Origin of the sequence: Corynebacterium sp. 401_CJEI, from assembly GCF_001076435.1 — a bacterium.
Lineage (GTDB): Bacteria > Actinomycetota > Actinomycetes > Mycobacteriales > Mycobacteriaceae > Corynebacterium > Corynebacterium jeikeium_D.
Genome location: NZ_JVIP01000018.1, coordinates 57,672 through 173,014, shown reverse-complemented (window position 1 = coordinate 173,014; position 115,343 = coordinate 57,672). Strand labels below are relative to the sequence as shown.

Sequence of the window (115,343 nt, the reverse complement as noted above, 5' to 3'; positions counted from 1 at the left end):
TGACGCGACAGCTTGCCGTGGGCAAAGGCCGCCACATCGTCAGCGGTGAGGTCTTCCACATCGTCGTGCAGAATTACCCATGCCATGATCTCTTCGCCGTACTTGTCATCCGGCACGCCGATGACCTGTGCATCGACAACAGCCGGGTGGGTGAACAGGAACTCTTCAATCTCGCGCGGGTAGATGTTCTCACCACCGCGGATGAGCATGTCCTTAATACGTCCGGTGATGGACAGGTAGCCCTCGTCGTCAAGTACACCCAAGTCGCCGGTGTGCATCCAACCGTCGGTGTCGATGGCCTCGGCGGTCTTTTCCGGGTGCTCCCAGTACTCCTTCATAACGGAGTAACCGCGAACGACAACCTCGCCCTGTTCACCTCGCGGCAGCGTCTCGCCCGTTTCTTCACAAATGATGCGGGCTTCCAAGTGCGGCATGATCTGGCCGACGGTGTTGACGCGCTTTTCCAGCGGGGAATCCGCGCGGGTCTGGAAGGACACCGGCGAAGTCTCGGTCATGCCGTAACAGATGGCAATCTCACGCATATTGAGCTTGTCCATCACATCACGCATGGTCTTCGACGGGCACGAGGTACCTGCCATCACACCTGTGCGCAGCAGCGACAGGTCGTAAGGGGAGCCGTATTCCTCCTGGTCGTGGGCTTCTTCAAGCTCATTGATGAACATCGTCGGCACGCCGTAGAGGCTGGTGGCCTTGGCCGAGTGCACAGCCTTGAGTGTTTCACGCGCCTTAAACGACGGGGCCGGGATGACAATAGCGGCACCGTGGGTGAAGGCGGCGAAGGTGCCAATCACCATGCCGAAGGTGTGGAAGAACGGCACCGGCACACAGATGCGGTCGGTCTCGGTGTAGCCCAACAGCTCACCGATGAAGTATCCATTGTTCAGCAGGTTGCGGTGCGTTAGCGTAGCGCCCTTGGGAAAGCCTGTCGTGCCCGAGGTGAACTGGATGTTGATTGGATCATCCGGCTTCAGCTGGGAGGTGTACTCGCTCAGGTCGTCGATTTCGCTGTGCATGTGCTCGTACCATTCGGACGAACCGAAGTAAATGACCTTGTCCAAGCGCACACCGCGCTGCTTGGAGGCCTCAATCAGCATGGTTCGGTAATCGGAGTCCTTGTAGCGGCGAGCGGCAAACACCATACGCACACCTGCCTTTTCCAGCACGTAGTTCAGTTCGTGCTGGCGGTAAGCCGGGTTGATGTTGACCAGCACCAGGCCGATGTGGTGGCAGGCGTACTGCACCACGGTCCACTCCCAGCGGTTGGTGGACCAAATGCCGATGCGGTCTCCTGGACGGTAGCCCTCCCGGATGAAAGCGCTGGCCAGGCGCAGAACCCGGTTATAGAAACGCTCAAAGGTAAAGGAGACATCCGCGTAGACGTCAACGACGGCGTCGCGGGAAGGAAATTTCTCCACAATCGCACGCAGGTTCTCACCGAGGGTCTCATCGCGAAGTGGAGCGGCGCCTTGCTCGACACCGGCGCCGAACACGTGGCTCATCTTGTTGCCATCGGCATCGACAACATCCTTGCCGTATGGTGCCGGCACAGTGGTGAAGCCCTCCGGCAGCTTCGAAGGATCAGCAGTGCGCTGTTCTGCGTGGTTCTTCAATGTCGCGGTCATGGGGAGATCTCCTTGGTTTAAGTGACTCCGCAGAGTGCGGAGTGTGTGAGAGGAAAATGTGTTCTTTAGGGGGATAAATCAGTGGTCGTTACCGGCCGTGGGACTAACCGGTTACAGCAGCTCGCCGAGCAATGGCTTCTGCTTGACGGAAGAGCGGCGCATCCACCATCTGGCCGTCAAAGCTGAAGGCACCGGTGTTCTTTTCCGCTTCCGCCAAGAGCCGACGCGCCCAATCAATCTCCTCGTCGCTGGGGCGGTAAGCCTTGCGGATTGTCGGGACCTGACCGGGGTGGATACAGACGGTGGCGGCAAATCCCAACGCAGCGGCATCTGCGGCCTCCGCAGCTAGCCCATTTGCGTCGGAGATATTGACGTAGATGGAATCCAGACTGGCCTTACCGTGCGCCGCTGCAGCCAGGTGAACGTGGCTGCGGGTATGTACCGCCACACTGCGGTAGCTACCCGCATGGATACGGCCCGGCGCGAGTGCAGCCTCTGCTTCGCTAAAGCGTGATGACGTTCCCGCCAATCCCGCCACCAGGTCCTCTGCGCCCCAGAACAGTGCAACGACACCATCGGCCTGCGCCAGCTCTTCGGCGCGCATGACCCCAAGCGGAGTTTCAATAAGGGCAATGACCTGGGTCTTCTCCCCCAGTGCCGCTACCAACTCATCCACTTGCTGAGCCGAGGAAGCCTTGGGCAGCATCACCTGGCGGAAAGCGGTGCCACGCAGCATGTCAATATCCGCTGCGTAGTCCTCAACCTCCGGTGGATTGACACGCACAATCGTGCGGGCCGGGTCGAGGTCACAGGAGGCGATATCCTCGCGGGCAGCCTCACGGTTTTCTGCGCGACAGCCGTCCTCCAGGTCCAGAATCACCATGTCGGCACGGTCAGCAGCTTTAGCGAATCGTTCCGGCCTGTCTGCCGGCGCAAACAGAATTGCAGGGCCCAGCGGCTGCCAGGATTTATGCGTAGACATGAGCCACTCACTTCCCCGCTGAAGCTGCGTTCTCGGAGCCGTCGTCAAGCGAAGTCGGTGCGCATTGGACGAGCGTGGACCGGACGGCGCGGCAGACGATCGTGCCGTCCTGATTGCGACCGATGTGCTCGAGCTCGACAATGCCCTGGTTGGGGCGAGACTTGGACCGACGCTTGTTACGGCAGACGGTCTCTGCATACAGGGTGTCGCCGTGGAACATCGGTGCGGGAAACGCCACTTCGGTGAAGCCGAGGTTGGCGACGATGGTGCCGAGCGTCAGCTGCCCGACGGACAGCCCGACAACCGTCGACAGCGTCCACATGGAGTTGACCAGACGCTCGCCGCCGAATCCCGGCTGCTGGCTCGACCAGTGCGCATCCAGATGCAGTGGCTGGGTGTTCATGGTCAGCGTCGTGAAGAGGACGTCATCGGTTTCAGTGACGGTTCGCCCCGGACGGTGCAGGTAGCGCGCGCCGACCTCGTACTCTTCGAACCACAGTCCGCGCTGGACGACGTCGTGGGTGACTTCGGTTGCGTTGTTGTCAGCCATTTTTACAGCCCCAATCCACGTGCGATCAGCATGAGCTGAACTTCGGTGGTGCCCTCGCCAATCTCCAGAATCTTGGAGTCGCGGTAGTGACGTGCCACGCGGTACTCGTTCATGAATCCGTAGCCACCGAAAATCTGTGTCGCGTCGCGCGCGTTGTCCATCGCTGCCTCGGAGGCGATCATCTTGGCGATGTACGCTTCACGACGGAAATCTGCGCCCGCGGCCATCTTTGCGGCTGCGTCGTACCACGCCATGCGTGCGGCATGCGCACGCGCTTCCATTCGTGCGATCTTGAAGGAAACAGCCTGATACTCGCCAATTGCACGGCCCATGGACTGACGTTCCTTGGCGTGACGGACCGACTCATCGACACAGCCCTGGGCGGCACCGGTGGCAAGCGCTGCAATCGCGACTCGGCCCTCCGCCAAGATGGACAGGAAGTTAGCGAAGCCGCGTCCACGGGTGCCCAGCAGGTTCTCCTGGGGGACGCGGACATCGGTGAAGGTCAGTGGGTGGGTGTCGGAGGCATTCCAACCGACCTTGTCGTAAGCCGGTTCCGCGACAAAGCCCTCCGTGCCACTCGGGACGATGATGGTAGAAATCTCCTTCTTTCCATCGTCCTTCTGGCCGGTGACTGCGGTGACAGTAACCAGCGAAGTAATATCCGTGCCGGAGTTGGTGATGAACTGCTTGGCACCGTTGATGACGAAATCATCGCCGTCTTCACGGGCGTTGGTGCGGGTGGCACCGGCGTCGGAACCTGCATCCGGCTCGGTGAGACCAAAACCGGCGAGCTTCTTACCAGCAGTCAGCTCGGGCAGGTAGGTCTCCTTCTGCTTGTCATTGCCGAAGTGGAAGATCGGCATGGCACCTAGGCCAACGCCCGCTTCCAGGGTGATAGCGACCGACTGATCGACCTTAGCCAGCTCCTCCAGAGCGATACCGAAGGACAGGTAGTCGCCGCCCATTCCACCGACTTCCTCAGGGAATGGCAGACCGAACAGGCCCATTTCTCCCATCTGCGAGACAATCTCGTACGGGAAGGTGTGGTTGCGGTCGTGCTCGGCGGAAACCGGATCGACAACTTCGTTGGCAAATTCGCGAACTACTTTCTGCAGTTCCACGTATTCGTCGTCGAGGATGGCGGTTGCAATCTTGGTGCTTTCGGACATGATGAGTGCTCCTTAAAGATTTTGTAGGTGTAGGACCTGATTGGTGCGTTTTGTGTGGGCTTTTATTCTTCGGCTTCGGCCACGGTGATGACGGCCAGCTGCTGGTCACCGGCGACCTGATCGCCCGGCGCGACGGTGAAGCTAACCTCACCTGCAATTTCGGCAGTGAGAGTGTGCTCCATCTTCATGGCCTCCATGACCAACAGAGCCTCACCAGCTTCGACGCGGGCTCCCTCCTCCACCGCCAACGCGATAATCGCGCCGGGCATCGGAGCTTGGATGACGCCAGAGCCGCCTGCATCGGCTTCGGCACCGGTGGTGACTACCTCGGTGCGGGGCAATACCCAGGTGCCGTGGGCACCGGCGACGACGTACTCTTCGTGGTTCGCCGACCCCGCATTGTCGATGGTCTCGACCAGGAAGTGCTGTGCGACTCCGTCGCGGACGATGCGCAGATGTTCCCCGTCGCGAAAGACCGAAACTTTGTAATTTCGCGGTTCTGGAACGTCGATATCTTCGTTCTCCGCTTCGGCCGACAGACCTGCGACTACGTCACCGACAACGACGTCAGCACTCGCCGGGGTGCCCACAATCGAGATCAGACGCGAGTCCTCCCCTGCCCCAAAGCGAATGCGCTGCGCGGCAGGCGCACTGGCACGCCAGCCATCCGGGGTCAGCCACGGTGAGTCGGTGGCTTGTTCAAAGCGGGAAGTCAGCCAGTCCATCGCAGCGGCGAGGTAGACATCGTCCGGTGTTTCGGAGGTGGCGAAGCCTTCCGCCACGCGGTCGAGCAGACCGGTATCAAGATCGCCGGCGCGAACCTCGGGGACGTTCAGCAGGTAGCGACAAAAGTCGATATTGACTCCGACACCTGCGACAACGGTGTCTCCGAGCGCTCGGTCCAACCGCTCGAGCGCCTGCTCACGGTTTTCCCCATGGGAGATGATCTTCATCAACATCGGGTCATAGAGAGATGAGACCTCGGAACCGTCGACAATGCCGGAATCCACCCGGATTCCCGCCCCGCTCGGCTCGACGACACGTGTGACCGTGCCACCGGTGGGCAGGAATCCCGCCGCCGGGTCTTCGGCATACACGCGAGCTTCAATCGAGTGACCGGTGAGAGTTACATCTTCCTGAGCAACCGGCAGTGGGCGTCCCGAGGCAATGTCAACCTGCAGCGCCACCAGATCCAGGCCGGTGACCTGCTCAGTCACGGGGTGCTCAACCTGCAGGCGCGTATTCATCTCCATGAAGAAGAACGACGACGGGTCCTTCGCCGGCACAATGAACTCCACCGTGCCCGCGCCGACGTAGCCGACCGAGCGGGCCGCGTCACAGGCCGCTTCACCAATTGCGCTGCGCGTTTCCTCATCCAGCAGAGGGCTCGGTGCTTCCTCGATGACCTTCTGATGGCGTCGCTGCAGCGAGCACTCACGCTCGCCCAAGTGGATTACATTGCCGTGTTTATCTGCGAGAATCTGCACCTCGATATGCCGCGGGGTGTCGACGAAGTGCTCGATGAACAGGGAGTCATCGCCGAAGGCACCCGCCGCTTCACGACGGGCCGTCGCGAGCGCAGCCGGCAGGTCAGCAGCGTTTTCCACGCGGTGCATCCCCTTGCCGCCACCGCCTGCCGACGGCTTAATCAGTACCGGAAAGCCAATCGATGGGGCTGCCTCAATGAGGTCCTCGTCGCTAAGCCCGGGGCGAGACAGACCCGGCACGGTGGGAACATCGCGGGCTTCGACGGCAGCGCGGGCGGAGATTTTGTCACCCATGGTGTTGATGGCACTGGCCGGTGGGCCAATGAATTCAATACCTGCTTCCTCACAGGCGGTCGCGAAGTCTGCGTTTTCAGACAGAAAGCCGTAACCGGGGTGGATTCCGTCTGCGTCGCAGCGGCGAGCGGCATCGATAATCTTGTCGATAACCAGGTAGGACTCACGTGCCGGAGATGGGCCAATGTGGATGGCCATATCCGCCATGCGGACGTGAGGGGCGTCGGCATCGGCATCCGAGTAGACCGCGACGGAGCGAATTCCGTTGTCACGAAGGGTTCGAATAATGCGGCAGGCAATCTCCCCGCGGTTTGCGACCAATACGGTACTCAGGCTGCCGCCAGCTGCGTGGGGCTGCGTGTTGTGCGCTGTCATGTGCCCTGTGTTTCCTTTCCAGAAAATGCGGTGTCGAGAGTTTTTAGCTGGTTACTACATGCGGAAGACGCCGAAGCCCTGTTCATCCAGGGGCGCGCCACTTGCCACATCGAGGGCCATGCCAAGAATTCGGCGGGTATCTGCGGGATCGATGACACCGTCATCCCACAGGCGAGCCGATGAGTAATAGCAGTGCGACTGGCGCTCAAACTGCTCGCGGATCGGAGCTTCAAACTCCTCCTGCTCTTCCTGCGACCAGCTCTCACCTGAGCGTTCAATCTGGTTGCGACGAACCGTCGACAGCGTCATCGCCGCCTGTGGACCGCCCATGACGGAAATGCGAGCATTCGGCCACATCCAGAGGAAGCGCGGCGAATATGCGCGACCGCACATGGAGTAGTTGCCGGCGCCGAAGGCACCACCGATGACTACGGTGAACTTGGGCACGCGGGTGGTAGCCACGGCGTTGACCATCTTGGCGCCGTGCTTTGCGATACCGCCGGCCTCGTATTCGCGACCAACCATGAAGCCCGTGGTGTTCTGCAGGAATACCAGTGGGATGCCGCGCTGATCACACAGCTCGATGAAGTGCGCGCCCTTCTGCGCAGATTCCGCGAAGAGAATGCCGTTGTTGGCGATAATGCCGACGCGGTGGCCGTGGATGCGGGCGAAAGCAGTGACCAGGGTCGTACCAAATTCGGCCTTAAACTCCTGGTATTGACCTCCATCCACAATAATTTCAATAACCTCGTGAACGTCGTAAGGCACTTTGGCATCGACGGGGACGACATCGTAAAGATCGGTCTGGTTGCGAGTCGGCGAGACGGTGGATTCTGTGTCCCACGGAACTTCCGGGTCCTTGGGGAGCGTTGCGACGATATCGCGGACACGACGCAGTGCGTCGGCATCGTTAACCGCGAGGTGGTCAGTAACGCCGGAGGTCTTGGAGTGCAGTTCGCCGCCACCGAGTTCCTCTGGTGTGACATCTTCACCAGTTGCAGCCTTAACCAGTGGCGGGCCTGCCAGGAAGATGGTGCCCTGGTTTTTCACAATGACCGCTTCATCGCTCATCGCCGGCACATAGGCGCCACCGGCGGTACAGGATCCCATCACGGCGGCAATCTGCGGAATCCCGCGAGCGGAAAGGTTGGCCTGGTTGTAGAAAATGCGACCGAAATGATCGCGATCAGGGAAAACTTCATCCTGGTTGAGAAGCATGGCCCCGCCGGAGTCGACCAGGTAAATGCACGGCAAGTGGTTAAGGCTGGCAATCTCCTGTGCGCGCAGGTGCTTCTTGACAGTCAACGGGTAGTACGTTCCGCCGGAAACGGTTGCGTCATTGGCTACAACCAGGCAGCGACGACCTTCGATGATGCCAATGCCGGCGATGACGCCAGCAGCCGGAACCTTGCCGCCATACATTTCGTGGGCCGCTAGCGGTGCGACCTCAAGGAAAGGGCTGCCGGGGTCAAGCAGTTGGTTGATGCGCTGACGTGGCAGCAGCTTACCGCGGGAAATATGGCGAGCACGGGCACGTTCGGAACCACCGCGTGCTGTTGTGCTAAGCAGCTCTTTGAGCTCTGCGACGAGCTCTTCGTGGCGCTGTCGGTTGGTCAATGCTGGAGCGTGAGTCATGGGCGAAATACTTTCCGTTAATGACTATTAACTTTCTTGACGAAAAGATTAATGTGACCCCAGTCACCTCACAACAAATTTTGTTTCTTAGACCACACTTTCACCCCCGGAAGTCTTTTATGCAGCTTGAAATACACACCTCTCCCCGAGGTCGCAACATGTTTCCAATAGAGATTTATGTTTCCCCTAGAAATCTGTTTCGGGGGTGAATTCAACTGAATGTGAGCGCCCTGCACCGCACAACAAAGCCGCCTGACCTCACACTGCTGAGCACAGTGAGGCCAGACGGCAGAAGAATGAATACGGATTATTGGTTGTTAATGCCCAGCGCAGCGAGGGCCATCTCAAAGGCATTTTCCCTTGTCGCCTCGGGGCCCGCCCATTTGAGCACATGCCTGGAAGAGTTAATCAACCCAGCGGTGAGCTGGACTTTAAGCTGCGCCTCGTCGGAGGTGAGTTCGGGCTGTAGTTCACGCAGAGCGTCCACCCATAAGACCATGTAAAGACGCTGCAAGGAACGCACTTTTGCGCTCTGCTCTGGCGCCAGATTTCCCCCTTCGCGCTCTTGGACACGAATGCGATCGGGCTCCGTGACTGCAAAATGCACGTGATGCGCAAGGAGGCCCCGAAGAGTCTCCTCTGGCTCCCAATCATTGCTCTTTGCTCGATCGAGAACTGCTCGCGCACCATCGACAAGTCGGATAGAAATATCGATGAGGATCTGCGCCAACAGCTCTTCCTTGCCGCTGAAGTAACGGTAAAGAGCTGGGCCAGAAATGCCGACAGCGGAGCCAACATCCTCCAACCGAGTCTGATGAAACCCTCGGTCGGCCAGGATCGCAGCAGCAGCGGAGAGAATCTCTGCTTCTCGACGCCGTCGCGCTTCGGTTCTACGTGACATAAGCCCTTATGTTAAACGCATTGGAGCCATTTCGTCTGCATAATTATCACCAGCGCCTGCCCTCAGCGTGTGTTCACATAGACCACGGCTCGACAACAGACACACATCCTCGCCCACAGGTCCCCACACGTCCGGGTAGAGAAAAACCGCCGAGGTGACAGTTAGCACCGCGGCGGTTAGCCCCTAATCCAGTAAGGAATTAGTGGAAGAAGTGACGAGTACCTGTCATGTACATGGTGACGCCAGCTTCCTTGGCAGCAGCTATGACCTCTTCGTCACGGATGGAACCACCTGGCTGGACAACTGCCTTCACACCGGCATCAATCAGGACCTGCAGACCGTCAGCGAACGGGAAGAAGGCATCGGACGCAGCGTAGGCCCCCTGAGTACGGTTTTCTCCGTCGGCAAGCGTATTTGCGCGCTCAACGGCGAGCTTTGCGGAGTCCACGCGGTTGACCTGGCCCATGCCGACGCCGACGGTGGCGTTGTTCTTGGACAGCAGGATGGCGTTGGACTTCACAGCGCGGACGGAGCGCCATGCAAACTCGAGCTCAGCCAGCTCTTCAGCATTCAATGCCTCGCCGGTGGCCAGCTCCCAGTTCTCCGGCTTATCACCCTCTGCCTGGTAAGTATCCGGATCCTGGGTGAGCAGACCACCCGAGATAAACTTGTTCTCGGTTGTCGGTGCTTCGTACTCGGCGACGAGAATACGCAGATTCTTCTTGGCCTTCAGCACCTCAACGGCACCGTCTTCGTAGGACGGAGCGACGATGACCTCGGTGAAGATGTCCTTGACCTGTTCGGCCATCTCAACGGAGACCTCGCGGTTGACGGCAATGACACCGCCGAATGCGGACATCGGGTCACATGAGTGAGCTGCGCGGTGAGCTGCGGCGATGGACTCATCCGAGACTGCGATGCCGCACGGGTTAGCGTGCTTGATGATTGCCACACACGGGCGCTCGTGATCCCAGGCGGCACGCCATGCGGCGTCGGCATCCTGGTAGTTGTTGTACGACATCTCCTTGCCGTTCAGCTGCTTGGCGTTTGCCAGCCCCTTGGTACCAATGCGGGTCAGAGTTGCCGACTGGTGAGAGTTCTCGCCGTAGCGCAGCGGAGTCGGAGTGGATCCCTCAGCGCCACCGAGCTGCTCAACAAACCAGTTGGACACAGCTGCGTCGTAATCAGCGGTGTGCAGGAATGCGTCGCGAGCGAACTCACGGCGCTGCTCGAGGGTGAAGCCGCCTTCCTTCACGGCGGTAGCGACATCGCCGTAACGAGCCGGGTCGACGACGATGGCAACCGACGGGTGGTTCTTCGCCGCAGCGCGAACCATCGACGGGCCTCCAATGTCGATCTGCTCCACGCATTCGTCGTAGGAAGCGCCCGAGGCAACGGTCTCCCGGAACGGGTACAGGTTAACGACAACGAGCTGGAAAGCCTCCACACCGAGCTCCTTCAGCTGAGCCAGGTGGTCTTCCTTGCGGGTATCAGCCAGAATGCCGGCGTGAACACGCGGGTGCAGCGTCTTCACGCGGCCCTCGAGGCACTCCGGGAAACCAGTGAGATCCTCAACCGGGGTCACAGGCACGCCAGCTGCAGCAATCTTGCCAGCCGTGGAACCGGTGGAAACGATTTCCACGCCAGCCTCGTGCAGGTCGCGAGCCAGCTCCTCGAGCCCAGTCTTGTCGTAGACGCTAATCAGAGCGCGCTTGATCGGTTTACGCTGCGTGTTGTCGTTGGTCATTTCAGATAAGCCTTTCGTCCGTCACGCTCAATTCCGTGATCGGCAATCGAGTGCAATACATCAACCAGGAGTCGGCGTTCGACAACCTTGATTCGTTCGTGCAGGGTCTCCACCGTGTCGTCGTCCTCGACGGCCACTGGCTGTTGCGCCAGAATCGGCCCGGTGTCCACTCCATTATCAACGATATGCACGGTCGTGCCGGTGACCTTCACCCCGTAGTCAAGTGCATCCGGTACCGCACGCGCCCCTGGGAAGGACGGCAGCAGCGCTGGGTGCGTATTAATGATGCGATTGCTGTAGGCCTCCACAAATGATGGCCCCAGAATGCGCATGAAACCCGCCGAGACAACGATATCCGGCGAAAAACTGTTCACGGCCTCTAAAACACGAATATCCCAACCTTCTCGGTCCTTCTTTGCCTCAGCATCGAAAGGCACCCGAAAAGTTGGGATATTGAGGTTTTGAGCCCTCTCCAGCGCCGGACAATCCTTGTCCGAACCAACCGCGACAATCTGAACCTTTTCAGCGTCCAGCAGTTCCAGCATCGACTGCAAAAGGGAGCCCAGGCCAGAGGCCAGGACTACGATGCGGAGCTGCTTGCTGGAGGAATTATTGTGCGAAATTTCTGCGACGGGCTGTGCTTCAGTCACGGCGTTTAGCTTACCCAGCCCGGCAGAGACCCCAAATTCCGCTCCCCCTAAGTTGGCTTAGCTCTTTTGGCTTGACGACGGTTCCCCGTCGCCGCCTTCCTCCGAGTCTTCGGTGTCCTCATCGGATTCGTCCTCGTCGGTCGCATCTACTTCGCCCGATGCTTCTCCGCCTGCGGCGCTTTCTGAATCCTCTTCAGAGTCGTCCGATTCCTCAGCGTCTTCTGAAGTGTCTTCAGACTCAGCACCGGACTCTGATTCCTCCTCTGTGTCGGACTCGGCTTCGTCTTCGGAGGTCGCTTCATCTTCGGAGGTCGCTACGACTTCCCCGTCGACAATCTCCTCCGACTCCTCCGAACCGCTCCCGTCATTGTCGGACTTATCGGCGTCGCCGGCATCCTCAGCCTCAGCATGACCGTTTCCATCTCCCGCAGGCTTCGGCGGGAACTTCTCGGCGGCCACTTCCGAGACTCCCTTGTCCCTACCAAGTGACGGCACACCGGTCATCGCAACAACCACGATGGCCCCCGGAACAACCAGCCACATCGAGCCGAGCAGTCCAGTCAGCCACCAGGAGGCACCGGCCCACCCAAAGATGCCAACCTCACCGCCGAGCAGCCAAGCCAGCCCCATGAGGAAGATGATCGACCACACGGCAGCGAGAACGACGACCAGGTAGGGCTGCTTCGGTGCAGATTTCTTCAGGAATGCCACGACGCGCCAAGCCGCAACGGCTGGCGGTAGCACAATCAGCACTCCGAAAGCCCAGTGCACCAGCGACTGAGGCATGGCAGCCAAAATCGGCAGCGGTGGCAGCTGAGCCGGGTGCACTGCGAACAGCCCAGCCTCCGCTGGCCCAAACGTCGATTTTCCGCCCACCAGCACACCGACAGCACCGAAGGCCACATTTGGCAGGTACAGCAGCGAGAGGCCGCTGACCGCAACACTTTCACCGACGGTATCCGTGATTGCAAATGTCTCTGCCAGCAACTCTCGATGCCAAATCAGCGAAACGAGTGTCACCACAACACCGGCCAGCCACAGCCATGCCACGTAGCTGCCCGCCAGACGGGCCGACCCGAGCAACCACTCCGGCAGCTTCCGGCGCAGCAGTAGTGCACGCAGCAACCGCTGCCCCATTCCCAGCACCAAGGCCACGAGATTTACAAGCAGCGCGGCTGCAATCGCAAGGCCGAAACTAGGGGTCTGAACGCGGGGAAACACCTTCGACGCGTCGTAAAGCATGAGCCACGCGATGATGGTGAGAACAATGGGCGTGCCCAGATACGCGCCGACCAACGCGCGGACATCCTTGATGCTGATGCGGTCAGCGACTTCGCGGCGTACACGCCAGGCGATGAACAACACCATCAGCACCGCGGGCAGTGCTGGTGTGAGCCCCAGCGTCGTGCCGTTAAAACGGAACGGCGCGAGGTTAAAGATCATCCACATCGACGCGATACTCGCTGGAAGCGGAGACATTCCAGCGCCACTGACGATGACGCCAATCAGAGCTACCGAGATGATGAACAGCAATACGACGCCGTAAGAACCGGCAACAGACAGCCCAAACCGGCGTGTACGAGGCGAGTTAATGAAACGACGGAACCCCGAGGGACGCCCCTTGCGTGACGACGTTCCGGAGCCCCCCGCTTTCATCTTCGTCGTGGCGGCTCGATTGCTGTCGGCACCGACGCTGCGCGCACCGCCAGTCTGACCGGCCTGCGTATTCTGCCATGCGCGGGCAGTGCGCTCGCTGCGGACGCTACGGGAACCCCCGCCGCTGCCACCGGCACCGGTGCGGCTTCGCCGATTTCGATCGCTACCGGAGGAACCTCTCCGCGAATCCGCGCCTTTCACAGTGACATCGTCCTTCCCGCGTCTAATCATTGACAGCTGATTGCCCACCTATATAGATAGGGTGCCACGCAAGGGTGCGTCACAGCCATGGCCATATAGTGCCATACATACAACGCCTCTTTGTTTAGGCATTGCAGAGTCTAATTTGAAGGTACGGATCCCAGGACGGACGGTATCCGTTGAGTCCGATCTCCTTTTGCCCCCTCCCCCCCCCCAAAGTGGCTTCACCTTTGGTTTCCATTTGTCAACGCCGATGGGTTACTTTTTGCCACCCCCGCGACCACACCCTTAGTTCACCCGGAAACTACTTGCCGATCCCCCCCTACCCAGCCCCTCGATTAAGGGGCATCCGCCATAAATCCCCTGGCAACACACCGGTTGCGCTTCACCGGATCCGTGATACAAGACAACAGCCCCACGGCCACAGCACGGCCCTATTGAACTGAAACTGACGAATCAGCGAACAAGTTCTCTAAAAACAAGTTGCTTGCCCTATATCGAACCGTTATTATCGCAGAAGTTAGATAACAGTTGGGTTACAAAGAGTTTCGTTGGCAGGGAGATTGAAGTGACGTTTTTCAATGCTCGTCGCGGAGGCGGAAAGCACCGCAAGGTAGAGGTTTCCGCAACTTCTCGCGCAGCACTGGTCGCACTGTCCGCATCGACGATCGCTTCCTCCAACGCGGTCGCCCACGCAGCTGAGACCGAGAATAAGGCTCCGGAGAACTCAGCTTCGACTCAGACCCGCGCTGCTCAGCCGAAGAACAACGCTCCGATGGTGCTGGCCTCCAGCTCCTTCAATCCGAGCACTAACCTCAGCGACCACCTCGCTACGGCGTTGCAGTACAACCAGGAGCGCGTTGCTCGCGACCAGGCTGCCCGCGCTCCGAAACTCTCCATCCCGACCGTGGGGCTGCTGACCTCACCGTTCGGCTCACGCTGGGGAACCTTCCACTACGGTGTCGACCTGGCTAACGTCACCAACACCCCAATCATGTCCGTCATGGACGGCACTGTTATCGATGCAGGCCCGGCTCAGGGCTACGGCCAGTGGATTCGCGTTCGCCATGACGACGGCTCTGTTTCCGTCTACGGCCACATCGAGTCCATCTACGTTGCTGTCGGAGAAGCTGTCCGAGCTGGTCAGGTCATCGCCGGTATGGGCAACCGCGGCTTCTCCACCGGTACGCACCTCCACTTCGAGATCCACCCGGATGGCACCACTCCGGTCGACCCGGTGACCTGGTTCATCCAGCGTGGTCTGAACCTGAACTAATCAGGTATCGGCACAGGTACGAGCAAGCCTGGCCGCTCTGCGAAGGCCCTACCTGTGCACCGGCCCCTGTTTGACCGCGGCTGCAAGCCTCCCCTGATTAAATTTTTCAGAAACCGGCATCGCCGCCGGTACTGGGGCTTTACTCTTGACACATGGCAGAGACTCAAACATTCCGCATGTGGAAGAAGTTGGCTGCGACTCCAGTCGTCGGCAAGCGTCTATTTTCCTTAACCGCCGCATTGACGGCGCCATATTTCCGCACAATCTGTCCCAAGCTAGAGACGATGCAGCCTGGACTGGCGGTAGCGCGCATGCCCGCTTGGTGGGGCGTGCGTAATCACATTAAGTCCGTGCATGCGATTGCTGCGTGTAACCTCGCTGAATTCGCGATGGGCATGCTCTGTGAGGCCAGCGTACCGACAACGCATCGCTGGGTTCCAAAGGGCATGACGACGAACTACAAGCGCATCTCCGTTGGTGGCCTGACGGCTGTGGCCAAGGCTGAGTTGCCGGACTTCTCCACCATCACACCGGAGACTGGTGGGGTAGATTTTCCCGTCCACATCGTGCTGACCGATGCCAACGGCACCGAAGTACAAGATGCCACCATCAACTGCTGGGTGACAGCGAAGAAGCCTAAGTAGCCTCCACGCGATAGTGGCACGTGCACGGCCGCGGGTAGGGACGGCCAGTCGGGCGGTGGTTGTTCTTTTACAACTTCTCCATGGGCACGCCGCCGATAAGCATCATGCGGACCTTACCTGCGGATCCAAAGTCAATCATCGCAGTTGCCCGGGGCGCGGCCCCTTGGACCTCAAGCACAGTGCCTAAGCCGTACTTGTCGTGAACAACCTTGTCACCGGGCTCTAGGTGCAAGACCTGATTCTTCTTTCGGGATGACGCACCAGAGTTAGAGGATCCACCAGAGCCGAAGCCCGAGCTGGAACCGAAGCCCGACGAGGCACCATGGCCACGACCAAACGCGCTGCCCGCGCCGTAGCCACCAGAACCAAAACCACCAGAACCGGCGCCCCAGCTGCGAGCCGGAGCCTCGCGCAGCCAATCGATCAGGTCGCTTGGGACTTCCCCCAGGAAACGTGAAGGCGGATTATTCTGCGGCGAACCCCACGAGGACCGAGTCACAGCGCGCGTGAGATACAGCTGCTTGCGAGCTCGGGTAATACCCACATAGGCCAGACGTCGCTCTTCAGCCAGCTCCTTCGGATCGCCCAGGGCGCGCAGGTGCGGGAACAGTCCGTCTTCCCAGCCAATGAGAAATACCACCGGAAACTCCAGGCCCTTAGCCGTATGTAGCGTCATCAACGTCACTACACCGGTGTCATCATCCGGAATCTGATCCGCATCGGCCACCAGAGAAACTCGCTCGAGGAATGCCTGCAGACTTCCCGGTTCCGCTTCCCCATCGTTGTCGAAGTCGGCCGCGAAATCACGCGCGAGGTCATTCGCGATTCCAGATTCCACCTCGGACTCGCCACTAGTATCAGCACCGCTTTCAGCATCAGCTGCAGCGCCAGAGCCTTCATTTACATCAGCGCTAATATCCACCGACGACATCATCCGCGCCTCTGCAGAGAACTCCCGCGCAACGCTGACGAGCTCATTGAGGTTGTCCAGGCGCGTGGCATCTTGCGGATCATTGGAGCGCTCGAGCTCCGACTTGTACCCACTGCGATCAATAATCGCGTTGACCAAATCACCGATATCGGCCAGTTCACCGGATGCCATATCCGCCGCCAAGCCATCAATCATCTCGACGAACGCCGCCATCGCGTTTCGACTCCGCGCCGCCACCGCCGGAACCTTACCCTCCGCTACGGCACGTAGCGCCGTGCCGAACGAGCACCTCTCGTCCTCGGCATAGAGCGACACATGAGCCACCGCACGGTCACCGATTCCGCGGCGCGGCGTATTGATAATGCGACGCAGCGAAACATCATCGTCGAAGTTCTCAATAACGCGCAGGTAGGCGACAATATCGCGTACTTCCTTACGCTCATAGAACCTGGTGCCACCAACCACCGTGTACGGAACGCCCATACGAATGAAGACATCCTCTAGCGCACGGGAGGAATTATTGGTGCGGTAGAAAATCGCCACATCTGAATACGAGTACGGCCCGTAGTCGACCAATTGCTCAATCTCGTTAGCGATAAACCGAGCCTCATCGTGCTCATTGTCCGCCACGTAGCCCTTGATCTTGCCGCCCTCACCGAGATCGGTCCACAGCTTCTTCTCCCGGCGGTTCTCATTGCGCGCAATCAACGCATTGGCCGCCGACAGAATCGTCTGCGTCGAGCGATAGTTTTGCTCCAGCAGAATCGACGTGGCCTCCGGATAGTCCTTCTCAAACTCCTCAATATTGCGAATAGTCGCACCACGGAAGGCATAAATGGACTGGTCCGAATCGCCCACCACACACAGCTCACTCGGAGGCACATCTCCACCGGGCTTGCCGACGAGCGTCGAGACCAAAACATACTGCGCATGGTTGGTGTCCTGGTATTCGTCCACCAACACATGCCGGAAACGGCGACGGTAATACTCTGCAACCTGCGGGTGATTGGTGAAAATCCGAACGACCTCACCGATTAGATCGTCAAAGTCCACGGCATTAGCCGCCCGTAGCCTGGTCTGGTACTCCAGGTAAACCCGTGCAACGACGTCATCAAAAGGATTGCGCGTCGTCGACGCGTCCGCGAGGGCCTTCTCCGGGTCAATCAACTCATTCTTGAGATTGGAGATACGCGACGAGAGCACGCGGCCGGTGAACTTCTTGGCATCTAGGTCCATGTCCTTAGCGATAATGGACAGCAAACGCCGGGAGTCGTCCGAATCATAAATAGAGAAATTGGAATTAAGCCCCGGTACTAGCGCATGCTGCATGCGCAGTATGCGCACACACATGGAGTGGAACGTGGACACCCACATACGCCGCGCCTGGTCACCGACCAGTCCCGCCACACGCTCGCGCATCTCGGCTGCGGCCTTATTGGTAAAGGTAATAGCCAAAATTTGGCTTGGCAGGACCCCACGCGCACCGATCAGGTATGCAATCCTGCGCGTCAGCACAGATGTCTTTCCTGAACCCGCTCCAGCCACAATCAACAGTGGTGAACCAATGTGCTCCACTGCTTGGCGCTGCTGCGGATTAAGCCCCTCTAGCAGCGACTCTGAATCAAAACTGGGCTCGAAGCCACCGCCAAAACCGCCGCCAAAGCTGGCAGCGTCACTCGGTGCGCTATTGCTACCAGCGCTGGCGAAGTGGCCGAACCCACCACGGCCAGGCGTAGCACCGCCCGCCTCACCGTGGTTCGAACCAGCATGGCTATCGCCACTACGTCCATCGTCAGCATTGAAGGACCCGAACAGCATTCCAGTTTCATTTCCCATGATGGCTACTACAGTAGCCGAGCCCCCGGATTGGACTGTTCGAATCCTTTGGCACAATAAGAACTATGAGCGAAAACCCTGCGGACACTCGCGCCGCACACACCGACAACACCGACGGCGCCGAGCACAGCCAGCAGGCGGCGGCAGTATCCCCTTTTGAAGTCCGCACCCCCACCGGTACCGATGACCCGTTGAGCTCCGCGGAGATCGAACAGTACCGCAAGGAAATCAACCGCCTTGACGGGCTGATTATCGATGCCATTCAACGCCGCACCGCAATCAGTAAGGCCGTCGGCAAAACCCGCCTGGGATCTGGCGGCACGCGTCTCGTGCACGGCCGAGAGGTGCAGATCATCAACGAGTTCCGCGACGCACTTGGCCCAGAGGGCCCGGCGATCGCGTCGGCGCTGCTGCGCATGGGACGCGGTCGCCTGGGCTAACCCTCGCCAGCTACTCGCCCGTCTAGCCTTCCAGGGAAATCAGCTTTTCCTCTAGGAACTCATCGATACCGGTGAAGCCACCCTCGCGGCCAAGGCCGGACTGCTTGACACCACCGAACGGCGCCGACGGGTCCGACAGCGATCCCTTATTGACCGCAACCATGCCGGACTCCAGCGCCTCTGCCGCACTAAGCGCCTTGGTCAGGTTCTCACTGAACACATACGCAGCCAGGCCAAAGATGGTGTCATTTGCCTGCTCAATCGCACGGCCATCGTCCGTGAAGGTCGTCACCGCAACCACCGGACCGAAAATCTCTTCTCGGACAATATCCGCATCCTCGGGCACATCAGTCAGAACTGTGGGCTCGAAGAAGTAGCCGTCGGAAAGCGCGCCGCCGAGATCTGGGATCTTGCCGCCGCACTCTACCTTCGCACCGCGCTTGACCGCATCGTCAACCAGATCACGAACCTTTTCCTGTTGATCACGCAGCGCGAGTGGCCCAAGGTCCGTCGCCGGATCGGTACCCTCGCCCAACTTCAGCTCCGCAAAACGCTTGACGACGCCTTCGACGAACGCATCCTTCTTGGATTCATGAACAATAAAGCGATTCGGGGCGATACACACCTGGCCGCCATTGCGGAGCTTGGCGTCACTGACTGCCTGCACAGCCTTATCGACATCACCATCAGAGAGAATGACAAACGGAGCATTTCCGCCGAGTTCAAGGGAGACTTTCATCGAAGTTTCCGCGGCCTTCGCAGCGAGCATCTGGCCAACTTCGGTGGAACCGGTGAAGGTGAACTTGCGCAGGCGGTCATCGGAAAGCAGGGCTGAGACATTGGATGAGTGCCCCGTCGGCAACACGGAAACGACACCTGCGGGAACACCGGCCTCGACAAGAAGTTTGCCCAGGTAGAGCATGGTCAGCGGAGTCTTGGACGCGGGCTTAATAATGACCGGGCAACCGGCGGCCAGTGCCGGGGCAATCTTGCGAGTCCCCATAGCCAGCGGGAAATTCCACGGCGTAATAGCCAAAGCCGGGCCGACCGGCTGCTTAATCACCGCGACGCGCGAGGTCCCGCTCGGAGAAATTCGGTAATCGCCGGAGATACGCACGGCCTCCTCAGCGAACCAACGAAAAAACTCGCCACCGTAGCCGACCTCAGCCTTGGAATCCGGCAACGCACGGCCCATTTCCAGGGACTGCAGCTGGGCCAACTTGTCTGCATCCCGACGGATGAGTTCAAAAGCGCGGTAAAGAATCTCGCTGCGCTTGCGGGGCGGGGTTGCCTTCCACTCCTTCTGAGCTGCGACGGCGTCGTCAAGCGCCTGCCTGGCGTCCTCCTCTGTGGCGGAAGCGACCTGGACCAGCGGCTTATCTGTCGCGGGGTTAACGACATCGAAGGTCTCGCCATTCGACGCGGGACGGAACTCGCCGCCGAGGAGAAGGCCTGTGGGGACGTCTTTGAGGATGTTGTCGTAATCAGGGGTGAAATCAGTCATATTTTCCAGGGTAGGTGCCTTTGCTGAAGCGGGCTAGGGGCTCGTAGATGGCGGATAGCCGATGGATGGTCGGTGCATAGGCGAAGCATAGGCACCGCGGAATCTAGTTGCTGGCAGATTGCGGTCACGCCTGGTCGCATCCTGCCGCCCGGCGAGAGCGCCAAAACGTAACTAGTCTGGGGATGTATAAAGTGCATTTCGTCAAAAATCACCTGGGAGCAGGAATGACTGTAGATATCACTGGAACCGAGCAGTGGGCTCAGCTGGCTAAGCGCGTGGACAATGTTCGCGCCACCTCGCTGCGTGAGCTCTTCACAAATGAAGAAGGCCGCGCTGAGAAGCTGACTTTCGATGCTGGCACTCTCCACGTTGACCTCTCCAAGAACTTGATGTGCCTCGACGGTTTTGCCGAGCTGGTTGAACTTGCTCGCGCCGCTGGTATCGAGGAAGCACGCGAAAAGATGTTCCGCGGTGACAAGATCAACACCACTGAAAACCGCTCCGTGCTGCACACAGCGCTGCGCCTGCCAGCAGAGGAAAATTTGACCGTCGGCGACCAGGATGTCGCTGCCGACGTGCATGAGGTGCTCGGCCGCATGCGCGACTTTGCTCGCAGCCTCCGCAGTGGAGACTGGCTGGGATACACGGGTCACACCATTAAGACTGTGGTCAACATCGGCATCGGTGGCTCCGACTTGGGCCCGGCAATGGTGACCAAGGCGCTGCGCACCTACGCCACTGCCGGCATTGATGCCCGCTTCGTCTCCAACGTTGACCCGTCTGATCTGCAGGCAGTTCTGGATGAGGTCGATCCGGAGTCCACGCTGTTTATCGTCGCTTCCAAGACCTTCACCACTCAGGAGACGCTCTCCAACGCTCACGCAGCTCGCCGCTGGCTTATCCAGCAGCTGGGTAGCGAAGAAGCCGTCGCCAAGCACTTCGTTGCCGTTTCCACGAATGCCGAAAAGGTCGCCGAATTCGGCATCGACACTGAGAACATGTTTGGCTTCTGGGACTGGGTCGGCGGCCGCTACTCCGTCGACTCCGCCATCGGCCTGTCCATCATGGCCGTCGTTGGTCCGATGGACTTCATGCGCTTCCTGCAGGGCTTCCGCGCAATGGATGAGCACTTCCTCAACGCTCCGCTGGAGCAGAACGTGCCAGTGCTGATGGGCATGCTGAACGTCTGGTACTCAAACTTCCTCGACGCTCAGTCGCATGCCGTGCTACCCTACTCTGAAGACCTCTCCCGGTTCCCGGCGTACCTTCAACAGCTCACCATGGAATCGAACGGTAAATCCGTGCGTACCGACGGCAAGAGGGTGGACTACAACACCGGAGAAATCTTCTGGGGTGAGCCGGGAACGAACGGCCAGCACGCTTTCTTCCAGCTCCTTCACCAGGGAACTCGCCTGGTTCCGGCTGATTTCATCGGCTTTGCCCGTCCACGCCAGGATCTGCCGACGGCATCCGGCGAAGGTTCTATGCACGACCTGCTGATGAGTAACTTCTTCGCACAGACCAAGGTGCTGGCCTTCGGTAAGACCGCAGAAGAAATTCGCGCAGAGGGCGTTGACGAGGAACTCGTAGAGCACAAGGTCATGCCTGGTAACCGTCCGACCACGACCATCATGGCCGAGGAACTGACCCCGGACGCTGTGGGTGCACTGATTGCACTCTACGAGCACATCACCTTCGTCGAGGGCATTGTTTGGGGCTTGAACTCCTTCGACCAGTGGGGTGTCGAGTTGGGCAAGCAGCAGGCCGGCGACCTGCTGCCTGCGGTCACTGGTGAAGTAGCACCGGATTCTGGCGATGCTTCCACCGATGCGCTGCTGACGTGGTACCGCGACAAGCGCTAACGGCCCTGAGATAGCTGGCTAACTAGCTAACAGCCCGCCCTCGGCTTCTCGCTGCGGGCGGGCTGTTGTTATTTGTATCCCTCTAAATCTTCACCGCATAGCCGTCCACACGGTAGCCCTTCACAATGTCCTTGCCGAATGGGAAGCAGGTCACCGGAATCATCTTGACGTTGGCCACGGCCAGTGGAATTCCAACGATGGTGACAGCCTGCGCCGCCGCAGTCATGATGTGACCGATGGCCAGCCACAGACCGGCGATGAGGAACCAGATTACATTCATCACACCGGCGCTAACGGCACCGACCGCGCCCCGTCCGGAACGCTCCACCACGGAGCGTCCGAACGGCCACAGTGCATAAGAAGCCATGCGGAACGAGGCCACGCCAGCGGGAATTGTGACAATCAAAATACAGGCAAGAACGCCGAAGAAAATGTAGCCCAAAGCAAGCCACAGGCCACCGAACAACAGCCAAATGATATTCAGCAAGGTCTTCATGCCACTTAAGTGTAGTCAGGATGCGTAGTGGGCACCTGGAGTTAGCGCAGCTCACCTAACGCCTGCGCAAAGTGAGGCATTAAGCCCATAGGGCCACTCGGTTGCGGTGAGGATGGGGCGCGGCATCCCGTCGCAAAGCGGGGTTGGGAAAAAGTGAATAGTATCTAAGTCATGTCTGCCTACATTGAAGATGATGTTCTTGCCTATCGACTTGCCGTGGGCGCCAGTGAAATTCTCAAGGGTGTCCGCAACGTAGGCCTGCTGCGTGGCCGCATTCTGGGAGATGCCGGCGACGCACTGGCACAGGAGTGGATTGCCCGCGTACTGGAGCAGCACCGTCCGGACGACGGACTGCTGTCGGAGGAAGCCGCGGATAACCGTGAGCGCCTGGACTCAAAGCGGGTGTGGATTATTGACCCACTCGATGGCACGCGTGAGTTCGCTTCGGGCCGCCAGGACTGGGCAGTTCATGTCGCTCTGGTAGAGGACGGTCAGCCGACCCACGCTGCTGTTGGTCTGCCGGATCACGGCCAGGTTTTCCACACGGGTGAGGCCAAGGCTGTCCAGGGGCCGTGTGCGGGCAAGATTGTCGTATCGCGTACTCGCCCACCGGCTGTGGCGAAGTACGTCGCTGACAAGCTGGGCATGGAGCTGGTAGAGATGGGCTCCGCTGGTGCGAAGGCAATGCACGTACTGCTCGGTGACTACGACGCCTACATCCACGACGGTGGTCAGTACGAGTGGGACTCGGCAGCGCCGGTTGGCGTCGCTAAGTCCGCAGGACTTTTCGTCAGCCGCCTAGACGGCTCCGCGCCGACCTACAATAATGTCGATACTTTCCTGCCGGATATGCTGTTCTGCCGACCGGACCTGTCGGAGGAGATTCTGGCAGCGGTGAAGGAATTCAAGAATCAAGAGCAGAAGTAGGTAAGCTAGGGCGGCTATGACCGACTCCACTGACATCACGACACAGGCTCATCAGGGCATTCAGACTCCGTACGAGGATTTGCTGCGCGAAATTCTCGCTGACGGAGCAGCTAAATCAGACCGCACAGGCACGGGCACTCGCTCAGTGTTCGGCCGCCAGCTGCGCTTTGATCTGAGCGAGGGCTTCCCACTGATCACCACTAAGAAGGTGCACCTGAAGTCCATCGTGTACGAGCTGCTGTGGTTCCTCCGCGGCGATTCAAACGTCCAGTGGCTCCAGGACCGCGGAGTGACTATTTGGGACGAGTGGGCAGACGACAACGGCGACCTCGGCCCGGTCTATGGCGTGCAATGGCGCTCCTGGCCCACTCCGGATGGGCACCACATCGACCAGATTGCACAGGCGCTGGAGACTTTGAAGTCCAACCCGGATAGCCGCCGCAACATCGTCAGCGCCTGGAATGTCTCCGAGATTTCCAATATGGCGCTGCCACCATGCCATCTGCTGTTCCAGTTCTACGTCGCAGATGGCAAGCTCAGCTGCCAGCTCTACCAGCGCAGCGCGGACATGTTCCTGGGCGTACCATTTAACATCGCTTCCTATGCACTGTTGACGCACATGATGGCGCAGCAGGCGGGCTTGGACGTTGGTGAGTTCATCTGGACCGGTGGTGATTGCCACATCTACGACAACCACATTGAACAGTGCGAACTGCAGGTCTCCCGTGAGCCACGCCCCTACCCCACGCTGAAGCTTCGGAAGGCCGACAGCATTTTCGACTACGCTTACGAGGACATCGAGGTCATCGGCTACGACCCGCATCCTCTGATTCGCGGTCAGGTGGCTGTCTAAGTCAGCGAAAGGTGAGTGTAAACATGAACGAGTCCACCGCTTCCACCAGCGCAAGGCCCCCGTTTGTAGGGATGATTTGGGCGCAGTCTCGGGCCGGCATTATCGGCGACGGCGCGACTATGCCCTGGCATCTGCCTGAAGATCTTCAGCATTTCAAAACAACGACGATGGGCGCACCGGTCATCATGGGGCGTCGCACGTGGGACTCGCTGAATCCCAAGTTCCGTCCACTCCCGGGTCGTCGAAACATCGTCCTTTCGCGCTCCGTGTCCGATTTCCCCGGCGCTGAATCCGCAGCCAGCCTCGAAGCGGCACTCGCAGCCGTCGCCGACGAGCCCGCAGCATGGATTCTCGGGGGCGGACGTGTCTATCGCGATGCACTTTCGCTTGCCGACGAATGCGTGGTCACCGACATTGATACTGATGTCAATGTCCCGGTACCGGTCATGGCTCCCGACCTCTACGACTGGGTTCGTGTCGAGGATGGCCCGTGGCAGACGTCAACGACCGGCCTACGCTACCGCTTCTGCACGTGGCGGCGTCTAGAGGATTAGCTTCCTTTAAAAGCCTCGGAAGGAAAGCCTCCGAAGAGCATCTGGGAAGGGTTCCGAGCAAGGCTCTGAGGTGGGGCTACTGCCCGGCGGACGTATTGCGCAATGGAATATCGGCCTTGGTCCGCGCGTTGGACTAAGTATGACTGATGTGAAGACTCCACAGACCACCGAACACGTGACCATTTACGCTGCGGCCTGGTGCCCTTTCTGCCAGAACCTCATTGCTGGCCTGAAGGAAAACGGCACTCCGTTTGAGGCTTGGGACGTCGAAAAGCACGACGACCTTTCGAAGTGGGTTGAGTCCGTCAATGACGGCAACCGCGTTGTGCCGACTGTGCTGTACTCCGATGGCGAGCACGCCACGAATCCGTCTGTGGAGGAAGTCACCGCTAAGTACGCTGAACTCTCCAGCAAGTAAGCGCAGCATAAGCGCATCGGTACGTTCTTATTGCACAGCCAAAAAGCCGAGCCCCACTTTCGGGGCTCGGCTTGTTTTATTTACGAGTGCGGCCGGTCATGCTGCCAGTCGCGATACCAGCATTAGTCCAGATCGTCGTGTGCCATCAGCTGACGAGCAGCCTCAGTAATCGAGCCAGACAGCGACGGGTAGACAGAGAAGGAGCTTGCCAGGTCATCGACGGTGAGCTGGTTGGAGACACACACAGCAATTGGCAGAATCAGCTCCGAGGCGGTCGGAGCGACCACCACACCACCGATAATCATGCCGGAATTCTTACGGCAGAACAGCTTGACGAAGCCGTGGCGCAGCGAGCGCATCTTCGCACGCGGGTTACCTGCCAGCGGGAAAACCTCAACACGAGCGGAGACCTCACCGGACTCAATCTGAGCCTGGGAGACACCAACAGTCGCAATCTCCGGGCGGGTGAACACTGCCGAGGAAACGGTGCGCAGGCGAATTGGCGAAACACCTTCACCGAGGGCGTGGTACATCGCAATACGACCCTGCATAGCTGCAACGGAAGCCAGCGGGAACAAGTCGGTGCAGTCACCGGCAGCGTAGATACCCGGCACGTTGGTGCGGGAAACACGGTCAACGTGAATGTGGCCAGACGGGGTCATTTTCACACCACTTGCGTCCAGACCCATATCCGCAGTGTTCGGAATCGATCCGACGGTCATCAACGCGTGGGAGCCGAAGACCTCACGGCCGTCGGAAGTGACGACGCGAACGCCGCCGTCCTCAGTGCGTTCGACAAGATCACAGCGGGCGTTCTTCACAACGTCCACACCGCGCTCCAGCAGGACCTCCTCCAGGGCATCTGCAGCGTCAGCATCCTCGTGCGGCAGGATGCGGTCACGCGAAGCGACCATGGTGACCTTGACGCCCAACTCGGTGAACGAGGATACGAACTCAGCACCGGTAACACCAGAACCGACCACAATGAGGTGCTCTGGCAGCTCCTCCAGTTCGTAAACCTGACGCCAGGTCAAAATACGGTCACCATCAGGAATCGCACCCGGCAGAATACGTGGGGACGCACCGGTGCTGACCAGCACCAGGTCGGCTTCAAGAGTGACCTCGCCGCCCTCGAGCAAGTCGACGGTGACGTAGTGAGTTACACGGCCCGGGTCGTGGTCATCGAGGCGACCGCGGCCCTGCAGCATCTTGATGCCCTCACGCTCCATCTGCGCGCGAACATCGTCGGACTGCTGCTGAGCCAGGCGCTTAACGCGCTCGTTGACCGCAGTGAAGTCGATTTTGCGCTGGGAAAAGTCCGGACGCAGACCCATCTCGTCCGCACGACGCATATCGGTACGAACGCCCGTCGCCGCGATGAAGGCCTTAGAGGGAACGCAATCCCACAGGACGGAAGAACCGCCCATCCCGGCATCCTCAACCACAGTGACTTCAGCACCGTACTTGGCGCCAACCAGCGCTGCTTCGTAGCCGGCTGGGCCGCCGCCAATGATTACGATCCTCTGTGCCACAAATCCTCCAAAGTTGCCGTGGATATCACAATGTAACTACCGCGGGAGGCATTTTCCCCGCTTTGCCCCCATAGTCTAACGGACAGTCATGGTTGACTGCGCGCCGTCCTCATAGCGAGCAACAATGCCAGCGAAGAGTTTCACACCAACGCCCAGGCAACGCTCGTCCACGATTAGGTCATCTCGGTGCAAATCATATTTGTCGCCGCGGCCGGACCAGCAGCCCAAGCGGGCCATCGCGCCCGGGACGTGCTCGAGATACCAACCGAAGTCCTCGCCACCGGACGACTGTGGGGCCTGAATGACAGCATTCTCGTCCACTCGTCGCACTGCTTCCGCAATCAGGGCGGTGCAGTATTCGTCGTTAAGTACAGGCGGCACGCCACGCTCGTAATTGATGGTGCACTCGGCGCCGGTCGGAGCGAGGACTTGTTCAATGAGTTCGCGGACCAGTGGATCGATGTCGCGCCAGGTCTTGATGTCCGCGGTACGCAGGGTGCCACTGACGCTGCCTTCAGACGGAATCGCGTTGTGCGCATACCCGGAGTGAACGGAGCCGAACGTAAGCACGGTGCCGGTGCGCGGGTCGACGCGTCGCGACAGCAAGCCGGGCAAATCGACAATCAATTTGCCCAGCGCATAGACAACATCTGCTGTCATTTGTGGGCGGGAGGTATGCCCGCCCGGACCATGCACCTGAATCTCCAACGTGTCGGCCGCAGAGGTGATGGCACCTGTTCGAACGCCGACGTGACCGACGCGCAGCTTCGGCTCACAGTGGACGGCAAAAATACGCTCAACGCCATTGAGTGCACCGGCAGCGATAACCTCGGGTGCACCGCCAACCATGACTTCCTCGGCGGGTTGGAAAATGAAACGCAGCGGCGTCGGCAACGTGTGCTTTTCGTGGTACTCAGCCATAGCCAGAGCCGTCGCGAGCGTAATCGTGGTGTGGAAATCATGCCCGCAGGCATGCATGACGCCGTCATTGGTGCTGGCAAACTCCAGCCCCGTGCTCTCTGTAATTGGAAGCGCGTCTATATCACCGCGGAAAGCGAGACGCCCCGGCAATTCACCTCCGGCTTCGCTACCGGCGAGTTCATCTTCACCAATGTCGACCATCAGGCCGGTGTTGGGAAATAGCACTGGTTTCAGCCCTGCAGCACGCAGCTTCTCCTCCACAAAAGCCGTGGTGGCGTGCTCCATGTGAGATAGCTCTGGGTGCGCATGAAGATGCCGCCGCCACTCGAGAATCTCGTTCGCGTGCTCGGCCCACCAGTGCTTAATAAACTCCTCAATCACAACTCTCCAGTGTAAGCGCTCCACCGGCAGGACGTAACAAGAGGCCTACCGACGACTGCGCCAGCGACAGCAGTGGCCGGCAAGCGTTTGACTATCAGCGCCAGACGTACACATGACCAGGAGCCACTTCTTTAACTTTGACCTCTTCAATTATCAGATGTTTCACATTTTGAGGAAGTCTGCGATGATAATAGGCATGTCCGGCAATGGCACACCTAAGTCTCTCAGCATCCCCATCATCATCGTGGCCACAGCACTCGTGGTTGTCATCGGCATCGCCATCGGCCTGTCGCTGAACAATAGTGATGAGCCCCAGCGTCCGGAGGTCCCCTCCTCCTCGCAGCCGACGTCGCCCAGTTCGACACCGCCGTCCTCGACGAGTTCGACTTCTACGAGCAAGACGACCACCACGACGACAACTACGTCGAAGTCCTCCGAGACGTCGTCAAGCACGCCGAGCACTTCGACATCGTCCTCGTCGTCTACGCCGAGCACCACGTCTTCGCCATCCACGACGACGAGCTCAGAGCCGACATCAGCTCCGGAGGGACAGGACTTCGGCACTGGCCGCTCCGACCTAGACGGCCTGGGCTTCGTGGGCAGCTCCGCACGCTGCGACAACGGTGACCGCGCCTTTGCTGTTATCGCCGCTGAACAGGGAATTAAGGCTGCTGCTTGTGAGACGCGCTCCGGCGAGAAATACTACCGCTCCGATACACCACAGGGTTCCGGATCGATGGACATCATCGTCGATGAGGGCGACCGCGTTGTTGCACAAAACGGCTCGTACAAGTACCAGATGTCCCCCGACGGAGTTCTTGTGACCAAGGACAACGAGGTCGTCAAGAAGTACGCCGCAGAAGCCTGGGGCACTGCCTAAGAGATCAATTTAAAGATCAATGTTGCGGGGACCGTAGAGGCGGTCGCCCGCATCTCCCAGACCCGGCACGATGTAGGCATCCTCGTTAAGATCCGGGTCCACCACTGTGGTGACAAGACGCACCGGGAAACCGGATTCCTTCAAGGCGTCGACACCCTGCTGTGCGGAAATGATGCACACGGCCGTGATGTTGTCCGCGCCGCGATCCACCAACAGCTTCAGGGCATGCAGCAGTGAACCGCCGGTTGCCAGCATTGGGTCGACCAGGAAGACAGTGCGCCCGGACAGATCCTCCGGTAGCGCCTCGAGGTACGGCACCGGCTCATGGGTTTCCTCATTACGAGCCAAGCCAATAAAGCCCACCTGCGCATCCGGAATCATCGACAGCGACGGATCAATCATGCCAAGACCCGCACGAATGACGGGAACAATAATCGGCGGATCCTGCAGACGGTAACCCGGCGCGGTAGTGATTGGGGTCTGAACATCGAAGTTATCGACGGGCAGCTCCCGGCTTGCCTCGTAAATCAGCATTGCGCCCAGATCGGCGAGTGCCGCACGGAAGCCCGCGTTATCAGTGCGCGCGTCGCGCAGAATGGTCAAACGTGACTGTGCCAAGGGATGGTTGACAACGGTAATCTCCATGCCTTCCAAAATACATTGCTTTGCTTTTGCTGCTCTGGTGCCGGCAAAAGCAAATTTCTGAAAACGCGTTCCCCAAAAAATATGGAACCGAATCGGCCTTTTTCGCGCCTAACAATACGAGGGCTATTTACTGCGCCCTATTTGCGCAAGCCCGCCTACTACCAAACCACTTGCCACTCAGTCGCCGTCCGAACCCCGCTAGCCGTTCTGCCACAGCACTGAGTGTTGAACCACACGCGAATTTCCTAGAGAGGCCGTCAACATTGTCCCGTCCATCACCACACAGTTCCCACAGCCGATCTTTTCTCTCTCCGACCACTAGCGGGAATGACTCAGTCTTTACGCTGGTGCCAGAGCTGATTTCTGCCGATGCCACGCGCCTTGGCGCGTTGTCGCAGCAGGTCAGCGGCGCTGACTTGGGCATCAGCGCACTGCTCTCGCTTGGCGACGTCCCGTTTGCTGGGCCCTTCTGTCACGCTGCAGCCACTGCTCTACAGCACCAACACGAGCATGTAGCTGAGCTGAATGAGTACGGCACCAGCGCTGCTCGTGCACTGAACGCTCTTGTCTCTGCGGTGTCCACTGCTGAAGATGCCGGCGCATATGCGCTGCAGTCCATCTCACCGAAAATGGGAGCCGTTGCAACTCGCGGAATGGGCGGTGCGTGATGCTTCCCACCAATCTACTTACGGAGGTCCCCACCGCGATTGCACAACAGCTAAGTCCTGCCATCGCACCCGCACTGGCAGGACTTGCTGGGGCCGCAATACCCGCCGCGAGTACCGCCTGGCGCTCAGTGGCAGATTCCGTTGACCGCAACTGGGGCGATGGTGCTGGTTCCGGAGCAGGGGCCGCGGGAACAAGTCTCAGACGGGCTGCAAATGCGGCAGCCGACTTGGAAACTCGCGCCGGAACCATTGACAGTGACATTGCCAAGGGGCTGGCCGCAGTAATGTCAGCGGCCACTGATTTGGCCCGGATTGCCATGGATTTTGTCACTTCCGCCATGGGCTCGTTGACTGCGACGGCTGCGGGGCCCGCTGGTCTCGCCGCGACCGGCGCCAGCCTAGCCTCAGCGGCCAGTTCCGCGATCTCCCAGGCCATTGCGCGGCTCATGAAACTCGAGCAAGAACTGCGACCTCTGGTGCAGTCGCTGATACAGCAAGCGAGTACCGCGGTGGACACCCCTACCCCACCTCACTCGGCACAGTTGGAGGCCCCAGGTATCACTCAAGCCGCCCTCGCTTCTACGTCTACGAACACCCCAGGTTCGGCTAGCGCTACCGACGCTGCAGATGGTTCGGAGGCGTCGTCCGATTCGGGCAGCGCGCCGGTACCTGCGGATGCTGGAGCTGGCGCGCCCACACCAGAGGCCCAAGCTGCGGTGAAGGCTGCACTCAGTGCCGTCGGAACGCCCTATGGTTGGGGCGGAAATACTCCGGGGCAGGCGCTCGATTGTTCAGGCTTAACGCACTGGGCCTACGGGCAAGCTGGTGTTGATATTCCCCGCACGGCAGAAGCACAGGCCGTCGGCAGACAGGTGAGCCAGGATGAACTGCTACCTGGCGATCTTGCAGTGTGGGACGGCCATGTCGCCATGGTTATCGGTGACGGAAAGATGGTCGAAGCGGGCGATCCGGTGCAGGTAAACCCCGTGCGTACGACCAACATCGGCATGCCGTTTAAGGGGTTCTACCGTCCGACCGGATAGTGCGGTGGGTATCTGCGTCGTAAAACTTCTAAGATAGGAATACGCAAACTTGCCACCCGTGGGGGCGCTGCAGGTATGACAATTTTTGAGTTTTAATAATCACCGACAAGCAGAAGGGCTGCGACGAAAACTATGGCCAGGAAAGGCATCGTTCCTATCGAACTCGAGCTGACCTCGGGCACCTTTTACACGTTGTGGGCTCCAAGCTGGCGTGAGGGTGGCTCCGAGTGGCAGGCTCTGCTCGGCCGCGGTGATGACATCTATTTGTTCTCATCGGCGGCAAAGCTCCTGGCTTTCCTACAGTCGGATGCTCCTCACGACTTCACGCAGCACCCCAGCTGGCGCAACTTCAACCAGCAGCTACCGGGAGCTGCCATCGCGGCGCCACGCCACCGCTATGACCTGATTGGGCTGCCAGAGATTCTGGCCGGCCGGGCCGACTACGACCATGTTTCGCGCGCTGATCGCATTCTTGCCATCACTCGCTCGATTGGTGCGATCGCGGATCTCACTCCGATCAACCAGATGTTCGCCTCTCACTCTGTCCTGGCTGCCACGCAAAATGGTGCTGATCACTTCCAGGGCAGTGGCGCCGCTCAGTGGTCGGCTATCGGTAATGTCATCTTGACCAACTGGGACAATTGCATTGACGCTATCGACGCCATCGGCGCAAATACTCCGAGCATCGATGAAGAGTCTGAAACCGCTGCTGCAGCCGCATTAAAGGAGGCGGAGGCCGCGGAGCGTGAGCGTCGTGAAGCGGCGGAGAAGAAGCGCGAAGAGGAAAAGAAGTCCGCAGAGGAGACCGCCGGCGATCCGTACGATCAGACGGTGTGGGCCAACGCTGGCATCGACCCGATCAAGATCTCCATCGCTGGCCGCACGCTCTACACCTTGCGTTGTTACATGGGACGTCGCCCGCTATTCCTGGGCAGCGCCGGTGAGATTCACACGTTCTCACAGCCCCGCACGATGGTGCGTTGGCTGCTGGAGCACAAGCATCACGACATGTCGGCGCTGACGACGTGGGATGAAATCATCACCGCGGCCAACGCAGGTGAACTGGAGGCCGTAGTGCACGAGGACAATGAGTACTCGTTTACCGGTCTGGCCGAGGACATTGAAAAGGGCCCGAACGCCGTGGACACCGCCCAGCTCGCCCGCGCGTACGAGCTACTCGCAGACGCCGCTGACTGGGCTGGAGATGATGCCGTGAACGAGGTACTGGCGGGCAACCAGCAGCTGCAGTGGCTGCTGAACTTCCTGCTGGACACCGGAGAAATGTCCGAGCCAGTTCCGCCTTACGACGATGAGGCCGAGGGCTGGAGGCAGCTGGAGAAGGACTTGGCCGCTCGGTTCACGACCAAGATCTAGCTCCTCCCAGCAAAGCTGGCCGGCGCTGGCTAGTCCAGCGTCAGGTTCAGCTCATCTTCGGCACCGAAACCCGCACCGTTGACATCAGTTTCGATGTCCTCGTCGCTGTTGTCGATAAGCTGCAGGTAAGCGGGGTAAATAATGGTGTCCATGATGTGCTCGCGGGTCGGCAGATCCACGAATGCATTGTTTAGCGCATTCGAGGTCAGTTCGAACAGCTCGCTGTAGCCGTAACCGAAGTTCTCCACCAACTCCATGCACTCCCGGGTCATGGAAGTCGCACCAATCAGACGGTTATCCGTGTTGACCGTGCAGGCGAAACTCATATCGTCGAGAAGCGAGAACGGGTGATCCGCAACGCTGTCACAGACACCAGTCTGAACGTTGGAGGTCGGGCAGATTTCCAGCGGAATCTGGCGGTCACGAATAGCGGAGGCAACCTCCTGGCATTCGATGCCCTCGAGGGAAGCACCGAAGTCCTCGTAGATGCGCACGCCGTGACCCAGGCGGCGAGCACCTTGCACGACAGCGTCCTGCAACGAATCCACACCGGCGTCTTCACCTGCGTGAATGGTGACCGGAATGAGGTTTTCCCGCAGCATGGTGAATGCTTCGGCATGGTTAGCCGGTGGGAAGCCGTTTTCCGGTCCAGCGATGTCAAAACCGACAACGTACCCGTCGGAGTTCTTCCCGTAGTTGTCGATGACCAGCTGTGCGACTTCCTTGGAATTGTCATTCTGGCGCATCGCACAGACCAGCAGACGTGCGGTGATGTGCTTTCCCTCAGCGGCGGCATGGGCTTCACCCTGCGCCAGGCCTTCGACCAGCGCGTCGATGACAGCCTGCATATCCAGGCCCTTTTCCAAATGGTTTTCCGGAGCCAGGCGCAGCTCAGCGTAGACGACGTTGTCGGCGGCCAGATCCTCGACGGCCTCACGCGCCACGCGCGTCAGCGACTCAGCGGTCTGCATGACGGCGCAGGTGTGCGCGAAGGCGGTCAGGTAGCTCGGCAACGAGCCAGAGTTGCCGGTATCAATGAACCACTTCTCCAGTTCATCCACGTCGGTGGTGGGCAACTGATCGGTGTAACCGCAGTCCGCGGCCAGGTCGATAACGGTCTGCGGGCGCAGGCCGCCATCGAGGTGATCGTGAAGCAGTACCTTGGGCAGGCTGGCGACAACCTTGCGCATCTCATCGAGATTCGATGCCGAAGACTGTGTGTCCAGAGACTGAGCATCACTGTGCAAAGAATTAGTCATAATGGCCAGACTATCGGTATTGTGCCCTCCGCTTCTACTTCACTGCCGGTGAATCGTAATTCTGCTTTGTACAAAGGCTTCCGCTCCCCCGTTTTCCCCCATCCACACACGACGAATACGTCATTTCGGGTGACGTTTTACTACCCTTATCTCATCATGTTTCCCTCTCGCCGCTTCTCATCTGCCGTTACGCTGCTAGCTACCAGCGCTCTGCTTCTGCCGAGCACCGCCCCCGCAGCCATGGCGCAGAGCACCTCGCTTACCGACGACGCCCCGATTGTCGGTCCCGCACCTGATATCCGTGACACGGAGGGCTGCCCCTACAAGACCTTTCCACCAGCACCAGTGGATTCCTCTGAGGTTCCGGCTCCCGGCGAAACATCTCCCGCTCCACTTCCGGTTCCTCAAAAGCCGGCTGGAGGTAGCAAGATGTCCGCCTGCGGCATTGTCAGCGGTGAGGGGTTTGACGTTCCGAAGGACCTCTCCGCCTCTGCATGGACGGTGTTCGATTTGAAATCCGGCGATGTCCTTGCGGCGAAGGACCCGCACGGCCGCTACCGTCCGGCATCGATTATTAAGGTGCTGCTGGCGATGGAGGCAATCGAGAATTTGAAGCTCGACACCCCAGTCAAGGCGACCTTCGAGGACGCGAACATGGAGGGCTCTCGTGTCGGCATCGTCGAGGACGTGAACTACTCGGTAGAAACGCTCCTGACTGGTCTGTTGCTTAACTCCGGCAACGACACCGGCCACGCCTTGGCTCGCGAACTTGGTGGCATGGATAAGACCACAGAGAAGGTCAATGCCCTGGCAAAGAAGTTGGGGGCGACGGATACGCGAGTGGTCAACCCGACTGGTCTCGATGCTCCGGGACAGATGACGTCGGCATACGACATGTCACTGTTCTTCCAGCACGCATTCAACAATGAGACCTATCGCAAGCTCTCGGCCACCCGCCTGGCCACCATCCCCGGAGACAAGGCTCTCGAGGTCGATGACTTCGAAATCGCCAACGACAATCAGCTGATTGCCCAGGACTACCCCGGCGCCCTTGGAGGCAAGACTGGTTTTACCGACGATGCCCGTCACACCTTCGCTGGGGTGGCTGAGCGCGATGGCCGTCGTCTCGGCGTCATCGTTCTCGACGTCACTGTGGAGGATTCACCGCGCCCCTGGGAGCAGGCGGCATCGCTTCTCGACGCCGGCTTCGCGGCACCGCAGGACAGCTCTGTCGGTGTCCTCGAAGCGGAAGCGACTGAGGATACGTTGGTAGAAAAATTGCCCGATATCCTGGACAACGAGTCAACAGGAACCGGGCTGAAAATTACTGTCAGCGCTGCCATCGTAGGTGTCATCGCATTGATTGCGATGGTCACCTACCGCTTCGGCAGACGCAATCGCGGTTAGTTATTTCGAACCGAGCAGGCGGTTCAATCCGGACGGATTGGCCGCTTCCGCACGGACGTTAATGACAGCAGGAGCGGGTGCATCCAGCTCCTCGTCGGCAAGCGCTTCTTCGGTCGTCGCGGTCCAGGCAGTGGCGTACATAGTGATGCGCCAGATGAGGTAGAAAACGACCATCAGACCGATGACCGGACCGAAAACTGCACCGGCCGGGTTCGACAGGGCGTTGGAGAAGAAAACGCTACCGAGCTGCTTGACAACCTCAAGGCCAATCGCACCGATAATCGCACCCTTTGCCGCAGAGCGGAACGGGGCGCCCCCGCGCGGCAGGAAAGCGAGCATCCAGAAGAACAGCAGCCAGTTGGCGACGAGACCAATGGCGATGGCAATCAATCCTGCGATTATTGTGATTCCCGGGACATGGGCCAGACCAATCTTGTCCAGCAGGGACTGTGTCAGTCCGGAAGAGCCGGCCGCGGTGACAGCGAAGGTCAGCAGGATCATAACCAGCATGCCCAGCAGACGCAGCAGGTCGCGAACCTTTCCCATCACGAAGTTGCTAGCGCCCAGCGGGCGCTTCCACAGCTGTGTCACTGCGTTGGAGAGGTTGCTCATCCAACTAAGACCCGACCACAGGGTGGCAATGAAACCGACGGTGAAAACGCCACCGGCCTGATCGATCGCGCCTTCAATAATTGCGTTGATGGTGTCGCCCATTGACCCATCGATGGAGTCGGTGATAGCGGACTGGATTTGCTCAAGCAGCTGCTCATTGCCACGCAGCACAAGCGCGAGGATGGCAAATGCCGTCATGATTAGGGGGAAAATCGACAGCACGGAGAAGTACGTGACAGCGGCGGCAAAAAAGTTACCGCCCTGCTCGGAGTAGCGCTCCTGCATCCGCATAACGTGATCGAACCACGCCCACTTTTCGCGGAGGCGGTCGATTGCGCTCGGTTCATCGGCGTGTACACGCTCGATGCCATAGCGGTCCGTTCTCTTCGGATCTTTTTGAGTAGAGGTTGCCATGTCCCCTACCTTAACGTGCCAGCTTTCGGTACGGAGACTGAAGCGCAGAGTCTACAGCTGAATTAACGGTTGGCGGCCTTCAGGAACCCGACTCGCTCGTACACATCTGCAAGTGTCTTGGCGGCAACTTCACGGGCACGGTCAGCGCCTTCGGCCAGGATCCGTTCCAACTCACCACGATCGGCCATGAGCTCCTCATAGCGTGCACGCAGTGGCGTGGTGAATGCCTCCAGCGCATCTGCGGTATCAGCCTTCAGCTGGCCGTAGCCAGCGCCTTCGTAGCCGGCAACGAGCTCGTCGACAGGCTTGTCGGTCAACGCCGACTGAATGACCAGCAGGTTGGAAACGCCCGGCTTGTTCTCACGGTCGAAGCGGATCTCTCCGTCATTGTCGGTAACGGCCGAGCGAATGCGCTTGGCGGAGACCTTCGGGTCGTCCAAGAGGTTAATAATGCCCTTCGGATTTGCACCCGACTTGCTCATCTTCGAGGTCGGATCCTGCAAGTCGTAAATTTTCGCGGAGCCTTCCATGATGTGTGGATCCGGCACCACGAAGGTCTTCTTGTAGCGGGAGTTGAAGCGCTGCGCCAGGTTACGCGTCAGTTCGAGGTGCTGGCGCTGATCCTCCCCCACCGGCACCAGCTGTGGGCGGTAGAGCAAGATGTCGGCAGCCATCAACATGGGGTACGCGAACAAACCAGCGGAGGTATGTTCCGCGCCCTGACGAGAGGACTTGTCCTTGAACTGCGTCATACGGCTGGCTTCACCAAAGCCAGTCAAGCAGGTCAACACCCATCCGAGCTCCGCGTGCTCGGGCACATGCGACTGCACGAAGAGGACCGACTTCTCCGGATCAATACCGAGTGCAATCAGCTGTGCGGCACCTGCGATAGTGCGCTGACGCAGCTCCTTCGGATTCTGCTCGACAGTGATGGCGTGCAGGTCTGGAATGAAGTAGTAAGCGTCGAAGTCATCCTGCAGATTAATCCAGTTCTTCAATGCACCCAGGTAGTTGCCCAGGTGGTAGGAATCTGCGGTCGGCTGAATGCCGGACAGAACGCGCTGCTTACGAGCACTCGGTGCAGGATTAGTTGCCTCAGGACCCTTGCTTTCACTCATAGCCAATAAGTCTAGCGCGAGGCCCGCAGTTGAGAGTCGACGACGTACCCGTTTCGACAACACCACGGGCTTTTGCAGGAAACCGACTGCCAAAAGCTAGCCCCGACGCCCCTCGTCCCCCTGCTCCACAAGCATTCGATCGGATAGCAATTTGACGGTGCGCGCCGCAGCGGCTGGCGATTCCTCGGGGTACAGTGCGCGCACCAACGTGATCGCTGGGCGAATGCCGTGTTCAGAGAGAACACGGCGAACACGCTCACGCTCCCCCTGGGTCAACTCGAGCGGGGCTACGGGTGGCCTACGGGTGTAGGACACGACCATCACGGCTCCCAGCAGAACAATGAGTCCGAGGGAAATCCACAGTGGCCACGCGTAGGCAAAAGACAGCACGATAAACGCAACAATGACACCGGAAGTCACGACCACTGGGACATTGACAGCAGTGCCAGGGTCGTTCTGCAGACTCCGTGCGATGGCTTCCAAATCGGCCATCTGGTGCCGCTTGTTATCGCTCTCGCCGTTTTTCACTGGGGATGTCCTCTCCTTTCCTGGTCCGCACCGAGCTCGCTTCAAGTCCCGCGCAGATTCGCGCTTGGGTTTTACAGCGGCTGAAGTCCCATCAGTCCTTCTTCAAATCTTAGGCGCTCGCGTCCCAAGTGCCGAACTAACCCACAGGTATTATTGGACTAATTCAATTCTCTTATCCGTCAGGAGTCCCATGCTCGCTGCCATTGCGGTTGCCGTCTTCATCCTGCTGGTCCCAGGCGCAGTTCTCGGTTGGGCCAGTGGGCTACGTCCCACGCTCGCGTTGGCATCTGCCGGCCCATTAATGCTGGGTGTGACCGGTTTTTCCGCATGGTTGTCTCACGCGCTCGGGCTGGATTACACCTGGCTCTTCGTGGCCGGCATGTGGGCATGGTTCTGTGCTATTGGCTATCTGGTGCGCAGATTCGTCCCCCGAGCAACGCCCGAAGACGGCTTCGATTCCGGCGTTGTCACCGCGATGATTGTCGTCGGAGTTACGGTAGTCGGCTCGATGCGCGCCATGCTCGTGCTTAACGACGTCCCTGGCGGCCCCGGCGCTATCCGCGAAGCCTGGGACATGCTCTGGCATACCAACTTCCTCCGGTTCATTGACGAGCATGCAATAGCCTCGCCCACCGCGGCCGGTGACCTGATGAATCAGGAGACCGGGGCCGAAATGTTCTACCCCACCGGCTGGCATGCCATGGCGGGGCTGCTGCCCGGCTCGGTCTTCCTCGATTCCAACGTGTTTGCGTTCTTGGCCCCGGCGCTGCTTGTTCCCGCAGCAACTGCGGTGCTAGCCCGCACCGCAGTTGGTCCTAAGTGGGCGGCCTATGCCGGTCCCGCAGCTGCCGTCGCGACGCTGATGCTTCCGGAGATTTGGGTGGCCCTTTGGCGCACCTCCTCCATGCCGTATCTGCTCGCGGTGGCCGCTTTGCCGATTGCTGCGGCTTTGACCATGCGGGGCTATATTGTCCCCGCTGCGCTTGCCCTGGTCGGCACGTTTATCACCCACCCGGCCGGCGCAATTGCTGCCGTGCTCTTTGTTGGCTTGTGGTTGATTACCCAACCGAGCGTCAGTGGCCTAGTTCGCACGCTAGTTATCGGCGCGCTCGCCCTGGTGATGACTCTCCCGGCAGCTTTGTCCGCGAGGGGGCAAGGCGAATCCGTTGCGGGCTTTACCGGCCAAATTGAGATTTCCCGCTCCGAATCACTGTGGCGAACTCTGATTGGGTTTTCCCGCTATGCTGACGAGCCCATCTTTTCCCGGACTGTTCTGGTTCTTGTGCTCATCGGCCTGGTGGTGGCGCTTGTCTCTCGCCTGCCAGACAGCCCATGGGCTCCGTGGCCGGCACTGGTTTTCGGGCTGCTCTTTGTGGTGTCCGATAGTGCGCAGTCCCGTTGGTCTGAGCCGTTCGGCACCTATCTGAAGTTTATTGGCACTTTCTTCTACGACATGCCGTACCGCATGCAGGCGGTTATGGGAATTCTGCGCGCAGTGCTGGTCGGCTACGCAGTCGCGGCTGCCGTTGTCGCGATTGTGGCTGTGGCGCAGTGGATCGTCGCAAAGCGAGATCAGCCGACTAAGTCGTGGAATCCTGCGCTGGCGATGGGGCTCGTAGCGGCACTGGCGATTGTGCCTGCGACCTGGGCGAGTGGGCCTGCTCAGCGCGAGGCAATTCGCCAGAGTTTCGGAAGCACGTTTGTGACCGCTGCGGACATGGAAGCTATTGATTGGCTGTCCGCACAGCCGCATGCGTTTGAGGGGCATATTCTCAATGACCGTCGTGACGGTTCTGCGTGGATGTATGCCATCGCCGGACTGCCGACCCTGTTCCGCCATTTCTCCTTCTCCGACAAAACTGCCGAGGCGAGCAACAAGCTGCCGATAAACGTTGACCTGCTGGGCTCACATCCAGAGTTCGATGCCATGGCGAAGAAATTGGGAGTGCACTACATCATTAGTTCCCCGCCGGGTGTGAACACGGATGGCACGGAGGCGCTGTCGATGCGTTCCTGGGCATGGCACGCGCCGGGGCTCACGCCTGTGTATCACGACAGTTCGGTGATGATTTTCGCGGTCAACAAGATGTTTTCACCTGAAGAGTTGCACGCTGTTGTCAACAGTTCCCCACACCGCCCGGCGCGCCCCAATCCGCTGTGGATGCCTCCGCGCCAGCCAATCGTCCCCTCCCCCGACGAGGCTGTCGATCCGCTCGCCGGCGCGCGCATCACCGTCGACTCTCGCCGCGAGGCCATCGAGGCTATCAACGCCGACCTGCCTCGCGCGCTGCGTTTGAGTGGGGATACTTCCGCTCACATCGACAGCATCGTGCAACGCGCCAGCGACAAGCTCCGTCAGCGCGGCGCAATCGTTGGCGCGCATTCGCTTGCCGACGACACGGCGAGCGCAGCCACCGTAATCGTCGGTCGCTCATCAGAGGGCCAGACTCTTTCTGGGGATAACATCGGCGATCGTGGCTTTTCGGTATCCGCTGTGGTGAAGTCTCTCGAACCTGAGGACGATGCTCCTGCCGATTGGCAGTTGGCGGCGGGTGTGCGCGACGGAATGGTGTACCGAGGTTTCAATCCGCACAGCAGTTACAGCACAAACGGGGTGCCAACCGAGTTTCGCACCGGCCTGGCGCCGGCAGTGGCGGTGAACCAGAGTTCGCGGCCACATGCGCCGACAATTGCGCTATCGCTGGGAGCGGTGGGCGCTGAAAAACTCACCCGCGATTTGGCCGACCCCGCTATGCAGGACAAATGGGCCGACGCCATCGTTGACGGCATCGCCTCGATGTTGCGGCAGAACCGGCATCTCGTAACTGCTCCCGAGCCTGAGATAATCCCAGAGTTCGCTGACCTCAGAGCACACTAGTCCGCTCGGGGTTAGGCGTATGCCGGGTTTAGGCGTACTCCACGATCACCGGCGCGTGGTCCGTCCAGCGAAGGTCGTAGGCGGCAGGCTTATCCACTACCGAGCTGACAGCACGCTTGAGCATTGGTTCGGTTACCGCCTGGTAGTCGATCCGCCAGCCGGCATCGGTATCGAACGCCTTACCGCGGTAGGTCCACCAGGACCAAGGACCGTCGGCCTCTGGGTGCAGACGGCGAGTGACATCAAACCACACCGGATCTGCATTGAGCTTCGGGGCCTCCCACACAGAACCATCGGAGAAGGCACCGGATTCCAGCTCCTTTTCGCTGGCCTGAACCTGCGAATCCTGGGGAACCTCATCGGGCCAGCAGCCGAAGACCGAGTCCATCCAGGCACGCTCCTGCGGTAGGAAACCGCTCTTGCGGCGGTTGGTCTTCCAGTTCTTCAAATCCTGTTCGCGGTGGCAGATGTTCCAGTCGCCGCCGATGACTGCGTGGTGACCGTCGCGCCCCTTGGCACCCAGTTCCGCCAGGTAGTCGGAGAAGGCATCGAGGAAGCGGTACTTCTCATCCTGCTTCTCGCTCAGGGCAGCACCAGAGGGCAGGTAGAGGCTGGCAATCTGGACATCCACATCCAGGCCGGTGTCCGCTGCCGGGGCAATACCACTGATAAACCGACCGGATTCTTCGAACTCCTCGGAGCCGATGCCCACCTGGACGTCGTTAAGCGGAAAGCGCGAGAGAATGCCCACGCCGGCGCGCCCCTTTGCACCCAGGTTTTCAGCGCCGACCCAATGCCATCCGGCATCGAAAGCGGGCGCGAGGGCCTTGCGTGCCTGGTCGTCGGTGGCGCGGACTTCCTGCAACAAAACGACATCGGAACTGGTGTGCTTCAACCACTCCAGCAATCCCAGGTTGGTTTCGCTGCGCTCCTTGACGGCGGCGCGGATGCCGTTGACATTGATTGTCGCGATTGTAAGGCTCATGCCCTCATACGTTACCTATGCGTGCACTACGCCTTGAAGACCCCTAGCGCAGTTCGATGCGCTCAGCCTTCTTCGCCTGTGAGCGGCGGTAAAGAACAATGGTCGGCAGAGCGATGAAGATAGCCAACATCGCCAACGTCGCGCCGCCCAAAGCCGGTGCGCGGTAGCCATAACCGGACGCAATGACCCAACCACCGAGCGCCGCTCCAAAGGCGTTGGCCATGTTCAATGCGGCCTGGTTGAGAGCTGCCGCCAGCGTCTGTGCGCGACCGGCGACATCCATCAGACGGGTCTGCAGATTTGGCACCAATACCGATCCCAGCAGACCGATAAGGAGGAAGTTGATCGTGCCCAGCACAGCATTCTGTGAGGTGAAGTAGAAGACGCTGAGCATGATTACCATCAGCACCAGCGCAACCATGATGCCCCACTCCCCGATGCGGTCGGAGAGCCAGCCACCGATGTAAGTACCGACAACCATGCCGATGCCGTAGGCCATCAGCACAATCCAGATGTGGTTTTCGCTCATGCCCGCTTCGCGAGTCATAGTCCAGGTGATGTAGGTGTAAACCGCGAACATGCCGCCGAAACCAACGGTGCCGATTGCGACGGTCAGCAGCACCTGCGGTGTCACCAGAGCCGAGAGCTCATCCATCGGACGTGTCTTCGGCATGCGGTTCATATGCGGCACGGCGAACCACAGCGAAACAAATGCAATCAGCCCGATGACCGCGACAAACGCGAAGGCGCTGCGCCAACCGTAAATCTGTCCCAGCACCTGCGCGGCCGGCACACCAATCACAGTCGCCACCGACAACCCCACGCCCGACAGAGCCACCATCTTGCCGCGCTGTCCCGGCTTAGCCAGGGAGGCAGCCACCAGCGCCGCCACCGAGAAATACGCGCCGTGCGGCAGACCGGCGATGAAGCGCGAGACCATGACCGCTTCGAAAGAGCCCAGTGTGCCTGCCCAAACCGTGGCACCATTGCCGATGGTAAATGCCGCCATCAGCAGCAGGAGCATGCGCCTGCGCGGAATCGAGCCGGTCAGCACGGTAATTAGGGGTGCGCCCACGACAACACCGAGTGCGTACATCGAAATCATGCGCCCTGCGGCATCCTCATCACGTCCGAAGGCATCAGCGATGTAAGGCAGCAGGCCCATGGCCACAAACTCGGTAACGCCGATGCCGAATGCACCGACCGACAGAGCCACAATCACCAAGATTCGGCGTAGATCAGAGATGTCGTCCTGCACCGGAACAGGACGGCGATGCGAGCTAAACGCTCCCGCACGACGCGCACGCGGTTTGTGGTCGTCGTTGTGGGTTGTTACTTCGCTTGACGACGTCATTGCGACCGTCTCCTTTTCTCTTCTTACGCCAGTTGGTGGACTCTCAGTTCCCCTCGACTTTCGACCCAAGACGGGCTCGCAAAACCGTGAGGGGAGCCGCAAGGGAAAAATGAGACTCTACTCCGCAACACAAAAATTTCGCTATTTAATCCGCCTGTTCCCCGGGTATTTGTGCGCGGAATAACATCTGCGGCCATTAGTGGAAGTCGCTCACTCAAGTTCTTCCCAATGCATTTTGTAATCGGCATTGTTTGCCGAGGACTACGAATTCCCTTCGAGCGCCACGGACTTCCTACCCATCGAGCGCTCCGGGTCTTCGATGCTGCCGTAATAGCTACCAGGTAAATTGTTTTAAAAGATATTTCGAACTGCAATACCGATAGGATCTTGATCCACTATGGGCGACCGCTATAACCTCTACGAGTCTCTGACGCTGGATAGCGCAGCCAGCACCGAAGAGCTCCATGCAAATCTTTCTAATCAACTCTCCGAACTGCGAGATGCTGGCGTCTCGGAGTACTCCGGCGAGTTCCAGGAGAAGCTCACTGCGCTGCAAGTGCTTGGCGATGAGGGACGTCGTCGCGAATACGACGCTTTGCTGGCCGATGAGAACGCCACCATCACCATTGCGACGCTGCGCGGGCTGGCAAATCGCCCGGTACCCACTGCGCAGGAATCCTCGTTCCAGACGCAAACCCAGCAAGCACAGTGGTCCGCCCCCACTCAAACCAGTCCTGCGACAGTAACCACCACGGTGACCACGGATGTACCACCGCTGCCTGCAAACGCCACACTGCAGAACATGTGGCAGCGCATGCCACTCATCCCCCGAATCACTACCGGCTTGGTCGGTTTTTCAACTCTGATTGGCATCATCGCAGTTCTGTACGCAATCACGCTCGGCATCCAGGGCGCCAACGATCTCGGCAGCCTAGAGTCATCGTTGGGTGATTCTTGGGATGACATCGGCTACATTATGGGCGCTGCAGCCGCCCTCGTTCTTGTTCCAGTCCTCTTACTGATGGGAATGATGCTTGTCACCTTGACCGCATACTGGATTCACTCCATCCTCCGCGGTGAAGACTCGACGGCACCAATCTTTTTCTGCGTCACCGTGGCACCACTGGCGTTGGCTATGACCATCATCCCCCTCCTGTTCTTGAGCTCCTGGGTGGATGTAGTCCTCTTCCTCGCAGGTGCCATGCTGATCGCGGCTTGCGTTCTTATGTTCCTCAAGGACATGCGCGCATGGTTCCGCGGCCAGAAACTGGTCAGGACTACCCAGTCGGCCCCGGGGCAGGGCTATGCTCCGCAGTACCCACAGTCTCAGAACACTCAGGGCTACCAGTTCGGCCAGAACAATCCTCCGAACAATACACAGAACTAAATAGGCTGCCCTGAACAACCGCGCCGGCGTGCACGACACCCCAGCGCGGTTTTTCGTATTTGAAGGGTTTGAGCGCGGGGGCCGTCGTAAAGCGAAAAATGGAATGAAAAGCGGCGAATAAGCGACAAATAATTGCGCATTTCGTGACTTACCTCACATAATTGCGTTATTCATATCACTATCACTGTTTTTGCGCTATGCCCCGACACAACCCAAGATTCAAAACTGGGTTATCGTGGAACAAAACAGATAGGAGACATGAATTATGGCGACAATTATTTGGACCCGTACTGACGAAGCCCCTCTGCTGGCGAGCTACTCGCTGAAGCCAATCGTGGAGGCATTTGCAAGCCAGGCTGGTGTCAATGTTGAAACCCGCGACATCTCCCTCGCAGGCCGCATTCTGGCTCAGTTCCCGGAGCGTCTTTCGGACGAACAGAAGGTAGAGGATGCGCTGGCAGCCCTGGGCAAGCTGGTCAAGGAGCCGGACGCCAACATCATCAAGCTGCCGAATATCTCTGCATCCGTCCCGCAGATTAAGCGCGCTGTCGCAGAGCTGCAGGAAAAGGGCTATGACATTCCGAAGTACAAGTCGCAGCCGGAAGGCGACGAGGAGACCGCCGACCGCGCCAAGTTCGACAAGGTCAAGGGCTCTGCCGTTAACCCGGTACTGCGTGAGGGCAACTCCGACCGCCGCGCTCCGGAGCCGGTGAAGAACTACGCCCGCAAGCACCCGCACCGCATGGGCGCTTGGTCTGCAGACTCCAAGACCAACGTCGCCACCATGGCCTCCAACGACTTCCGCCACAACGAGAAGTCCGTTGTCATGCCGGAAGATGACAAGCTGACCTACCAGCTCGAGGCTAACGACGGCCAGATCATCACCCTGAAGAAGGACATGCCGGTCCTCAAGGGCGAGATTATTGACGGCACGGGCATGAACGTCCACATCCTGGACAACTTCCTGCGCGCTCAGATTCGCCGCGCACGGCGCGAGAACATCCTGTTCTCCGTGCACCTGAAGGCCACCATGATGAAGGTCTCCGACCCGCTGATCTTCGGCGAGGTTGTCAAGGCCTTCCTGCCATCTGTTTTCCCGAAGTTCGAGTCCAAGCTGGCTGCCGCCAACCTGACTCCGGACAACGGCCTGGGCGCCATGCTCGATGGTCTGCACAAGCTTGACGACGCTACTGCGGCGGCCGTCAAGTCCGCTATCGAGAAGGACCTGAAGGAAGGTCCGGCCCTTTACATGGTCAACTCCGATAAGGGCATCACCAACCTCCACGTTCCGTCTGACGTCATCGTTGACGCCTCCATGCCTGCACTAATCCGCAACGGCGGCAAGGGCTGGGGCCCGGACGGTGAGGAGCGCGACACCCTCGCAGTCATCCCGGACTCTTCCTACGCAGGCGTCTACCAGGCTGTTATCGAGGACTGCCGCGCCAATGGCGCTTTCGACCCGGCCACCATGGGCTCTGTCCCGAACGTCGGCCTGATGGCTCAAAAGGCTGAGGAGTACGGCTCCCACGACAAGACTTTCCAGATTCCGGTTGACGGTGTCCTGCAGGTCATCAACTCCGCTGGCGAGGTTCTGATTGAGCACCACGTCGCCGAGGGTGACATCTGGCGCTCCTGCCAGACCAAGGACGCCCCAATCCGCGACTGGGTGAAGCTGGCCGTTAACCGCGCTCGTATCACTGGCGACCCTGCAGTGTTCTGGCTGGACCCGCAGCGTGCGCACGACAACAACCTGATCAGCAAGGTCAACGAGTACCTGGCAGACCACGACACCGAGGGTCTGGATATCCGCATCATGGATCCGGTGTCCGCTACCAAGTTCTCCCTCGAGCGCATCCGCCGCGGCGAGAACACCATTTCCGTAACCGGTAACGTTCTGCGTGACTACCTCACCGACCTGTTCCCGATCATGGAGCTGGGCACCTCCGCCAAGATGCTGTCGGTCGTGCCGCTGATGGCCGGGGGCGGCCTGTTCGAGACCGGCGCAGGCGGTTCCGCACCGAAGCACGTCCAGCAGGTTCAGGAAGAAAACCACCTGCGCTGGGACTCCCTGGGTGAGTTCCTGGCACTGGCCGAGTCCCTGCGCTACGCCGCTGAGCATGACGACGACCCACGTCCACGCGTCCTGGCTGAGGCCCTGGATAAGGCAACCGCTACCCTACTCGACGAGGGCAAGTCGCCGTCCCGCAAGGCTGGCGAAATCGACAACCGCGGCTCCCACTTCTACCTGGCTCTCTACTGGGCACAGGAGCTGGCCAAGCAGGACGAGAACTCCGAGCTGAAGGAAGTTTTCGCACCGGTCGCTAAGGCTCTCACGGAGAAGGAAGAGTCCATCGCCAAGACCCTGATTGATGCTCAGGGTTCCCCAGCTGATCTGGGTGGCTACTTCCTGCCGGACGATGAGAAGACCTCCGCAGTTATGCGTCCGTCCGCTGAGTTCAACGAGATCATCGACGGTCTGAAGAAGTAGGACTAGCTGCTTGCTCCTGGCTGGCCTGGTTGGCCTGGTTGGCCCAGGCTGGCCTAGGCCGACCTAGGCTGACCGCCGGTTTCGGGCGATAGCCCCTCGCTCATGTTGCATTTGATGCACATGGCGCGAGGGGCTTTTTCTATGCCCTGACTTCCTTAACGGTCTTGACAGTATCCAGTGCTTTTCGGCGCTTTACGGTACCCTTCGCCCATACTCAGTCCCCTGTTTGGCTCGCCCCGACACTCGGCACCGCAGTGCCCGATGCCCCGGCACCGCAGTGCCTCACCCCATGAGTTACTGACTACCTTTATGACACTTTTGTCCAAAAAATTGCCTTCAAACTGTCATAAAGGTAGGCACTAACTCCTTCGGCAAACCGCCACCCGTCGAACACCACTCGCCACGCACCACCCACCACCCACCACGCGCCACCCACGCCCCCATATACAGCAGCCTCCACCCCCCACAACCGACCACGCCCCAGAACTAATCAAACCAATCCGTACTAAGCGGGCTATAGCACTCTCGACACAGATACACACACCCTCTTACCTTGGGTTTTTCCAAAACTTTGCAATAGACAGCTTGGTTCACTATTGTTTGTAAGCAACGTTTTGAACGACCTCAAAAAACCGCAAGGAAGTATCTGAAATGACCACCAAGTACGACAACAGCAACGCCGCCAACTGGGGCCTGTCCACTCGCGCTATTCACGCCGGCTTCGCTCCGGACGCACAGACCTCCGCGCGCAACCTGCCGATTTACAACACCTCCTCCTACGTCTTCGATTCCGCTGAGCACGCTGCCAACCGCTTCAACCTCTCGGATGCAGGCCCGATTTACTCCCGCCTGACCAACCCGACTGTGGATGCCGTCGAGCAGCGCATCGCCAGCCTCGAAGGCGGCGTCGCTGCCGTACTGTTCTCCTCCGGCCAGGCAGCTGAGACCGCTGCTGTCCTCACCCTGGCTCGTGCAGGCGACCACTTCGTCGTTTCGCCACGCCTCTACGGCGGTACTGAGACCCTGTTCAAGGTCACCCTGCCGCGCCTTGGCATCGACTGCACTTTCGTCGAGAACCCGGATGACCCGGAGTCCTGGCAGGCAGCAGTTCAGGACAACACCGTCGGTTTCTACGGTGAGTCCATCGCCAACCCTCAGATCGACGTCCTCGATATCCCGGCCATCGCCGAGGTTGCACACCGCAACAACGTTCCGCTGATTGTCGACAACACGGTTCCGACCCCGGCCCTGCTGCGCCCGCTCGAGCACGGTGCTGACGTCGTGGTTTCCTCCACCACCAAGTTCCTGACTGGTAACGGCTCCTCCCTTGGCGGTGTCATCGTCGACGGCGGCAAGTTCGACTGGACTCAGACCCGCAACGGCCGTTCCATCTTCCCGAACTTCACCGAGGCCGACGAGGCTTACCACGGCCTGAAGTTCGCCGACCTGGGCGCCCCGGCCTTCGCACTGCGTGCTCGCGCTGGCATTCTCCGCGACACCGGCGCTGCCCCGGCTCCGTTCAACGCTTGGGTTCTGGCTCAGGGCCTCGACACCCTGGCTCTGCGCATCGAGCGCCACAATGAGAACGCCAAGGCTGTCGCTGAGTTCCTCGAGAACCACCCGCTGGTCGCCAAGGTCAACTACGCTGGACTGCCGAGCTCCCCGTGGTACGAGACCCTGAACAAGCTGGACCTTTCCGGCGCCAGCGGCGTGCTCTCCTTCGACCTGAAGGATGCCGACACCGCCAAGGCGTGGAAGTTCATTGACGCTCTGAAGCTGCACTCCAACGTCGCCAACATCGGTGATGTCCGCTCGCTGGTTGTCCACCCGGCCACCACCACTCACTCCCAGTCCGATGAGGAGGGTCTGATCCGCGCCGGCATTTCCCAGGCCACCGTTCGCCTCTCTGTCGGTATCGAGAACATCGATGACATCATCGCCGATCTCGAGGGCGGCTTCGCAGCACTCGCGTAGACCGTTTGTACACAGACACAGAACGGACTAAGTAGTCTATAAGGCATGAGCTTTTCCCCATCTACCCCGGCCGCCCTCGCACCCGAGGGCGAACCGGGGCGTGTCTTTATCGGCGATGTCACAACCGAGGCTGGCGCGGTCATCCCCGACGTCACTGTCGAGTTCGAACGCTGGGGCCGGCTTAACGACGACTGCTCGAATGTCATCCTCCTCGAGCACGCTCTAACCGGCGACGCCCACGCTTCCGGCCCCTCGGATGAGTACCACCCGACTGCGGGTTGGTGGAACGGGATGATTGGCTCTGCCCGCGCCCTGGATACCGACGAGTACTGCATTATCTGCACCAACGTCATCGGTGGCTGTCGCGGTACAACCGGCCCTTCCAGTCCACATCCGGACGACGGCAAGCCCTGGGGCTCTCGCTTCCCCGCAATCTCCGTGCGCGACACGGTGACGGTGGAGCACCTGGCGCTGCAAGAACTGGGAATTTCCCGCCTCCAAGCTGTCATTGGCGGCTCCTTGGGTGGGGCCCGAGCGCTTGAGTGGTCACTGATGCACCCGGATTTCGTCGGCAAGGCATTGGTGATGTGTGTCGGCGCACGTGCGTCTGCTTGGCAGATTGGTATTCAGTCTGCGCAGATTCAATTCATTGAGTCCGATCCCGATTGGCATGGCGGCGACTACTACGACCGCGGTGTGACTCCGGCCCGAGGTCTGGGTTTTGCACGCAGGGTCGCGCATTTGACGTACCGTGGCGAGCTGGAGATGGATGACCGCTTTGGCGCGGCAGCGCAGCCCGGTGAGGATCCGCTGGGCGCGATGCGCACGGAAGATCGCTTCCAGGTAGAAAGCTACTTGGATCATCAGGCGAAGAAGCTGGCTCAGCGTTTCGATGCCGGCTCGTATGTCGTGCTCACCGATACCTTGAATCGGCACAATATTGGCCGTGGTCGCGGTGGCCTCAACGAGGCACTGCACTCGTCAACCGTGCCGACCATGGTTGCCGGTGTGGACACGGACATTCTCTACCCTTTCCACCAGCAGGAGCACCTCGCCCGCAATCTGGGCAACTGCATGGGGCTAGAAAAGATTGAATCCGCCGTGGGTCACGACGGATTCTTGACGGAGTTTGAGCGAGTGGATTCGATTGTGCGTAATTTCCTTGCTCGCGATGTCAGCTAATGCCAGCTAGCTTCCCAGCGCATCCACGCTGACTGCGAGGAATACGATTCCCATCCCGATTATGGAGCAAAACCATAGGTCAAAGGCCCGGGATCGCACAGAGAACACACCTAAAATGCTGTCCGGCAGGTACTGCCTAGCCACACCGAGCAGCATCATTGTGCTTCCCAGCATGAATGTGGCGCGTCGCCACCGCTCCAGACCCAGGAACACAACGAAGGCGGACATGCCGAAAAAGAGCGCGCCGTAAATCGTATACTGCACCCACATTGGCCACGATGCCCCCGGCGGCGGGGTCTTCGGGCTGTGCGGGTTCAGCATTGGATCCGGCAGGTCTTCCCGCCGGGCACGCTGCGCAATTTCCCTTTTCGACACGACTTGTTCCTCCTGGCTGGCTAGGCCAGGCCAGCGAGCTTTTCAGCGCGCTCGACGACATTGCGTACGAGGAAAGCGCGAGTCAGTGGGCCGACACCACCTGGGTTCGGGGATACGTAACCGGCAATGTCCCAGACGTCATCAGCAACGTCACCGGCCAGCTTGCCGTCGACACGCGAAACTCCCACGTCGAGTACAGCAGCTCCAGGCTTGACCATGTCTGCAGTCAGCATATGAGCGACACCAGCAGCGGCGATGATGACATCAGCCTGACGGGTTTCAGCGGCCAAGTCCTTGGTGCCGGTGTGACATAGCGTCACGGTGGAGTTCTCGCTGCGGCGAGTGAGCATCAGGCCGATTGGGCGACCAACGGTGACACCGCGGCCGATAACAACAACCTTGGCACCGTTGAGCTCGACGCCGAAGCGTCGCAGCAGGTGGATACAGCCGTTTGGGGTACACGGCAGTGGTGCTGGCTCGTTGAGGACCAGCTTGCCCAGGTTTACCGGGTGGAGGCCATCGGCATCCTTCTCCGGATCGATGAGCCCCAGAATACGGTTTTCATCCAGGTGCTTCGGCAGTGGCAACTGAACAATGTAGCCTGTGCACTCCGGGCTTTCGTTCAGCTCGGTGATTACTGCCTCGAGTTCTTCCTGCGTGGTGTCAGCCGGAAGGTCACGGCGGATAGAGGCGATACTAATCTGCTCACAGTCGCGATGCTTCATCTTGACGTAAGAGTGGCTGCCTGGATCATCACCAACCAACACGGTGGCCAGCCCCGGGGTGTAGCCGGCTTCCTTTAAACGCTCAACGCGCTTTTCCAGGTCTTCAAAGATTTCGTCTCGGTAGAGTTTGCCATCAAGCTTTGTCGCTGCCATGGCATTTATCTTAGGCACAGGAGCGAATAATGCCCAGAAACGCCTCGTAGCCGCTCTCGCCTTGCCCCTATTTACCGCCCATAAAGCCCTGCTGACGCCAGACTTCATAAGCAGCCACTGCTGCGGCGTTGGAAAGATTCATGCTGCGACGAGCTGGCAGCATCGGAATTCGGATTAATTGTGTAATTCGCGGATCATCGAGCACTGACTGTTCCAACCCGGTTGGCTCTGGACCAAAGAGCAGTACATCGGTGTTCGTGTACTCAATATCTGTGTGCCACGTGTCAGCGTGTGCGGTAAAGGCAAAGATGCGGCACCCTTGGCTGGCAAAGGCCTCCAACGCTTGATCGATGGAATCGTGAATACGCACATCGGCCAGGTCATGGTAATCCAGCCCGGCGCGACGCAGATTCTTGTCATCGAAGTTGAACCCCAATGGCTTGGCCAGATGCAGCATAGCTCCAGAGCCCGCACACATGCGGATAGCGTTTCCGGTGTTCGGTGGGATGACAGGCCGGTCAAAAAGCACGTGGCAGGTGTGGCTCGTAATCCAGTCTGTGGAGTTCGTTGGCTCGGTCGTGGCGCTATTCATTTCTTCCGTCAGTTCTTTTCCGCTGCTTCTATTACTGCTCGCTGTTGGTTTCTGCTGCCGCTGTCGTGGCAGGCGCCGCATCGCACACACCGTGCTCGGTGAAAAACGCGATGATGGTCTCACCGATTAGCGCTCGGCTCCTCGGCTTCGAGAACTTATGGCCCTCTCCCTCGACCACTAGAAAATCGGTGGGCACACCGTAGGCGTCCATGGCGTTGCGCATCTGACCAGACTCTCGCGGAGGCACGTTGGTATCCCACTCGCCGTGAATGAATAGGGTTGGAGCCTTCATTTCCTCCGCACGGTGCAGCGGTGAGATATCGCGCAGGAGCTCAGCATCCTGGTACGGGTAGCCGTATCGGGGGAACGCGGCCTGCGCCAACCAAGGCTCGGTGGATTGGTAGTAGGTTTCAAAACTTGTCATTCCGCAGGCATCGACGATGACCGCAAACTGATCCGGGTACCATGCCGAGGCCAACAGCGACATGAAGCCACCGTAGGATCGCCCGCCCAGAGCAATGCGTTCTGGGTCCGCCAACCCGGCATCAACGAGGAAGGAACGCGCCGCTGCGATATCCGCAATAGCGGCAAAGCGCCCATAGCGGTCGCCCGCGTGCTCGAATGACCTACCGGACCCTGAGGAACCGCGCACATTAGGAGTGAACACCACGAAGCCCGCCTCCACAATGCTGGCTAGAACATCGTGGTGGATGGGTTTCGCCTGCAGTTCTGGTCCGCCGTGGATGTGGATGAAAGCCGGCGGTAGTGCGTTTCCGGAAACGTCATTAGAACTATTGCGCACCGACTCCGGAAGGTAGAGCCAGCCAGACAGTTCCAACCCATCGCGGGAGACAAAGTAGACCAGCTCTGGAGCCGGCATGGTCTCCAGATTCTTCTCTTCCAGAGCCAAAATCCGTTCGGTGCGTTCCATGTCCAATGGCTCAATGACACCACCGATATTGCGCAGAATCTCCACCGTTGGCGCAAGGCCTGGCCCTTCTACTGTCAGGGAGATCAGCTCACCGTCACCGGAGATTGACAGCTCGCGCGCAACCATGCCCGGCAATTCCACATTGCGGCGCACCATCACCCGCATGTCGTCAGTCTGCGGGTGAAGGCCAAGGGTAAGCACCTCAAGCGTGCTGACCCCACCGCTATTCCACAGCACCGCCGCAGTGGAGGAATCCTCACTAATGACGAATTCTTCGACGTCTTGATCCGGATTGCCAATGAACTCCTCGACATCAACTTCGATGCCGATCTTCATATCCAAAATCTCCGCTGCGGTCGATTCCGCTGTGCGCGGCTCAGTAGTGCTGATACCGCTATCGGGAGTAATCCCCAGGCGCAGGATGCGACGCTGTTCCGCGCCATGATCTGAGAGTACGAATGCGGTCAGCTTCTCCTGCCCCGGATGCGCCAATAAGACACCGGCATCTGTGGTGGAGCCGGGATCGGACGGCAACAGCGGCTGCCACTGCTGCCCCGGCCCGACCAGCAGTAGCTCACGGTGGCCTCGCGGCCCCACCCGCACGAGGCCAAACCCGCCTTCAGCCGCTACCAGCTGGCTGTCAGTGCGTTTGTCAATGACCTCATACTTTGAGTTCGTCGGGTTGACCAAACGCGCATAGTTAATGCCCTGGGCATCGACCGCGTTCATCGCTAGGAGATCGTTATCCCATTCCACCAGTGTGGCGCGCATATCCGCATCCATACGCAGGGGGCGGGCACCGTCGACCTCCGGGTCGGTGGATACCAGCCAGGTCTGCAGTCGCTCCGTACCGTACGGAGAGACCTCACAGGCGATCCACTTTCCATCCGGGGAGTGCAGCACCCTGGTAACCGGGCCTTCCACCGGCAGTTTCACGGGGCGCTCCACACCTAGCCCCTCCGGAGTAATCTCCTGCTGTACCGCACGCGGGTAGCCGCTATCGCGGACAATAAAGGCGATTGCACTCCCATCCGGTGCTAACGAGGATTCATAGGTCTGGCGCATGACAATCCATTCTAGTAGTCAGCGAAAATCTCTACTTCGACCTGCCACCACTGGCTGCCCCAGAGCCTCGGACATATCCACCAGACGATCGGCCACGATTGTCACCGCACCAGAGGCTGTCTGCGCGATACCGCGCACCACCATCGCCCGCGAATTCACCGCTACCGGCCGAAATCGATTCCACAGCCCCGGCGTACACAGCACATTCACCAGCCCAGTTTCGTCCTCCATTCCCAAAAATGTCACTCCACCAGCGGTCCCCGGACGTTGCCTATGCGTCACGACTCCCGCCACTTCTACTCGTGTTCCGTCGGGCACTGTTTTCAGTTCCGCCGCAGGCACCACTCCACGTTCCTGCAGGTCTGCCCGCAACGCGGCCACCGGGTACTGCCCCGGGGTCACTCCCGTTGCCGTCAAATCGGCAGCTGCCAGCTCAAACTCCGTCATGCCGGGCAACGCAGGTGCGTCGGCAAGCGTGAGCCCCGGCAGCATGCCCTCACTTTCCGTCGCCGCCACGCCCGCCGCCCACAGTGCTTGCCGACGGTCAATCCCCAGCGACCCAAGCGCCCCTGCGCGCGCCAGTGCTTCCATGTGCCCAACACTCAGCCGAGCTCTGCGGGCGACATCTGCTGCGTTGACAAATGGCCGCGCTGCGACGATACGTTCCGCCACATCATTGCCCACACCAGCAATGGCACCGAGCCCCAACCGAATACGCCCATCGATGACGCTGGCTTCCACGCCTGAAACCGAGATATCCGGACCATCGCAGCCGATACCGTGCCGGCGAGCATCAGCAATCAACGACTGCGGAGAGTAAAACCCCATGGGCTGGGCACGGAGCAATGCGACACAGAACTCCGCCGGATAGTGGTACTTAAACCAAGCCGAGAAATACACCAAGGAGGCAAACGACTGCGCGTGTGATTCCGGGAAACCGTAGGCGGCAAAGGCCACTATCTTGTTCCACAGTTGTTCCCCAATATCCACATCAATGCCACTGGTGCGCTCCAGCCCAGCCAGAAAACGGGCATGAAGCGCTTCCATTTTGGCCACTGAGCGCTTCGACCCCATAGCGCGACGCAGCGAGTCCGCTTCCGCCCCACTGAAACCCGCCGCATCGACGGCCATTTGCATCAGCTGCTCTTGAAATAGCGGGATGCCCAGTGTCTTCCCGAGGGACTTCTCCAGCACTGGATGCTCATAGGTCACCGGTTCGAGTCCATTTCGGCGGCGAATGTAGGGGTGCACGCTACCGCCTTGAATGGGGCCTGGGCGAATGAGTGCCACCTCCACCACCAGATCAAAGAACTCCCTCGGCTTCAGTCGGGGCAAGGTGGCCAGCTGCGCGCGCGATTCCACCTGAAACACGCCCACCGCGTCCGCGCGTGCCAACATCTCGTAAACCTCCGGCTCGGCGACATCTATTTCCCACAGGTTCACTCGGCGCCCATGCTGTTCATAGACCAAGTCAATGCAATGGTGGATGGCCTCCAGCATTCCGAGGCCAAGCAGGTCGAATTTCACCAGTCCCGCTGCCGCACAGTCATCCTTATCCCACTGCACTACCGAACGACCTTCCATGCGTGCCCATTCCACTGGCACGACATCCGCAATCGGCCGATCACAAATCACCATTCCGCCAGAGTGAATACCTAGATGCCGAGGCTGCCCACGAAGCTGCTCCGCCAGTTGCTGCACCGGCTCCGGCGGGCACGCCTCCCGGTCTCTGACCCACGCATCGATAACGCCCGGCGAGTACCCCAACACCCGCGCCGCATCGCGCAATGCACCGCGCCGCCGGTAGGTAATGACATTGGCCACCTGCGCGGCATTGTCACGACCATACTTTTCATAGACGTATTGGATGACCTCTTCCCTACGACCAGACTCAATGTCTACATCGATATCCGGTGGCCCATCCCGTTCTGGCGACAAAAACCTCTCGAACAACAGCCCGGCACTAATGGGGTCAACATTGGTGATCCCCAGCGCAAAACACACCACCGAGTTAGCGGCCGAACCGCGCCCCTGCGCCAGAATTCCCGCCCGGCGACAGAACTCACAGAGGTCATGCACGATGAGGAAGTAGCCTGGAAAACCCAGCTCTCGAATCACAGTCAGCTCATTCTCTAACTGCGCCCACGCCCGCGCTTGCACGGAGCTATCCCCAGCTCCATCGGCCGGACCATACCGCCGCCGCGCCCCCGCACGAGCAATTTCCCGTAGCCACGAATCCTCATCGTGACCAGCAGGAACCTCCCAGCGAGGCAACTCAGGCGCAATGAGATCAAGCGTAAAAGCACACTCACCTGCAATGTCCTGTGTTGCCTGCAGCACCTGCGCCCCCAGATACCGTGTTGCCGCCGATAGCTCCTCCCACGAACGCAACCAAGCTCCGCCTGCGGGCTCCAGCCGTGACTCGAACCCGTCTAAGTCCTCCCGCACAGCAAGGGCCTGCTTCGCCCCGGCCAACCGGCTTGCCGCAGGCGAGGCCGCCGTCGCAGCAGAGGAAACCACCTCCCGCAGGCCATACTTCACAGCTGCGGCCGAAATAGCCTCCTCATCATCGGCCGCCTCTGCTGTGGAGCTCAGGCGGTGCTCGAGCGCCACGTTCTCCGCACCGAAGGCCGCAATGAGCTCTTCCAAGTCGCCGACCCAGCTGACGTCGGCAAGCACCTGCCAGAAACCACCTGCGGCCTCCCCTAACTCTGGCAGCGAGGGATAGCGGACGACGGACTTCTCCCCTGCCGACATATGCGCATCACACAGCGTGTGGCTCAGGCGCCGATAGCCCTCGGGCCCCCGCCCCAGCACTGTGAGGGGCCGCTGCGGAAGCCCCAGCTCCGCGCCGATGATTGTGGCGATACCAGCCTCCGCTGCAGCCTCGGCAAAACGAGCGATTCCATAGAAACCATCGCGATCTGCGAGCCCCAACACGTTTAACCCCAAACGCGCAGCCTCGGACACCAATTCTTCCGGATCCGATGCGCCATGCAGGAATGAATAGCTCGAACGACAGTGCAATTCCGCCTTAATATCCGCAGGCGAAAATGACACGCCACCTCCGCCACTAACACCGCTTTCCGGAGCTTCAAAAGCCCCAACGATGGAATCTGACAGCTGCCCCCACCAGCCATTGAAGCTGCCATTAGGCTGTAGTTTTCCTGAAAATTTACCCGATAGAATACGCTCAATCCGCGACCAGCTCAGTGGCCGACCGGACTGCTCCGACTGTCCGTCCGAGATGTTTTCCATGCCATGAACATTAACCCACCCTACGGACTGCATTCAAACGTATTTTCGATTAGTATGTGCATTAAGCGCCACCCCCGGGACGCATCCGTAAGTCACACCTCAGCCACGTTCGACTGTTTAGGCTGAAGTTGAATTTTCAGCACTACCTGGGCAAGTGCTAGCCTTAACCCCAGAATTAAAGACAGCTTGGTCTAGTTCTGCCTTAAAACTTCAGCTAACAAATCCCATTAAATAAGGAGACCCCTCGATGAACCTCAAGCGTTTTTCCGCCGGTGTACTTACTGTCGCGTTCGCCGCAACCGGCCTTACCGCCTGTGGCAGCTCGGATGATGCCATTCGCATCGGCACCACGGATGCCGGCAAGAAGGCCTGGACCGTTTTCGAGCAGAAGGCTTCCGAACAGGGCATCGATCTGGATGTTCAGTCCTTCTCCGACTACCAGACCCCGAACCGCGCACTCGATGAGGGCCAGCTCGACGTCAATCTCTTCCAGCACATCAAGTTCTTGGCTGAGTACAACGCCGGCGCTAAGTCGGACCTGACTCCGATTGGCTCGAGCGAAATTGTCCCGCTGGCTCTGTTCTGGAAGGACCACAAGTCGGTTGATGAGCTGAAGAAGGGCACCGAGGTCGTCATCCCGAACGACCCGTCCAACCAGGGCCGCGCTATTAACGTGCTGGTTCAGGCTGGCCTGCTGAAGCTGAAGCAGGATGACCTGCTGACCCCGTCCCCTGCTGACATCGATAAGGAAGCTTCCAAGGTCACGGTTCTGCCGGTGGATGCCGCTCAGACTCCGGCCGCCTACGGCGAGGGTAAGCCCGCCATTATCAATAACTCCTTCCTGGACCGCGCCGGCATCGACCCGAACACCGCCATCTTCCAGGATGACCCGAACTCCACGGAGGCAGAGCCGTACATCAACGTCTTTGTCACCAAGGCTGAAAATGCTGACAACCCGAAGTACGCGGAGCTCTCCAAGATCTGGCACTCCAAGGAGGTCCAGGACGCAGTCGCTGAGGACTCCAAGGGCACCTCGGTTCCGGTTGACCGTTCGGCTAAGGAGCTGCAGGACATTCTGGATCGCGTCGAAGAGCAGCAGCGCGAGCAGAACTAACGCCACTGCCACCTAAGCACCGCCCAACACCAGGGAACACAGACCAAGGGGCACTGATTCATTCGTGACCAACAGGGGAACGAAGCTCGAATTCCGCGAGCTGAACAAGCAATTCGGCGACGTCACCGCGCTCGCCGACATCAACCTAACCGTTGAACCCGGCGAAATCCTCGGCGTCATCGGTTATTCCGGCGCCGGTAAATCAACGCTCATCCGTATGATTAACGGCCTGGAAAAGCCAACCTCCGGGCAGGTTTTGCTAGATGACACCGACATCGTCGGCATCTCCGAGCGCCAGCTACGGGGCTTGCGCCGCAATATCGGCATGATTTTCCAGCACTTCAACCTCTTCCATTCGCGCAACGCGATTCGCAACGTTGAATACCCGCTGGAACTGGCCGGCATGCCGAAGGCCAAGCGCCGCGCTCGCGCCCAGGAGCTGCTGGAGTTCGTCGGTCTCGGCGACAAGGCGGAGTCCTTCCCCGAGCAGCTCTCGGGTGGGCAGAAGCAGCGTGTCGGCATCGCCCGTGCGCTCGCCACCGAACCGACGCTCTTGCTTGCCGACGAAGCCACCTCGGCACTCGACCCGGAAACTACTTCCGGCGTCCTGGATCTGCTGCGTCGCATCAATCGCGAAATGGGTGTCACTATCGTGCTGATCACCCATGATATGTCGGTTGTACGCGGTATCGCTGACCGCATGGCCATCATGGAAAATGGTCACATCGTCGAAACCGGTACGGTCCACGAGGTTTTTGCCAACCCCAAGACTGAGGTTGGCCGCCGCTTCGCCACCACCGCACTGCGCGATGTTCCAATTGGCCGTGAACGCGATTCGGTGAATCAGTCTGCCGAGAGCGCAGCAGCTCGCCTGGTCACCATCACTATCAATGACGGTGTTGACCTCGGTGCCCTAGCACAGGCCACTAGTGCCCACGGTGTCGCCGCCTCGGTGGCACACGGCGCGGTCGCCAATGTGCAGGCGAAGTCCTACGGCCGCCTTACTTTGCGATTGACTCCGCTGACAGGCAATTCCGCCTCGGATTCCTCTGATTTCGATGCCGCCATTGCTGCTATTTCCGAACTGACACAGGTAGAGGAGCTTGCATCATGATCGGTCTCTTAAACTCTCTGCCATCGGTGAGTGGCAAGGACACCAACTGGGATAGCCTCGGCCCGATGCTGGGCGAGGCATTCGGCCAGACGCTCTACATGGTCTGTGTCGCCATGCTGATTGGCGGTGTCGCAGGTCTGGCAATCGGCGTGCTGCTCTACACCACCCGCGATGGTGGCGTACTGCGCAACAAGTTTGTCTACCAGGTCCTCAATGTCCTGATTAACTTTGTCCGCCCAATCCCGTTCATCATCCTGGTTACGGCCATCGGCCCACTGACAAAGAACGTGGTCGGCACCACGATCGGCACCGAAGCCGCGGTGTTCGTCATGTCGATTGCCGCCACATTCGCCATCGCGCGCCTGGTGGAGCAGAATTTGATGTCCATCGACCCCGGCGTAATTGAGGCCGCCCGTGCGATGGGCGCAAGTCCGTGGCGCATCATCCGGACGGTCGTCGTGCCGGAGGCACTGGGCCCGCTGGTACTGGGCTACACCTTCGCATTCATCGCCGTGGTCGACATGTCAGCTATGGCCGGCTACATCGGCGGTGGCGGACTGGGCAACTTCGCAATCACCTACGGTTACCAGGCATTCGACTGGAACGTCACCCTGGTGACAACCCTGGTCATCATCTTCATCGTCCAGTTGGCGCAGATCTTCGGCAACTGGCTCTCCAAGAAGATTATGCGCAGGTAGCCGCGCACATTAGCTAGCCACTAGCTAGCGGCGGGTTACCTCGACCGCAGCCCAGCCCTTCTTTGGCCCTGGAGCATCACCGCAGGAAGACACAACGCCTTCCGTGGTGATTTTCTCCAGGGCCACTTCATATTCCACGACCTTGTCGCGGTCGCTGGGGCCGTCGTAAAGCGCGACGACTGCAGTCGTGCCGTCGACGTCAACGCGTGCGACATCATCTACGCCCCACGTATCGGCTTGACGACGCACAGCCAACTCGGCCGCCTGCCCCTGCGGGGTGTAGACACCACGGCCGCGGCAGCCCTCTGCATGCACGATGCCCTGCTGAGCGTCTTCGATGACCCCCTTGGCATCCACCGCACTCAGACGTCCAAAGCTGTAATTCCATGGCAACAGCACGCTGGCCGGCGCAAAGCGGTGCCCCTTAGAGTGCGAGGTTTCCCAAACAACCTCTGGGTAGAGATTGTGCATCGCAGCAGCGAGCGGGCGACCTTTAATCGCACAGCAACGATCGCGCTTACCGTGCGTACAGATGAGAAACAGTGGATGGTCCAGACGAGTGGCCCCCTCGGTGGGCTGGCCAGGGCGGATATCCAGAGTCATCAGGTCTTCAACATCGGCAACCATGCGATGTTCGAGAAAAACCTCAGAGCCATCCACTGATTCACAATGCGCGATATAGACGTTAACGCCATCACACGGCTGCTGGCCGATTCGGCCTGGCTTTCGAATCAGCTGCAACGCGCCGCCGCGTTCAGACAGCCAGGCCTCTACCTGACCGGTGATCTCTGCTCCCCATACCCCGCCGTCAAAAATATCGTGCGACCAACCGAGTTGGTGCTCCAACGCAATAAAGAGCTTTCCGGTCTTCGCAGTACCGGGAAGCGGCTCAGTCATCTGAGCGGAACAGGTGGTATCAAATTTGGCCTGGCTCATACGCCTAAGCGTAATTGAGTGCCCCCTGCGATTGGGTCTTAGGTCGCAGCGTTCACCCCTGTTTTATTACTATTGTGCAACACTTTGACAACAAATACTTCTGACCTCGACTTTTGTAGTTCAGCTTGTTGAAATTCCGTAACTGCGCACATACCGTCAGACGTATGAATACGAAATCGCTGGATGTTTCGCGCACCCGTACCCGTATCGCGGCATCCCTGTGCCTCGCATTGGGCCTGGCTCTCGGCGCTTGCTCCTCTGACTCATCCCCAGACTCGGCTGCTGCAGTGTCTATGAAGACTGACTCAACCGCTGGCACCTCCGATTTGTCAAGCAGCTCTAGCAGCTCCACTAGCTCATCTGCGGCGGCGCAAACCACCATGGATGACGATGCTGCTCCGGAGGGCGATTTCAATAGTTCCTCCTCAGAAGCTGCCCCTTCCGATGGCGCTTACTTGGGTATTGAAGATGTCCGTGTCGGTTCCCACGACGGTTACGACCGCATTGTCTTTGAACTCACGGGCGAGGGCACTCCGGGATATTTCGTCCGTTACGAGGATGTGCCGACCCAACAGGGCTCCGGCAAACCGATTTCGGTCGACGGCACAGCCAAGCTGGTAATCGACTTGCGGAGCATGGGTTACCCCTTTGATTTCCAGATGGAGGACTTCCCCTCTGACCCGGTCAAGCCGACATCGACGTCCGTTATTAAGGAAGTCGTTGGCGCCGGAACCTTCGAGGGACAGACTCAGTATGTCGTCGGGCTCAAGGGCGATAAGACCCCGTTCAAGGTTTTCTCGTTGAACAACCCGAACCGCCTGGTTATTGACTTCCAATCGAAGTAATCGGGTTGCCCCTCCCCGGTGCCGGCCCCTCGCTACGCCTCTACGCGTAAGCCCCCTCGATTCTCCATGCGCCGGCATGCCCTATGAGCAACCAGGCGACGATGGTACCGTCATGCGCTACCGCACGGATTTGCAGTCTTGCCGCTCGGCGAGCCTCATCGGGTACCCACCAGCGCTCGTCAATCGGCCAGGGCCCAGCCCACGATGACACGCGGTACGTTGTCACTCCATGCCGCACCAGAGATGGTTCCGCCGTCATGGTCGCTCGCCCAGTTACGCCCACGGTCTGCCCATTGTCATCGAGCACTTCCACCTCAGCATTAGCAGTCGCGGGAATAGTTGCCGGATTGGGAGCAAGAACGGCTCCCGGCCACGGCTGATTATTTTCCGCGGTTTTTGTGTTTTTGGGTTTTTCTCCGAAAGCGACAAATCCCACTCTTTCCCCTGGGCCACGCCCGCCCTGCATGATTGGTTGCTGTACTGCCTCTGACCCCAGTAACCCCTGCACACGCTCGGCAGCCCGGCGCGCTTTGGCTCGCGCATCATCACTACCGTGCCACAGATCCTGCTTTACGGTCCCGGCGGCGGCCACATCCAGTGGCTCTAACTGCAGCTCTACAATTCCGCGGCTGTCATCTCCATCATTTTCCTCAGCGCCGTCAACAGTTCCAGCAACAGTGCCGCTGTCCCCTCGTGGCTGCTGCCGATTCCTGTTATTCAGCCAGCCATCGAGCTGCCACCGAACCCTGTCAGCCGTAGTCTGTTCTGCCAGTGGCTCAGTGCAGCGCCATACTCTGCGCACCTCTGAGCCGTCACTAAATTGCGCCACCACCGCTAAGCGGTAACACGAATACCCATGGTTAAAAAGTTTTTCATGCAGTTGCCCAGCTAGAAAGCGCGCGACGAATGAGGCCTCATCCACTCTTCGGAGTGGACTCTCCCAAGACTGGTAGCTCACCGCCAGTCCTGGCGGCAAAGATCGCGGTGCCACCAACCGCACTTCCCCACGGCAGGCCAAATCGTGCCATCTAGCCCCCTGCGCCCCAAACCTGTTGGCTATATCCCGCTTAGGCAACGCAGCGACATCCCCCAATGTGCGCAGGCCGAGTTCCTGCCACGACTTCGCAAGCTCTGCGGGCATCTCCAGTGCACTTTCCGCCCTCAGCTCCACCAGAGAGATTCCCTGCCGAAATCTTTTGCCTTCATCTTCCCCGGGAGCTACCAGCACTCCCCTGCGCGCTGCCAAAATAGCTGTCACAATATCGTCCGCGAGCCCCAAGCTGCAGTCCACGCCCGGTACCGCAGCGGCATCAAGCAGCTTTTCCAAGGCCACATCCTGTCCGCCGTAATAACGCATTACCCCTCGCGCTGCCACAACCGCCAAGCCTGGCCGTAGAGCTTCGACCCCAGCTGCCACCGCCTCCAACCGTTGCAGCACGGACTCGAATTCTGCAGCGTCGCGCACCGCACTTTCCTCGACAACCTCCAGCTCCGGGCACAACGCTTCCGCATGGCGACGGCTTTGCCCGCGCCGTACCCCTGCACGGCGCGCACTCGGAGAACAAGCAGCTACTCCGCTATCACCCACAATCGCAACTGGACTGAGCGGATTAGCCTGCGACGTCACAGATGCTAGATGTGCTGCCTGCACTGGCCAATCAGGAAGCCATAGCGCCACCACACGGCTCGATTCCGCCGCTACCACTAGGACCTCCTCTGCGCGGGAAACGCGACCACATTGTTCTGTTCCACCTGTTCCCCCACCCGCCAACGGCACTGCCTCCGCGGAAACCGCGTCCCCGACACACTGACTTGGTAATCCACTGCTCGAATCCGGCCATAACCAGTGCCAAGCCCGGAAACACCAGCGACAGAGCTGGAAATTTCCGCAGCAGCGCCCGGCCACTGCTGCCCGACAAAAACCAGAGCACAACCACTCGTGCGCAGTCGTGCCTGCAGCGGACGTGCCTGCGACGGCGGCGGAGTGCGCGCCAACGAAGCCACCACCAAGTCAACGCCGTCCGCCAACAGCCCAATTACTTCAAGCGGCTGCATTCCAGGATCTGGCACACAGACAATGTTCGATAGCTTCCCGCCCAACTCCACCACGGAGAGCAACCCCTGTTCAGCGAGTCCAACTAGCGCAACATGACCTGTCTTCGTAACTTCCGCGATTAGACCTGCCAATACCGCACCGGGCTGTTCAATGACACTGACAGCCCCTTTTCGCACTACTCCCGCCAACGTATTTTCCAACGCCTCCGGCACCGGCAGAGCCTCACCGAGCCCAAAGGTTGCACCAGTTGCAGTCCCACCAGACTGGGCTGCCATCGCCTGCCGCAATGCCGCAATAGTCTGTTCCTTAGACTGCCCCGCAGCAATATTGACCGCCGTTGTCACTTCTTGTTCCACCTCATCCCGCTGCTATCCCACTGCCATCTCACTGCCATCCCCACTGCCCTGCCCACCACGAACACTGCTCGAATATTCTTTCCCAACAAGCGGATTAAACACTACCCTAAATAGCACGTACGTTCGATATTAATGCGCGAAGAAAAGCGCCGCACACCACCGCGCGACGCTCTAACCTCAGCCGAGTACTACATTTCGTACTACTTAGGCCTTCACATCGAGAACTACATCGAATTCGAGCAAATCAGCCGACGACGACACCGGCTTGCGCTTTTCGCCCTCATGCGAAGCCTTGAAGGCACGGCCCTCACGCCACCCCTGGTAGGCCTCCTCACTCTCCCACTCGGTAAAGACGAAGTAGCGGCTCTCTCCTGCAGTCGGACGCAGCAGTTGGAAACCAATGAAACCCGGCACATCGGTCATCTTTGAAGAGTTAGCGGAAAAGCGACGTTCGAGCTCTTCTCCCGCACCCTCAGGAACGGTAATAGCGTTAATTTTTACAATGCTCATGGCCTTAACACTAGCCACACAACTCTCAACAATCTATAGTTCCATCGCTACTAAACTTAAGAAGTATGACTGAACGCAGCCGGCACCAACACTCTTCAGGCTCTTACCAAGACGCAGCCGAACGCACGACGAAATTTATCAATAGTCCCGTGCGCCTGGGGACGGCAATTGGCGTCACCACCGCAGTGATCGCACTGCTCGCATTGCTTAAAGCCCACATCATCGGCTCCATTGGCTGGTGGATCCTGATCGCGCTTCTACTCGCACTCATTGGCACCACACTTTTCGTGCGCCAGGCAAAAACATCCACCAAAGAAACTCGGCCCTCCTACTTCGCCGAGCCAATGCGCGAGTCACCAAACGACATCTCGTGGAATAGCAGTCTAAGCGTGCTGCTGATGTTCCCCGGCGCATGGATTATTGCCGCCGTCGCCGAACGAATCTCCTCTACACCGGTCGCCTGCATAATGACCCTAGTTCTGTCCGCCATCACCGCTACCTGCGCAATCCTGCCGCGGCAATTCGGCTTCCTCCCTCTCGGCGCGCATCTTCCTGACAATTTCGCCCAGCGCTGCCCCTACCCCGCCGACTCACCAGAGGCCCGCATCCTCGCGGTCCTCTTCACCGCGCGTCTACGCGACGGCTACGTCTTCTTCACCGACCAGCTCCCCTATTTCGCCGTGCTTGACGACGATGCCGTGAGCGCAGCTCTCCACACCCTAGCCGCCGATAAGCGCATCACCATCGCCAAGAACAATTCGGCCCTGACGGAAGAGGGCCGTGCCCGCGAGTTTGCACAACTCACAGACACGGCCCTCGCCAACTAGTGGCTTACTCCCACTCAATGGTTCCCGGTGGCTTGGAAGTCACATCCAGGACCACGCGGTTGACCTCAGGCACCTCGTTGGTGATACGAGTGGAGATTTTCTCCAGCGTATCGTAGGGAACACGAGTCCAGTCAGCGGTCATCGCATCCTCAGAGGAAACCGGGCGCAGCACGATTGGGTGGCCATACGTACGACCATCACCCTGGACACCAACCGAGCGGACGTCGGCAAGCAGGACGACCGGGCACTGCCAGACAACCTCGTCCATACCTGCGGCCGTCATTTCCTCGCGTGCAATGGCGTCGGCGCGGCGGAGGGTATCCAGACGCCCCTCATCGACAGCGCCGATGATGCGGATACCAAGACCCGGACCCGGGAACGGCTGGCGAGCGACGATTTCTTCCGGCAGCCCCAGTTCGCGGCCGACCGCACGGACCTCGTCCTTAAACAGCAGGCGCAGCGGCTCAACGAGGGTGAACTCAACGTCATCCGGCAGACCGCCGACGTTGTGGTGGCTCTTAATGTTGGCGGTACCAGAACCGCCACCGGACTCAACCACATCCGGGTACAGGGTGCCCTGGACCAGGAAGTCCACGGTCTCGCCCTCCGGAGCGCCCTCCAGCGCCTGTGCGACAGCGCGCTCGAAGGAGCGGATGAACTCACGGCCGATGGTCTTACGCTTGGTCTCCGGATCGGTGATACCAGCCAGAGCATCCAGGAAGACCTTGGAATCGTCGACGGTGATCAGCTTCGCACCAGTTGCGGCAACGAAATCCTTCTCAACCTGCTCGCGCTCACCCTGACGCATCAGCCCATGGTCAACGAAGACACAGGTCAGACGGTCACCAATAGCGCGCTGCACCAGCGCGGCGGCGACTGCGGAGTCGACACCGCCGGACAGACCGCAAATTGCGCGACCGGTCTCACCGACCTGATTACGGACCTGCTCAATCAGCTCTTCCGCGATGTTAGCGGCAGTCCAGTCCGGCTCCAGGCCAGCAATCTCATACAGGAACTTCTCCAGAACCTGCTGACCATACGGCGAGTGGTTGACCTCCGGGTGGTACTGCACACCGGCCATGCGCTTTTCCAAGCACTCGAAAGCCGCTACCGGAGCACCCTTGGTGGACGCCGTAACGGTGAAGCCCTCCGGTGCCTTAGACACCGCGTCACCGTGGCTCATCCACACCTCGTGTGTCTCCGGCACACCAGTGTGAGCGACACCGCCACCATCGACGACGTTCAGCTGCGTGCGACCGTACTCACGGTCACCGGTAGCAGCGATCGTGCCACCGAGCACCTCAGTCATCGCCTGGAAACCGTAGCAAATACCAAACACCGGAATGCCCAGCTCAAGCCACTCTGGGTTGAGCTTCGGGGCACCTTCGGCGTAGGCACTGGACGGGCCGCCGGACAGCACCAGCGCGGCCGGGTTCTTGGCCTTAATTTCTTCGGTCGTCGCATCATGCGAGACCACTTCGGAATAAATTTTTGCCTCGCGCACACGTCGCGCGATGAGCTGCGCATACTGCGCACCGAAGTCCACGACGAGGACGGGCTTAGTCACCTGTTCAGACACGCCCTAAAGCTTATCAAGACTTACGGACTGCAGGCATCCCCAGGTTCAGTGCAGCCGGAGCATCTTCCGGCACAGCCGGGTTCACCGGAGCAATCGGATCCAGGCGCACGTAGGACTCACCCTGCGCCGGACGCTGATCTTCCTCACCCTTATTCGGCCACAGCGACGTTGCACGCTCCGCATTCGCGGAAATCGACAGTGACGGGTTCACTCCCGGGTTGGCTGCCATCGCCGAACCGTCGTGAATCGAGAGCGTCGGGTAACCCCACACACGCAAGTACGGATCAACAACGCCGTTTTCGGGTGAATCCGAAATCGTTGCGCCGCCAATGAAGTGAGCTGTCAAAGGAATGTTTGCCAACTCACCGATAGTGCCCCCAGCCAGCACACGACCATTCCGACCACGTGCACTGAGCTTGTCCGCCGCACGTTGCGTAGCTTCGTTACCCGACGGAATCCACGTCGGATTCGGCTCCCCCTCGCCCTGCTTACTCATCAGGAAACGCACCGGCCCGATCTTTTGCAGGTACGTCGTAATCGAGTTGTCGCGATTCTGCATCACCAGAGAAATCACGGTGCGCTGCGACCACTTACGCAGATTCACGAGCTGCGTCAGGTAGTTAGGATGCTTTACGACGGTTCCCACAGCCTGCAACCATCGCGGAGTCCGACGACCTCCTTCGGTCATAATCATCTGCAGCATTGCGATGGCATTAGAGCCCTTACCGTAGCGCACTGGCTCGATATGGGTGTCCTCATCTGGGAAGAATGACGAAGTGATGGCTACACCGTTAGAGAAGTCATTTTCCGGGTCCACCTTCGTACCCATCGCGCCCAAAATAGCCTCGGAGTTGGTGCGGGTCAGCTTGCCCAAAGATTTCGGTAGCAGCGGCAAGTGCCCATCGGCCTGCTGGCGATGCAGCAAATTCTGGGTGCCCCATGCACCGGCGGCGAGAATGACGCGCTTAGCGCTAAACTGCTGCTTGCCCTTAGCTACCCAACGGCCAGTGCGCTCAGTGTCAATAACCCAGGAGCCATCAGCCTGAGGATGCAGGCCAGTAACGGTAGTGCGGTCAAAGACCTGCGCACCGAACTTCTCCGCCAAGTAGAGGTAGTTTTTAACCAGGGTGTTCTTGGCATTGTGACGGCAACCAGTCATGCACTCACCACATTCCGTACAAGCAGTACGGTCCGGGCCAATCCCCCCGAAGTAAGGATCGGAAACTGTTTGCCCTGGCGCACCCTGTCCACCAGTCTTAGCTCCGAAGAACACACCCACCGGAGTCGAGCGGAAAGTATGGCCCACACCCATATCTTCGGCTACCTCACGCATGACGACGTCGGCAGGCGTGTCGGATGGGTTGGTGACCACCCCGAGCATGCGAGATGCATTGTCATAGTGCGGAGTGAGTTCTGACTCCCAGTCGGTAATGTGCCCCCACTGACGGTGCTGGAAGTATTCAGTGCCCGGCTTATACAGAGTGTTTGCGTAGTTAAGAGAACCACCGCCGACGCCGGCACCAGCGAGAATCATGACATCTTTCAACATGTGCACACGCTGGACACCAAAGAGTCCCAGCTTAGGAGCCCACAGGTACTTGTGAAGCCGCCAGCTGGTCTTGGCAAAGTCTTTATCTTCGAACCGTCGACCAGCTTCGAGAACTGCCACTCGGTAGCCCTTTTCGGTCAACCGCAAAGCAGAAACAGAACCACCAAAACCGGAACCGACGATTACAACATCGAAATCACGTTGTTTACTCATGGGAAAAGCCACCTTCTCTAAGGGCGTAACGCTAATGCGCGGAACTCATGTTCCTAACCCTAAGCGGAGGTGGCTTTTCAGTAAGGTAGTTTTGCGAAAAAACTATCCGATTACTTTAATTAAAAACCCTTCGGACGTACCGACAGCTCAACGCGGTGGAAGGACTTCAAGTTGGTAAAGCCGCACTTGGCCATTGCGCGACGCAGGCCACCGGCGAGATTGCGGTCACCGAACGGCGAAGCGGAAGGGCCAAACAGAGCCTCTTCCAGGCTGACCAATTCCTTCTCATCGTCGACGACCGGCCACACCGCACCGCGCGGGTACTTCGGGTGTGCCGCAACAGACGGCCAGGCGTAGCCCTGCCCCGGAGCTTCGTGGACGGTTGCCAGCACACTGGACAGTGCCACAGCATCCGCACCGCAGGCGATTGCCTTGGCAATGTCACCGACGGTATCAATGCCGCCATCGGCAATGATGTGGACGTAGCGCCCCTCGGTCTCATCGAGGTAGTCCTTACGAGCAGCTGCAGCATCCGCAATAGCGGTAGCCATTGGCACATCGATACCGAGCGCATCCGGGGACGTCGTAAAGCCCGTACCGACAATCACACCAGCGGCACCTGAACGCATTAGATGCAGCGCAGTCTGGTAGTCGACAACGCCACCGGCGATAACTGGAACGTCCAGGCTGCCGATGAAGTCCTTGAGGTTTAGTGGTTCACCCTGAGCCGTGACATGCTCTGCGGAAATCAGCGTGCCCTGGATAACCAACAAGTCGATGCCGGCCTTGATAGCCAGCGGAGCCAGCTCACGGGCATGCTGCGGGGAGACACGAACTGCAGTAATCGCGCCGGTTGCGCGAATCTCCTTGATGCGCTCAACCAACAGGTCAGTATCAATTGGAGCAGAGTGCAGTTCCTGCAGCTTGCGGTTCGCTGCCTCGGATTCACGCTTGGTGGCGGCATTCTTTGCCAACTCCACCAGCTCGGCGATCTTGTCCTGCGCATCGGCGTGACGGGCCCAGATACCCTCGGCGTTGAGAACCGCCAAACCGCCCAGGCGAGCAAACTCAGCGACGGATTCCGGGCTGGCGATGGCATCTGTCGGATGCATCATCATCGGGAGTTCGAAATCGTAGGCGTCAATTCGCCAGGAGGTATCGACGTCCTTGGACGACCGGGTACGCCGAGTGGGAACGAGTGCAATATCGTCCAACTCGTAGGTCCGGCGTGCCTCGCGGCCAATACCGATTTCAACGATGTCGCGCATGAGCTTTCCTCACATGCCCTTTCCGTGGAATTTAACTCGACTAAGCCAGTTTAGCGCTGGTAGTAGTTCGGCGCTTCGACAGTCATCTGGATATCGTGCGGGTGCGACTCGCGCAGGCCTGCAGCGGTGATCTGGACGAACTGTGCGTCGTGCAGCTGCTCGACGGTAGCGGAACCGGTGTAGCCCATAGCTGCACGCAGACCACCGACCAGCTGGTGAACGATGGAGTCGATACTGCCGCGGAACGGAACACGACCCTCAATGCCTTCCGGAACCAGCTTCTCTTCGCTCTTGACATCAGCCTGGAAGTAGCGGTCCTTGGAGTAGGAGCGCTTCTCACCGGTCAGGCCGCGGCCCTGCATAGCACCCAGCGAGCCCATGCCACGGTACATCTTGTACTGCTTGCCGTTGACGAAGGTGACCTCACCCGGAGCCTCAGCGGTACCGGCCAGCATCGAACCGAGCATGACGGAGGATGCACCGGCTGCCAGAGCCTTGGCGATGTCGCCGGAGAACTGCATACCGCCATCGGCGATAATCGGAACGCCAGCCTTCTTAGCTGCGACAGAGGCTTCCATGATGGCGGTGATCTGCGGGGCGCCCACACCTGCGACAACGCGAGTGGTGCAAATCGAGCCTGGGCCGATACCGACCTTGATGGCATCTGCACCCGCGTCAATCATGGCCTGTGCAGCGCCACGGGTAGCCAGGTTGCCGCCGATAATCTGGATGTTCTCGCCGAATTCCTTCTTAACGCGGGAGACCATCTCAAGTACACCTGAGTTGTGGGCGTGAGCGGTATCAACAACGAGCACGTCTACGCCTGCGTCAGCCAATGCGTGCGCGCGCTTCCAGGAGTCCTCGCCGGTACCGATGCCAGCACCGACCAGCAGACGGCCGGAACCATCCTTGGAAGCATTCGGGTACTGATCCTTCTTGACGAAGTCCTTGACGGTAATCAGACCAGTCAGGCGGCCTTCGCCATCGACGATCGGCAGCTTCTCCACCTTGTGAGCGCGCAGCAGGTTCAGCGCCGCATCGCCAGACACACCCTGCTCAGCCACGACCAGCGGCATCGGGGTCATGATTTCGGAAACCTTGCGGTTCAGGTCTGCCTCAAAACGCATGTCGCGGTTGGTGCAGATACCGACCAGCTTGCCGTCCTTGTCGACGACCGGCAGGCCCGAGATGCGGTAACGAGCGCACTTGGCATCTACTTCGGCGATGGTGTCATCCGGGGAACAGGTCACCGGGTCGGACACCATGCCAGCCTCAGAGCGCTTCACAATCTCGACCTGCTGAGCCTGCTCCTCGATAGACAGGTTGCGGTGCAGGATACCCATACCGCCCTGGCGGGCCATGGCAACAGCCATGCGGGCCTCGGTGACGGTGTCCATAGCAGCGGACACAACCGGAATGTTCAGACGCAGCTCACGAGTGAGCTGCGTCGAAGTATCAACGCCGGAGGGGATAACGTCCGAAGCATCCGGCAGCAGCAGGACGTCATCGAATGTAAGGCCGACTAGTGGAATCTTGTTGGGATTGTCTCCGCCGAGGCTAATTCCCGTGGGGTTGGTCATGGACTCCTCCTGCTCCACCCTTGCCGACATCCGGCCAGGGGCGCTATCGCTTCGTGGTTGCCAAACGTTATATACAGGGTAGTCCTTCAGTGATGAAACGCGACAATTAGGCGGAGCGACAGGTGCCCGACAAGGGTTAGCCGAAAGCTAGCTGAGGGTTATTCCAAGGTGAACTAAACCCCAACTAAGTGCATCGCCAATCGACAGGATTGCCGTACAGAGCTGTTACGGTAGTGGTTGTGAACCACAACTTTTTCTCATCCATGCCGCGGGATCCGTTCGAAGGAGATCCCAATGACCCGGCAAGCTTTCTCGAGCCGGATGAGCCGTTTGCTCCACTGACAGACCAGGAACGTCGAGAGGTTCTTGAAGATCTGGCCGCAGTTCGCCTATTCCGCACCGCTTTGAGCCCAGAGGGATTACTGGGCGTCTGCATGTTGTGTGAGGACTGCGGTGACGAGCACTTTTATAACTGGGAGGTTTTGGAAAACCACTACCTGATGCTCCTGTCTGGCCAGGCATCCCCGGTTCACGAGCCACAATTCGATCCAGACCCCTCCCGTTACGCCCCATGGGACTACTGCGCAGGCTTTGTCGACGGTTTGCGTTCTCGACGACCTGGCCGTTTCTAAAAATTTGGTAAGAGTTTGACGGAATTGTTTGCGTAGTATCCCGGCTGGCCTCCTTAGGTTTACCAACCGTTCATTGTTGGCCTCCACACTTGAGCTCACTGCTTCAAGAAAGCTCAATGAAGGAGACATCAATTCCGATGACGTACATCGACCACTTGCCCGGGCCCAATGCGGATTTGTGGGATTGGCAGCTGCACGGCTCGTGCCGCGGGCAGGACTCCGCGACCTTCTTCCACCCGGAAGGCGAGCGCGGACGCGCACGCAGCCTGCGTGAAGCCCGTGCGAAGGCTATCTGCCGTTCTTGCCCTGTTCTTATGCAGTGCCGTAGTCACGCACTCAAGGTTGGTGAGCCATACGGTGTCTGGGGCGGTCTCAGCGAATCTGAACGAAATGAAATCCTTCGAGCTAAGCCGGCTGCACGTGAACGCGAACTTGAACGCGTTCTAGTCACTGCCATGTAGTCCCTCTCCTCTCTCGGACTCCATCCAGTTCACATAAAAACCAAAATGCTCCCCACCCTCAGATTGAAAGGTGGGGAGCATTTTACGTGCCAAAGGCCCGGGCACTAGCTCACTGACAATTAGTGAGCGTGATCGTGCTGCGGCTCTTCCTCCGGCTTGTCCACAACAGAAGCCTCGGTGGTCAGCAGCATACGCGCCACGGAGGTTGCGTTGACGACTGCGGAGTGAGTGACCTTGACCGGGTCAATGACGCCGGACTCAATCAGGTTCTCGTAAGTGTCAGCAGCAGCGTTGTAGCCGTTGCCGTTCTCCAGCTCACCAATGTGGTAGACAACGACAGCGCCGTCCTTACCAGCATTCTCAGCAATCCAGAAAGCCGGACGGGTCAGAGCCTTGGCAACTGCACGGACACCGACTGCCTCGTCGCCCTCGAACTCGTCAGCGAATGCCTCGAGTTCACGGGAGATCTGCACCAGTACGGAACCGCCACCGGCGATGACGCCTTCCTGAGCTGCCGCACGAGCAGCGTTAATGGCGTCCTCGACGCGCAGCTTGCGCTCGTTGACCTCGGTCTCGGTAGCAGCGCCGACCTTAATGACAGCCACGCCGCCAGAGAGCTTCGCCAGACGCTCTTCCAGCTTCTCGCGATCCCAGTCAGAGTCAGTGCGCTCAATCTCGGCACGAATCTGGTTACGACGCTCTTCCACAGCCTCAGCGGTGCCGGCACCGTCAACCAGAACGGTCTCGTCCTTGGTAATGGTGATACGGCGTGCGTTACCCAGCACCTCAAGTCCAACGTCCTTCAGCTGCATGCCAGTGTCAGCCGTAACGACGGTTGCACCGGTGACAACTGCCAGGTCATCCATGAACGCCTTACGACGGTCACCGAAGTACGGTGCCTTCACTGCGGCAACCTTCAAGGTCTTGCGCATAGCGTTGATGACCAGTGCGGACAGAGCCTCGCCCTCGATATCCTCAGCCATGATCAGAGTCGGCTTGCCGGACTCGGCAATCTTCTCCAGAATCGGCAGGAACTCCGGCAGGGAGGAAATCTTCTCACGGACCAGCAGCACCTGTGCACCGTCAAGAATTGCCTGCTGAGCCTCGACGTCGGTAATGAAGTACGGCGAGAGGAAGCCCTTGTTGAAAGACACGCCCTCGGTCACGGACAGCTCGGTGGCAATCGACTGCGACTCCTCCACAGAGACGACGCCGTCCTTGCCAACCTTGTCCATGGCACCTGCAACCAGGTCACCAATTTCAGTGTCGCGCGAGGAAACGGTTGCCACCTGTGCGATGGCAGCAGAGCTGCTGACCGAGGTGGCGCGCTGCTTCAGCAGCTCAACCGCCTTGTCGGATGCAGCGTGAATACCACGGTTCAGCGAAATCGGGTTTGCGCCGGCTGCAACGTTGCGCAGACCCTCGTGGACCAGCGCCTGTGCCAGCAGCGTTGCGGTAGTAGTACCGTCACCGGCAACGTCATTGGTCTTGACCGCAACGGACTTAACCAACTGCGCGCCGAGGTTCTCAAACGGATCCTCAACGTCGATGTCGCGGGCGATGGTCACACCATCATTGGTGACCAGCGGACCGCCGAAGGCCTTGTCCAGGACAACGTTGCGACCCTTCGGGCCAAGCGTGACCTTGACTGCGTCGGCAAGCGTGTCCACACCGCGCTTGAGGCCTTCGCGAGCCTCTTCGTTAAAAGCAATAAGCTTCGCCATGTGTGGGTACGTCCTCCCTTTAGTTCTCGATAACAGCCAGGATGTCGCGTTGCGACAGCAGCAGGTACTCTTCGCCCTGGTACTTCAGCTCAGTGCCGCCGTACTTGGAGAAGATGACGATGTCACCCTCCTTGACGTCCATAGGAATGCGGTCATCGTCATCGGCCCAACGACCCGGACCAACTGCGATAACGGTAGCCTCCTGCGGCTTCTCCTTAGCGGAGTCCGGGATAACCAGGCCAGAAGCCGTGGTGGTCTCTGCTTCGTTGATCTGGACGAGGACGCGGTCCTCCAGCGGCTTGATGTTGACGTTCGCCACGATGAATTCCTCCATACATGCGGTGATGTGATGTTCTTGTGCCGGTTGGTCTGCCGTGCACAGCCGTCGTCGCGGGTGAACAACTGTGTGTCAAACAACCTTCGTTAGCACTCTACCCCTGCAAGTGCTAACACTCAACAATAGTGAGCGCTAATGCTAATTGGTCAGCTTGTCGGGGTTACACGCCATACGACCGAACGCAGTAACCGTCATTCCGTGTTCCTTGATGTACTCATCGCTAAAGCACGGGCCACCAGAACCGGTTGTGTAACGACTGTCTGGCTCCCTCCTTTGCCAGGCACCTTCGTCCCATTGGTAGACCGCCAGTCCACCACTGTTTGCGCGCCCACCCAGCGCCCACCATCCGTCACAGGCGACGATCGTAAAGTTTTCCTCCGTAGTCGGGAACGCCGACGCCTCGCAATCCCCACTAATCGGATAATCGGGCGCAGCCGTACTCGTGGTTTCCCTCGTCTTGGTTTTCTCCGGCGACTTCACCTTCACGGTCTCCGTCGCAGTCGCAGTAACAGTGAGCTTCGGCGCTACTTCATCCTTGGCACCTGCACCAAACCATTGCTCACCTCGACCACTCACAACTAGGTAAAGCACCACTGCTACAGCGACGATCACCACAAGCAGCAGAGCGATGACTGCCCATAGCACTCCCCCAGCACGACCGCGCTGATGTTCAACTTGCGGTGCTTGCGTTGTTTGCGGTTCGCCCTGCGGTGCAAACAGCTCAGTCTGATTATGCGAATTATCGGATGGCTGAAGTTCCCACTCGCTGTAGTCTTTACTCATTTTTGGGCAAGCGCTTTCCTGTAATTGTCCTGCGATCCATGGCAGAGAAACAAGTCAAAGTCAGTTAACGAAATTTAACATGGATCCGAGGGGCAATCACTGCTTATTGCATTACAGGATCTTCCACTGGCATCGATGGGTCGGTCGGGCAGGCGTAGCCAGAGGGCTTGACCCCCGCGGCAATGAGGTAGGCGGCAGCTGCGCCAATCATGACACCGTTGTCGGTGCACAACTTAATCGGTGGCACGTGCAGCGTAATTCCCGCCGAGGTAGCTCGCGCCGCTGCGAGTTCACGCAACCTCGAGTTCGCAGCCACACCACCACCGAGCAGCAGCGTAGTGGCCCCCACATCCTGAGCTGCGCGAACGGCCTTCTTGGTCAATACATCGCAGACCGCCTCCTGGAAGGAAGCACAGACGTCCTCTACGGAGTATTCACGACCTTCCTTCTCCGCCTCCTCGACATAGCGGGCCACGGCGGTTTTCAAGCCGGAGAAGGAGAAGTCATGGCGCGCATCCTGCTGGCGCATCATGGCGCGAGGAAACGCGATGGCCTTGCGGTTGCCCTGCTTAGCCAACTTATCGATAATCGGGCCGCCCGGGTAACCCAATCCGAGCAACCTCGAAACCTTGTCGTATGCCTCTCCGGCCGCGTCGTCAAGCGTCGATCCGAGCTCTCCCATCGGACGACCAACCCCCTGTACGCGCAGCAGCTGCGTGTGCCCGCCGGAAACTAGCAGCGCCACTGCGTTGGATAGATCTGCGCCATCGAGAGCTCCGACAGCAACGTGGCCACCAAGGTGATTAATGCCGTAGAAAGGCACACCCCAGGCGGCGGCATAAGCCTTCGCGCCTGCCGAACCGACCAGCAGCGCACCGGCGAGACCGGGCCCCACGGTAGCGGCGACGGCATCTGGGATAAAAGTATCGATACCGAGCTTGGCAGCTGCTTGCGCGCGCGCCTCGGAGACTACTGGCTGCAAGGCTTCCAAATGAGCGCGGGAAGCAATCTCCGGGACCACACCACCGAAGCGGGCGTGCTGCTCCATGGAGGATGCGACGACGTCGGCAAGCACTTCCACCTCGGGAATGGCGGGGGTGCTGGTGTCGGTGTCGTCGTAGCGCACACGCATCACTGCAGCGCCAGTCTCATCGCAGGAACTCTCGATTGCCAGCAGGGTCAACTCGGTCATAGCAGTCATGGTACTAGCGCACCACCGGGTCGCTTACCAGCGACCGAGTTTAAATTTCGAGGCGACCGAGGTTCCGCACAGCGGCACGCCAGAGAGCGTATTCCTCTGGGTAGTCATCGCGGTAGTGGCGCACGGCGCGCATACCGTGCTTAATACGCTCGATTTCCTCGTCGCCGATATCCTTGCCCTCGGCGTCGACAAATACGACCGTTCCGCAAATTGCGGTGGTGGGGTCGGTAAAGAAAGCCGAGTTGCCCGTAGCAGCCTCATTGCGGCCGAGGGACGCGACCGGATTCGGTTCAGCGCCCTCAGCCTTGGCCGTCGGGTTGTAGAGAGCGGCGTAATCGGCGCCGTCTTCCTGAAACGCCACCGAAACACGGTCGGAGGAAACTCCGCCGAGGAATGTAGCAGCGGCCTCCAACTCAAATTCGACGATGCGATGCGTCAGGTCAGGGTTCACCAGAAAACCTTTAATCATGGAAACAGAGGTACCGCACCGCACCCGCTCCCGCATCTCGAGAGCGCTACCCCCACTATGGCCGCGGGATGTTGCGGAGGTTCGACCGTGCCATGTTGATCATCTGACCAACGCCGCCGCCGAAGACGGTGCGAGTAGCGGCCTTGGAGAATCCCATCAGCATGTCCCAGGTGATATTTGCCGGGATGGACAGGGCATTCGGGTCGGTGATCATGTCCACCAGCACCGGGCCGTCGTATGCCAGCGCCTCCTGAATCAGGCGAGGCGCATCGGCCGGATCTTCAATTCGGATGGCCTTGATACCCAACGACTCTGCGACTCCGGCGTAGTCCACTGCGTCGTGATCGGTCTCGTGCTCCGGCAGCCCCTGAACCAGCATTTCCAGCTTGACCATGCCGAGCGAGGAGTTGTTGAACACAAACATCTTGATGGGTAGCTGCTCCTGCTTCACGGTGATGAGCTCACCGAGCAGCATTGACAGGCCACCGTCACCGTTGAAGGTAATGACCTGACGGTCCCGGTCAGCAGCCTGCACACCAATGGCCTGCGACAGTGCATTGGCCATAGTGCCGTGACGGAAAGAACCAATCTGCTCTCGCTTGCCATTCGGCGTGACGTAGCGTGCAGCCCAGACATTGCCCATACCGGTATCGACGGTGAAGACGGCATCGTCATCGGCGTACTTATCAATCAGGTCGGCTACATACTCCGGGTGAATCGGGCGCATGTTCTCAACGTCGTGGGTGTATGCCTCGATGACGTGGCTGAGCAGGCGCTCGTGGTTCCGCAGCTGCTTGTCCAGGAAGGAGCGATCGGTCTTTTCATCCAGGTGCGGCAGGATGGTTTCGATTGTGGCAGCCACATCGCCGACGACTGGGTACTTCACCGTGGTACGACGACCGATGGCACGACCATCGATATCGACCTGTGCGACGTTCTTAGTCGGCAGGAAGTCGTTGTACGGGAAGTCAGTACCGAGCAGAATCAACAGATCAGCATCGTTGGAGGCATCGTGGCAGGCGCCGTAGCCCAGCAGGCCGGACATACCGACGTCATAGGGGTTGTCGTACTGGATGTACATCTTGCCACCCAGCGCATGTCCCACCGGCGACTTAATTTTCTCCGCAAGCTTGAGCACCTGTTCGCGGGCGTCCTTCACGCCTGCGCCACAGAAAAGCGTGACCGTTTTAGCCTCGTTGATTGCGTCGGCAAGCGCGGCGGCCTGACCGGCGTCAGGGAATACGACTGGGCGACCGCTGCTGATTGTGGAGGTGACGAACTCATCATTTTCCACTTCATGCGTTGTAATGTCGCCCGGCAGAACCAGCACGGAAACACCGTGGCCAGTCATGGTCGACTGGATAGCGTGATGCAAAACAACGCCACCCTGCTCAGCGGAGTTGACCATCTCGCAGTAACCGGAGCACTCGTTGAAGATGAACTCCGGATGGGTCTCCTGGAAGAAGTTCGAGCCAATCTGGCGGGAAGGAATGTGCGATGCCAGCGCCAGCACCTTTGCGCCGTTGCGGTGGGAGTCATACAGGCCCTGAATGAGGTGGGTATTACCCGGGCCGCAGGAGGCCGCACACACTGCTAATTCGCCGGTGACCAGGGACTCCGCGCCGGCGGCGAAGGCGGCAGCCTCTTCGTTGCGAACGTGCACCCACTCAATGGAGGACTCGCGCACAGCGTCGACAATGGGGTTCAAACTATCTCCAACGAGTCCGAAGATTCGCTTGACCCCCTGCTTCTCTAGGGTTTCTACGAGCTGTTTTGCAAAGGTTTTAGCCATGTGCCTGGTTTAACGCAGATTAGTCAATACGTCAACATCTAGCTGGCCAACTCAGGCCGACACATCGTGTACGCATCCGCCCCAGAGCCCGGATAATAGTTCTTTCGCAGCCCCATATTTTCGAAGCCATAGCGCCGATACATAGCGATTGCGGGTTCGTTATCTGTGCGAACTTCCAAAAACACCGGGCCCGGATCCTCCGCCACAGCTGCCATCAGCGCGTCCATCAGCTGCGTCCCAAAGCCCCGGCGCTGCCACTTCTTCCCCACCCCGATGGTGTGAATCTCGTATTCGGCGGCCCCCGCAGGCCCCAGCTTGGTAATCCCCGCATAGCCGCACAGTTCTTCGTCCTCGTCTACATCTGCAATCAGCCCGACGTAGAAATTGTTCGGCGCGGCCAGCTCTGCCATAAAGGCCGATTCCGGCCAGGGATCGTCGCCGGCAAACAGCTCCGCCTCAATCGCCGCACACGCCTTGGCCGCAGGAGGTCCGAGACGCACTAGCTTGACGACGCTCATCTCATAGCCTTCGGGACAACGGCATCCGGACGGCGCAAGTACAGCGGCACCAGTGGGCCCGGCGCGGAGTCAAAGTCGACCGCTTCAACCATGGCTGTCGGAGTGGGAAAGACTTGTTCGGCAGCAACCTCAAGCCCGGCAATTTGCTCGATGTGGCTGAGACTGCCGCGGGCCTGGCTCGGCGCGAAGTCGGCGGCTTCTGCTGCAAGTTCTTCCTTGAGCAGCTCCATGACGTCGGCTGGCTTGGCCACTGCCGGACCGAAAACCCGCTGGCCATCGCGGTAGGCGGCGAAGTACACCTCGCGGCGGCGGGCATCGGTGACGACCAGTTCATCGCCAACCCCACCCGCAAGCGAATCCAGGCTGCAGATGCCGTAGCAGGGAATTCCCAGAGCGTCGGCGAAGGAGGCTGCGGTGGCCATACCAACGCGCAAGCCCGTAAACGGCCCCGGCCCACAGCCGACAACCACGGCATCTAGCTCGGTTGCCGCCACCCCACTGTCAGTGAGGCACTGCTGAATCAGCGGCACCAGCACCTCGTTGTGCGCACGGGCATCCAGGTGCAGCTTTTCGGCCACGGTTTCACCATCGCGGACAATTCCCGCGGTGACCTGTGGAGTCGATGTGTCAACGGCCAAAATGTTCATACTCAGTAACCTACTTGAACCGACTTGAAGCTACTTGCTCCACGTCCAGGTGACGACGCGGGCATCGTCGTCACGCGAACGATCGATACTCACCTGTAGATAGCGCTCGGAGAGCACCTCGGCGAGCCCCATTCCCCACTCGGCGACCACGACGCTGTCCTCGAGGTCGGTATCCAAATCGAGCGAGTCCAGCGCATCGAAGGCCTCGCCATCGGAGCCGGGGCCCTCTTCGCCAAAGAGTCGATAGGCGTCGACGTGGATGAGGGTGACGCCGTCGGTTGCAAGCGGACGGTGCTCGCGGGCGATTGTGAACGTCGGCGACGTCACGCGACCGCGCACGTTCATGCCACGGGCGATGCCCTGCGTGAGGGTCGTTTTGCCCGCGCCGAGTGGGCCATCGAGAATCACCAGATCCCCAGCTGCCAACTCCCGGCCAATCTCCTCGCCGAGGTCACGCATGTCCTCTGCGGTTGGCGCGAGCCGGCTGCGCACCCACTTTCGCTCGCTACGCCCCTTCGGTGCGGTGAGGATTTCGTAGTTAATGGTGCCGGATGCCTCCGCGAGGTCATCGAGACCGGGCTCCCCCAGTGTGGGATCACCGACGATAACCGCAGTGTCGCCGGCCTCGACTTCGGTGTCGGGCCCCAGGTCGACGACGAATTGATCCATACACACGCGCCCTACCTGCGGATAGCGCGTGCCATTGATGCTGACCTCGAAATGCCCGGAGGCCGAGCGCATCATACCGTCGGCGTAGCCACAGGGCACGATGCCGATGGTGGTATCGCGGTCAGCTGTCCACGTCTGTCCGTAGGACACCGACTGCCCCGCCGGCAGCTTCTTGACCAATATGACCGACGCTTCCCACCTCATCGCCGGACGCAATCCATGGGTGATCCCCACAATTGGCTCGCCACCATAAATCGCCAGCCCTGGACGCACCATATCGAAGGCCAGGTCAGGACGTGACAACGATGCCGGCGAATTCGCCGCATGGTTAATCAGCTCGTCCAGCCCCGCCTCACGCAGTGCCGCAATCGCAGCACAGAAATTCTGTGCCTGCTTATCGACGCTCTCGTGGCCCGGCTCATCCGCGCACGCAAAGTGCGTGAAAGCACCGGTGACGTTCAGAGCACCGGTCTTGTGCAGCTCAACCAGCTGAGCGACCGCATGCTCAAAGTCCCCATTGGCCATAGAGAATCCCGAGCGCCCCAAGCCCGTATCGACCATCACCGTCACACGTGGTGTCACCGACAGCGCCCGCCCGGCATTGGCCACGGCCAGCGCATGAACCATCGACGGCAGACCGAGGTCAATATCTGCAGCCACAGCTCGCTGCACCAACGAGGTGGCCGCTGCGTCCCAGATCCAGGCAAGGATGGGGATGGCGTGGCCGTCGTCAAGCGTGGCGCGGAGTTCCTCGCGGAGGGAGAGCGCCTCGTCGATTGTTGCGACACCGAGCTGCGTTGCCCCGCCGGCCAGCGCGGCACGCGCGGTCTGCAGCGCACCCTGCGAGTAGCCGTCCGCCTTGACGACGGCCATGAATTCCGACACCCCTGCGATGGCCTTGACGGTCTTCACATTGTGGGTGATCGCGTCGAGATTAACGGTATGGGTCAGGATGGCTGGTGCCGAGGAAGTCATAGCCGTATTTTGCCACTGCTGCCTTCGTTGGTGAACCATGCGGTGGCATCTCGGATGGATTCGGCGATGTCCTGGGCGCTGCAGGGTGCTGGTCCGAACTCTGTCTGCGCGGCCAAAAATGCGGCGCGCGCATGAATAATTGCTGGTAGATAGAGGGCTTCGCCACGCGCTACCCAGGCGCCGAGGAGCCCGGACAGTACATCGCCAGAGCCCGGCGTGGCTGCCCAGGAGCTACCCGCGTCAACCACGACTGTGCGCTGCGTTGTCGGATTGACCATCACAGTGCGGCGTCCCTTGAGCAACACTTCGGAGGAGAACTGCTCGGCAAGTTCACGCGCATCTGCGATGGGGTTAGTGACCTCGTGCCCGGTCAGGCGCTCGAATTCACCGGCGTGCGGCGTGAGAACAGTGCGCAGGTTGCGCTCCTGGCCGCGCTCACGAACGAGCTGTCGGATGTCCTCATGCTTCGACAGCAGTGTCAGTGCGTCAGCGTCGATGACCACTGGTTTGTCAGTGGTCAGAATGTCTCGCAGTTCCTCGGCGGCTTTCTCATCAGTGCCCCGACCGGGACCGACGACCCAGGCATCGACGCGTACCTCTTTGCGATCCACCGAGTCCTGCTGCGCAATGACCGTCGGCAAGGCTGCGGTGATGCGGTTGCGTGCGGCCGCGTCGCCGACATAGATGACCGCGGGACTGGTCGCATGCACGGCAGCGGTGGCGCACAGCTGACCTGCGCCCGGATACGCTTCGCTTCCGGCAGCGATTCCTGTAACTCCAGTGGAGTACTTGTGGTCAGCTGCACCGGGTTCGAGCGGGGTCATCGCGCCAAGTGGTGCCGGAAAGCTCCCGCCTAGGGCTTCGTAGAACTCCACGGTCGGAGTCTGGTGGTGGACGGCATTGTAGGTACCGTTTTCATAGAGCGTCTGCCCCAGTCCTGGAAGTTCGAGGGAGAAGGCATCGAGCGCAATTTCGTGTAATTCGACGGTGCCACAGGATTCGGACAGCGAGTGCGCGTAGCGCAGACCGCCGAAAGTCACCGTTGTCGTGGCCTCCACGTGAGATGGCAAGTACGGGTTCTGTCTCTCCTCCAAATCAGGGTCTGGATTGATGGTCTGGGCAGGCGGGTCAAAAGTACGCCCAGTATCGGTTTCTACGCCGCTCGGCACATCAACCGCGAGAATGGGAACTTTGCCCAACCGCGCTTCGCGCACCAACCACGCGGCCTCTTCACGCAGCGCGCCGTGACCTCCGAGCCCCACGATGCCGTCGATGATCAGTGCGTAGTCTTCACTAATCGACCACAGAATCTTCGATAAATCCGTCTCCCGGTCACACCCCAACGGCAGCACCCGCCCACCTGCGAGTTCAAAAGCTTTCAGTGCCCGCTCGTGTGGCTTCGAGCCCAGCAAAACCGCATCCACGCCATGCCCATCCGAGGACAAGTTTCGGCCAGCATAGAGTGCATCGCCACCATTGCCTCCCGATCCAACCAACAGCAGCACGCGACCGCGACCAGGCTCCGGAGATGCCTCTGAGAGCATCCGCTCCGCCACCTCCGACACAGCGGCGGCTGCGTGGCGCATGAGTTCGTCGTCACGCGTTTGTGCGTCCAGATAGGGCTGTTCCGCGGCGCGAATTTCGGCAGCTGTGTAGCAGTACGTCATAAACCCAGCCTACGATTAGCCCCTATGGATGACTACTCCCCGAGCACGCGAGTTTTCGGCCCTCTACTGCGCGCCTTTCCCCAGGCATACCTGCGCTCGTTGCGTCATCCCGAATGGATCCCCCACGGCGTGCAGGACGTTCGCGAAATCCTCGACGGCAAAATCACTCCCGACCTGGACAGATACAACGGTCGCACACCAATTGTCCTGGTTCACGGCACCTGGATGAACTCGTTCAACTCCTTCGCCATGTTGGGGCCGTTCCTCGCCCGGAATCGCCCCGTATTCTCACTCGATTACGGCTCCGACCCCGCCACGCTGGTCAGCCGTCTCCGTAGCGTCAAAGCCACCACCGATTTAAGCGATGCGCTCGCCGAAGTCACCGACCTTCTCGACCGCTTCCGTGCCCACCTCTCCCTACCCCGCATCGACCTCATCGGTCATTCCCAGGGCGGTCTACACTGCCGCAGCTACGCCAACGCGAGCATCGATTCGCTTTACGACGAAGCTCTGAACCGTGGCCTCAACGAAGAAGCAGCCGAGCAGTACGCCTCCGACAACAGCCCCGTGCGGGCAGTCATCTCTCTTGCGGGAAACCACCGAGGCACTACTGCGTGGGGCATGCGCCGAAGGCTCAGTGCCCTTGAGCGATGCGGCCTACCGATGCACAAACTCGTCGACCGCCTTGTCGGCCGTGCCTGCATTCAACAGCTGCTGGACTCTGACTACATTGCGACTCTGAACCGCGCAGCGCGTGGCATTACCCGACGTGGTCCGCACTACCTGAATATCGGCACCCCTTTTGACACCGTGGTTCGCCCGTGGACCGGCGCCTTTTTGCCCGAACAAGAGGGTCACCACATTACGAACGTCAACAATGCCACTGGCGGTGGCGACTGGTCTGATCACCTCGCACTGCTCTACTCCCCCAATACGCTCGAACGCATTCACGAGTTCTTGGAGGAACTGGATGGCGCTGAAGCTGGTGATGTTCCGCATCATCCGCGACAGCGAGTCCTGCCTTTGTACGGCGCCCTGCCGAGGGGCCTCGGACGGAGGAGGCTCGGACGGAGGGGCCGGATCTAATTCAGCACAGAATTTTAGAACATATTTCCAGAATTCTATTGACAGTTTTTCAAACAGGTGTACGATTTGGGTTGTAGGGAAAATTTGTAAGCGAAAGTTCTTTGTCCGGTGCACAGGGGTTGGCGGGACTGGTTGACACAGCCTCTCCATGCTTCTCTCCACCACAGAACTCAATCTTCAATTCTCCGGCGGACACGTAGTAATCAGGGGGATAACCAATGTCATCGCCGCCCACAGAACTTCCAGCACCAGGTCAAAAGCCCTCATGGGCCAACCAGCAATCCGACGACCCGATTAGCCTCGCGGCCCGTGCCATCAACGCCGCAGACCTTCAACTGATCGATATCTGCGCTCCCGGTGAGGAGGTCGATGTCAATCACCATCTTGCCCGCATAAGCATTCGAACCGGCCTTAGCCGCGGCAAGTGTTCTACGCTGTGCGAAATTGCGCTGATGTTCGAACGCCTACCAAAAGTCCGGGCTCTCATCGAATCCACCTTCTGTTTCTCGTTAGCCCATCTCCGCGCCATCGCCAATGGCGTTGCCGGGCTGTCACCAGATCAGTTCGACACGGTAGAGCCCCATCTTTTGGAAATGCTCACTCCGACGCGACCTCGACAAGCAATGGTTGGTGTCTACACGCTGTCTCGTCTAATCGGCGACTTGGTTTCTGAGTACAACGACTGCGCCCGCAACGACGGCACCCAACGGGTTCCAGAAGGCGAAGCGGTCGCACTCTCCGACACGGGCGATGGCAAGCACAAAAAGGTCACAGCAATCCTTGAAAACGACCGCGCGACCGAGCTCATGGCCAGGATTCAGGGGATTCGCAACACAGCAATCAATCGTGGTGAACAGTGCACGCAGGCGGAAGCGCTACTACAGCTGGCACAGAAATCGACCAATGCCGAGATTGTCATCAATGTCTACCGCGAGGTCGGCGGTGGGCCAGCATGGATTGATGGCGTCGGCTGGTTGAGCGAGGTAGCCACCGAAGAATGGCTTGCTCGCGCAACTCACATCCGTATCTCCGCCGACAGCAAGGTGGATGGTTACCGCCCCACTGAGAGCCAGGTGGCTCGCGTCCGTGGGCGTGACGGTACCTGCCGCTTCCCCGGCTGCGACGTCCCGGCAGCCAAGTGCGACCTGGACCATATTCAGCCGTACAACCACGACAATCCCAAGCAGGGCGGGCCGACTGACACTGAGAATCTGCACTGTCTCTGCCGCCGACACCACAATCTAAAAACGCACGAGGGCTGGGATATCGACAGATACCCCGACGGAACAGAAGTGTGGACTTCCCGTAATGGGGACACCGCGACTAGCGTTCCGGTTGGGCCGCTAAAGAACGTCGGCAAGCAAACTTTTCATCAGCGTGTGACACGGAAGATGAAGACGATTCAGAAACGCAACCTCGATTGGATGTTGTCATTTTGCCATGTATCCGATGAGGTCTGGGACCTATCCGAGGAAGAAGCAAAACGCATCGAGTCCCTCACGGATGAAGAACTCGATGCGGAGATTGAGCAGTACCGACGAAAGCAGGACGAACTACTCGACGGTGACTGACTTAGCCAGGTTGCGCGGCTTATCGATGTCCTCGTTACCGCACTGGCGAGCGATCTCAGCTGCCAGGAACTGCATCGGAATCGTAGACAACAGCGGCTGGAGCAGCGTGGACGTCTCCGGGATTTCAATCAGGTAGTTCGCAAAAGGAACCACCGACTGATCCCCTTCTTCGGCAATCACGATGGTCTTGGCACCACGGGCACGAATCTCCTGGATGTTGGAGACAATCTTGGAGTGCAGCACGGCGCGCCCCTTCGGCGATGGCACTACGACGACGACCGGAAGATCATCCTCGATGAGTGCAATTGGGCCATGCTTGAGCTCGCCTGCCGGGAACCCCTCTGCGTGAATGTAGGCAAGCTCCTTGAGCTTCAGCGCACCCTCAAGTGCGACTGGGAAACCAACGTGACGGCCGAGGAAGAGCATCGTCGGAATAGCACCGATTTCCTTGGCCGTGTCGATGAACTCATCGCCCTTAGCGACGACCTTGTCAATCAGTGCCGGGATGGTCTCCAGCTCTTCAAACTCGCGAGTGACCTCGTCCGGGTACTTAGTGCCGCGTGCCTGGGCAAGAGCCAAACCGACCAGGTAGTTTGCGGCTACCTGCGCCAGGAACGACTTGGTTGCAGCAACACCAATCTCCGGGCCGGCGTGCGTATAGAGCACGGCGTCAGACTCACGTGGAATCTGTGCACCGTTGGTGTTACAGACAGCCAGCACGCGGGCGCCCTGGCTCTTTGCGTGTCGCACGGCCTCAAGGGTGTCAGCAGTCTCGCCCGACTGCGAAATAGCGACCACCAGCGTCTGGCGGTCCAGCACCGGATCGCGGTAGCGGAACTCGGACGCGACCTCAATCTCGACCGGGATACGAACCCAGTGCTCAATGGCGTACTTGGCCAACAAACCGGAGTGGTATGCGGTACCACAGGCGACGACGAAGACCTTCTCGATGTCACGCAGATCTTGGTCACTCAGGCGGGACTCGTCGAGAACGATGCGGCCGTCAACGAGGTGACCGGCCAACGTATCGCGGACGGCGGCAGCCTGCTCGTGGATTTCCTTCATCATGAAGGAGTCATAGCCACCCTTTTCGGCTGCGGCGAGATCCCAGTCGATGGTGAATGGTCGACCCTGCTGCTCGTTGCCGGCGAAATCCAGGATGCGGTAATCATCTGCGGTGATGATGACGACGTTGTCCTGACCCAGCTCCACGGCCTCGCGGGTGTGTGCGATGAAAGCCGCAACATCGGAGCCGAGGAACATTTCGTTTTCGCCCACACCGACAATCAGCGGAGTGGAGCGACGAGCAGCGATGATGCGGTCCGGGTGGTCTGCATGAGTAAACAGCAGCGTAAAAGCACCCTCGAGGCGGTTGAGCACGGACAGCGCAGAGGCCTCGAAATCACCAGCGGTAGATCCGCCGTCGGAACCGTCCAGGGCACGGGCGAGCATGTGCGCGGCGACCTCGGAGTCGGTTTCGGACTTCAGCTCAATGCCGGCATCCTCCAGCTCCTGACGTAGCGGAGCAAAGTTCTCGATAATGCCGTTGTGGACGATAGCCACCTTGCCGTCATAGGACTGGTGTGGGTGGGCATTCTCATCAATTGGGCGACCGTGGGTAGCCCAGCGGGTGTGCCCAATTCCGGTGGTTCCAGTGATTTTGTCGCGCCCATCCGCATCAAGGGCAGCCTCGAGGTTGGCGAGTTTACCGGCCTTCTTCTCTACAGTGATATGCCCCTGATCGTCGACAATGGCAACCCCCGCGGAGTCATAGCCACGGTATTCCATGCGTCGTAGCGCATCGACAGCAATATCCAGGGCGGGCTGATGGCCCACATATCCAACGATTCCACACATGTCCTACAGAATAACCCGCGAAGCGGAAAATCGTCATAACGAAATAGACATTCTCGCTCATCCTGGCACTTTTTCAGCAAAGGTATGCACCTTATAGTTAAGCTATTCACTGTGGCTGACAACTTGAAGACTCTGACATCTAATCTTTCCAAGCGTGGACCGCACCGCGTCATGGTCGGTGATCTCGCTTTTACTGGCCTGCCGGGAAAGGTCTACACGCCTGCCGAGGGCAATGGCATCCCCGGTATCGCCTTCGCACACGATTGGCGCACACCGATTGAGGAGTACCACGCCACGCTGCGTCACCTAGCTTCGTGGGGCATCGCGGTCGCTGCTCCGGACACCGAAAATGGCATCGTGGCAGATCACCGTGGTCTCGCCAACGATTTGGAGACAGCGCTCCAGATTCTCGCTGGTGTCCGCCTCGGAGAGGGCAAGGTCGTCGTCCACCCGAAGAAACTCGGCGTTGCCGGCCACGGCATGGGCGCTGGCGTAGCCGTCCTCGCCGCCGCTGGTCACGACCTCATCTCCGGCGTTGGCTGCGTCTTCCCCGCAACTACCGCGCCTTCCTCCAGCGCCGCTGCAACTAATGTCTCGGCTCCGGGCCTCGTCCTGGCCCCTGGCGAGGATCAGTGGCTCGATCGCGGTAACCCGGCTCGCCTGGCTGTTCAGTGGAAGGGCGATGTCGTTTACCGCGAAGTAGACAAGGCTGACCAGGGCAGCTTCTCGGAGACAACTCTTCTCCGTCGTCTAGCGGGCTTCTCTTCCTCCAAGGTGAAGTACCAGGAGGTCGCGCGCGCCGCACTCACAGGCTTCCTGCTGGCCACGGTCGGTGACGACAAGAAGTACTCGGATTTCGCAGACCCGACCGCCACTATCAAGGGCACAACTAACCGCGACATGGAGTGGCTCATCAAGGAGCTGCCGGAAAACCCGGAGCACTCGCTGATTCCCGGCAAGTAGTCACTAGGCCACGCTTCAGGACACGCCCCGAATCGACTTCACCGTCGGCGTCCCTTTCCCCGCCCGCCCGAACAACCGCGTAACGGTTCCCTTCGGTCGGGCGGTTTTTTGTTGCTTTTCGACGCCCGCCGCCACCTCCCTCTCCTTAATTTCGCGTGCTTTACGACGCTCCTCCAAACCCTGCAATTCTTTCTGTGCCCTCTGTACCGCCGTATCGAACTCCTGCCTAGTCATTGCAGCAGCGTCGTAATAGGCCTGCCCAATCCGGTCATATTTCGCGGCATGCTTACTCCCCATTACCACTCACCTGCCGTTGGCGAATTAACCGCGCCCACAAGCTCCTGGGCGTTGGGCTGCTCAGGGGGCTCGGGCACAGCTGAAGCAGATTCCTGCACTGATGCTGCCGAATCCTGGGCTGGTGCTGGCTGCGGCTCTGCTTGTGGTTTTGGCTGCGGTTCCGCTCGCTGTTCTGCTTGCGGCTCCTGTGGCAGCTCGATTCCCAGGTGCTTTAGTTTCTCAGCTGGAGGAGGCGGTTCAGGAACATTTTCAGGTTCGGGCTCGGGTTCAGGTTCGGGCTTGGGTTCTGGTTCGGGCTCGGGTTCAGGTTCGGGTTCCGGCACACAGTCCTCCGGCGCAGGAGCTGGTGCTGGTGCTGGCGCTGGCGCAGGCGCCTGTTCGCACACTGGCTCTTCCGTCTCCGTGCACATGTCTAAGTTGAGCAGTGAGGACGCGACACTGCCTGCAACCCCGACAGCTCCCGCAATTCCAGCGAAACTGGCCGCCCCGGCAGCGCCAATGGCACCTCCAACGGATATTCCAGCAGCAACGCCTGCCTCTATCCCAATATCAACGTTGGCAACGACCCCAATTCCACCAGCGGTAGCACCGTTGCCACCGGTTACAGTAGCTCCTTCGCCACTCCCAGACTCAGCCACCTCTGCACAGGCCGCCGAGGTAGCACCCGAACTGGCTGGAACAGTAGGAGGCTGCGGCGGGGTGGCGACCACCGCGGCCTCAGTGTCACACGCTGCCTGCTCAAGACACTGCTCGATGCAACTATTACGCGCATCGTAGAGCTGACCAGTGGAGTCGACGAGACTGTTACACACCTGCTGGGCCACTTGTGCGGCTTCGGCGCCGACCTCCGGATCGTCGACAAGCGCTTCGCACTGAGAGAGGACGCCGTCGGTTTGCTCGGCCATATCTTCGGCCTGCTTTTCGCAATCCTCAAGGACCTCGTCGACTTTCTTGCCGCACTCGCCGACGCTCTGCGCGCCATTGGCGGACTGCTCATCCTGATTCGCACAGTCCTGCGCGGCTTTATCACAGCGTTCCTTGGCGGCGTCGGCGGCATCGCCTTTCAAACCGCCCCAATCGAAAGCCATAGCAATAGTTATCGCGGAGGCTATCAACCCCACGGAGTTAGAGAACTTGGATAGGGCGCTGCCCTTCCAGCCGTCAGCGCGTCGCACCTTATCCAAGACTTTGGGCAGATTCTTGCCGATGCCGCCAACCCCGCGCTTGGCTCCAATACGGCTTCCACGGCCAATAACACGCACCAATATCGGAAGAATTCGAGCAACCCATGGCATCAGTCCACGACCTCAATTCCACCGAGGTCGGCGCTCCCGTCGCTGTCACAGCCTGCAAAGACACGCCACTGTTCCCGCACTGCCGGAGCATGATTGCCAAGTCCCGCGTACATCGATTGCCCGTGCTCACGCAGCCTCGCTGCCGCCTGCTGCAGACGGCGCCCCTGGGCGGCAAAACCCTGGCCACAGTCTGCTGCGGAAATATCAGGAGCGCTTCCCCACCGCTCATGGCCTTCACGGCCGCGCTGCTCGATCTCTCGGGCAGCCGCTGTCACTGCATCTTCCGAAAAGTGCAGCAAGCCTCCGCCACTGCCTCCAGTAAAACGTGCGGACACGAAAAATCCCCTTCCCCGCGAAAAACAGTTCTTATTACTGTTAGGCGCGAAAGAAGGGGATTCGGTTCCGTTGAGGTACTAGCGCGGGTGCCCCCGGGGGGCTAACGAGCGCGGTAGATGCGCTTACACCCCTCAACACCAGTGAAGCTGAATGGGCCGGTGCCAATCAGGGCGTCGTCTCCCAGGTTGGAGTACTCACCCGGATCTTCATGCGTCACCTGAGCGTGGCGGTAGTAGGTCGAATCATCGAGCTTTACGCGTTCATCCAGTTCACGAGCATTATCTTCGGCGCGCAGCTGGGACTCGTAGCCCTCGACCACATTGCCGGTGAGGAACTCAGCAACCGAGCCGGAACCATAGGAGACAACAGCGACCTTCTTACCAGCCAGGTCCTTCTCGGTGTCCAGCAGCGAGAGCAGGCCGAAGTAGGCCGATGCTGTGTAGGAGTTACCGATGATGCGGTTGTACTCAGTAGTTGGGCCGAGCTGGCGGGCCTCGTCCTCTGCGGTGAGCTCCACACCGTTATTGGCCGAAAGCTGCCGGTGCGCCTTGTAGGCCATTTTGGTAAACGGCTGGTGGTAGCTGAAGTAGTCAATCTCGCTGAAGTCCACACCGCCGCGGGCACGGTAGTCCTCGTAAGCACCCTGAACAGCGTCGATGTAAGCACTAATAGAGAGCTTGCCCTCCACCAACGCCTGGCTGCGGTGGTTCGGACGCCAGAAGTCCATAACTTCGCGGGTAAAGACGCCCGAAGCCGCATCGATAGCCAGGATGCGCGGATTAGCGGTCACCAGCATGGCTACAGCACCTGCACCCTGGGTCGGCTCCGCAGCGGAGTCCAGGTCATAGCGGGCAATGTCGGAGGCGACAACGATGACCTTCTCCTCCGGATTGCGGGCCACCAGAGCGCACGCGAACTGCAGCGCCGCGGTACCGGAGTAGCAGGCCTGCTTCAGCTCGACAGAGCGCGCATGCGGGTCAAGACCGACCAACTCATGCACATAGACAGCAGCGGCCTTCGACTGGTCAATACCGGTCTCAGTGGCGAACATGATGGTGCGCACGCCGTCGATACCGTGGCGGTCGACGATCTTCTTCACCGCGGTCGCGGCCATCGTCACCGGATCTTCATCAGAGGCAACCACGCTGGAGCGTTCCTGCCCCAGGCCCTTGTGGTACTTTGCCGGTTCCGCTCCGAGTCGGGGCGCAATATCGGCGAGGTCAATGCAGTACGAACCCGTCGCAAAGGCGATGTCATCAATACCGATCGGGGTCACATTGCTTGTTGTCATCAAAACCGTGCCTTCACTACCTCTACAGATTTTTAAGAAATAACGGGCAACGAAACATCCCTATGTCATCAGAACGGCCATCAGAGCAGTCATCAGACCACGGGATATTTTGCCCACAAAATGTTAATTGCCTACTACAGAAATCTAGCGCGTTTACCTGAGATTTGTCTTAGGTTTTGCGAATTGTCGCAAACGACTATTCACAAACCACTACTTCGCACGCTCGATAGAAACGTGCGCCTCCATCAGCTCACCCGGGTTCGTCTGTGCCGCGAGCAGGGAAAGCTCACCACACCAGACGATTGCCGCGCAGCACGCTGCTAGACGACGGGCATTCTCGCCCGGCTCACGGTCCTCCTTGCAGCCCAGCGCTGTGAGATTCTTCTCCACGAAGTCCAAGCCCTTGCCGTTGCCCACGGAACCGACGATCAAATGTGGCAGGGTGCAGCTAAAGCGCACGGAGCCGTCGTCAAGCGCCTCTACCTGCGTCAGTCCCTGCGAGCCTTCGACGATATTCGCAGCGTCCTGACCGGTAGCGAGGTAAAAGCCCAGCAACATATTGGCGTAGTGCGCATTACCGCTGCGCAGTGAGCCCGCCATGATGGAGCCGACGAGGTTCTTGCGTTCGTTGAGCTCAGCCAGGCGCTTGGCGGTAGTGCGCAGACGCTCGCGGACAACCGGCTCCGGAATGACGGCCTCGGCGATCACGTACTTACCGCGGCCCAGAATGCCATTGACGGCGGAGGTCTTCTTATCGGTGCAGTAGTTGCCCGAGATGGAGCCATAGCCCAACTCTGGCATCTGCTCCATCAGGTAGGACATCAAACGCTCAGACGCCAGCGTGGCCATGTTGTGGCCCGAGGCATCACCGGAGAAGAAGTCAAAGCGGACAAAGAGAAGACGCGATGCGATCTGGAAGTGAATATCTACCAGCTTGGCAAAACGCGAGGAGGACTCCACGACCTTCTTCAGCTCGTCATAACGAGACAGGATGTTGTCGCGCGCAATGACGGCATCCGCTGCCGAGTCGAGAGTGAAAATCACCGATCGGGTCATCTTCTCACCGACGAAAGTGCAGGTAATGCCACCTTCGATCATGCGGGAGACCTTCGCACCGCGACCACACGACGGCCACAGCGGGGTCTCGTAAGTCGCCAGCGGAATCTTCACCTCGTCATTCATGACGTTGCCACTAATGCGCACCGGACCAATCCAGCTCAGCGGTACGTGTGCATATTCCAGGTCGTGCGAGCTCTTTTCAGCCATTGTCCTAAGCGACCCTTTCTAGCTGCATGCAGCTTCGGTTCCCAGCTTCTGTAAATTTCAGCTGTCTTAAATTCTACGGTCAAAAAACTGTGGTCAAAGTTGAGCGGCCAGCTTCAGCGGCAACGGCCGGATGCCAGCGGCTTGCCAGCGCGCGGTGATGTCCGCGGCAGTCTCCTCGGCATCGGCATCTTTTGAGACTCCCACCAGCGCGATTCCACAGTCACCACCACCGGAGCCACTGCTCTTGCCCGCAGACCCCGCGCCATCGGCGATGTCGGCGAGCGCTTTCAGTTTCTCCGTCTCGATGCACACAGCACGCTCACGCTCATAGTCCTGCAGCAGCGTCCGATTCTCACGCAGGCAGGCAAACGCCGCGGTGTGGTCGCCGTCGGCAAGCGCCTGCCAGAGTCTTTCGCTTATCGACGAGACCCCGCGCACAAAACCACGGTCTGCGCCACCGGCCTTCTTCAACTGCGAGTCCGTCTTCACCGGACTGCCCGTCCAGCCGACCAACAGTTGTAGCCCACCGAGGTCGGTGCGGGCGTCAATGCGAAGATTCGGCCACGGTGCCGCCACGGCAGCGACAGGATCAGCCGCCACGAGCTCTGCGAGCGCCGTCGGATTCGGCCGGCGATAGAGCACCACCCCGCCGTGCGCGGAGCACGCGATATCGCCGCCGGAACCAGCTGCACCAGCCAGAAGCGTGGCCACCATCGCAATCTTGTACACGTCCAGTGAATCCAGCTCCAGACCCAGGTGCGTCCCCAGCGCACGAGTTACAGCCACAGCGACAGCCCCGGAGGATCCCAGGCCATACTTCGCACCACTGTCGGCGTCATCGAGGTCTGATTCAATGACGATATTTATGGGGCGCTCTGGGGTGTTTTCCAACTCGCCCGCAGCAATGCGATAGACCAGGGAAATCGTATGGGTAGCGATGTCATCTGGTGCATCGATATCAATGACGCGCCCCTGCGGGCCGTAATAGCTGGAGTACACGCGAGAGACCGGCTGCGATGGTTCGGCATCGCGGCACCGAACTGTCACATAGCGGTCGACTCCTGCGATGACGGCCAGCCCCTCGACATCCATCACCGCATACTCACCAGTGAGGTACAGCTTGCCGCAGCCACGGCCGATGGACTCGCCTTCGATAGGTCCGCCTTTAGCGTTGCTCAACTACTCCCCCAGCTACACCAGGTAAGCGCCGGGGCCGGAGCCGGAAACCAGCACGTCAATATCCTCGAACTCTGCGCGGAAACGATCCGCGATGGTCTCGGCATCGCCGCTGCGGCACAGCACCTTCACGTTCGGCCCGGCATCCATGGTGGCGTAGCACTCGGTGCCCTCGTCACGCAGCGTAGCGACGAGATCGAGAGCCGCCACCGAATCCGGATTCCAGTACCGCACCGGAGGAAGAGCCCCCAGCATAGTGGCGTGCATGCGCATGGCATTGGCCTCGGCAAGCTCGCCGACCGCAGTGAAGTCCGCAGCGGCAATGGCGGCCTTCATGTCCTCGATATCACGAGGCACCTGCTCCACCCAGGCCGGGAAGAACGGTGATGTCTCGACCGTGCGACGCATGGCGGCACGGCTGTCAATCTTCTTGCGCCCCGGGGCCAAAACCGCCACGACCAGGGAGAGATCCAGGCCGGAATCCGGCAGAGCCACTGCGTGGCTGGAAGCATCGTCATCGCCGGGCAGCCACTCAACGAGGCCGCCGAAAATAGAGCGACAGGCCGAGCCCGAACCGCGACGGGCCAGAGCCGAGAGCTTTTCCGGAGTGTAGTCCAGGCCGTAGGCCTTCGCCGCGGCCAGCGCGAGAGCGCCAAAACCCGACGCGGACGAAGCCAGACCCGCACCCGTCGGAATCTCGTTGGTGCTGGTCACCTCTGCGAAGCTAGTGCTGCCCGCACGCTCGCGGACCAAATCCAAAAACTTCTGGACGCGGGACAGATCCTTGCCCACCATCTCCTGGCCGTTCAAAGTGCCCAAGTCGGCGGTGACGCTGGGATCGTCGATAAGCGACACCGTGGTGGTCGTCGGAGCGATGCCCAGAGTAAGGGACAGCGAACCTGTGGCCGGCAGCTGCACGTCCTCATCGCGCTTGCCCCAGTATTTAATCAGAGCGATGTTGGGATGAGCGATGGCGGTAGCGGTCGTGGTCACGAGGGATTTACCTCCACAGTCCAAGTAGCAACGGCATTGGCGCCCATCATGGCATGGCTAATCAGTTCCGCGTGATCGGCGGACTCTGCCAGCGCCATCACACAGCCGCCGCAACCGGCACCAGTGAGCTTTGCACCGTGGGCACCTGCCAGACGTGCGGCAGTGACGAGATCAGTGATGGACTCATGCCCAACACCTAGTTCCTCTAACGCTTCCTGCGCCGAGTCCATGCGATGTCCCAGACGGGCAAAATCGCCCTTGGCCAGGTTGTGCACCGCGCCATCGGCCAGCTGCCCCAAGTGATCCAACAACTCTTGGCCGTGGACTCGATGGGAATCGACGAAACCACGCACGCGGGCAACGGCCAGCGACGTCGAGCCACGCACACCGGTATCCCCCAGCACCAGCCACATCTTCTTGGCCACCTTCAGCGGATGGAACTCCCCCTGCTTGAAGTAGACCGGACGAGAAGCACGGGCAACCGTGGCATCCAGGCCAGAGGGGTTACCGTGCGCCAGACGCTCAGCTTCCTGCACCAGGTCAAAGCGCTGACGCTCGGTCAAAGTGCCATCGGCGAGATCACGCACTGCGTCGATAAGCGCATGTGCCACAGCGGCAGAACCACCCAGCCCTGCGGCGGGCGGGATACCGGAGCGGAGGCGAATCAGCAGGTCGCGTTCGGGAATACCGAAGGTGCGCAGGCCAGCGCGGAGTGCAGCGGCGATGGAGGCAAAGCGCTCCGGCAGCTCGTCGATGTCAATGACCTCGCCGTCCATGGAAAACAGGACGGGAGAATCCTCCACACGGTCAATCCACGCCATCGTGCGCAGCGATGTCACCGGCAGCGCGATAGCTGGCTTGCCATAGACGACAGAGTGCTCGCCCAACAGAATCGACTTGGCATGCCCTTCACCGAATGCGGCACCCTGTTCATTGGCCAGGGCATAGAACTCCCCGGTCTCCAATTCCTCGGACTTGTCGAGGCCGAAGTCGTCGACGCTGGCGTTTTCTACGCTGGTCACGAAGCTACACATCCCTTTCCGAAACCGACTGTGCGGCAGCCTGCGCCTCCGCTGGGCCATGGATACCCGGCACACCCGCAATGTCGAAACCGTACTTGGAGAACTTCTCCGCCCCAACACCCCAGACGTGGTTAAACCACTCCGTCATCGGTTCGTTCGCGCGACGTTCTGCGAGTTCCTGCGGAGTCACGTACACCACTTCATCGACCTCATCGGGGTTGATATCCACCGACTTCGGATCGACGATGCCGGCGTACACGTGGTTGTACTCGTGCTCCGCCAATCCCGAACGATCATCGATGACCTGGTAGATAACAATGCCGATTTCCTCCAACTGGGAGACATCCGCACCGAGCTCTTCCTTCGCACGACGCTCAACGGCATCGGCCACCGGCTCCCCCGGCAGTGGGTGCGAGCAGGTCGCATTCGTCAGTAGCAGTGGTGAGTGATACTTCGACTCCGCACGGCGCTGCAGCAGCATGCGTCCCTGCTCATCGAAGAGGAAAAGAGAAAAAGCACGGTGCAAAATTCCCGGCGGAACGTGTGCTTCAAGCTTGCCGACGGTACCGAGAACCCGACCGTCACGATCGACCACCTCTACCTGGATGTCGGCTTCACCCGGGGCAAAGCGGGCTTTAATGTCCTCTGGCGCGTCATTCATTTCCACACTCCTGACTCTAGACTGCGGCCACAACCGCAGCTAACTCCCCGGCAATCTTGCGGGCCGATTCCGCATCGGCGGCCTCCACCATGACGCGGAAGAGCTCCTCGGTGCCGGACGGGCGCAACAGCACGCGACCGGTGGAACCCAGCTTCTCCTCGGCTGCATCGATGGCGGCCTTGACCTCATCAGACTCCAGAATTGCGGCCTTGTTGGACACCGGCACGTTGATAAGGGTCTGCGGCAGTACCTTCATTACGGAGGCCAGCTCAGCCAGAGACTTACCGGTGCGTGCCATCCGCGCCATGAGGTACAGACCGGTGAGGGTGCCGTCACCAGTGGTGGCGTGATCCGGAATGACCACGTGCCCCGACTGCTCACCGCCGAGCGAGTAACCGCCAGCGTTCAAATCAGCCAGCACATAGCGGTCGCCGACCTTGGTGGTACGCAGGGCGATATCGTTTTCCTCCATCGCCAGCTTGAGGCCGAGGTTACTCATCACAGTGGCCACCAGCGTGTTGTGGTGCAGTAGCCCCTCTTCCTTCATGGCGACGGCCAGGATGGCCATGATTTGGTCACCATCGACGATGTTGCCCTGCGAGTCCACAGCCAGGCAGCGGTCGGCATCGCCATCGTGAGCCAGCCCCAGATCCGCGCCGTGCTCCAGCACTGCCGCGCGCAAAACCTCAATGTGGGTGGAACCGCAGTTGTCGTTGATGTTGTAGGAGTTCGGCTTGTCGTGAATAGCGACGACGTCGGCACCGGCGGCCGCGTACGCCATGGGGGCGGCCTGCGAAGCAGCACCATTTGCACAATCCACCACGACACGAATGCCGTCGAGCTTGGTGCTGACCGCACGGGAGAGGTGGAACAGGTAGCGGTCGAGCCCGTCTGGGGCCTCCTCGATGACACGCCCCACTCCGGTGCCCGTGGGGCCGGTCTCCGGCAGGTTGTGGAGAGCGTGTTCGATTTCCTTCTCCACCGCGTCGTCAAGCTTGGTGCCGCCCGCGGCGAAGAACTTGATGCCGTTGTCCGGCATGGGGTTGTGAGAAGCCGAAATCATCACACCCATGTCGGCACCGTAGTCGTCGGTGAGGAAAGCGACAGCCGGAGTGGGCAGCACGCCGACACGCAAAACGTCGACGCCCTGGGAAGCCATGCCGGCAGACAGCGCTGCGGCGAGCATCTCACCGGAGACACGCGGATCGCGGCCAACGATGGCCAGGGGACGACGCCCCGACGGATTCGTGCCGCTAGTCAGCACAGTGGCCGCAGCAGCACCCAGCCGCATTGCCAGCGGTGCGGTCAGAGTCTTATTCGCCAAACCGCGGACGCCATCAGTTCCGAAAAGACGTGCCATTGTTGCTAGACCACTCCTTGGGGGTTTTATGAGTTTTGGTATCGCGGACTATTGCATTGTCAATGCTGTATTACTTTAGCCGGTCGCGCAGGCGAATCCAGACTAGCCACAGGACACAATTGGCTGCGGGTCATAAACCGTAGTCTGAGTTTCACGCGATATTTCCGCGCCCGAGAGGTCCCGAATGACGCGTGTATCGGAAGTGGTGAAGCCCTGCGCACCCGACGACGGCTGGCAAGAGCTGCCACTGACCTGCATACGCTGTGGTTGCGTGTATGCCCAACGTCCACCATTGATGGACTCAACGTTGACCTTCTTCACACCCTTGATGCGCACAGTGACGTCGGAGCCAGTAGTAACGGCCTCGATGAGAATCGGAGTGTCGGAACTGTTCTTAAACGCTAGGTCGATTGCGCCCTCGTACACCGTCGCCTCACGGCCGGCCGGGTAACGCGAAATGTAGTAACTGTGCGGAGTGTGCGCGACATCCTCCATGCCCGCAAAGTACGAAGCATTGTACAAAGTGGTAGCGAACTGGCTAATGCCACCGCCGACAGCCTTATCCGCATGGCCGTTGAGGATGATGCCCGACTCGACAAAACCCTGCGCAGTACCGCGCGGACCCGTGTAGCCGTTCAGGCTGAATGTATCGCCCGGCGCCACGAATGCGCCGTTGACCATCTGCGACACCAGGGCAATGTTTGTTCCCGATGCCGAGCTGAAGCCACCGGTGGTGAACTCACCAATGACATCATCGAAGGTGGCACTTTCCGCTTGTTCGGTGGTGTAGGTGGCGGGCTTGTCCTCGTAGACCGCATCGAACTCGCGCTTATCCGTCGAAGTCACACGCTCGGCGAAGTCCTTCATAGTTTCATCCCACTTCACGGCTACGCCATCAACCGAGGGGACCACTTCACGCGCACCACCGCTAAAGCGTATCGACGCATTGCGCTTATCAACCTCGGAAGCAGCCAGCCCCTCCTCGAGGATCTCGCGTGCGCGGTCGACATTGATATCGGCGGCCAATCCACCGTCGCGCGGCACAAAGCTGATGATTTCAGCCATGCGCTCCGGCGGAATTACACCATCTTTGCCATCGCGGCCCTTGGCAACAATGGGGCCCGACACCGCATCGGCGGCCTCTCCTTCAGCTGCCTCACGGACCTGATCCTCACCGATAGCCGGGTCGTGCGCGGTGGTCTCTACATCGATGCCCTCCGGCGACAACCACTTGGCGGCCAAATCCCCGCTGACCGCATTGCGGTCGACATCTTGGCCGATGACCGGTGGAGTTGTTTCCACGCGGCCGTCGACAAGCTTGACCTCGCCATCGACGGGAGCAATAGTCAGTTCGCCGACGAGACGGTCGACCTGCGGCTCGAACTTAGAGCTATCGATATCGCTGACCAAATCCAGCTCACGGGTAGTAAAGAAACTGCGCACCCAGGTAACTGGGTTCGCCGTCTGCTTACCCGCCTGCGCGACCGTCTTCTCCCAGTCGATGCTCAGCCCCGCCTCCTCGGGCAGAACCTCCGCCGTGCGTTCGCCGGCACGAAACGCCACTGGATGAGTGGAAAGATCACCGAGCTGCTCTTCGAGCTTCGCCTCAGCGTGATTCGCGCTCAGCGTGCTGATGTCAATACCCGCGACGGTAGACCCGCGCGGGACATGGTCCTTGTTCAGCACGTAATCGACAGCGTAAAACACACCGAAGAGTGCGAAGATACCGAGGACGATGCCGAGGAAAATCTTTAATCCACGGTGACTGGAGGAAGACTTTTGTTTGGCCACAGCCACTTACTTTACCGTGGAAACACTACTAACTAGATTTTTATTAGATTCCGCAGGTGTCCGGAATGCGTTTCTTGTTCTTCGCATACTGCTGGAAAGCATCGACCACGGCATTGGCATAGACCTCGGCGCCATCCGGGGTCGGGTGGATAAGGTCCGCGCGCAGCTTGGACAAATCATCACGCACACCATGACACCAGTCAGACACATAGACATTGTCGCGCTTCTTTGCCGCGTCGAGGACTTCCCTCTCCGACTGCGGCATCCACACACGATCACCGTACGGGTTGATGAGGACAATGATGCGGTCTTCACCCAGCGAATCGAGGATCTCATCCAACAGGTGTTCGTCCGATGCCGCAGCCGACTGATTGATACCAAGACCCAGCACGACGAATGGATCGAGCGTACCCGCCGCCTTCATACTGGCGATAATCTCTGGCGCAGCCGGATAACCACGAGAAACAGCCGCATCGATATAGATACCGGGCAGCTTCTCTTCCAACGCGGACGCCGAGGCGAGCATCACAGAGTCGCCGATAGCGGTGATCTGGTCACCACGCGGCATAACGCGCTTGGCCAACTCGGCTTCCTCCGCCTTTTGTGCCTGTGCACGGCGCTCAGCTGCCTCCTGTAGCTGTGCCTCCAAACGCGTCATCTTCGGCGCCGTGGCCATTCCCACAACTGCACCAACCACGACGACCAGCGCCAGCCCTGCTGCAACGCGCGGCTTCCAGGAACCGGCAAACTGCGTGCCCGAAAACTGCGACATCCAACGGCGGTAACCCATCCGGCGAATTGGCGATTCCACATTCTTGTACGACCAGTTCGCCAAAAGCAGCGATAGCGCGATGCCTGCGAAGGCAGCGAGGTTCTCATACTGCATGGCCTCATTGCGCTCCAGCAGTTCGCGGATGAGCACGATGACCGGCCAGTGCCACAGGTACAGCGAGAAGGAAATCTTTCCCAGCCAGCACAGTGGCTTGAACTCAAAAATCTGACGCACGGGTGAGACACCGCGAACGACAAGATAGAGAATCGCCACCGACAGCAACGAGGCGAACACCAACCCACCGCGGTAAGTCGCCGACGCAGTATCCGACATCATCAGCAGAACCAACGAAAGGAAGATCAGAGGCAGCGAGGCCACTACGAAAGCTTGGGCAGAACTGCCAAAGAAGTCCCGCAGCAGGGGTTCTGTGCGTGGCCAGGAGTCCGCCTCTGCGCGTGACGACGTCGATGTCAACCACAATGCGAGGGCCGCGCCAAACAGGAGTCCAAAGGCGTGAGTATCGGTACCGTAGTAGACCCTCGTGGGGTCGACCTTCGGATCGTAGAGCGAGACCATCCACACGAAAGAAGCAACCGCCCCAATGCCCGCCACTGCTGCCAGCTTGCGAGATGCCAGCTTCAGGGCGAGAAGAGCCACAAAGATCAATGGCCAGAGCAAGTAGAACTGCTCCTCCACCGACAGTGACCAGTAGTGCGCTAACAGCTGCACTCCGGAATCCGCGAAATAGGACTGAGAACCCGCAATCTGCGTCCAGTTATTGACGAAAAAGACCGTGCCGAGAAACTGCGTCGACAAGCCAACAGCGGGATCCCCGCCGACCAGACCTGCGACGGCGATGGAAATAAACAACACGAACATCGCAGCCGGAGCGATGCGGCGCAGTCGACGGAGCCAGAAGTCCTTTAGATCGATGCGCCCAGTGACCGCGCGTTCGCGCACCAGAAGCGAGGTGATAAGAAATCCGGAGAGCACGAAGAAGATATCCACACCGATGTAGCCACCGGGCAGCACATTATCGAAGTAGTGGTAGATCACCACTGTGGCAACGGCCAGACCGCGCAGCCCATCAATGCCTGGTACGCGTCGAATGCGGAAGGGATGCTTCGCCACCGACGACGAGCTAGAGGAGCTCTTCGCGTCGGAGGTCTTGGTGGCTGTGGTGCTCACCGCCATACGGTTTCCTTCTTCCCATCGCACTGCAATCGCACTTTCATCGCACTGCAATCGCACCGCGATAAACGATTCTCGCGGCAGTTTTTAACGGATAAAAGTCTAACGTACGGGGCTTGTCCCAAAAATGCAGCCATGCCTGGTCACTGCGGACTTTAACCAAAAAAGCACCTCGGCTTGCGTGTAATACGCAAACTGAGGTGCTTTTCGAAGCAGTAAAGCTTAACGCTTGGAGTACTGCGGTGCGCGACGGGCCTTGTGCAGACCAGCCTTCTTGCGCTCGACAGCACGAGCGTCGCGGGTGAGGAAGCCAGCCTTCTTGAGAACGCTGCGCTCCTCCGGGTTGAACTCGTTCAGGGCACGAGCAATAGCCAGGCGCAGAGCACCGGCCTGACCGGACGGGCCACCACCGTTGATGTTGGCCTTGATGTCGAACTGGCTCTCGCGCTCGACCAGGACCAGCGGATCCTTGATCTCCTGCTGGTGCAGCTTGTTCGGGAAGTAATCCTCGAGCTCGCGGCCGTTGCAGACAATCTTGCCGGAACCAGCGGTCAGAACGACGCGGGCGACAGCGCGCTTACGACGACCGACAGTCTGAATCGGACGATCCAGGGTCAGCGGTGCAGCCGGAGCAGCCTCAGCCTCGGTCTCGGTAGCAACTGCGTCGCCGATGGAAGAGGTGAACTCTTCAGTGGCAGCAGCAGCGGCAGCCTGAACATCATCGTAGGAAGCCTCGGTGGCCTCTACGTTCTGGTTCTCATTGACGTCCTGTGGGTTGGTCACTGTGCCACCGCCTTGATCTCGTAGTTTTCAGGCTTCTGACCGGCGAACGGGTGCTCGGAACCGGCGAAGACGTGCAGCTTCTTGATGGACGCACGCGAAAGCTTGTTGTGCGGCATCATGCCCTCAATAGCCTCAGCGATAACACGCTCCGGGTGAACCTCGAGGGAACGACCCAGGGTCATCGACTTCAGGCCACCCGGGAAGCCCGAGTGGCGGTAGCGCATCTCACGTTCCCGCTTGTTCGAGGAGACGTGCACCTTATCGGCGTTGATGATGATGACGTGGTCACCGCAGTCGACGTTAGGGGCGAAGTAAGCCTTGCCCTTACCGCGCAGCAAGTCTGCGGCGTGAGTAGCCAGACGGCCGAGAACAACGTCGGTAGCGTCGATGACGTACCACTTGCGCTCGATGTCACCGTCCTTCGGATGGAAAGTAGACAACATGACTCCTTTTAGGGTCCGTGTAGATTTGCCAGCCACCGTGCACACTGTTGTTATTCCCCGGCGGCCGGTGGAGACCCGAGGCAACATTCACGTGTGCGCACACAGTTTGACTACTCTACCTTGAGATGGCACTAGAACAAAAAATGCCAAAGCCAGTCTCAGCCGCAAACTGCTGAGACTGGCCTTTCCCCCCTGGAGTGCTGCTAGCAAGAATACTTCAAAGGCAGATACCTAACTGAAGATCTCAATTGAGCAATGTCCTCCCCTCCCCCGGTTACATAGCTCAATCAAAAGTGCCTCAAGCAGGAACCAAGCTATCCCCAGCTAGCTGCCGCGCGGCGGTTAATATCCGCCATTCGCTGGCTACCTGCGCTGACCGTATCCGCGATAGTCGTGAGAATCATATTGAGCTCCTCCGCTGCTGTGTCCCATTCACGCTGAGCCTCCTGGTAAGAATCCGAAGAGTCACCCTCCCACGTAGAGACCATCGGCGCGATGCGCTTCTTCAAATCTCCGAGCAGCCCGTTGATGGTGCCAGAAGTGGACCGAATGTCATCGGCAGCACCGTCGATGCCGCCAAAACTGTACCTAATTGGTTGCATTAAGAACCCTTTCCCCAAAAGGTGATGTGTGTTGTGTGATTCAGTGTTGTGGTTGTGCGATTCGATAAAACGTTTAGAGGTTCAGCAACGACGCACCCGCTGCTGCCACCTGCTTGAACGACGACGCCCCCTCGTCCTCGCCCGCATCGAAGCTGCTGGAATTTGCGCGGATGTTATCCGCGATATCCGTCAGCGCATTGGATAGACGCATAGCTGCGTCATCCCAACGAAGCATCAGATCATCGAAGCTGTCTTTAGCCTGGCCCTTCCATTCCCCCGCCAGACCGTCCACGACGCCTCGAATGCGACCCAGCTCGCCCTGTACTTCCGAGTTGACGCCATCGACGTCCCCCGCGGTAGTGGTCATTTGATCTGATTCGGCTGCAAATAGGTTTGCCACTGTTTCCCCCTTATTCGTGTTGAGTGACTGATTAACGACGGCATTTTTACCTCCCCGCGCGAGCCAGCCAGCTTCCCGCGTTAAAAACCCGTCATATTGTTTGGCGCGAAAAACCCCGATTCGGTTCCATTTTGGTTTTCCAACCTTTACCCCTGCCTACCCCCGCCCATCCCCCAGTCACTTTCTCTACGCCCCTTGCGTGTTACGGCACCGGCCGAGCGCTTACTACTGCCTGGTCGCATACGGGCCGTACCGGCGCAATAGTCCTTCCTCTGAACTGGCACCCCACACTGACTTGAGTTCCGTACATCACTTTGTGATGCCAGAGCACTATCGAATTACCTGACGGCAGCCGCTCCTCTACGACTACGACATCGGTGCCCAGTACTTGTCTGCGTTCCGGCGCGGACTTTGTCTCATCCCCGGCAACGGAGCTGCTCAAAGCGGCGGCTAGATGTTCAAGCGCCATGTCCTGCGAAAGCGGGCTAGCGAGCACCAAGACGCGCATATCTCCGCCATCCACCGCAATCAGACGGTCTAACGGACTTGCCGAGTCAAGCTCCCACCCGCCGGGAAACCGAGCTTCCACGCCCGCATTGGTCAGTTTGACTATTGGAGCAGAATCGGGAACTGGTTTCGATGTGGATGGAGGCGTCGTTACAGGAGGCGTAGTTACAGGAGGAGCCTGTGCGTGCGATGTCTCACGCTGCTTCTGTCTCCCTTCGTTCTCCCTAACTATGCCGCCACTAATGAGCCATGCAGCAATCCCAACAATCAGAACCACCACCGTCAACAAACCAACGGCAGCTACTGACACAACTGTGCTTTGATTCGACGCTGAGCTGACTTCTGCCCTGGCTGCAGGACGCCGCCCCGCGAAATCCTCCGACGGCTCCACTTCACCGGCTTCAGCGTCGCCGATGTTTTTCAACCAGGCCGGATTTACGCACTCCCCGAGCCGCGATGCTGGGCAGTCGAAGACTAAAAATCCACGGTCGCGCAGACGATCGACTAGTAGAGCTCGCCGCGGGTTCGCTAGCCCGGGTGGAACTTCGCCGACGATGAACTCAATATCCTCCTGCCAGCGGGGCGGATACTCAGTGATACCGCGCCCACCACTAACTTCCACATCATCGGGTATCCCCTGGGGCGCATCCGGATACATGGTCAGCTGATAAGCCAGCGCAATGACTGTTTCCACCAATGGTGCGCTGTCGTTCGCTCCGACCAAATGTGTCATCCGACTGGCAATGTGGCCCCCGCTCAGACGAGTGACACAGACACGCGTTTCCTCTACTTCCACCAACACGCTATGAGACACAGTTGCCTCATCGAGTTCCACAACGGCGTCGGCAAGCGTCAGGATGTACGGATTGAGTTCGGTAGCCAATAGCGCGGAGGCCAACCGGCACTGTCGCACAGCACCCCAATAGCTGGGCACAATGACTGTTTGCATGCTCTCGAGAAGCGGTCTAGGGCCATGCACCGCCGGTTCTGCGGTGTCTGCAGGTGCCGCGAGTCCCCACAGGTGCCAGGTGCCGTGGCGCAGCGTCGGGGTCTGGGTGGTGGAGGAAGATTCGACCCGAATCATCAACTGTCCTCCTGGTCACCAGCGGTATCCAACCACCCCAACTGCACAACCTGCGGACTCTGGCCGTGCGCCACCCAATAGCCACGGCCCGGCGGCTGCTCGCAAGGCTTTACGCCGAGGATGGGGCCGTCGTCGCGTGTGCCGTCCATAACAAAGACGCTGGCACCCTGGTCCTTAACCGCACCCATGACCGGGTCGTGGAGGGATCGCAACGCCCCGCTGATTCGACGGGCAAAAAAGATATTGAGCCCAATGTCGGCGGCGTGAGCGATGACTTCTGCCAGCGGCTGCAAGGGGTTACCCCGCGAGCCGGCCACGAGGTCATAGTCGTCCACGATGACATTGATGGTTGGACCACTCCACCAATTTCGGGCCTTCAACTGCGCTGGGGTGATATCCGGTTGCGGGAGACGAGCCTTCAGTACCTCTGCCAGCTCTGCCAGCATGGGTGTCGCCACCGCAGCCGAGCCCGCATAGCCGGCCAGCCGCTCTTGGGGCACGGCCTCCATTAGCCCACGGCGGTAGTCAATTACGACGAATTTCGAGTCCGACTGCGAGTACCGCAACTGGTGAACGATGCCCCTCAGCGCGGCGGTTCTGCCGCTGCCCGCCGAACCGAATATCAGTAGGTGACGATCCTTTTCTGGGTGGAATATCACCGCGCCCAGACCGGCTTCTTCGAGCCCCACTGCAATCGCACCTCTCGCAGCGGCCGCTGGTCGCGGCAAACGCGCAATATCAATCCGCCGCGGCAACAACTGGAGCTTTGGTGCCTGCTCACCGTGCGGCGCTGTCTCTGCAATCCGCTTAGTGTCCGCAGCGCCGGTGAGAGCTACCAGTATCGCAAACCCGCCCGGCGCGACTCCGCGTCCTGGGCTCTCCGGCACCAGCTCCGCTGCCTTACGGTCAATCATTGAATCCATCGACTCCGCCTGCCGCAGCTCGATCCGAGTACCAATCAGGTCGCGAACGGCAGGTCTCATGTCCGTCCAGCGATAGGCCGTGAGCAGGACATGAATTCCCACCGCCAATCCATCTGCAACCAGCGCCTGCACATCGTCACTCAGCGCCGGAAACTCCGTTTTGAACGCACCCCAGCCGTCAATGACCAACACCGAATCCGGCTGTCCTGCCGCCCGTGCTACTTCCGGAGAGAGCCATCCATTAGTGCGAAAGAGCTGTTCCCGACGACTTACCTCACGACGCAAAAAACCAATCGTACGGCGAATAAGCTCCTCGTCTCCGCGGTGTGCAACCGACGCGACATGCGGCAACTCAGCCAGGTCGCTCAAGCCGCCCGCACCACAGTCGACGATATAAAAATGCAGGTCACGGGCGCTGATGCCGTCGGCAAGCGCGAGGATCGCTGTGCGTGCGGCAGTGGTCTTTCCTGACCGCGGCGCTCCGACGATTGCCATGTGCCCGCCGGTCGTGCGCAGGTCAATACGCAGTGGGTCCTGACGCTGAAACAGCGGCTTGTCCACCAGCCCAATCACACCGGTCAATCGCTGTCGCGGCAGCTGCTCGTCGGGCTGAAGCTCGATGGCCTCCGGCAATGGTGGCAGCCACACCCGATGCGCACGTGTCGGTACGTGCGACACCGCTGCCACCACGGCACCGAGCACCGTCTGCTCCGATGTCTGCGCAGGCGGATCGGCCATTCCACCATCGCTTGACGACGCACCGAAAGCCTCCCGCGTCCAATTTTCAGCGGTAAATTCAGCGACAGCTACGGCCTGGCCCTGCAGCCCCTGCTCTGCCCCAGCCGTCGCACCGTCAATAGGCTGCGGACGGACCACCGGGCCGGAAACATACGCCGACCGAAACCGCACCGGCTCGGCGGCAGCAGATTTGATATATCCAATGCCCGGGATGGCCGGCAGATGATAGGCGTCCGGAACGCCCAGCACGCTGCGGGACTCCGCGACGGAAAAGGTCTTCAACCCAATACGATAGGAAAGATGGCTTTCCAACCCGCGCAAGCGGCCTTCCTCCAGACGCTGACTGGCCAGCAGCAAATGCATGTGCAAACTGCGCCCCAACCGACCAATCGCAACGAAGAGCTCAGCAAACTCCGGGCGTGCGGAGAGCAGCTCTGAAAACTCATCCACCACAATCAGCAACGCGGGCATGGGTGGCGCATCTATCTGCCCAGCGCGCCGGGCTTGCTCATAATCGCTGACACCGGCGAAATTCCCTGCAGCGCGCAGCTGCTCTTGGCGCCGCGTCATCTCACCGCGCAGTGCGTCTTCCATGCGGTTGACCAGGATAAGCTCCTGCTCCAAGTTGGTAATCACCGCCGAGACATGAGGCAATTGATCCAGTCCCAGAAACGTCGCCCCGCCTTTGAAGTCCACCAGCACAAAGTTCAACTGATCCGGGCTGTGCGTAGCTGCGAGCCCTACCACGGTCGTTCGGAGGAATTCCGACTTACCCGACCCTGTGGCACCAACGCACAGACCGTGTGGCCCCATGCCGCCCTCAGCACTCTCCTTAAAATCCAGATAGACCGGAGCACCACCGTCATCAGCTCCAACAGGAATGCGCAGACGAGCACTGCCGTAGCGCGGTCGGTAGCGCAGAGTTGTCGGAGGCGGGTACAGCCCGAGCTCCTCCATGACCGGGTCTTCCGAGGTCTTAACAGAATCATCTGCGCTTGTTGGCACTTCAAAACGCGCCAAGCTCCGCCCAAGCACCTCCGCTTCTGCTGGACTCAGCTGATCAGGTACGCCAATCTCCTCCCGTCCGGACGCAGTTTCCGCATGCACAGCAGTAGCGGAAACAACCAGCGCGATGCCATGGTGAACCGCTGCCTCCCACAACGTTGACTGCGCTTCCACGACGGTCAGCAAAACTACCGAGGTCTCCGACCCCGCCGCGTCAAAAATCGGTGTCAGTTCAGTGACATCGTGCTGTCCGTTCGAATCCGCCAGCACAATCAGCACTGCAGCTGGCAGTATGTCGATAGCCGTGAGCAGCTCAGTCAGCTGCGCACACGTCGCCGCCCGCAACCGCGCTGGGCCACAGGCATCAGTAACTGCGGGGTGTCCGTGGTGTGGCGTCCATTTCAGCCATTCCCACTCATCTCCCACAACTGCAATCAGGCAATCCTCCGGATGATGCAGCGCAGCAGCTTGGGCGACCATTGCTCGAGCCAGCCCCTGCGCCGCGGTATCTCCAGTGAGCGCGATGATCTCAAAGGCTGACACATCTATGGCAAAGGGCACGCCCTCAACCTGACGAGCCGATCGAATAACTTCCCGCAGTGCTACGGCGGAAACCGGATCCAGTTTCTCCGGCGCCGGAATTGCCGGTGGTGTTACGGGCGTTGCGGGCTGCTGCGTTGCCACCCCGATGCGCAGCTGCAAGAAATCCGGGTCCCCCTTTCGGCGTTCGCACGCCCGCCCCATCGCCCCCAGCTGCCACAGAGTTCCAGGCCGAGGGTGGATAAACTGCGCCGATTCACGCTGCATCCTCGCTGCTTTCGCCACCGCGCGGCGAATACTGGACAAATGCCTCTGATAGTCCTTCCGCACCGGTGCCATGTCCTTATTTCCCGCCCCGCCCGACACCATCATGCCCACAGTGGAAAACACCATCATCAGCGGAAACATAAACGACATCGGGTTACGTCCCATCCCAGAGACAAACATCAACACCACCATGCCAACCACTGCCACGACCATGATTAACGGCATGAGTGCACGCATCAGCGGCACCGACTGTGGTTCCGGCGCTTCCGGTGGCGCATCCGGCGCGATTGTGCCTGTCATAGGCTGCAGCCCCGCTTTTCGGGTAGCCGAAATCTCCGCCTGTGCACTAGTCACAAAAATCCCCCCCCCCGCTATGTGTCGCCCCTTGTGTTCACTCGACGGCCAATCCCCCGACCAATCGGTGTACGCATAGCTTAAAACACACTCCGGATTCTCGCAGCGCATGACCGAAACTGATAGCGGGGGCACGCGCAGTTACTACTCCGAGTAGCGCTCTAGCGAGTTGTACGACACTCTAGAGGGACTAAAGCATGCAGAATTCATGGGGGAAATACATGCTGGGGGAACTCATTCGCGTGCGCATTGATGCCGCACACATGCCCGAAGACACCAACCGAGCACACGCAGACCTTGCATTACCGACCAACGTCGCAATCGCCGCACTTGTACCGGATATCCTGCAAATTTTCGATATCGACATTGCGGACTTCCCGCTGGCACAGTGGCAGCTACGGACCGCCACTGGCACGATTTTGCTTGCCGACGACACCCTGAACGATGCCGGTATTGCACCAGGCGAACGCCTGGTTGTTATCAACGACCCAGGTCCCGTGCCCAAACCTCGGCTCTTCGATGCCGCCGATGCTATTACCGACACCACCTATACCGACGGTATCGGGACGGCTGATTTGGTTGTTGGCTGTACCGCAGCCCTCGTGGCCACAGCTTCAATCGCAGCTGCCTCATTGAGCTTGAGCAGTACCGATTCCACACTGGCCGCGGCAATCAGCTTCATCGCGCTGCTGGCAGTAGCCGGTGGACTGCGCCTGGCTCTGTTGCGTAGCGCAAAACCGGCGATTGTCATGTCCCTGGAGCTGCAAGTGCTCATTCTGGGCACCTCTTCGGGGCTCTGCTTCGTTGGCCTCGACCTACACCGCATACTCACCGACTGGCCGCCGACTGCTGCGATTAGTGTCGCGCTTGCCGTCATCGGTTTGATTTTTCTCATTTCCAACACCGGCGACGGCGACAACCGCATCACCGTTACCCTGGGCGCGACGAGTCTCAGTGCTGCAGTTACCTTCGGTATTTACGCTGCGGCTGTCGCACTTTTCCACAACTCGGTTCAATCAGGAGCGCTCACCGCTGCTAGTGCAGTCATCCTGATACTGCTGGCACCTTCCATCGCTATCAAGGCTGCCGGTATTCGCGTACCCAAAGTCCCTGCCGCCGGCGAGAGCTTCGATGACAGCGAAACTCCCGAAATATCCCACAACGCACCTAAGCGAGCGGGGTGGATTCTCGATGGCATCCTCTGCAGTGGCACCGGAAGTCTCAGCATCTTCACCCTGGTGGTACTTTTCTCCGGAGCCTATGCGAACAAGTGGTGGCCTCTAGGCATGGCTGCTGCTGTCATAGTCTTTTGTGCAATTCACTCCCGTGGCCAAGCCCGGAAAGTAGCTTCCACCTGTACTGCTTTAGCTGGTCTTGCCGTCATTGTGGCCGTCGCCTTTCAACAGTGGTTCGAGGGCAATTGGCCAGTCGCCGCTGGCCTGGTCGTCCCCATGCTTGCAGCCACCGCCTTAGCCGCATTTCCCGCGTCACGCATCTCACCTACAACGCGCCGCATAGCTGAGCTAACCGAGGCCTGCAGTATCGCCGTTATTTTGCCCATTGCGGCCATCATTGCCGAATTCCCTGAGTTCGTAAGTGGGTTCTTCCAGTGAAAAACCCACTTTTCATGAATGCCATAAAAACTCGTCTCACCGCCACGGCCGCACTTTCCACAGTGCTTATCTCGACGTTGACGGCGGCCACCGCAGTAGCACCGTCGGGCATCGCACCAATAGCGGCTGCCCAGAACAGCCAGGACTGCGTGGCCACGATGCTGTCGTCGGAAAGCGCACTGCATGAACCGACGGTGATCGAAAAAGCGCTTCGGTTTCGCCAAGCATGGCAACTGACGACGGGTGCGGGGATTACGGTGGCGGTAATCGATACCGGGGTCTCACCCAATGAGCGCCTGGGCGAGGTTCTCGACGGTGGCGATTTTGTCGACGGCAACAGCGGGTTCGTAGACTGCGACGGTCACGGAACTCTAGTAGCTGGCATTATTGCAGGCCGGCCCGGTGCCGATGGTTTCGCCGGACTGGCGCCCGACGCGCACGTGTTGTCGATAAGACAAACAGCCGATGGCGAAGGCAATTTGGAGTCGCTGGCACAAGCTATCGACAGGGCCGTCGCGGAGGGCGCGCGGGTCATCAATATCTCGCTCACATCGTGTGCCCCGGCAGGCGTAATGCCCCAAGGTGCAACAGATGTTGCTGAGAGCGTCGCACGCGCGGAAGTCTCAGGCGCAGTAGTGGTCGCAGCGGCAGGCAATAAGGGCGATAGCTGTCAGGACGGATCCGTAGCGTGGCCCGCAGTTCTGCCGGAGGTAATCGCAGTATCAGCAGTACAGTTCGACGATGCCGGCCAAGCACAACCCGCGGAGTATGCAATCACGGGACAATGGGTCAATGTCTCCGCTCCCGGCGGCCCCGTACTCGGTCCCGATCCGCGCACCCCCACCGGTCTCATAGACCGCCACGTGCTCGGGTCCGGGGATAACACCCGAGATCAACAGATTGCCGGCACCAGCTTTGCCACGCCAACCGTGTCGGGCACAGCTGCCCTGCTGCTGGCACGAAACCCAGAGCTTTCCCCAGCACAGGTTCGCGACATCATCCTTAATTCCGCGAGCCCAATTAGTTCCGGGCTCGGCCTTGGTCGCGGCATCATTGCACCTTATGACGCTCTGATTTGGACCACTGTAGACACCGCTGCGCAGCACGCAGCCAACCCCGCTGCCGCACCGGCTCCGCCGGATCTGCTTTCTTCGCAGGAGCGCAATGCACCGCTCCGGGCGACTGGATTGCTCCTGATATGCGCGCTAGGCCTAGGTGCCTGGTTGCTCTCGCGTCCCAGACAGCGGCCCTAGCGCCGCCTGCTTACTCAGCTCAGGGCCTCCGCGCAACGCGGCCAGCACTCCCCAGTCCACTGGTCGCGTGCCACCGCTATCGGCATTGGTTGATGCATTAAACCCGAGGGCAGCCAGCGTTGTGCGATCGTGCACAGCAAAGCGCATCCCCTCTGGCGAAATGACGTGTACGGCCCCATTTACGCTTACTGCAATTGAGCTGCGCTCACGGCTGCGACCATCCACGAAACCGTCGACGGCCGCACCCGAACCGTCGGCATGTGGGTAATCCACGTGCCGCCCCTCCGGAGCATGCTGCGACCACTGCACCAGAGCTTGCGGCCGTCCTGCTATCCGGCCGGCACACAACCAGCCATCAGCATCGGCAAACGTCAGCGGCTTTTCAGGTAGCCCCGGGACTGCTGGCGCATTCGCAACGGGAACTGCCGCCAGCTGCCCCTCACTGGCCTGCAGAACTGGGCTATGCGCAGCTAATAGCTCTCCTAGCACCGGGGAGAGAATCGCGGCACCGTCGTCAAGCACGATAACGCGCCGCTGCCCGACCTCAATCACATTGCCGACTGTGTCGAATGGAGCGGCGAAGTGCGTGGGTGCGCCGCGGTTCGGGATTGCTGGTGCGGCCAGAATCGGAACCTCCGGAATCGTTCTGAGCAACGCAGGGCTGACAGGCCGGACTGCGGCGCGCTCCAACCCCAGCGCTCGAGAAACAGCGGCGTGCTCCGGGTGGTTGACATCCAACCGCGAGCGGTAGCCCTGCGTAATCAGCCAGAGGTTTTGGCCATCGGCAACGACGGCACTGTCCGAGTGGGTTCGGGTAAGCTGCTGCGGTTCCCCACGTACTTCTTCAAGACGCGCAAGTGACTCTGCAACAATCCACGGCTGCCCGAGGTCTTGGACCGTCCGCTCGCACAGAGACAGTGCCAACTCCGGCGCACCTGCACTGCCCCTCTTGGCAGCTCCCGAGGCACCAGAGCCTGCCGGCGCGGCCGGAACTGCGGGAGCGCCCTCAATCCCGACAGCAAAACTGATGTCCTCTTTGTCCAACTCACTACTGCGCACCCGTTTCGGCTCAACAGGATTGCCCAAAATTAACCGCGCCGACGCGAGATTCGCGACTGGATGCAATCGACCATTGACACGTACATGCAGGCCCTCCGACCCCGATACGACAATCAGCTGCTCATTGGAGCTCGAACCGCCCTGCGGCCGCACCAACGACAGCACCGCAGTGCCGGCGGCCAGTAAAACCACCAGCGCACAGCCGATAAACAGTGCTCGCGTACGCGTGCGCAGAGGATCGTGCAGCATTCGCGAATCCGCACGCACAAGCGCGTGCTCAATCCGACGAATCAAGAATCGATGACCGCTGACCTGGCTAGGCGTAGTCGGCGTACGTGGCATGAGTTTCCCCCAAAACTATTCCCCCAAATAATCTCTACCCTGCAGAGTAAGCCAGGCCGCGCTACTGTGCGACCAGGGGAATTTTAGTGGGGAACATATTGGGGGGATTTTCACATGCCATTGTCATTGTGGCTACTCATTACAGCAATAACCATCACTGCAGGCGCGCATGTCCCTGTGCGCGGCCGCAGCCTTCGTGACCGCCTGCGACGCACCGAACCAGGACAACTCATCGGACTACGTCTCACACCAGGCCTGCGAAGCCAGCTAAGCGCTGCAGATATCGTCTCGCTTGCCGACGACAGCCCAGTGACCCTGGATGCGCTGTGCTTTTATCACATTGCGCCGGAAGTCCGCGGAGAGCATGCACACCGCTACTTCCGAGCAGCCGAGCGCTCCGGCACAGCCCCTGAACCCTGGACACATCTGGTGGCAACTCTTCCGGTGGAAGCCTCCGCTGACCAAGCCCTACGCTTCCTCATCCACCGGCTGGGAACCCTTGGTATTCGCGCACGGCGATTAACGGCACAGGAGTGTGCTCTGACTGAGAGCTCTGCGGAGGTCGTGCAGCTGCGCCGCACTGGACGCTCTCATCATGTGGCGGCGTTGGGACGCAAACCGCACCTGTGGTTAAGCCGACAACGCGACATCGCTATCACTAATGGTCCGGCGCAGGTCATAGGAGCCGGGAGCAGCGGACAAACCATCACAATGTGTCCCGCGAAACTCCCCCGATTGGAGGTCGACTGCGGCAATCAGGACATTTGTGAGCTGCTCATCGGAATGCTCTCCCTCGGCTATCGAGTAGGAATTCGCACG

Annotated in this window: 96 protein-coding genes (2 of these 96 cut by a window edge); 31 read left to right on the top strand and 65 right to left on the bottom strand. The window is 59.6% G+C overall.

Translation table 11 applies throughout. From position 1 onward, the window contains the following. The 10 genes from ADM64_RS04670 to ADM64_RS04625 all read right to left on the bottom strand — a co-directional run. Window positions 1–1,643, bottom strand: the 5' portion of a protein-coding gene (locus ADM64_RS04670) for an AMP-binding protein (RefSeq protein WP_049193285.1). Its footprint begins 112 nt before the window's first position; 1,643 of the gene's 1,755 nt are visible here — the first part of the coding sequence; its start codon is at window positions 1,641–1,643; its stop codon lies beyond the left edge, outside the window. A 103-nt stretch (window positions 1,644–1,746) separates the two neighbouring features. Further along, entirely contained in the window at window positions 1,747–2,625 is an 879-nt protein-coding gene (locus ADM64_RS04665) for an HpcH/HpaI aldolase/citrate lyase family protein (RefSeq protein WP_049172762.1), read from the bottom strand. Window positions 2,626–2,632: 7 nt separating this feature from the next. Next, window positions 2,633–3,175 (bottom strand): MaoC family dehydratase, encoded by a 543-nt coding sequence (locus ADM64_RS04660; RefSeq protein WP_049172760.1) that lies wholly within the window; start codon window positions 3,173–3,175, stop codon window positions 2,633–2,635. Between the two features lie 2 nt (window positions 3,176–3,177). Next, window positions 3,178–4,347: an acyl-CoA dehydrogenase family protein gene (locus ADM64_RS04655; RefSeq protein ID WP_049193284.1), complete on the bottom strand. Its 1,170-nt coding sequence runs from the start codon at window positions 4,345–4,347 to the stop codon at window positions 3,178–3,180. Between the two features lie 62 nt (window positions 4,348–4,409). After that, complete coding sequence (locus ADM64_RS04650; RefSeq protein ID WP_049172756.1) at window positions 4,410–6,503, bottom strand: acetyl-CoA carboxylase biotin carboxylase subunit; 2,094 nt, start codon at window positions 6,501–6,503, stop codon at window positions 4,410–4,412. Between the two features lie 54 nt (window positions 6,504–6,557). After that, window positions 6,558–8,138 (bottom strand): carboxyl transferase domain-containing protein, encoded by a 1,581-nt coding sequence (locus ADM64_RS04645; protein WP_049172754.1) that lies wholly within the window; start codon window positions 8,136–8,138, stop codon window positions 6,558–6,560. 307 nt (window positions 8,139–8,445) lie between these two features. Beyond that, window positions 8,446–9,039 (bottom strand): TetR/AcrR family transcriptional regulator, encoded by a 594-nt coding sequence (locus ADM64_RS04640; RefSeq protein ID WP_016422168.1) that lies wholly within the window; start codon window positions 9,037–9,039, stop codon window positions 8,446–8,448. A 199-nt stretch (window positions 9,040–9,238) separates the two neighbouring features. Further along, window positions 9,239–10,786, bottom strand: coding sequence for a bifunctional phosphoribosylaminoimidazolecarboxamide formyltransferase/IMP cyclohydrolase (purH, locus tag ADM64_RS04635; RefSeq protein ID WP_049172751.1), 1,548 nt, complete (start codon window positions 10,784–10,786; stop codon window positions 9,239–9,241). Continuing rightward, complete coding sequence (gene purN, locus ADM64_RS04630; RefSeq protein WP_016422166.1) at window positions 10,783–11,436, bottom strand: phosphoribosylglycinamide formyltransferase; 654 nt, start codon at window positions 11,434–11,436, stop codon at window positions 10,783–10,785. Before purN ends, purH begins: the two co-directional genes overlap by 4 nt. Before the next feature lie 57 nt (window positions 11,437–11,493). Continuing rightward, window positions 11,494–13,323, bottom strand: a complete 1,830-nt coding sequence (locus tag ADM64_RS04625; RefSeq protein WP_016422165.1) for a DUF6350 family protein — start codon at window positions 13,321–13,323, stop codon at window positions 11,494–11,496. A 538-nt stretch (window positions 13,324–13,861) separates the two neighbouring features. Here ADM64_RS04625 and ADM64_RS04620 point away from each other — a divergent pair. Continuing rightward, window positions 13,862–14,569 (top strand): M23 family metallopeptidase, encoded by a 708-nt coding sequence (locus tag ADM64_RS04620; RefSeq protein WP_016422164.1) that lies wholly within the window; start codon window positions 13,862–13,864, stop codon window positions 14,567–14,569. Between the two features lie 152 nt (window positions 14,570–14,721). Continuing rightward, window positions 14,722–15,213 carry a hotdog fold domain-containing protein gene (locus tag ADM64_RS04615; RefSeq protein ID WP_038627827.1) on the top strand — a complete coding sequence of 164 codons (492 nt, stop codon included), beginning with the start codon at window positions 14,722–14,724 and terminating at the stop codon, window positions 15,211–15,213. Between the two features lie 67 nt (window positions 15,214–15,280). On the opposite strand, the gene ADM64_RS04610 is transcribed toward ADM64_RS04615, so the two are convergent. Beyond that, entirely contained in the window at window positions 15,281–17,980 is a 2,700-nt protein-coding gene (locus ADM64_RS04610; RefSeq protein ID WP_016422162.1) for a UvrD-helicase domain-containing protein, read from the bottom strand. Between the two features lie 65 nt (window positions 17,981–18,045). On the opposite strand from ADM64_RS04610, the gene ADM64_RS04605 reads away from it, so the two are divergent. Next, window positions 18,046–18,420, top strand: a complete 375-nt coding sequence (locus ADM64_RS04605) for a chorismate mutase (protein ID WP_049171980.1) — start codon at window positions 18,046–18,048, stop codon at window positions 18,418–18,420. Between the two features lie 22 nt (window positions 18,421–18,442). On the opposite strand, the gene ADM64_RS04600 is transcribed toward ADM64_RS04605, so the two are convergent. Then, window positions 18,443–19,924 carry an NAD-dependent succinate-semialdehyde dehydrogenase gene (locus tag ADM64_RS04600; protein WP_049193283.1) on the bottom strand — a complete coding sequence of 494 codons (1,482 nt, stop codon included), beginning with the start codon at window positions 19,922–19,924 and terminating at the stop codon, window positions 18,443–18,445. A 224-nt stretch (window positions 19,925–20,148) separates the two neighbouring features. Here ADM64_RS04600 and pgi point away from each other — a divergent pair, with 224 nt between their 5' ends. Further along, window positions 20,149–21,786, top strand: coding sequence for a glucose-6-phosphate isomerase (gene pgi / locus ADM64_RS04595; protein WP_049171977.1), 1,638 nt, complete (start codon window positions 20,149–20,151; stop codon window positions 21,784–21,786). Window positions 21,787–21,868: 82 nt separating this feature from the next. Here the strand turns inward: pgi and ADM64_RS04590 are convergent, their stop codons facing one another. After that, window positions 21,869–22,282: a YccF domain-containing protein gene (locus tag ADM64_RS04590; protein WP_049171975.1), complete on the bottom strand. Its 414-nt coding sequence runs from the start codon at window positions 22,280–22,282 to the stop codon at window positions 21,869–21,871. Between the two features lie 171 nt (window positions 22,283–22,453). Between ADM64_RS04590 and ADM64_RS04585 the strand changes: the two genes are divergently transcribed. From ADM64_RS04585 to ADM64_RS04570, 4 genes are all read left to right on the top strand, one after another. After that, window positions 22,454–23,209, top strand: coding sequence for a 3'(2'),5'-bisphosphate nucleotidase CysQ (locus ADM64_RS04585; RefSeq protein ID WP_049171974.1), 756 nt, complete (start codon window positions 22,454–22,456; stop codon window positions 23,207–23,209). Window positions 23,210–23,225: 16 nt separating this feature from the next. Next, window positions 23,226–24,062: a thymidylate synthase gene (locus ADM64_RS04580; RefSeq protein WP_049171972.1), complete on the top strand. Its 837-nt coding sequence runs from the start codon at window positions 23,226–23,228 to the stop codon at window positions 24,060–24,062. A gap of 23 nt (window positions 24,063–24,085) precedes the next feature. After that, window positions 24,086–24,616 carry a dihydrofolate reductase gene (locus ADM64_RS04575; protein ID WP_049171970.1) on the top strand — a complete coding sequence of 177 codons (531 nt, stop codon included), beginning with the start codon at window positions 24,086–24,088 and terminating at the stop codon, window positions 24,614–24,616. A 139-nt stretch (window positions 24,617–24,755) separates the two neighbouring features. Beyond that, window positions 24,756–25,034 (top strand): mycoredoxin, encoded by a 279-nt coding sequence (locus tag ADM64_RS04570; protein ID WP_038627805.1) that lies wholly within the window; start codon window positions 24,756–24,758, stop codon window positions 25,032–25,034. A 122-nt stretch (window positions 25,035–25,156) separates the two neighbouring features. Here ADM64_RS04570 and ADM64_RS04565 read toward each other — a convergent pair whose 3' ends face one another. Together ADM64_RS04565 and ADM64_RS04560 are read right to left on the bottom strand one after the other, a co-directional pair. Beyond that, window positions 25,157–26,566 (bottom strand): NAD(P)H-quinone dehydrogenase, encoded by a 1,410-nt coding sequence (locus ADM64_RS04565; protein ID WP_049193280.1) that lies wholly within the window; start codon window positions 26,564–26,566, stop codon window positions 25,157–25,159. Between the two features lie 75 nt (window positions 26,567–26,641). Further along, window positions 26,642–27,868, bottom strand: coding sequence for a M20 family metallopeptidase (locus ADM64_RS04560; protein WP_049193278.1), 1,227 nt, complete (start codon window positions 27,866–27,868; stop codon window positions 26,642–26,644). A 196-nt stretch (window positions 27,869–28,064) separates the two neighbouring features. On the opposite strand from ADM64_RS04560, the gene ADM64_RS10910 reads away from it, so the two are divergent. Then, window positions 28,065–28,748: a hypothetical protein gene (locus tag ADM64_RS10910; RefSeq protein ID WP_141744775.1), complete on the top strand. Its 684-nt coding sequence runs from the start codon at window positions 28,065–28,067 to the stop codon at window positions 28,746–28,748. Between the two features lie 9 nt (window positions 28,749–28,757). Here ADM64_RS10910 and upp read toward each other — a convergent pair whose 3' ends face one another. Further along, a complete protein-coding gene (gene upp / locus ADM64_RS04545) occupies window positions 28,758–29,393 on the bottom strand; it encodes a uracil phosphoribosyltransferase (RefSeq protein ID WP_016422152.1) in 636 nt (211 codons plus the stop codon). A 347-nt stretch (window positions 29,394–29,740) separates the two neighbouring features. Here upp and ADM64_RS04540 point away from each other — a divergent pair, with 347 nt between their 5' ends. From ADM64_RS04540 to ADM64_RS04530, 3 genes are all read left to right on the top strand, one after another. Further along, on the top strand, window positions 29,741–30,061 hold the full coding sequence (locus ADM64_RS04540; RefSeq protein WP_049193276.1) for a hypothetical protein: 321 nt from the start codon (window positions 29,741–29,743) through the stop codon (window positions 30,059–30,061). Further along, window positions 30,061–31,104 (top strand): C40 family peptidase, encoded by a 1,044-nt coding sequence (locus ADM64_RS04535; RefSeq protein WP_049193274.1) that lies wholly within the window; start codon window positions 30,061–30,063, stop codon window positions 31,102–31,104. The genes ADM64_RS04540 and ADM64_RS04535 overlap by 1 nt, the downstream gene beginning before the upstream one ends. Window positions 31,105–31,236: 132 nt before the next feature. Next, on the top strand, window positions 31,237–32,478 hold the full coding sequence (locus ADM64_RS04530; RefSeq protein ID WP_016422149.1) for a hypothetical protein: 1,242 nt from the start codon (window positions 31,237–31,239) through the stop codon (window positions 32,476–32,478). A 29-nt stretch (window positions 32,479–32,507) separates the two neighbouring features. Here the strand turns inward: ADM64_RS04530 and ADM64_RS04525 are convergent, their stop codons facing one another. After that, window positions 32,508–33,737: an adenosine deaminase gene (locus tag ADM64_RS04525; RefSeq protein WP_016422148.1), complete on the bottom strand. Its 1,230-nt coding sequence runs from the start codon at window positions 33,735–33,737 to the stop codon at window positions 32,508–32,510. Window positions 33,738–33,893: 156 nt separating this feature from the next. On the opposite strand from ADM64_RS04525, the gene ADM64_RS04520 reads away from it, so the two are divergent. Next, window positions 33,894–35,144 (top strand): D-alanyl-D-alanine carboxypeptidase family protein, encoded by a 1,251-nt coding sequence (locus ADM64_RS04520; protein WP_193390810.1) that lies wholly within the window; start codon window positions 33,894–33,896, stop codon window positions 35,142–35,144. On the opposite strand, the gene ADM64_RS04515 is transcribed toward ADM64_RS04520, so the two are convergent. The 3 genes from ADM64_RS04515 to ADM64_RS04505 form a co-directional block, all read right to left on the bottom strand. Beyond that, window positions 35,145–36,170, bottom strand: a complete 1,026-nt coding sequence (locus ADM64_RS04515) for a YhjD/YihY/BrkB family envelope integrity protein (RefSeq protein WP_049193273.1) — start codon at window positions 36,168–36,170, stop codon at window positions 35,145–35,147. 62 nt (window positions 36,171–36,232) lie between these two features. Further along, entirely contained in the window at window positions 36,233–37,288 is a 1,056-nt protein-coding gene (trpS, locus tag ADM64_RS04510) for a tryptophan--tRNA ligase (RefSeq protein ID WP_049171954.1), read from the bottom strand. Between the two features lie 96 nt (window positions 37,289–37,384). Continuing rightward, window positions 37,385–37,816 (bottom strand): hypothetical protein, encoded by a 432-nt coding sequence (locus ADM64_RS04505; protein ID WP_016422144.1) that lies wholly within the window; start codon window positions 37,814–37,816, stop codon window positions 37,385–37,387. A gap of 190 nt (window positions 37,817–38,006) precedes the next feature. Between ADM64_RS04505 and ADM64_RS04500 the strand changes: the two genes are divergently transcribed. Further along, complete coding sequence (locus ADM64_RS04500) at window positions 38,007–40,694, top strand: DUF6541 family protein (protein WP_049193272.1); 2,688 nt, start codon at window positions 38,007–38,009, stop codon at window positions 40,692–40,694. 28 nt (window positions 40,695–40,722) lie between these two features. On the opposite strand, the gene ADM64_RS04495 is transcribed toward ADM64_RS04500, so the two are convergent. Together ADM64_RS04495 and ADM64_RS04490 are read right to left on the bottom strand one after the other, a co-directional pair. Continuing rightward, window positions 40,723–41,679 carry an exodeoxyribonuclease III gene (locus ADM64_RS04495; protein WP_049171950.1) on the bottom strand — a complete coding sequence of 319 codons (957 nt, stop codon included), beginning with the start codon at window positions 41,677–41,679 and terminating at the stop codon, window positions 40,723–40,725. A 43-nt stretch (window positions 41,680–41,722) separates the two neighbouring features. After that, window positions 41,723–43,033, bottom strand: a complete 1,311-nt coding sequence (locus ADM64_RS04490; protein ID WP_016422141.1) for an MFS transporter — start codon at window positions 43,031–43,033, stop codon at window positions 41,723–41,725. Window positions 43,034–43,430: 397 nt separating this feature from the next. Here ADM64_RS04490 and ADM64_RS04485 point away from each other — a divergent pair, with 397 nt between their 5' ends. The 4 genes from ADM64_RS04485 (at window position 43,431) to metX (ending at window position 50,064) form a co-directional block, all read left to right on the top strand. Continuing rightward, window positions 43,431–44,420, top strand: a complete 990-nt coding sequence (locus ADM64_RS04485) for a hypothetical protein (protein WP_049193271.1) — start codon at window positions 43,431–43,433, stop codon at window positions 44,418–44,420. Window positions 44,421–44,685: 265 nt separating this feature from the next. Beyond that, a complete protein-coding gene (locus ADM64_RS04480) occupies window positions 44,686–46,908 on the top strand; it encodes an NADP-dependent isocitrate dehydrogenase (protein WP_049193270.1) in 2,223 nt (740 codons plus the stop codon). Between the two features lie 651 nt (window positions 46,909–47,559). After that, complete coding sequence (locus ADM64_RS04475; RefSeq protein ID WP_049193268.1) at window positions 47,560–48,882, top strand: O-acetylhomoserine/O-acetylserine sulfhydrylase; 1,323 nt, start codon at window positions 47,560–47,562, stop codon at window positions 48,880–48,882. Window positions 48,883–48,927: 45 nt separating this feature from the next. After that, on the top strand, window positions 48,928–50,064 hold the full coding sequence (metX, locus tag ADM64_RS04470) for a homoserine O-acetyltransferase MetX (protein WP_049193267.1): 1,137 nt from the start codon (window positions 48,928–48,930) through the stop codon (window positions 50,062–50,064). Window positions 50,065–50,070: 6 nt separating this feature from the next. Here the strand turns inward: metX and ADM64_RS04465 are convergent, their stop codons facing one another. The 5 genes from ADM64_RS04465 to ADM64_RS04445 form a co-directional block, all read right to left on the bottom strand. Further along, complete coding sequence (locus ADM64_RS04465) at window positions 50,071–50,439, bottom strand: DUF3017 domain-containing protein (RefSeq protein ID WP_005510063.1); 369 nt, start codon at window positions 50,437–50,439, stop codon at window positions 50,071–50,073. Between the two features lie 20 nt (window positions 50,440–50,459). Beyond that, on the bottom strand, window positions 50,460–51,317 hold the full coding sequence (locus tag ADM64_RS04460) for a bifunctional methylenetetrahydrofolate dehydrogenase/methenyltetrahydrofolate cyclohydrolase (RefSeq protein ID WP_049193266.1): 858 nt from the start codon (window positions 51,315–51,317) through the stop codon (window positions 50,460–50,462). Between the two features lie 67 nt (window positions 51,318–51,384). After that, window positions 51,385–51,909 carry a tRNA (cytidine(34)-2'-O)-methyltransferase gene (locus tag ADM64_RS04455; protein WP_049193265.1) on the bottom strand — a complete coding sequence of 175 codons (525 nt, stop codon included), beginning with the start codon at window positions 51,907–51,909 and terminating at the stop codon, window positions 51,385–51,387. A gap of 31 nt (window positions 51,910–51,940) precedes the next feature. Beyond that, window positions 51,941–53,905: an alpha/beta hydrolase family protein gene (locus ADM64_RS04450; RefSeq protein ID WP_049193264.1), complete on the bottom strand. Its 1,965-nt coding sequence runs from the start codon at window positions 53,903–53,905 to the stop codon at window positions 51,941–51,943. Between the two features lie 18 nt (window positions 53,906–53,923). Next, the gene (locus ADM64_RS04445; protein ID WP_049193326.1) at window positions 53,924–57,163 is read right to left on the bottom strand and encodes an error-prone DNA polymerase; all 3,240 of its coding nucleotides are present in this window, start codon (window positions 57,161–57,163) and stop codon (window positions 53,924–53,926) included. 247 nt (window positions 57,164–57,410) lie between these two features. On the opposite strand from ADM64_RS04445, the gene ADM64_RS04440 reads away from it, so the two are divergent. The 3 genes from ADM64_RS04440 to ADM64_RS04430 all read left to right on the top strand — a co-directional run bounded on the left by ADM64_RS04440 (window position 57,411) and on the right by ADM64_RS04430 (window position 60,089). Beyond that, window positions 57,411–58,277, top strand: coding sequence for a MetQ/NlpA family ABC transporter substrate-binding protein (locus ADM64_RS04440; protein WP_049193263.1), 867 nt, complete (start codon window positions 57,411–57,413; stop codon window positions 58,275–58,277). A 64-nt stretch (window positions 58,278–58,341) separates the two neighbouring features. Continuing rightward, on the top strand, window positions 58,342–59,391 hold the full coding sequence (locus tag ADM64_RS04435) for a methionine ABC transporter ATP-binding protein (protein ID WP_049169931.1): 1,050 nt from the start codon (window positions 58,342–58,344) through the stop codon (window positions 59,389–59,391). 65 nt (window positions 59,392–59,456) lie between these two features. After that, entirely contained in the window at window positions 59,457–60,089 is a 633-nt protein-coding gene (locus ADM64_RS04430; RefSeq protein ID WP_224433327.1) for a methionine ABC transporter permease, read from the top strand. Between the two features lie 24 nt (window positions 60,090–60,113). On the opposite strand, the gene ADM64_RS04425 is transcribed toward ADM64_RS04430, so the two are convergent. After that, window positions 60,114–61,025 (bottom strand): sucrase ferredoxin, encoded by a 912-nt coding sequence (locus tag ADM64_RS04425; RefSeq protein ID WP_049169934.1) that lies wholly within the window; start codon window positions 61,023–61,025, stop codon window positions 60,114–60,116. Between the two features lie 164 nt (window positions 61,026–61,189). Between ADM64_RS04425 and ADM64_RS04420 the strand changes: the two genes are divergently transcribed. Then, window positions 61,190–61,870: an AMIN-like domain-containing (lipo)protein gene (locus ADM64_RS04420; protein ID WP_049169936.1), complete on the top strand. Its 681-nt coding sequence runs from the start codon at window positions 61,190–61,192 to the stop codon at window positions 61,868–61,870. Between the two features lie 40 nt (window positions 61,871–61,910). On the opposite strand, the gene ADM64_RS04415 is transcribed toward ADM64_RS04420, so the two are convergent. The 3 genes from ADM64_RS04415 to ADM64_RS04405 all read right to left on the bottom strand — a co-directional run bounded on the left by ADM64_RS04415 (window position 61,911) and on the right by ADM64_RS04405 (window position 64,792). Next, window positions 61,911–63,575: a Y-family DNA polymerase gene (locus ADM64_RS04415; protein WP_049169939.1), complete on the bottom strand. Its 1,665-nt coding sequence runs from the start codon at window positions 63,573–63,575 to the stop codon at window positions 61,911–61,913. Further along, complete coding sequence (locus ADM64_RS04410; RefSeq protein ID WP_049169941.1) at window positions 63,575–64,270, bottom strand: hypothetical protein; 696 nt, start codon at window positions 64,268–64,270, stop codon at window positions 63,575–63,577. Before ADM64_RS04410 ends, ADM64_RS04415 begins: the two co-directional genes overlap by 1 nt. A 216-nt stretch (window positions 64,271–64,486) precedes the next feature. Beyond that, window positions 64,487–64,792: an antibiotic biosynthesis monooxygenase family protein gene (locus ADM64_RS04405; RefSeq protein ID WP_038629377.1), complete on the bottom strand. Its 306-nt coding sequence runs from the start codon at window positions 64,790–64,792 to the stop codon at window positions 64,487–64,489. 65 nt (window positions 64,793–64,857) lie between these two features. Between ADM64_RS04405 and ADM64_RS04400 the strand changes: the two genes are divergently transcribed. Continuing rightward, window positions 64,858–65,619 carry a hypothetical protein gene (locus ADM64_RS04400; protein WP_049193261.1) on the top strand — a complete coding sequence of 254 codons (762 nt, stop codon included), beginning with the start codon at window positions 64,858–64,860 and terminating at the stop codon, window positions 65,617–65,619. A gap of 4 nt (window positions 65,620–65,623) precedes the next feature. On the opposite strand, the gene guaA is transcribed toward ADM64_RS04400, so the two are convergent. The 4 genes from guaA to guaB form a co-directional block, all read right to left on the bottom strand. Further along, on the bottom strand, window positions 65,624–67,198 hold the full coding sequence (guaA, locus tag ADM64_RS04395; RefSeq protein ID WP_049193260.1) for a glutamine-hydrolyzing GMP synthase: 1,575 nt from the start codon (window positions 67,196–67,198) through the stop codon (window positions 65,624–65,626). 13 nt (window positions 67,199–67,211) lie between these two features. Then, entirely contained in the window at window positions 67,212–68,960 is a 1,749-nt protein-coding gene (locus ADM64_RS04390) for an FAD-dependent oxidoreductase (RefSeq protein WP_049169947.1), read from the bottom strand. Window positions 68,961–69,079: 119 nt separating this feature from the next. Next, entirely contained in the window at window positions 69,080–70,228 is a 1,149-nt protein-coding gene (locus ADM64_RS04385; protein ID WP_048731529.1) for a GuaB3 family IMP dehydrogenase-related protein, read from the bottom strand. A 50-nt stretch (window positions 70,229–70,278) separates the two neighbouring features. Further along, on the bottom strand, window positions 70,279–71,808 hold the full coding sequence (guaB, locus tag ADM64_RS04380) for an IMP dehydrogenase (protein WP_016422119.1): 1,530 nt from the start codon (window positions 71,806–71,808) through the stop codon (window positions 70,279–70,281). Window positions 71,809–72,071: 263 nt separating this feature from the next. Between guaB and ADM64_RS04375 the strand changes: the two genes are divergently transcribed. Together ADM64_RS04375 and ADM64_RS04370 are read left to right on the top strand one after the other, a co-directional pair. Then, complete coding sequence (locus tag ADM64_RS04375) at window positions 72,072–72,440, top strand: DUF5319 domain-containing protein (protein WP_038629374.1); 369 nt, start codon at window positions 72,072–72,074, stop codon at window positions 72,438–72,440. 137 nt (window positions 72,441–72,577) lie between these two features. Further along, on the top strand, window positions 72,578–72,901 hold the full coding sequence (locus ADM64_RS04370) for a WhiB family transcriptional regulator (RefSeq protein ID WP_016422117.1): 324 nt from the start codon (window positions 72,578–72,580) through the stop codon (window positions 72,899–72,901). Between the two features lie 119 nt (window positions 72,902–73,020). Here the strand turns inward: ADM64_RS04370 and groL are convergent, their stop codons facing one another. The 10 genes from groL to ADM64_RS04320 all read right to left on the bottom strand — a co-directional run bounded on the left by groL (window position 73,021) and on the right by ADM64_RS04320 (window position 83,683). Continuing rightward, window positions 73,021–74,625, bottom strand: coding sequence for a chaperonin GroEL (gene groL / locus ADM64_RS04365; RefSeq protein WP_049193259.1), 1,605 nt, complete (start codon window positions 74,623–74,625; stop codon window positions 73,021–73,023). Between the two features lie 19 nt (window positions 74,626–74,644). Then, window positions 74,645–74,944, bottom strand: coding sequence for a co-chaperone GroES (groES, locus tag ADM64_RS04360; protein ID WP_005510054.1), 300 nt, complete (start codon window positions 74,942–74,944; stop codon window positions 74,645–74,647). 156 nt (window positions 74,945–75,100) lie between these two features. Further along, window positions 75,101–75,745 carry a hypothetical protein gene (locus ADM64_RS04355; protein ID WP_049193258.1) on the bottom strand — a complete coding sequence of 215 codons (645 nt, stop codon included), beginning with the start codon at window positions 75,743–75,745 and terminating at the stop codon, window positions 75,101–75,103. A 103-nt stretch (window positions 75,746–75,848) separates the two neighbouring features. Then, the gene (tsaD, locus tag ADM64_RS04350) at window positions 75,849–76,928 is read right to left on the bottom strand and encodes a tRNA (adenosine(37)-N6)-threonylcarbamoyltransferase complex transferase subunit TsaD (RefSeq protein WP_049193324.1); all 1,080 of its coding nucleotides are present in this window, start codon (window positions 76,926–76,928) and stop codon (window positions 75,849–75,851) included. Between the two features lie 58 nt (window positions 76,929–76,986). Beyond that, complete coding sequence (locus ADM64_RS04345; protein WP_042388422.1) at window positions 76,987–77,415, bottom strand: hypothetical protein; 429 nt, start codon at window positions 77,413–77,415, stop codon at window positions 76,987–76,989. Between the two features lie 55 nt (window positions 77,416–77,470). Then, window positions 77,471–79,207 (bottom strand): pyruvate dehydrogenase, encoded by a 1,737-nt coding sequence (locus tag ADM64_RS04340; RefSeq protein ID WP_016422112.1) that lies wholly within the window; start codon window positions 79,205–79,207, stop codon window positions 77,471–77,473. Window positions 79,208–79,245: 38 nt separating this feature from the next. Further along, a complete protein-coding gene (rimI, locus tag ADM64_RS04335) occupies window positions 79,246–79,725 on the bottom strand; it encodes a ribosomal protein S18-alanine N-acetyltransferase (RefSeq protein ID WP_049190359.1) in 480 nt (159 codons plus the stop codon). Next, window positions 79,722–80,372, bottom strand: a complete 651-nt coding sequence (gene tsaB / locus ADM64_RS04330) for a tRNA (adenosine(37)-N6)-threonylcarbamoyltransferase complex dimerization subunit type 1 TsaB (RefSeq protein WP_049190362.1) — start codon at window positions 80,370–80,372, stop codon at window positions 79,722–79,724. The genes rimI and tsaB overlap by 4 nt, the downstream gene beginning before the upstream one ends. A gap of 30 nt (window positions 80,373–80,402) precedes the next feature. Further along, a complete protein-coding gene (alr, locus tag ADM64_RS04325) occupies window positions 80,403–82,016 on the bottom strand; it encodes an alanine racemase (RefSeq protein WP_049193257.1) in 1,614 nt (537 codons plus the stop codon). Continuing rightward, window positions 82,013–83,683 (bottom strand): NAD(P)H-hydrate dehydratase, encoded by a 1,671-nt coding sequence (locus tag ADM64_RS04320; protein ID WP_049193256.1) that lies wholly within the window; start codon window positions 83,681–83,683, stop codon window positions 82,013–82,015. The genes alr and ADM64_RS04320 overlap by 4 nt, the downstream gene beginning before the upstream one ends. A 24-nt stretch (window positions 83,684–83,707) precedes the next feature. Here ADM64_RS04320 and ADM64_RS04315 point away from each other — a divergent pair, with 24 nt between their 5' ends. Both ADM64_RS04315 and ADM64_RS04310 read left to right on the top strand, forming a co-directional pair. Then, on the top strand, window positions 83,708–84,769 hold the full coding sequence (locus tag ADM64_RS04315; protein WP_049193254.1) for an esterase/lipase family protein: 1,062 nt from the start codon (window positions 83,708–83,710) through the stop codon (window positions 84,767–84,769). A gap of 218 nt (window positions 84,770–84,987) precedes the next feature. Then, entirely contained in the window at window positions 84,988–86,340 is a 1,353-nt protein-coding gene (locus ADM64_RS04310) for an HNH endonuclease signature motif containing protein (RefSeq protein ID WP_049193253.1), read from the top strand. Here the strand turns inward: ADM64_RS04310 and glmS are convergent. Next, window positions 86,323–88,197, bottom strand: coding sequence for a glutamine--fructose-6-phosphate transaminase (isomerizing) (gene glmS / locus ADM64_RS04305; protein ID WP_049193252.1), 1,875 nt, complete (start codon window positions 88,195–88,197; stop codon window positions 86,323–86,325). The genes ADM64_RS04310 and glmS overlap by 18 nt on opposite strands. A 111-nt stretch (window positions 88,198–88,308) precedes the next feature. Here glmS and ADM64_RS04300 point away from each other — a divergent pair, with 111 nt between their 5' ends. Then, window positions 88,309–89,160 (top strand): dienelactone hydrolase family protein, encoded by an 852-nt coding sequence (locus ADM64_RS04300; RefSeq protein ID WP_049169967.1) that lies wholly within the window; start codon window positions 88,309–88,311, stop codon window positions 89,158–89,160. 15 nt (window positions 89,161–89,175) lie between these two features. Here ADM64_RS04300 and ADM64_RS04295 read toward each other — a convergent pair whose 3' ends face one another. The 18 genes from ADM64_RS04295 to eccCa form a co-directional block, all read right to left on the bottom strand. Continuing rightward, window positions 89,176–89,457, bottom strand: coding sequence for a hypothetical protein (locus ADM64_RS04295; protein ID WP_049190377.1), 282 nt, complete (start codon window positions 89,455–89,457; stop codon window positions 89,176–89,178). Continuing rightward, window positions 89,457–90,719: a hypothetical protein gene (locus ADM64_RS04290; protein ID WP_241486329.1), complete on the bottom strand. Its 1,263-nt coding sequence runs from the start codon at window positions 90,717–90,719 to the stop codon at window positions 89,457–89,459. The genes ADM64_RS04295 and ADM64_RS04290 overlap by 1 nt, the downstream gene beginning before the upstream one ends. A gap of 32 nt (window positions 90,720–90,751) precedes the next feature. Further along, window positions 90,752–91,087 carry a hypothetical protein gene (locus ADM64_RS04285; protein WP_016422101.1) on the bottom strand — a complete coding sequence of 112 codons (336 nt, stop codon included), beginning with the start codon at window positions 91,085–91,087 and terminating at the stop codon, window positions 90,752–90,754. Window positions 91,088–91,188: 101 nt separating this feature from the next. Further along, complete coding sequence (locus ADM64_RS04280) at window positions 91,189–92,379, bottom strand: hydroxymethylglutaryl-CoA synthase (RefSeq protein WP_049193250.1); 1,191 nt, start codon at window positions 92,377–92,379, stop codon at window positions 91,189–91,191. A gap of 210 nt (window positions 92,380–92,589) precedes the next feature. Beyond that, entirely contained in the window at window positions 92,590–93,645 is a 1,056-nt protein-coding gene (locus ADM64_RS04275) for a hydroxymethylglutaryl-CoA reductase (NADPH) (RefSeq protein ID WP_016422099.1), read from the bottom strand. A 93-nt stretch (window positions 93,646–93,738) separates the two neighbouring features. Further along, complete coding sequence (locus ADM64_RS04270; RefSeq protein ID WP_049193248.1) at window positions 93,739–94,824, bottom strand: phosphomevalonate kinase; 1,086 nt, start codon at window positions 94,822–94,824, stop codon at window positions 93,739–93,741. A 12-nt stretch (window positions 94,825–94,836) separates the two neighbouring features. Next, window positions 94,837–95,814 (bottom strand): diphosphomevalonate decarboxylase, encoded by a 978-nt coding sequence (mvaD, locus tag ADM64_RS04265; RefSeq protein ID WP_049193246.1) that lies wholly within the window; start codon window positions 95,812–95,814, stop codon window positions 94,837–94,839. Continuing rightward, window positions 95,811–96,836, bottom strand: coding sequence for a mevalonate kinase (gene mvk / locus ADM64_RS04260; protein WP_241486327.1), 1,026 nt, complete (start codon window positions 96,834–96,836; stop codon window positions 95,811–95,813). The genes mvaD and mvk overlap by 4 nt, the downstream gene beginning before the upstream one ends. A gap of 4 nt (window positions 96,837–96,840) precedes the next feature. Continuing rightward, window positions 96,841–97,497 carry an isopentenyl-diphosphate Delta-isomerase gene (gene idi, locus ADM64_RS04255; protein ID WP_049182338.1) on the bottom strand — a complete coding sequence of 219 codons (657 nt, stop codon included), beginning with the start codon at window positions 97,495–97,497 and terminating at the stop codon, window positions 96,841–96,843. A 16-nt stretch (window positions 97,498–97,513) separates the two neighbouring features. Further along, window positions 97,514–98,857, bottom strand: a complete 1,344-nt coding sequence (glmM, locus tag ADM64_RS04250; RefSeq protein WP_016422094.1) for a phosphoglucosamine mutase — start codon at window positions 98,855–98,857, stop codon at window positions 97,514–97,516. 102 nt (window positions 98,858–98,959) lie between these two features. After that, complete coding sequence (locus ADM64_RS04245; RefSeq protein ID WP_049193322.1) at window positions 98,960–100,648, bottom strand: VanW family protein; 1,689 nt, start codon at window positions 100,646–100,648, stop codon at window positions 98,960–98,962. 43 nt (window positions 100,649–100,691) lie between these two features. Next, window positions 100,692–102,614: an acyltransferase family protein gene (locus tag ADM64_RS04240; protein WP_049169981.1), complete on the bottom strand. Its 1,923-nt coding sequence runs from the start codon at window positions 102,612–102,614 to the stop codon at window positions 100,692–100,694. A 219-nt stretch (window positions 102,615–102,833) separates the two neighbouring features. Further along, window positions 102,834–103,394 (bottom strand): 30S ribosomal protein S9, encoded by a 561-nt coding sequence (gene rpsI, locus ADM64_RS04235; RefSeq protein ID WP_016422091.1) that lies wholly within the window; start codon window positions 103,392–103,394, stop codon window positions 102,834–102,836. Beyond that, window positions 103,391–103,834, bottom strand: coding sequence for a 50S ribosomal protein L13 (gene rplM, locus ADM64_RS04230; protein WP_005509852.1), 444 nt, complete (start codon window positions 103,832–103,834; stop codon window positions 103,391–103,393). Before rplM ends, rpsI begins: the two co-directional genes overlap by 4 nt. A 317-nt stretch (window positions 103,835–104,151) precedes the next feature. Further along, on the bottom strand, window positions 104,152–104,439 hold the full coding sequence (locus tag ADM64_RS04225) for a WXG100 family type VII secretion target (protein WP_016422090.1): 288 nt from the start codon (window positions 104,437–104,439) through the stop codon (window positions 104,152–104,154). Between the two features lie 73 nt (window positions 104,440–104,512). After that, window positions 104,513–104,839, bottom strand: coding sequence for a WXG100 family type VII secretion target (locus tag ADM64_RS04220; protein WP_005510029.1), 327 nt, complete (start codon window positions 104,837–104,839; stop codon window positions 104,513–104,515). Between the two features lie 202 nt (window positions 104,840–105,041). Next, window positions 105,042–106,430, bottom strand: coding sequence for a type VII secretion-associated protein (locus tag ADM64_RS04215; RefSeq protein WP_049193242.1), 1,389 nt, complete (start codon window positions 106,428–106,430; stop codon window positions 105,042–105,044). After that, window positions 106,430–110,257, bottom strand: coding sequence for a type VII secretion protein EccCa (gene eccCa, locus ADM64_RS04210; protein ID WP_160313714.1), 3,828 nt, complete (start codon window positions 110,255–110,257; stop codon window positions 106,430–106,432). Before eccCa ends, ADM64_RS04215 begins: the two co-directional genes overlap by 1 nt. Window positions 110,258–110,454: 197 nt before the next feature. Here eccCa and eccD point away from each other — a divergent pair, with 197 nt between their 5' ends. Together eccD and mycP are read left to right on the top strand one after the other, a co-directional pair. Beyond that, the gene (eccD, locus tag ADM64_RS04205) at window positions 110,455–111,870 is read left to right on the top strand and encodes a type VII secretion integral membrane protein EccD (protein ID WP_224783772.1); all 1,416 of its coding nucleotides are present in this window, start codon (window positions 110,455–110,457) and stop codon (window positions 111,868–111,870) included. A 14-nt stretch (window positions 111,871–111,884) separates the two neighbouring features. Next, complete coding sequence (gene mycP / locus ADM64_RS04200; protein WP_222867607.1) at window positions 111,885–113,123, top strand: type VII secretion-associated serine protease mycosin; 1,239 nt, start codon at window positions 111,885–111,887, stop codon at window positions 113,121–113,123. On the opposite strand, the gene eccB is transcribed toward mycP, so the two are convergent. Beyond that, window positions 113,082–114,524 (bottom strand): type VII secretion protein EccB, encoded by a 1,443-nt coding sequence (eccB, locus tag ADM64_RS04195; protein ID WP_049193238.1) that lies wholly within the window; start codon window positions 114,522–114,524, stop codon window positions 113,082–113,084. The two genes, mycP and eccB, sit on opposite strands and share 42 nt — an antisense overlap. 114 nt (window positions 114,525–114,638) lie before the next feature. On the opposite strand from eccB, the gene ADM64_RS10770 reads away from it, so the two are divergent. Beyond that, window positions 114,639–115,343, top strand: partial view of a hypothetical protein gene (locus tag ADM64_RS10770; protein WP_080985609.1) — the 5' portion only. Its footprint extends 450 nt past the window's final position; 705 of the gene's 1,155 nt are visible here — the first part of the coding sequence; it begins with the start codon at window positions 114,639–114,641; its stop codon lies off the right edge, out of view.

What these genes read in the sequence shown, in the direction of transcription:
- eccD (WP_224783772.1), top strand. Translation starts at nt 110,455, where the DNA reads ATGCAGAATTCATGGGGGAAATACATGCTGGGGGAACTCATTCGCGTG.
- ADM64_RS04430 (WP_224433327.1), top strand. Translation starts at nt 59,457, where the DNA reads ATGCTGGGCGAGGCATTCGGCCAGACGCTCTACATGGTCTGTGTCGCC.
- ADM64_RS04375 (WP_038629374.1), top strand. Translation starts at nt 72,072, where the DNA reads ATGCCGCGGGATCCGTTCGAAGGAGATCCCAATGACCCGGCAAGCTTT.
- ADM64_RS04400 (WP_049193261.1), top strand. Translation starts at nt 64,858, where the DNA reads ATGACTGAACGCAGCCGGCACCAACACTCTTCAGGCTCTTACCAAGAC.
- ADM64_RS04660 (WP_049172760.1), bottom strand. Translation starts at nt 3,175, where the DNA reads ATGGCTGACAACAACGCAACCGAAGTCACCCACGACGTCGTCCAGCGC.
- alr (WP_049193257.1), bottom strand. Translation starts at nt 82,016, where the DNA reads ATGACTTCCTCGGCACCAGCCATCCTGACCCATACCGTTAATCTCGAC.
- ADM64_RS04570 (WP_038627805.1), top strand. Translation starts at nt 24,756, where the DNA reads ATGACTGATGTGAAGACTCCACAGACCACCGAACACGTGACCATTTAC.
- ADM64_RS04600 (WP_049193283.1), bottom strand. Translation starts at nt 19,924, where the DNA reads ATGACTGATTTCACCCCTGATTACGACAACATCCTCAAAGACGTCCCC.
- ADM64_RS04610 (WP_016422162.1), bottom strand. Translation starts at nt 17,980, where the DNA reads ATGGGAAATGAAACTGGAATGCTGTTCGGGTCCTTCAATGCTGACGAT.
- ADM64_RS04655 (WP_049193284.1), bottom strand. Translation starts at nt 4,347, where the DNA reads ATGTCCGAAAGCACCAAGATTGCAACCGCCATCCTCGACGACGAATAC.
- ADM64_RS04355 (WP_049193258.1), bottom strand. Translation starts at nt 75,745, where the DNA reads ATGAGTAAAGACTACAGCGAGTGGGAACTTCAGCCATCCGATAATTCG.
- ADM64_RS04215 (WP_049193242.1), bottom strand. Translation starts at nt 106,430, where the DNA reads ATGATTCGGGTCGAATCTTCCTCCACCACCCAGACCCCGACGCTGCGC.
- groL (WP_049193259.1), bottom strand. Translation starts at nt 74,625, where the DNA reads ATGGCGAAGCTTATTGCTTTTAACGAAGAGGCTCGCGAAGGCCTCAAG.
- purH (WP_049172751.1), bottom strand. Translation starts at nt 10,786, where the DNA reads ATGACCAACGACAACACGCAGCGTAAACCGATCAAGCGCGCTCTGATT.
- ADM64_RS04420 (WP_049169936.1), top strand. Translation starts at nt 61,190, where the DNA reads ATGAATACGAAATCGCTGGATGTTTCGCGCACCCGTACCCGTATCGCG.
- ADM64_RS04605 (WP_049171980.1), top strand. Translation starts at nt 18,046, where the DNA reads ATGAGCGAAAACCCTGCGGACACTCGCGCCGCACACACCGACAACACC.
- ADM64_RS04490 (WP_016422141.1), bottom strand. Translation starts at nt 43,033, where the DNA reads ATGACGTCGTCAAGCGAAGTAACAACCCACAACGACGACCACAAACCG.
- ADM64_RS04445 (WP_049193326.1), bottom strand. Translation starts at nt 57,163, where the DNA reads ATGGAAAACATCTCGGACGGACAGTCGGAGCAGTCCGGTCGGCCACTG.
- ADM64_RS04650 (WP_049172756.1), bottom strand. Translation starts at nt 6,503, where the DNA reads ATGACAGCGCACAACACGCAGCCCCACGCAGCTGGCGGCAGCCTGAGT.
- ADM64_RS04525 (WP_016422148.1), bottom strand. Translation starts at nt 33,737, where the DNA reads ATGACTAATTCTTTGCACAGTGATGCTCAGTCTCTGGACACACAGTCT.
- ADM64_RS04580 (WP_049171972.1), top strand. Translation starts at nt 23,226, where the DNA reads ATGACCGACTCCACTGACATCACGACACAGGCTCATCAGGGCATTCAG.
- glmM (WP_016422094.1), bottom strand. Translation starts at nt 98,857, where the DNA reads ATGGCACGTCTTTTCGGAACTGATGGCGTCCGCGGTTTGGCGAATAAG.
- ADM64_RS04345 (WP_042388422.1), bottom strand. Translation starts at nt 77,415, where the DNA reads ATGATTAAAGGTTTTCTGGTGAACCCTGACCTGACGCATCGCATCGTC.
- ADM64_RS04425 (WP_049169934.1), bottom strand. Translation starts at nt 61,025, where the DNA reads ATGAGCCAGGCCAAATTTGATACCACCTGTTCCGCTCAGATGACTGAG.
- ADM64_RS04585 (WP_049171974.1), top strand. Translation starts at nt 22,454, where the DNA reads ATGTCTGCCTACATTGAAGATGATGTTCTTGCCTATCGACTTGCCGTG.
- guaB (WP_016422119.1), bottom strand. Translation starts at nt 71,808, where the DNA reads ATGACCAACCCCACGGGAATTAGCCTCGGCGGAGACAATCCCAACAAG.
- ADM64_RS04575 (WP_049171970.1), top strand. Translation starts at nt 24,086, where the DNA reads ATGAACGAGTCCACCGCTTCCACCAGCGCAAGGCCCCCGTTTGTAGGG.
- ADM64_RS04475 (WP_049193268.1), top strand. Translation starts at nt 47,560, where the DNA reads ATGACCACCAAGTACGACAACAGCAACGCCGCCAACTGGGGCCTGTCC.
- glmS (WP_049193252.1), bottom strand. Translation starts at nt 88,197, where the DNA reads ATGTGTGGAATCGTTGGATATGTGGGCCATCAGCCCGCCCTGGATATT.
- ADM64_RS04530 (WP_016422149.1), top strand. Translation starts at nt 31,237, where the DNA reads ATGGCCAGGAAAGGCATCGTTCCTATCGAACTCGAGCTGACCTCGGGC.
- ADM64_RS04480 (WP_049193270.1), top strand. Translation starts at nt 44,686, where the DNA reads ATGGCGACAATTATTTGGACCCGTACTGACGAAGCCCCTCTGCTGGCG.
- ADM64_RS04225 (WP_016422090.1), bottom strand. Translation starts at nt 104,439, where the DNA reads ATGCAACCAATTAGGTACAGTTTTGGCGGCATCGACGGTGCTGCCGAT.
- ADM64_RS04320 (WP_049193256.1), bottom strand. Translation starts at nt 83,683, where the DNA reads ATGACGTACTGCTACACAGCTGCCGAAATTCGCGCCGCGGAACAGCCC.
- ADM64_RS04405 (WP_038629377.1), bottom strand. Translation starts at nt 64,792, where the DNA reads ATGAGCATTGTAAAAATTAACGCTATTACCGTTCCTGAGGGTGCGGGA.
- ADM64_RS04440 (WP_049193263.1), top strand. Translation starts at nt 57,411, where the DNA reads ATGAACCTCAAGCGTTTTTCCGCCGGTGTACTTACTGTCGCGTTCGCC.
- ADM64_RS04340 (WP_016422112.1), bottom strand. Translation starts at nt 79,207, where the DNA reads ATGGCTAAAACCTTTGCAAAACAGCTCGTAGAAACCCTAGAGAAGCAG.
- ADM64_RS04495 (WP_049171950.1), bottom strand. Translation starts at nt 41,679, where the DNA reads ATGAGCCTTACAATCGCGACAATCAATGTCAACGGCATCCGCGCCGCC.
- ADM64_RS04590 (WP_049171975.1), bottom strand. Translation starts at nt 22,282, where the DNA reads ATGAAGACCTTGCTGAATATCATTTGGCTGTTGTTCGGTGGCCTGTGG.
- ADM64_RS04450 (WP_049193264.1), bottom strand. Translation starts at nt 53,905, where the DNA reads ATGCGCCAGACCTATGAATCCTCGTTAGCACCGGATGGGAGTGCAATC.
- eccB (WP_049193238.1), bottom strand. Translation starts at nt 114,524, where the DNA reads ATGCCACGTACGCCGACTACGCCTAGCCAGGTCAGCGGTCATCGATTC.
- ADM64_RS04535 (WP_049193274.1), top strand. Translation starts at nt 30,061, where the DNA reads ATGCTTCCCACCAATCTACTTACGGAGGTCCCCACCGCGATTGCACAA.
- ADM64_RS04520 (WP_193390810.1), top strand. Translation starts at nt 33,894, where the DNA reads ATGTTTCCCTCTCGCCGCTTCTCATCTGCCGTTACGCTGCTAGCTACC.
- tsaB (WP_049190362.1), bottom strand. Translation starts at nt 80,372, where the DNA reads ATGAACATTTTGGCCGTTGACACATCGACTCCACAGGTCACCGCGGGA.
- ADM64_RS04390 (WP_049169947.1), bottom strand. Translation starts at nt 68,960, where the DNA reads ATGAGTAAACAACGTGATTTCGATGTTGTAATCGTCGGTTCCGGTTTT.
- ADM64_RS04625 (WP_016422165.1), bottom strand. Translation starts at nt 13,323, where the DNA reads ATGATTAGACGCGGGAAGGACGATGTCACTGTGAAAGGCGCGGATTCG.
- ADM64_RS04240 (WP_049169981.1), bottom strand. Translation starts at nt 102,614, where the DNA reads ATGGCGGTGAGCACCACAGCCACCAAGACCTCCGACGCGAAGAGCTCC.
- ADM64_RS04645 (WP_049172754.1), bottom strand. Translation starts at nt 8,138, where the DNA reads ATGACTCACGCTCCAGCATTGACCAACCGACAGCGCCACGAAGAGCTC.
- ADM64_RS04280 (WP_049193250.1), bottom strand. Translation starts at nt 92,379, where the DNA reads ATGACAACAAGCAATGTGACCCCGATCGGTATTGATGACATCGCCTTT.
- pgi (WP_049171977.1), top strand. Translation starts at nt 20,149, where the DNA reads ATGACTGTAGATATCACTGGAACCGAGCAGTGGGCTCAGCTGGCTAAG.
- ADM64_RS04455 (WP_049193265.1), bottom strand. Translation starts at nt 51,909, where the DNA reads ATGAATAGCGCCACGACCGAGCCAACGAACTCCACAGACTGGATTACG.
- ADM64_RS04315 (WP_049193254.1), top strand. Translation starts at nt 83,708, where the DNA reads ATGGATGACTACTCCCCGAGCACGCGAGTTTTCGGCCCTCTACTGCGC.
- ADM64_RS04460 (WP_049193266.1), bottom strand. Translation starts at nt 51,317, where the DNA reads ATGGCAGCGACAAAGCTTGATGGCAAACTCTACCGAGACGAAATCTTT.
- ADM64_RS04370 (WP_016422117.1), top strand. Translation starts at nt 72,578, where the DNA reads ATGACGTACATCGACCACTTGCCCGGGCCCAATGCGGATTTGTGGGAT.
- ADM64_RS04515 (WP_049193273.1), bottom strand. Translation starts at nt 36,170, where the DNA reads ATGGCAACCTCTACTCAAAAAGATCCGAAGAGAACGGACCGCTATGGC.
- mycP (WP_222867607.1), top strand. Translation starts at nt 111,885, where the DNA reads ATGAATGCCATAAAAACTCGTCTCACCGCCACGGCCGCACTTTCCACA.
- ADM64_RS04310 (WP_049193253.1), top strand. Translation starts at nt 84,988, where the DNA reads ATGTCATCGCCGCCCACAGAACTTCCAGCACCAGGTCAAAAGCCCTCA.
- upp (WP_016422152.1), bottom strand. Translation starts at nt 29,393, where the DNA reads ATGGAGATTACCGTTGTCAACCATCCCTTGGCACAGTCACGTTTGACC.
- ADM64_RS04500 (WP_049193272.1), top strand. Translation starts at nt 38,007, where the DNA reads ATGCTCGCTGCCATTGCGGTTGCCGTCTTCATCCTGCTGGTCCCAGGC.
- ADM64_RS04295 (WP_049190377.1), bottom strand. Translation starts at nt 89,457, where the DNA reads ATGGGGAGTAAGCATGCCGCGAAATATGACCGGATTGGGCAGGCCTAT.
- ADM64_RS10910 (WP_141744775.1), top strand. Translation starts at nt 28,065, where the DNA reads ATGTCCGGCAATGGCACACCTAAGTCTCTCAGCATCCCCATCATCATC.
- ADM64_RS04615 (WP_038627827.1), top strand. Translation starts at nt 14,722, where the DNA reads ATGGCAGAGACTCAAACATTCCGCATGTGGAAGAAGTTGGCTGCGACT.
- idi (WP_049182338.1), bottom strand. Translation starts at nt 97,497, where the DNA reads ATGAATGACGCGCCAGAGGACATTAAAGCCCGCTTTGCCCCGGGTGAA.
- ADM64_RS04385 (WP_048731529.1), bottom strand. Translation starts at nt 70,228, where the DNA reads ATGCGCGACATCGTTGAAATCGGTATTGGCCGCGAGGCACGCCGGACC.
- ADM64_RS04665 (WP_049172762.1), bottom strand. Translation starts at nt 2,625, where the DNA reads ATGTCTACGCATAAATCCTGGCAGCCGCTGGGCCCTGCAATTCTGTTT.
- ADM64_RS04275 (WP_016422099.1), bottom strand. Translation starts at nt 93,645, where the DNA reads ATGGCTGAAAAGAGCTCGCACGACCTGGAATATGCACACGTACCGCTG.
- trpS (WP_049171954.1), bottom strand. Translation starts at nt 37,288, where the DNA reads ATGAGTGAAAGCAAGGGTCCTGAGGCAACTAATCCTGCACCGAGTGCT.
- metX (WP_049193267.1), top strand. Translation starts at nt 48,928, where the DNA reads ATGAGCTTTTCCCCATCTACCCCGGCCGCCCTCGCACCCGAGGGCGAA.
- rimI (WP_049190359.1), bottom strand. Translation starts at nt 79,725, where the DNA reads ATGAGCGTCGTCAAGCTAGTGCGTCTCGGACCTCCTGCGGCCAAGGCG.
- ADM64_RS04485 (WP_049193271.1), top strand. Translation starts at nt 43,431, where the DNA reads ATGGGCGACCGCTATAACCTCTACGAGTCTCTGACGCTGGATAGCGCA.
- ADM64_RS04640 (WP_016422168.1), bottom strand. Translation starts at nt 9,039, where the DNA reads ATGTCACGTAGAACCGAAGCGCGACGGCGTCGAGAAGCAGAGATTCTC.